The 100,180-nt window shown below is 70.3% G+C and carries 76 protein-coding genes (1 of these 76 only partly in view); 29 read left to right on the top strand and 47 right to left on the bottom strand.

Translation table 11 applies throughout. The annotated features are described in order from the left end of the window. Positions 1 to 121 precede the first annotated feature (121 nt). From AB0G15_RS17180 to yjfF, 3 genes are read left to right on the top strand one after another with little or no spacing between them, the layout of a single operon-like run. Complete coding sequence (locus AB0G15_RS17180; RefSeq protein WP_362840341.1) at positions 122 to 1,633, top strand: sugar ABC transporter ATP-binding protein; 1,512 nt, start codon at positions 122 to 124, stop codon at positions 1,631 to 1,633. Continuing rightward, positions 1,630 to 2,763 carry an ABC transporter permease gene (locus AB0G15_RS17175; RefSeq protein ID WP_362840338.1) on the top strand — a complete coding sequence of 378 codons (1,134 nt, stop codon included), beginning with the start codon at positions 1,630 to 1,632 and terminating at the stop codon, positions 2,761 to 2,763. The genes AB0G15_RS17180 and AB0G15_RS17175 overlap by 4 nt, the downstream gene beginning before the upstream one ends. Then, the gene (gene yjfF, locus AB0G15_RS17170) at positions 2,760 to 3,752 is read left to right on the top strand and encodes a galactofuranose ABC transporter, permease protein YjfF (RefSeq protein ID WP_362840335.1); all 993 of its coding nucleotides are present in this window, start codon (positions 2,760 to 2,762) and stop codon (positions 3,750 to 3,752) included. Before AB0G15_RS17175 ends, yjfF begins: the two co-directional genes overlap by 4 nt. Positions 3,753 to 3,890: 138 nt before the next feature. Here the strand turns inward: yjfF and AB0G15_RS17165 are convergent, their stop codons facing one another. Beyond that, the gene (locus AB0G15_RS17165; protein ID WP_362840332.1) at positions 3,891 to 4,490 is read right to left on the bottom strand and encodes a TetR family transcriptional regulator; all 600 of its coding nucleotides are present in this window, start codon (positions 4,488 to 4,490) and stop codon (positions 3,891 to 3,893) included. A 70-nt stretch (positions 4,491 to 4,560) separates the two neighbouring features. On the opposite strand from AB0G15_RS17165, the gene AB0G15_RS17160 reads away from it, so the two are divergent. From AB0G15_RS17160 to pcaG, 5 genes are all read left to right on the top strand, one after another. Beyond that, the gene (locus AB0G15_RS17160; RefSeq protein WP_362840329.1) at positions 4,561 to 5,388 is read left to right on the top strand and encodes a class I SAM-dependent methyltransferase; all 828 of its coding nucleotides are present in this window, start codon (positions 4,561 to 4,563) and stop codon (positions 5,386 to 5,388) included. Positions 5,389 to 5,571: 183 nt separating this feature from the next. After that, on the top strand, positions 5,572 to 6,351 hold the full coding sequence (locus AB0G15_RS17155; RefSeq protein WP_362840325.1) for a CoA transferase subunit A: 780 nt from the start codon (positions 5,572 to 5,574) through the stop codon (positions 6,349 to 6,351). After that, positions 6,348 to 6,977 (top strand): CoA transferase subunit B, encoded by a 630-nt coding sequence (locus tag AB0G15_RS17150; RefSeq protein ID WP_362840322.1) that lies wholly within the window; start codon positions 6,348 to 6,350, stop codon positions 6,975 to 6,977. Before AB0G15_RS17155 ends, AB0G15_RS17150 begins: the two co-directional genes overlap by 4 nt. Positions 6,978 to 7,078: 101 nt before the next feature. Next, on the top strand, positions 7,079 to 7,858 hold the full coding sequence (gene pcaH / locus AB0G15_RS17145; protein ID WP_362840319.1) for a protocatechuate 3,4-dioxygenase subunit beta: 780 nt from the start codon (positions 7,079 to 7,081) through the stop codon (positions 7,856 to 7,858). Further along, positions 7,855 to 8,379 (top strand): protocatechuate 3,4-dioxygenase subunit alpha, encoded by a 525-nt coding sequence (gene pcaG / locus AB0G15_RS17140; protein ID WP_362840316.1) that lies wholly within the window; start codon positions 7,855 to 7,857, stop codon positions 8,377 to 8,379. Before pcaH ends, pcaG begins: the two co-directional genes overlap by 4 nt. A 119-nt stretch (positions 8,380 to 8,498) precedes the next feature. Here the strand turns inward: pcaG and AB0G15_RS17135 are convergent, their stop codons facing one another. Continuing rightward, entirely contained in the window at positions 8,499 to 9,332 is an 834-nt protein-coding gene (locus AB0G15_RS17135) for an NmrA family NAD(P)-binding protein (RefSeq protein ID WP_362840314.1), read from the bottom strand. A 129-nt stretch (positions 9,333 to 9,461) separates the two neighbouring features. Between AB0G15_RS17135 and AB0G15_RS17130 the strand changes: the two genes are divergently transcribed. Continuing rightward, on the top strand, positions 9,462 to 10,439 hold the full coding sequence (locus tag AB0G15_RS17130) for an AraC family transcriptional regulator (protein ID WP_362840311.1): 978 nt from the start codon (positions 9,462 to 9,464) through the stop codon (positions 10,437 to 10,439). Between the two features lie 340 nt (positions 10,440 to 10,779). Here the strand turns inward: AB0G15_RS17130 and AB0G15_RS17125 are convergent, their stop codons facing one another. Continuing rightward, complete coding sequence (locus tag AB0G15_RS17125; RefSeq protein ID WP_362840308.1) at positions 10,780 to 11,418, bottom strand: TetR/AcrR family transcriptional regulator; 639 nt, start codon at positions 11,416 to 11,418, stop codon at positions 10,780 to 10,782. A gap of 177 nt (positions 11,419 to 11,595) precedes the next feature. On the opposite strand from AB0G15_RS17125, the gene AB0G15_RS17120 reads away from it, so the two are divergent. The 3 genes from AB0G15_RS17120 (at position 11,596) to AB0G15_RS17110 (ending at position 15,541) form a co-directional block, all read left to right on the top strand. After that, positions 11,596 to 12,807, top strand: a complete 1,212-nt coding sequence (locus AB0G15_RS17120; protein WP_362840305.1) for a cytochrome P450 — start codon at positions 11,596 to 11,598, stop codon at positions 12,805 to 12,807. 40 nt (positions 12,808 to 12,847) lie between these two features. Beyond that, complete coding sequence (locus AB0G15_RS17115) at positions 12,848 to 13,048, top strand: ferredoxin (RefSeq protein ID WP_362840302.1); 201 nt, start codon at positions 12,848 to 12,850, stop codon at positions 13,046 to 13,048. 264 nt (positions 13,049 to 13,312) lie between these two features. After that, positions 13,313 to 15,541: a LamG-like jellyroll fold domain-containing protein gene (locus AB0G15_RS17110; RefSeq protein ID WP_362840299.1), complete on the top strand. Its 2,229-nt coding sequence runs from the start codon at positions 13,313 to 13,315 to the stop codon at positions 15,539 to 15,541. 37 nt (positions 15,542 to 15,578) lie between these two features. On the opposite strand, the gene AB0G15_RS17105 is transcribed toward AB0G15_RS17110, so the two are convergent. The 5 genes from AB0G15_RS17105 to AB0G15_RS17085 form a co-directional block, all read right to left on the bottom strand. Beyond that, positions 15,579 to 16,079, bottom strand: coding sequence for a (2Fe-2S)-binding protein (locus tag AB0G15_RS17105; protein ID WP_362840296.1), 501 nt, complete (start codon positions 16,077 to 16,079; stop codon positions 15,579 to 15,581). Further along, complete coding sequence (locus tag AB0G15_RS17100; RefSeq protein ID WP_362840293.1) at positions 16,076 to 17,008, bottom strand: FAD binding domain-containing protein; 933 nt, start codon at positions 17,006 to 17,008, stop codon at positions 16,076 to 16,078. The genes AB0G15_RS17105 and AB0G15_RS17100 overlap by 4 nt, the downstream gene beginning before the upstream one ends. Then, positions 17,005 to 19,320, bottom strand: coding sequence for a xanthine dehydrogenase family protein molybdopterin-binding subunit (locus AB0G15_RS17095; RefSeq protein WP_362840290.1), 2,316 nt, complete (start codon positions 19,318 to 19,320; stop codon positions 17,005 to 17,007). The genes AB0G15_RS17100 and AB0G15_RS17095 overlap by 4 nt, the downstream gene beginning before the upstream one ends. 815 nt (positions 19,321 to 20,135) lie before the next feature. After that, the gene (locus tag AB0G15_RS17090; protein ID WP_362840287.1) at positions 20,136 to 20,900 is read right to left on the bottom strand and encodes an SDR family NAD(P)-dependent oxidoreductase; all 765 of its coding nucleotides are present in this window, start codon (positions 20,898 to 20,900) and stop codon (positions 20,136 to 20,138) included. A gap of 268 nt (positions 20,901 to 21,168) precedes the next feature. Beyond that, positions 21,169 to 21,729 (bottom strand): NAD(P)H-dependent oxidoreductase, encoded by a 561-nt coding sequence (locus AB0G15_RS17085; RefSeq protein WP_362840284.1) that lies wholly within the window; start codon positions 21,727 to 21,729, stop codon positions 21,169 to 21,171. Positions 21,730 to 21,820: 91 nt separating this feature from the next. Between AB0G15_RS17085 and AB0G15_RS17080 the strand changes: the two genes are divergently transcribed. Both AB0G15_RS17080 and AB0G15_RS17075 read left to right on the top strand, forming a co-directional pair. Next, the gene (locus AB0G15_RS17080) at positions 21,821 to 22,279 is read left to right on the top strand and encodes a MarR family transcriptional regulator (RefSeq protein ID WP_362840281.1); all 459 of its coding nucleotides are present in this window, start codon (positions 21,821 to 21,823) and stop codon (positions 22,277 to 22,279) included. Positions 22,280 to 22,429: 150 nt separating this feature from the next. Next, a complete protein-coding gene (locus AB0G15_RS17075) occupies positions 22,430 to 23,089 on the top strand; it encodes a DNA alkylation repair protein (RefSeq protein WP_362840278.1) in 660 nt (219 codons plus the stop codon). Positions 23,090 to 23,151: 62 nt separating this feature from the next. On the opposite strand, the gene AB0G15_RS17070 is transcribed toward AB0G15_RS17075, so the two are convergent. From AB0G15_RS17070 to AB0G15_RS17060, 3 genes are all read right to left on the bottom strand, one after another. Then, entirely contained in the window at positions 23,152 to 24,330 is a 1,179-nt protein-coding gene (locus AB0G15_RS17070; protein WP_362840276.1) for a hypothetical protein, read from the bottom strand. Positions 24,331 to 24,391: 61 nt separating this feature from the next. Then, on the bottom strand, positions 24,392 to 25,087 hold the full coding sequence (locus tag AB0G15_RS17065) for a DivIVA domain-containing protein (RefSeq protein WP_362840273.1): 696 nt from the start codon (positions 25,085 to 25,087) through the stop codon (positions 24,392 to 24,394). 181 nt (positions 25,088 to 25,268) lie between these two features. Next, positions 25,269 to 25,859: a hypothetical protein gene (locus AB0G15_RS17060; protein WP_362840271.1), complete on the bottom strand. Its 591-nt coding sequence runs from the start codon at positions 25,857 to 25,859 to the stop codon at positions 25,269 to 25,271. A 192-nt stretch (positions 25,860 to 26,051) separates the two neighbouring features. Here AB0G15_RS17060 and AB0G15_RS17055 point away from each other — a divergent pair, with 192 nt between their 5' ends. Together AB0G15_RS17055 and AB0G15_RS17050 are read left to right on the top strand one after the other, a co-directional pair. After that, complete coding sequence (locus tag AB0G15_RS17055) at positions 26,052 to 26,495, top strand: metalloregulator ArsR/SmtB family transcription factor (RefSeq protein WP_362840268.1); 444 nt, start codon at positions 26,052 to 26,054, stop codon at positions 26,493 to 26,495. A gap of 175 nt (positions 26,496 to 26,670) precedes the next feature. Continuing rightward, positions 26,671 to 27,681, top strand: coding sequence for a cation diffusion facilitator family transporter (locus AB0G15_RS17050; protein ID WP_362840265.1), 1,011 nt, complete (start codon positions 26,671 to 26,673; stop codon positions 27,679 to 27,681). A gap of 175 nt (positions 27,682 to 27,856) precedes the next feature. Here AB0G15_RS17050 and AB0G15_RS17045 read toward each other — a convergent pair whose 3' ends face one another. Further along, positions 27,857 to 28,213 (bottom strand): metalloregulator ArsR/SmtB family transcription factor, encoded by a 357-nt coding sequence (locus AB0G15_RS17045; RefSeq protein WP_362688945.1) that lies wholly within the window; start codon positions 28,211 to 28,213, stop codon positions 27,857 to 27,859. A 170-nt stretch (positions 28,214 to 28,383) separates the two neighbouring features. Then, a complete protein-coding gene (locus tag AB0G15_RS17040; RefSeq protein WP_362840262.1) occupies positions 28,384 to 28,929 on the bottom strand; it encodes a YceI family protein in 546 nt (181 codons plus the stop codon). Positions 28,930 to 29,013: 84 nt separating this feature from the next. Between AB0G15_RS17040 and AB0G15_RS17035 the strand changes: the two genes are divergently transcribed. Further along, complete coding sequence (locus AB0G15_RS17035) at positions 29,014 to 29,496, top strand: MarR family transcriptional regulator (RefSeq protein ID WP_362840259.1); 483 nt, start codon at positions 29,014 to 29,016, stop codon at positions 29,494 to 29,496. Positions 29,497 to 29,618: 122 nt separating this feature from the next. After that, a complete protein-coding gene (locus AB0G15_RS17030; RefSeq protein WP_362840256.1) occupies positions 29,619 to 30,050 on the top strand; it encodes a VOC family protein in 432 nt (143 codons plus the stop codon). A gap of 261 nt (positions 30,051 to 30,311) precedes the next feature. Here the strand turns inward: AB0G15_RS17030 and AB0G15_RS17025 are convergent, their stop codons facing one another. After that, complete coding sequence (locus tag AB0G15_RS17025; protein ID WP_362840253.1) at positions 30,312 to 31,061, bottom strand: response regulator transcription factor; 750 nt, start codon at positions 31,059 to 31,061, stop codon at positions 30,312 to 30,314. Between the two features lie 249 nt (positions 31,062 to 31,310). Then, on the bottom strand, positions 31,311 to 32,597 hold the full coding sequence (locus AB0G15_RS17020) for a histidine kinase (RefSeq protein ID WP_362840250.1): 1,287 nt from the start codon (positions 32,595 to 32,597) through the stop codon (positions 31,311 to 31,313). Positions 32,598 to 32,856: 259 nt separating this feature from the next. Here AB0G15_RS17020 and AB0G15_RS17015 point away from each other — a divergent pair, with 259 nt between their 5' ends. Continuing rightward, entirely contained in the window at positions 32,857 to 33,918 is a 1,062-nt protein-coding gene (locus tag AB0G15_RS17015; protein WP_362840247.1) for a hypothetical protein, read from the top strand. Between the two features lie 601 nt (positions 33,919 to 34,519). Here AB0G15_RS17015 and AB0G15_RS17010 read toward each other — a convergent pair. The 8 genes from AB0G15_RS17010 to AB0G15_RS16975 all read right to left on the bottom strand — a co-directional run bounded on the left by AB0G15_RS17010 (position 34,520) and on the right by AB0G15_RS16975 (position 45,164). After that, the gene (locus AB0G15_RS17010; RefSeq protein ID WP_362840244.1) at positions 34,520 to 36,760 is read right to left on the bottom strand and encodes a cellulose binding domain-containing protein; all 2,241 of its coding nucleotides are present in this window, start codon (positions 36,758 to 36,760) and stop codon (positions 34,520 to 34,522) included. A gap of 94 nt (positions 36,761 to 36,854) precedes the next feature. Then, a complete protein-coding gene (locus AB0G15_RS17005) occupies positions 36,855 to 37,913 on the bottom strand; it encodes a LacI family DNA-binding transcriptional regulator (RefSeq protein ID WP_362840241.1) in 1,059 nt (352 codons plus the stop codon). Positions 37,914 to 38,228: 315 nt separating this feature from the next. After that, the gene (locus AB0G15_RS17000) at positions 38,229 to 39,680 is read right to left on the bottom strand and encodes a family 43 glycosylhydrolase (protein ID WP_362840238.1); all 1,452 of its coding nucleotides are present in this window, start codon (positions 39,678 to 39,680) and stop codon (positions 38,229 to 38,231) included. A gap of 563 nt (positions 39,681 to 40,243) precedes the next feature. Then, positions 40,244 to 40,921, bottom strand: a complete 678-nt coding sequence (locus AB0G15_RS16995) for a hypothetical protein (RefSeq protein WP_362840235.1) — start codon at positions 40,919 to 40,921, stop codon at positions 40,244 to 40,246. After that, a complete protein-coding gene (locus AB0G15_RS16990; protein WP_362840232.1) occupies positions 40,918 to 41,817 on the bottom strand; it encodes a carbohydrate ABC transporter permease in 900 nt (299 codons plus the stop codon). Before AB0G15_RS16990 ends, AB0G15_RS16995 begins: the two co-directional genes overlap by 4 nt. Further along, positions 41,814 to 42,749 carry a sugar ABC transporter permease gene (locus AB0G15_RS16985; protein WP_362840229.1) on the bottom strand — a complete coding sequence of 312 codons (936 nt, stop codon included), beginning with the start codon at positions 42,747 to 42,749 and terminating at the stop codon, positions 41,814 to 41,816. Before AB0G15_RS16985 ends, AB0G15_RS16990 begins: the two co-directional genes overlap by 4 nt. 70 nt (positions 42,750 to 42,819) lie before the next feature. After that, positions 42,820 to 44,058: a sugar ABC transporter substrate-binding protein gene (locus AB0G15_RS16980; RefSeq protein WP_362840226.1), complete on the bottom strand. Its 1,239-nt coding sequence runs from the start codon at positions 44,056 to 44,058 to the stop codon at positions 42,820 to 42,822. A 92-nt stretch (positions 44,059 to 44,150) separates the two neighbouring features. Next, complete coding sequence (locus tag AB0G15_RS16975; RefSeq protein ID WP_362840223.1) at positions 44,151 to 45,164, bottom strand: hydroxyacid dehydrogenase; 1,014 nt, start codon at positions 45,162 to 45,164, stop codon at positions 44,151 to 44,153. A 253-nt stretch (positions 45,165 to 45,417) separates the two neighbouring features. Here AB0G15_RS16975 and AB0G15_RS16970 point away from each other — a divergent pair, with 253 nt between their 5' ends. Further along, the gene (locus tag AB0G15_RS16970) at positions 45,418 to 47,313 is read left to right on the top strand and encodes a DUF2264 domain-containing protein (protein ID WP_362840220.1); all 1,896 of its coding nucleotides are present in this window, start codon (positions 45,418 to 45,420) and stop codon (positions 47,311 to 47,313) included. A 33-nt stretch (positions 47,314 to 47,346) separates the two neighbouring features. Here AB0G15_RS16970 and AB0G15_RS16965 read toward each other — a convergent pair whose 3' ends face one another. The 3 genes from AB0G15_RS16965 to AB0G15_RS16955 all read right to left on the bottom strand — a co-directional run bounded on the left by AB0G15_RS16965 (position 47,347) and on the right by AB0G15_RS16955 (position 51,637). Next, on the bottom strand, positions 47,347 to 48,474 hold the full coding sequence (locus tag AB0G15_RS16965; RefSeq protein WP_362840217.1) for a substrate-binding domain-containing protein: 1,128 nt from the start codon (positions 48,472 to 48,474) through the stop codon (positions 47,347 to 47,349). After that, positions 48,471 to 50,384, bottom strand: a complete 1,914-nt coding sequence (locus tag AB0G15_RS16960) for a heparinase II/III family protein (RefSeq protein ID WP_362840214.1) — start codon at positions 50,382 to 50,384, stop codon at positions 48,471 to 48,473. The genes AB0G15_RS16965 and AB0G15_RS16960 overlap by 4 nt, the downstream gene beginning before the upstream one ends. Before the next feature lie 953 nt (positions 50,385 to 51,337). After that, positions 51,338 to 51,637, bottom strand: a complete 300-nt coding sequence (locus AB0G15_RS16955; protein ID WP_362840211.1) for a hypothetical protein — start codon at positions 51,635 to 51,637, stop codon at positions 51,338 to 51,340. Between the two features lie 215 nt (positions 51,638 to 51,852). Here AB0G15_RS16955 and AB0G15_RS16950 point away from each other — a divergent pair, with 215 nt between their 5' ends. The 3 genes from AB0G15_RS16950 (at position 51,853) to AB0G15_RS16940 (ending at position 57,701) form a co-directional block, all read left to right on the top strand. Further along, positions 51,853 to 53,223 carry an RICIN domain-containing protein gene (locus AB0G15_RS16950; protein ID WP_362840208.1) on the top strand — a complete coding sequence of 457 codons (1,371 nt, stop codon included), beginning with the start codon at positions 51,853 to 51,855 and terminating at the stop codon, positions 53,221 to 53,223. A 1,314-nt stretch (positions 53,224 to 54,537) separates the two neighbouring features. Further along, complete coding sequence (locus AB0G15_RS16945) at positions 54,538 to 55,293, top strand: hypothetical protein (RefSeq protein ID WP_362840205.1); 756 nt, start codon at positions 54,538 to 54,540, stop codon at positions 55,291 to 55,293. Positions 55,294 to 55,349: 56 nt separating this feature from the next. Then, a complete protein-coding gene (locus AB0G15_RS16940; RefSeq protein WP_362840202.1) occupies positions 55,350 to 57,701 on the top strand; it encodes a family 43 glycosylhydrolase in 2,352 nt (783 codons plus the stop codon). A 125-nt stretch (positions 57,702 to 57,826) separates the two neighbouring features. On the opposite strand, the gene AB0G15_RS16935 is transcribed toward AB0G15_RS16940, so the two are convergent. Beyond that, positions 57,827 to 60,202 (bottom strand): beta-galactosidase, encoded by a 2,376-nt coding sequence (locus AB0G15_RS16935; protein WP_362840199.1) that lies wholly within the window; start codon positions 60,200 to 60,202, stop codon positions 57,827 to 57,829. Between AB0G15_RS16935 and AB0G15_RS16930 the strand changes: the two genes are divergently transcribed. From AB0G15_RS16930 to AB0G15_RS16920, 3 genes are all read left to right on the top strand, one after another. Next, positions 60,201 to 60,941 (top strand): GntR family transcriptional regulator, encoded by a 741-nt coding sequence (locus tag AB0G15_RS16930; protein ID WP_362840197.1) that lies wholly within the window; start codon positions 60,201 to 60,203, stop codon positions 60,939 to 60,941. The two genes, AB0G15_RS16935 and AB0G15_RS16930, sit on opposite strands and share 2 nt — an antisense overlap. Before the next feature lie 108 nt (positions 60,942 to 61,049). Next, positions 61,050 to 64,733: a hypothetical protein gene (locus AB0G15_RS16925; RefSeq protein ID WP_362840194.1), complete on the top strand. Its 3,684-nt coding sequence runs from the start codon at positions 61,050 to 61,052 to the stop codon at positions 64,731 to 64,733. 265 nt (positions 64,734 to 64,998) lie between these two features. After that, positions 64,999 to 65,223, top strand: coding sequence for a hypothetical protein (locus tag AB0G15_RS16920; RefSeq protein ID WP_362840192.1), 225 nt, complete (start codon positions 64,999 to 65,001; stop codon positions 65,221 to 65,223). 167 nt (positions 65,224 to 65,390) lie between these two features. On the opposite strand, the gene AB0G15_RS16915 is transcribed toward AB0G15_RS16920, so the two are convergent. The 19 genes from AB0G15_RS16915 to AB0G15_RS16825 form a co-directional block, all read right to left on the bottom strand. Next, positions 65,391 to 65,558: a hypothetical protein gene (locus AB0G15_RS16915; protein WP_362840190.1), complete on the bottom strand. Its 168-nt coding sequence runs from the start codon at positions 65,556 to 65,558 to the stop codon at positions 65,391 to 65,393. After that, entirely contained in the window at positions 65,559 to 68,039 is a 2,481-nt protein-coding gene (locus AB0G15_RS16910) for a Tat pathway signal sequence domain protein (protein ID WP_362840187.1), read from the bottom strand. Next, positions 68,036 to 68,953 carry a carbohydrate ABC transporter permease gene (locus AB0G15_RS16905; RefSeq protein WP_362840185.1) on the bottom strand — a complete coding sequence of 306 codons (918 nt, stop codon included), beginning with the start codon at positions 68,951 to 68,953 and terminating at the stop codon, positions 68,036 to 68,038. Before AB0G15_RS16905 ends, AB0G15_RS16910 begins: the two co-directional genes overlap by 4 nt. Before the next feature lie 11 nt (positions 68,954 to 68,964). After that, positions 68,965 to 69,942 (bottom strand): ABC transporter permease subunit, encoded by a 978-nt coding sequence (locus AB0G15_RS16900; RefSeq protein ID WP_362840183.1) that lies wholly within the window; start codon positions 69,940 to 69,942, stop codon positions 68,965 to 68,967. Between the two features lie 73 nt (positions 69,943 to 70,015). Beyond that, complete coding sequence (locus AB0G15_RS16895) at positions 70,016 to 71,563, bottom strand: extracellular solute-binding protein (protein ID WP_362840180.1); 1,548 nt, start codon at positions 71,561 to 71,563, stop codon at positions 70,016 to 70,018. Next, a complete protein-coding gene (locus tag AB0G15_RS16890; RefSeq protein WP_362840177.1) occupies positions 71,563 to 72,138 on the bottom strand; it encodes a DUF624 domain-containing protein in 576 nt (191 codons plus the stop codon). Before AB0G15_RS16890 ends, AB0G15_RS16895 begins: the two co-directional genes overlap by 1 nt. Beyond that, a complete protein-coding gene (locus AB0G15_RS16885) occupies positions 72,135 to 72,764 on the bottom strand; it encodes a DUF1961 family protein (RefSeq protein WP_362840174.1) in 630 nt (209 codons plus the stop codon). Before AB0G15_RS16885 ends, AB0G15_RS16890 begins: the two co-directional genes overlap by 4 nt. Continuing rightward, on the bottom strand, positions 72,761 to 73,126 hold the full coding sequence (locus tag AB0G15_RS16880) for a beta-galactosidase (protein ID WP_362840172.1): 366 nt from the start codon (positions 73,124 to 73,126) through the stop codon (positions 72,761 to 72,763). The genes AB0G15_RS16885 and AB0G15_RS16880 overlap by 4 nt, the downstream gene beginning before the upstream one ends. A 489-nt stretch (positions 73,127 to 73,615) precedes the next feature. Then, a complete protein-coding gene (locus AB0G15_RS16875) occupies positions 73,616 to 75,043 on the bottom strand; it encodes a family 43 glycosylhydrolase (protein WP_362840169.1) in 1,428 nt (475 codons plus the stop codon). A gap of 338 nt (positions 75,044 to 75,381) precedes the next feature. Then, positions 75,382 to 76,857 carry a family 43 glycosylhydrolase gene (locus AB0G15_RS16870; RefSeq protein WP_362840166.1) on the bottom strand — a complete coding sequence of 492 codons (1,476 nt, stop codon included), beginning with the start codon at positions 76,855 to 76,857 and terminating at the stop codon, positions 75,382 to 75,384. Between the two features lie 1,202 nt (positions 76,858 to 78,059). Continuing rightward, a complete protein-coding gene (locus tag AB0G15_RS16865) occupies positions 78,060 to 79,157 on the bottom strand; it encodes a Gfo/Idh/MocA family oxidoreductase (RefSeq protein ID WP_362840164.1) in 1,098 nt (365 codons plus the stop codon). Between the two features lie 19 nt (positions 79,158 to 79,176). Further along, positions 79,177 to 79,683 (bottom strand): hypothetical protein, encoded by a 507-nt coding sequence (locus AB0G15_RS16860; RefSeq protein WP_362840161.1) that lies wholly within the window; start codon positions 79,681 to 79,683, stop codon positions 79,177 to 79,179. A gap of 8 nt (positions 79,684 to 79,691) precedes the next feature. After that, positions 79,692 to 81,215, bottom strand: a complete 1,524-nt coding sequence (locus tag AB0G15_RS16855) for an RICIN domain-containing protein (RefSeq protein ID WP_362840158.1) — start codon at positions 81,213 to 81,215, stop codon at positions 79,692 to 79,694. Positions 81,216 to 81,304: 89 nt separating this feature from the next. Continuing rightward, complete coding sequence (locus AB0G15_RS16850; protein ID WP_362840155.1) at positions 81,305 to 82,618, bottom strand: RICIN domain-containing protein; 1,314 nt, start codon at positions 82,616 to 82,618, stop codon at positions 81,305 to 81,307. A 293-nt stretch (positions 82,619 to 82,911) separates the two neighbouring features. Next, positions 82,912 to 84,105 (bottom strand): SGNH/GDSL hydrolase family protein, encoded by a 1,194-nt coding sequence (locus AB0G15_RS16845; protein WP_362840152.1) that lies wholly within the window; start codon positions 84,103 to 84,105, stop codon positions 82,912 to 82,914. A 52-nt stretch (positions 84,106 to 84,157) separates the two neighbouring features. Continuing rightward, a complete protein-coding gene (locus AB0G15_RS16840) occupies positions 84,158 to 85,711 on the bottom strand; it encodes a GDSL-type esterase/lipase family protein (RefSeq protein ID WP_362840149.1) in 1,554 nt (517 codons plus the stop codon). A 97-nt stretch (positions 85,712 to 85,808) separates the two neighbouring features. Further along, entirely contained in the window at positions 85,809 to 88,049 is a 2,241-nt protein-coding gene (locus AB0G15_RS16835; RefSeq protein WP_362840146.1) for a CBM35 domain-containing protein, read from the bottom strand. 26 nt (positions 88,050 to 88,075) lie between these two features. After that, positions 88,076 to 89,581, bottom strand: a complete 1,506-nt coding sequence (locus AB0G15_RS16830) for a discoidin domain-containing protein (protein ID WP_362840143.1) — start codon at positions 89,579 to 89,581, stop codon at positions 88,076 to 88,078. Between the two features lie 148 nt (positions 89,582 to 89,729). Further along, complete coding sequence (locus AB0G15_RS16825; protein ID WP_362840140.1) at positions 89,730 to 90,824, bottom strand: glycosyl hydrolase 53 family protein; 1,095 nt, start codon at positions 90,822 to 90,824, stop codon at positions 89,730 to 89,732. A gap of 875 nt (positions 90,825 to 91,699) precedes the next feature. On the opposite strand from AB0G15_RS16825, the gene AB0G15_RS16820 reads away from it, so the two are divergent. Both AB0G15_RS16820 and AB0G15_RS16815 read left to right on the top strand, forming a co-directional pair. After that, complete coding sequence (locus AB0G15_RS16820; protein ID WP_362840344.1) at positions 91,700 to 93,877, top strand: rhamnogalacturonan lyase; 2,178 nt, start codon at positions 91,700 to 91,702, stop codon at positions 93,875 to 93,877. Between the two features lie 198 nt (positions 93,878 to 94,075). Further along, positions 94,076 to 96,043: a beta-galactosidase gene (locus tag AB0G15_RS16815; RefSeq protein ID WP_362840137.1), complete on the top strand. Its 1,968-nt coding sequence runs from the start codon at positions 94,076 to 94,078 to the stop codon at positions 96,041 to 96,043. A 72-nt stretch (positions 96,044 to 96,115) separates the two neighbouring features. Here AB0G15_RS16815 and AB0G15_RS16810 read toward each other — a convergent pair whose 3' ends face one another. Then, positions 96,116 to 97,204 carry a LacI family DNA-binding transcriptional regulator gene (locus AB0G15_RS16810; protein WP_362840135.1) on the bottom strand — a complete coding sequence of 363 codons (1,089 nt, stop codon included), beginning with the start codon at positions 97,202 to 97,204 and terminating at the stop codon, positions 96,116 to 96,118. 278 nt (positions 97,205 to 97,482) lie between these two features. On the opposite strand from AB0G15_RS16810, the gene AB0G15_RS16805 reads away from it, so the two are divergent. Beyond that, positions 97,483 to 100,180: the 5' portion of a Tat pathway signal sequence domain protein gene (locus AB0G15_RS16805; RefSeq protein ID WP_362840132.1), read on the top strand. The gene runs 32 nt beyond the window's last position; only the first 2,698 of its 2,730 coding nucleotides appear in the window; the start codon lies at positions 97,483 to 97,485; its stop codon lies beyond the right edge, outside the window.

Here is a 100,180-nt window from a genome sequence, read left to right as displayed (position 1 = left end):
GGGCGAGCAGGTGCCGGCCCGCGTGGTGACCGAGGAGACCACCTTCACCCAGGAGCAGGCCAAGGAAGCCCTGCCCACCCGCCAGTACTGAGCCGCCCACCCGGGAAGAAAGGAGCGCGGCATGGACGCACCGGCACCGATCGTACGGATGAGCGGGATCGGCAAACGATTCCCCGGCGTCAAGGCCCTGGACGACGTCGGCTTCCGGCTGCTGCCGGGCGAGGTGCACGCGCTGATGGGAGAGAACGGCGCGGGGAAGTCGACGCTGATCAAGGTGCTGACCGGCGTGTACAGCGTCGACGAGGGTGAGATCGAGCTGGCCGGAGAGCGGGTCGCCTTCTCCAGCCCGTCCGCCGCCCAGCAGGCCGGTATCAGCACGGTTTACCAGGAGGTCAACCTGTGCGGGAACCTCTCGGTCGCGGAGAACATCTTCGTGGGCCGCGAGCCGCGCAGGTTCGGCCGTATCCGGTGGAAGGAGATGCGCCGGCGGGCCAAGGAACTGATGGGCCGCCTGGACCTGCGCGTCGACGTGTCGGCGCCGCTGGCGTCGTACTCGCTGGCCGTGCAGCAGATGGTCGCGATCGCCAGGGCGGTCGACATCGACGCCAAGGTGCTCATCCTCGACGAGCCGACCTCCAGCCTCGACGCCGGCGAGGTGGCCCAGCTGTTCCGGGTGATGCGCCGGCTGAAGGAGCAGGGCATCGCCATCCTGTTCGTCTCGCACTTCCTCGACCAGATCTACGAGGTGTCGGACCGCATGACGATCCTGCGCGACGGGAAGCTCGTGGGGGAGTACCTCACCCGCGAGCTCTCCCAGGTCGACCTGGTCGCCAAGATGATCGGGCGGGAGCTGGTCGACCTGGAGAAGCTCGAGGAGAAGCCGCCCGCCCGGGTCGCGGAGCCGCTGGTGGAGGCCCGCGACCTCGGGCGGACGGGCGCCATCACCCCCTTCACCCTCACCATCAGGCAGGGTGAGGTCGTCGGGCTGGCCGGGCTGCTCGGCTCCGGCCGCACCGAGCTGGCGCGGCTGTTGTTCGGCGCCGACCACGCCGACGGCGGCTCGGTGAGCATCGGCGGCAAACAGACCGCGCTGCGCACGCCGCGGGCGGCGATGAACCAGAAGATCGCCTTCTGTTCGGAGAACCGCCGGGCGGAAGGCCTCGTCGACGAGCTCACGGTGCGGGAGAACATCGTCCTCGCGCTGCAGGCCGCGCGCGGCTGGACCCGGCCTCTGTCCCGGCGCAGGCAGGACGAGCTGGTCAGCAAGTACATCAGCGCGTTGAACATCCGGCCGGGCGACCCCGAGCAACCGGTCCGCACCCTCAGCGGCGGCAACCAGCAGAAGGTGCTGCTGGCCCGCTGGCTGATCATGGAACCCCGGCTGCTCATCCTCGATGAACCCACCCGGGGGATCGACGTCGGCACGAAGGCGCAGATCCAGCGCCTGGTCGCCGAGCTGTCCGACGGCGGCATGGCCGTGCTGTTCATCTCCGCCGAGCTGGAGGAGGTCCTGCGTCTCAGCCACCGGGTCGGGGTGCTGCGCGACCGCGCGCTGATCGCCCAGCTCGACAACGACGACGCGCTCACCACCGATGTCCTGATGCAGAAGATCGCGAGCGGAGCACCGGCATGAGTTCTGTACTAAACCGCGCCGGTGCCCTCACGCGGCACCGGCTGCTCTGGCCCGCCTTGATCCTGATCGCGTTGCTGGCACTCAACGTGGTGTTCACCCGCAACTTCCTGACCGTGCAGATGCGGGACGGGCACCTCTACGGCAGCCTCATCGACATCCTCCGCTTCGGGGCGCCGCTGATCCTGGTCGCGCTGGGCATGACGCTGGTCATCGCCACCGGCGGCATCGACCTGTCGGTCGGCTCGGTGGTGGCGATCGCCGGGGCGCTGGCCTGCCTGCAGATCAGCGACCTGAGCGACCAGAACGCCGTCGGTGGCGTGCTGTCGGCGATCGGCCTCGCGCTGGTGGTGGCACTCGTGCTCGGGGCCTGGAACGGGGTGCTGGTGGCCGCCATCGGCATCCAGCCGATCATCGCGACGCTGATCCTCATGGTCGCGGGACGAGGCCTGGCCCAGCTGATCACCGACGGGCAGATCATCACGATCAACAGCGCCCCCTACAAGCTGGTCGGCGGAGGTTACTGGCTGACGCTGCCGTTCGGCATCCTCATCGTGATCGCGCTGACGGCGCTGACCGCCTTCCTCACCCGGCGGCTGGCCCTGGGCATGTTCATCGAGGCGGTCGGCGGCAACGCCGAGGCCAGCAGGCTGTCCGGGATCCGCTCCCGGAGCGTGCTGATCGTGGTCTACACCTTCTGCGGGCTGTGCGCGGGCATCGCGGGGCTGATGATCAGCTCCAACGTGTCCAGCGCGGACGGCAACTACGCCGGGTTGTGGATCGAGCTGGACGCCATCCTGGCCGTCGTCATCGGCGGCACCTCGCTGGCCGGCGGCCGGTTCTCCCTCAGCGGCACGGTGCTGGGGGCATTGATCATTCAGACCCTGACCACCACGATCTACTCGATCGGCGTGCCGCCGGAGACGACGCTGCTGTTCAAGGCGCTCGTGGTGACGATCGTGTGCCTGCTGCAGTCGCCCGCCTTCCGGCGCAGGGTGTTCGGGGGAAGGGCGCCCCGGCGGAGCGGGAGTCCCACCCCGCCGCCCCCCGCCCCGCGGGAGGACACCGACCGCCCCGGCACGGGCGCGGCGGCCGACGAGCAGGTACAGGAGGAAACGGTGAGGAACAGATGACGGACATCACGATGACCGGCATGGCCGGTCGGCTCGCCATTCCCCGCAGATACGTCCCGGTCGCGGTGACCGCAAGCCTGCTCGTCGCGATGTTCGCGATCGGCGGCATCAGGTACGAGGGATTCGCCAGCGGCCAGGTGATCCTCAACGTCTTCGTCGACAACGCGTTCCTGCTCGTCATCGGCATCGGCATGACGTTCGTGATCCTCACCGGCGGCATCGACCTGTCGGTGGGCTCGGTGGTGGCGCTGTCCACGATGGTCTCGGCCAGCCTCCTCACGCACCAGGGCTGGCCGGCTCCGGCGGTGATCCTGCTGGTGCTGGCCATCGGCGCGACGCTGGGATTCGGGATGGGGGTGATCATCCACTACTTCGAGGTCCAACCCTTCATCGCGACCCTCGCCGGGATGTTCCTGGCCCGGGGGCTGTGCTACACGATCGGCACCGACTCGATCCCGATCACCGACGGCGTCTTCACCGCCTTCGCGCAGACCAGGATCGACCTGGGCGGCGATTTGTGGATCTCGCCCAGCGTGGTGATCGCCGCGATCGTGGTGCTGGTGGCCGCGTACGTGCTGCACTACACGCGGCTGGGCCGCTCGGTCTACGCCGTCGGAGGCAGCGAGCAGTCCGCGCTGCTCATGGGCCTGCCGGTGGCGCGGACGAAGGTCGCCGTCTACACCATCAGCGGGCTGTGCTCCGCGCTCGGCGGCGTCCTGTTCTCCTTCTACATGCTGTCCGGGCACGGCGGGCTCGCCGTCGGCATGGAACTGGACGCCATCGCGGCCGTGGTCATCGGCGGCACCCTGCTCACCGGCGGCTCGGGCTATCTCTTCGGCACCGTGCTGGGCATCCTCGTGCTCGGCCTGACCCAGACGATCCTCAGTTTCGAGGGGACCCTCAGCTCCTGGTGGACCAGGATCGTCCTCGGGCTGCTGCTGTTCGCCTTCATCCTGCTGCAGCGGATCATCGGCGTCCGGCGAACCTGAGGCGGAGACCGTCCGGCGCCGCCGGGGCCGGCGCCGCGCCGCCGCCCCGGTCGGCGGCCGTTTTCACGACGAGGTCGTCTTTTACGACGAGGTCGTGGAGGCGAGCCGCATGCCGGACCCGGGTCGTCGCCGACGCGGTCACAGCAGCCGTCTTTGCACCACGTCGGCGATGACCGTGGTCACGATCCGGTGGACGGCTCCGGCCTCGGGCGGGGTGCTCCCCGTGCCGGCGTACAGCAGGTGTCCGGCACCGACCAGCGTGAACGCGAGCGTGTCGGTGTCGGCGTCCGCCGCGATGCGGCCCATCTCGCACTCGGCGGTGAGGTAGGAGGCGAGCATGGCCCCGGCCTCCGCCAGGATCGGGACGCCGGTCGACCCGGCCCGGCGCAGCCGGGCGCGCAGGTCGTCCCGGGAGATGACGAGGCCGACGATCGCCACGGCGACCGTCTCGAACAGCTCCGTCAGCGCGCCGGTGAGGTTGCCGGCGACGGTGCCGGTCCCGGCGGAGTCGTACAGGGCGGCGGCCTGAGGGCCGATCCGGGCGGCGCGGTCCAGCACGAGCTCGGCAAGAAAGGCGTCGAAGTCGGCGAAGTGCCGGTGCAGGACCCCCTTGGCGCAGTCGGCCTCGGTGGTGACCGCCCGGCTGGTCAGCGCGTTCGGCCCGTCTCTGAGCAGGACGCGCTCGGCGGCGTCGAACAGCTGCTCGCGCGCGTCGCGCATGGCCACCCCCGTCGGCACCGTGCATCCCTCTTCCCGGTCGAGGAGCCCGCCCGTTGACGAGTGGGCATGTGCCCACTAGCGTGGGCGCATGCCCACTATACCGTCGGCCGGAGCGCCTCTTCCTGGGAACGACCTTCATCGACACCGGCAGGTGGCGGAGTCGTTCGGCGTGGACGCCGAACGCTACGACCGCACCCGGCCCCGCTATCCCGACGCCATGGTGGACCGGATCGTCGCCGCCTGCCCCGGCCCCGGCGTCCTCGACGTCGGCTGCGGCACCGGCATAGAGGCCCGGCAGTTCCAGGCGGCCGGCTGCGAGGTCCTCGGCGTCGAGCCCGACGCGCGGATGGCCGACTTCGCGCGGCGCGGCGGGGTCGAGGTCGAGGTGGCGACGTTCGAGGCCTGGGACCCCGCCGGCCGGATGTTCGACGCGGTCGTCGCCGGGACGGCCTGGCACTGGGTGGACCCGGTGGCGGGAGCCGCCAAGGCGGCGCGGGTGCTGCGGCCCGGCGGGCGGCTGGCGGCGTTCTGGCACGTGTTCCAGCTTCCGCCCGGCCTGGCGGAGGACTTCGCCGCGGTCTACCGGCGGGTGGCGCCCGACTCGCCGTTCGTCTTCCAGGAGAAGGGGAACGCCCTGGAGGGATACCAGGCGCTGTTCACCAGGGCCGCCGACGGGATCCGGGAGGCGGGCGGGTTCGGCGACCCGGAGCAGTGGCGGTTCGACTGGGAGTGTTCCTACACCCGGGACGCGTGGCTGGACCAGCTGCCCACCTCCGGCGCTCTCACCCGGCTCTCGCAGGACAGGCTGGCGGAGGTGCTGGAGGGCGCCGGGGCCGCCGTCGACGCGATGGGGGGCGCCTTCACGATGCCCTACACCACGGTGGTCGTCACCGCCGCCCGCGCCGGCGCGGCCTGACGCGGCCGGCGCACGCGGCACGGCGGCCGGCCCGCCTTCCGGGAGGGCCGTCCCTCCCGGAAGGCGGGCCGGTTCCTCCCGCGTCGACGAAGGTGCTTTGACAGGACGGTCGCCGGTACACATACTCAAGTGCGCGATAATGAACCAAAGTTCGCAGAGCGAACACCGGCCGAACGGAGTGTCGTGCGCGGAGACAAGGTGATCGCCACGGCCGCGGAGGCCCTGGCGGACGTGCGCGACGGCGCGTCGTTCGCGGTGGGCGGGTTCGGCCTGAGCGGCATCCCGAACGTGCTGATCCAGGCCCTGTACGACACGGGGGTGCGCGGGATCGGCGTGGTGTCGAACAACTGCGGCGTGGACGGCGGTGGCCTGGGCGTCCTGCTGGAGGCCGGCCGGATCGGCCGGGTGACCGCCTCCTACATCGGCGACAACAAGGAGTTCGCCCGGCAGTACCTGACGGGGGAGCTGGAGGTGGAGCTCACCCCGCAGGGCAGCCTGGCCGAGCGGCTGCGCGCGGGCGGCTGCGGCATCCCCGCCTTCTACACCCCGGCCGGGGTCGGCACGCCGGTCGCCGACGGCGGGCTGCCGTTGCGGCACGGCCCGGACGGCTCGGTGGTGCTCGCCTCGCCGCCCAGGGAGGTGCGCGAGTTCGACGGTCGGACCTACGTGCTGGAGCACGGCATCACCACCGACTTCGCGCTGGTGCGGGCGGCCAGGGGAGACCGGCACGGCAACCTCGTGTTCGGCAAGGCCGCCAGGAACTTCAACCCGCTGGCCGCGATGGCCGGGCGGGTCACGATCGCCGAGGTCGAGGAGCTGACCGAGCTCGACCCCGACGAGATCCACCTGCCCGGGGTGTTCGTCCAGCGCGTCGTGCCGCTCACCCCGGAGCAGGCCGCCGACAAGGCCGTCGAACGGCGTACCACCTCCGTGCCCGCGGAGCGAGGGGGGGCCACCTCATGAGCTGGAGCCGTGACCAGATGGTCGCGCGCGCGGCGGCCGAGCTGCGCGACGGCGACTACGTCAACCTCGGCATCGGCCTGCCCACCCGCATCCCCTCCTTCCTGCCTGCGGGCACGGACGTGATCCTGCACTCGGAGAACGGCATCCTCGGCGTCGGCCCCTACCCCGCGCCGGACGCGGTCGACCCCGACCTGATCAACGCGGGCAAGGAGACCGTGACCGTGCTCCCCGGCGCGTCGTTCTTCGACTCCTCGCTGTCGTTCGGCATGATCCGCGGTGGCCACATCGACGTGGCGGTGCTGGGCGCGATGCAGGTCTCGGCCCGCGGAGACCTGGCCAACTGGATGGTCCCCGGCAGGCTCGTCAAGGGCATGGGCGGCGCGATGGACCTGGTCCACGGCGCCCGCAGGGTCATCGTGATCATGGATCACGTCGCCAAGGACGGCTCGCCGAAGATCGTCGAGGAGTGCTCGCTGCCCCTCACGGGCAAGGGGTGCGTCCACCGGATCATCACCGACCTCGGCGTCCTCGACGTCACGGGGGAGGGGCTGGCGCTGGTGGAGACCGCCCCCGGGGTGAGCCCGGCGGAGCTGCGCGATCGTACGGACGCGGAGGTGAGGGCGTGAGGAGCGTCTCCGCCGCGGCCGGGACGGCCCGCCCCGCTCCCGCCTCCCCGCGCATCGGCGCCGGTCAGGGCCCGGCCGTCGTTCCCGAAAGGTAGGAGTTCATGTCAACACCCCTCACGCAGGCCGACATCGACCGCGAGATCGCCGAGCTCCGCGAGCTCCGCGAGCTCCGCGAGCTCCGGAACGCCGGTGACGGCCGGGAGGCGCACCACCCCTCCCGCGACTACGGCCCCTACCGCAGCACCGTGCTCCGCCACCCGAAACAGCCGCTGATCGCGGTCAAGGACCCGGACGCGGCCGAGCTGTCCGGGCCGGTCTTCGGCGTCACCGACGTCACCGCGCTCGACGCCGACCTGACCAGGCAGCACCTCGCCGAGCCGCTGGGCGAGCGCATCACCGTGCACGGCCGCGTCCTCGACAGGGACGGCCGCCCGGTGCGCGGCCAGCTCGTGGAGATATGGCAGGCCAACGCCTCCGGCCGCTACCCGCACCAGCGCGATGACCACCCGGCCCCGCTCGACCCCAACTTCACCGGCGTCGGCCGCTGTCTCACCGGTGACGACGGCGGCTACGCCTTCACCACGATCAAGCCCGGTGCCTACCCGTGGCGCAACCACACCAACGCCTGGCGCCCCGCGCACATCCACTTCTCGGTCTTCGGCACCGCCTTCACCCAGCGCCTGGTCACCCAGATGTACTTCCCGAACGACCCGCTGTTCCCCCACGACCCGATCTTCAACTCCGTCACCGACGAGCGGGCCCGGCAGCGCATGATCGCCGCCTACGAGCACGACCTGTCCGTTCCCGAGTGGTCCCTCGGCTACCGGTGGGACATCGTCCTGGACGGCCCCGCCGCCACCTGGGCGGAGGAGGGCCGATGAATCCCACCCCCTCGCAGACCGTCGGCCCCTTCTACGGCTACGCGCTCCCGTTCCCCGGCGGCGGTGACATCGCGACCGGCGGGATCACCGTGCACGGGTACGTCTACGACGGCGCGGGCGCCCCGGTGCCGGACGCGCTGCTGGAGTTCTGGCAGGCGTCCCCGTCCGGCGACCTCGCCGGCGCGCCCGGCACGCTGCGCCGCGACCCGGTGACCGGCGCGGTCATCGGCAGGCACGGTGTCGACTTCACCGGCTTCGGCCGGGTGCCCACCGACGCCGACGGCCGCTGGACGCTGCGCACGCTCGTGCCCGGCAACGGCTACATCAGCGTGTGCGTGTTCGCCCGCGGCCTGTTGCACCATCTCTACACCCGCGTCTACCTCGCCCACGACGCCTTCCTCGACTCGCTGCCGCCCGAGCGCGCGCACACGCTGCTGGCCGCGCGGGAGGGGGAGGACCGCTACCGCTTCGACATCCACCTGCAGGGCGAGAAGGAGACGATCTTCTTCGACTTCGGCTGATCCCGGGCGGCCACCCCGTGGAGGCGGGCGGCCTTCACCGGGCGCCCGCCTCCACGGGACGGCGATCTTCACGGGATGGCCGTCTCCACAGAGCGGTGGCCTTCGCGGAGCGGCGGTCTTCACGGGGCGCGGAACCGGTCCGCGTGGTCGGTCACCCAGGCGCGGAACGTGCGTGCCGGGGCTCCGGTGACCTCCTCCACCGTGGCGGTGGCCGCCGCCGGCTCGGTCACCATCCCGGCCTGGGCCCGCAGGACGCCGTCCACGGCCTCGGGGGGCCAGCCGAGGTCGAGCATCCGCCGCCGCGCGGCCCGCGGCGAGGTCTCCTCCCAGCGCACCGGGCGGCCGATCACCTCGCCGATGACGCCCACCTGCTCGGCCTGGGTCAGTGTCTCGGGCCCTGTCAGCTCGTAGGTCGCGCCGTCGTGCCCGTCGCCGGTGAGCGCGCGCACCGCGACCGCCGCGAGGTCCCGCTCGTGCAGCGGGGGCATGGCGGCCGCGCCGTACGGCCCGCGCACGACCGCCTCGGCGCGGATCCGCCCGGCCCACCGAAGGGCGTTGGCCGCGAAGGCGTGCGGTCGCAGGAACGTCCGTTCCAGCCCGGATCGCTCGATCATCCGCTCGATCCGCTGCTCGTGGTCGCGTACGGCCGCCGAGGAGAGGTAGACGACGCGGCGGGCACGCGCGGCGACCGCGTCCAGGACCGCGGGCATCCCCTCGGCCGTGGCGAACGGCCAGAGGAGGAACACGGCCTCGATCCCGTCCAGGGACGCGCGCAGGCTGTTCGGATCGGCCAGGTCGACGCGCACGACCTCGGCACCGTCGGGAAGGCCGGCCGTCTCGGGATCGCGGGCCGCCGCGCGCACCTCGGCGCCCGCCTCCAGCGACCGGGCCACGACCTGCCGGCCGATCGTGCCGGTCGCCCCTATCACCAGGATCCTGCGCCGACCTGCCATGAAGACTCCTCTCACGGTTGATCACACTGTGCGTCAACCGTATGAGCCCATGCAGAGACATCCAATACGTGTGAATCTCGTTTTCATACGTGCACGTCCTCATAGGAACAGCCTGGATAGACTTTCCCGATGGATGTGCTCAGCGATGTGATCGCCGCGATACGCGCGGGGGAGCCCCGCTCGGCGCGCGTCCGGTGGTACGCCCCCTGGGGGCAACGGTTTCCCGCCGTGCGCGGCTCCGCCGGTTTCCAGGTGGTCCTGCAGGGGTCGTGCCGGCTGATCCCCCCGGACGGCGGCGCCCCCGTCGCGCTGAACGTCGGTGACGTGGTGTTCCTGCCGCACGGAGGTGGCTACGCGCTCGCCGACAGCCCCGCCACCCCGCTGACCGAGCCCGCCTGCGACCCGCTGAACGACTCCCGGTTCGAGGACCGCTACGCCTCCGCGACCGTGGGAGAGGCCGGGCGCGACGGCTCGCAGGCGGTCACCGTGACCCTCTGCGGTGGATACCGGCTCGATCCCGGCCGGGCGCACCCGCTCCTGGGCGACCTGCCGGAGATCGTCCACCTGCCCGCCCGTCTCGGGCACCGCCCCGAGCTGCGCGCCGCCGTCGACCTCCTCGGCGGCGAGCTCGACGCTCCCCGCCTCGGCGTGGACACCATCGTGCCCGCCCTGCTCGACATGCTGCTGCTCTACATCCTGCGGGCCTGGTTCGACGAGCAGTCCGCACGCGGTACGGCCACCGGCTGGGCGGCGGCCCTGGCCGACCCGGCGATCGGCGCCGCGCTGCACGCCCTGCACCGTGACCCCGCGCTCCCGTGGACGGTCGAGACGCTCGGTGCCCGGGCGGGGCTGTCCAGGGCGGCCTTCTCCCGGCGCTTCACCACCCTGGTCGGCCGGCCGCCCCTGGCCTATCTGACCTGGTGGCGGATGACCACCGCCGCCAGGCTGCTCCGCGAGTCCGACGCCTCGCTCGGCGAGGTGGCCACCCGGATCGGTTACACCTCGGAGTTCGCCTTCGCCAACGCCTTCAAACGGGAGTACGGCACCGCGCCGGGCAGATACCGGCGGCAGGGCCGGACCGCGGTCCGGAGCGGTGCCCCGGCATAACGCCACCCCGGCCACGGAGATGACACCCGGTCAGCGGATGCCAGTACTACGACAGTGGCAAGGCCTGGCTCACGACCCTCGGCCACGACGTCAAAGCATGGACCGACGGGCCGATGGAGGGCGATCGGTACTTCGTCCAGCACCTGCTCGGCGGGGTCAGGTCGGTGCTCGGCATGGCGCCGTTCTGCCGCTGACCTGGGATTCCGGCCACCGTCGGCCACCGTCGGCCACTGCCGAACACGGCCGGACTGGGCCACCGCCGGCCGCCGACGGACGCGCCGGCGGTCCGCATGGGCTCGAGGCTCGCCCCGGGACGACCCCAGGGGCGTGGCGGGCGGCCTCAGGTGGGCGTGCCGGCGTCGACGCGGTGGTAGAGCGAGCTGAAGAGCGGCCAGGTCAGGGCGGCCATCTCGGCGGGGGGCCGCGGGCATCCGCGCTGGAGCCAGTCGGCGGCCACGCCGATGAGCGCCCCGGCGGTGAACGCGGCCGGGACGTCGTGCGGGATGTCCGACGGAGGGCCGGAGTGTCCCACCGGATCGCCGGCGGTGATCTGGTGGAGGCGGCCGTAGACGGCCGCGGCGATGCGGCGGCGGATGTGGTCGACGACGCGTGCGCTGCCCTGCGGCCCCAGCAGGGTGCGGTAGAGCCCGGCGTGCTCGGCGAGGCTGGCGAAGAACGCCTCCAGCGACTGGGTCGCCTCCGGCGCCGGGTCCGCCGTCTCCGGGCCGGGGCCGGGCAGGGACTCGATCAGCCCGTCGATCATCGCGGTGCAGGCGGCCTCGGCGAGCTCGTGGACGTCGCGGTAGTGGTCGTAGAAGGTCGAGCGGCTCACGCCGGCGCGTTCGGCGACGTCGGCGACGGTGATCCGGGAGAGGTCCCGCTCCTCGACGAGCTCGATCAGCGCGCGTGCCAGGGCCGTGTGGGTGCGGCGCACGCGCCGGTCACCGGAGGGGGAGTTGCTGTTCTTGGTCGTGGCCACGTTCTTACTTTACCGTCAACCTGCATCTGTAGGTTTCCCGACATCTGTAGGGTAGCGTGAGGGTGCATTCGTCACCCGGCGTGCGGCTCCTCCCCTCACGCCCGCGTGACAGCGGAGCACGGTACAGGCACGCACGACACGGCCCGCCCGATCCATCCGTTCGCAAGGAGATGACGCATGAGTGCCAACGAGCAGGTCCTGCGCTACCCGATCCCCAACGACAAGGCACTGGAGCCGCCCGCGGAATGGGCCGAGCTGCGCGGCACGTGCCCGGTGGCGCACGTGGAGCTGCCCAGCGGCGACCGGGCGACGCTGCTGACCCGCTACGCCGACGTCAGGCAGGTGCTCGCCGACCCGCGCTTCACCCGCCAGCTCACCGCCCCCGACGCGGCGCGGCTGTCGGCGGAGGGCGGCGGGGTCTTCAGCAGCGAGATGGCGCAGATCATCCCCGACGGGGGCGAGGAGCACCAGCACTGGCGGCGCCTGGTCGGCAAGTGGTTCACCGCCAAGCGGATGGCCGCCCTGCGGCCCTCGATGGCCCGGATCGCCGAGGAGCTCATCGACGACATGGTCAAGCGCGGCGCACCCGGCGACCTCAGGGCGGACCTGGGCTTCCCGCTGCCGGTGTACGTCATCTGCGACATGCTCGGCGTGCCGGCCGCCGACCGGGACCGGTTCTCGTACTGGTCCGACACCCTGCTGAACCTCACCCGCTACACCAAGGCCGAGACCGAAACCGCCCAGGTGGAGTTCTTCCAGTACATGTCCGAGCACGTCGCCGCCAAGCGCGTCGAGCCGGGCGAGGACCTGCTGAGCGAGCTGATCGCGGCCGGCGGTCCCGAGGACGGCGGGCTGTCCGACATCCAGATCCTGGTCACCGGCATGGGGCTGCTGGTCGCCGGGCACGAGACCACCGCCAACATGATCGGCAAGATGGTCTCCATGCTGCTGGCCGACCGCGACCGGTGGGAGCGGCTGCTCGCCGGCCCCTCGCTGGTGCGCACGGCGGTGGAGGAGACGCTGCGGCTCGACGCCAACTCCGGCTTCGGCCTGCCGCGCTACCTGCCCGAGGAGACCGAGGTGAGCGGCACGACCCTGCCCCGCGGCACCACCGTGGTGTGCAGCATGGCCGCGGCCAACCGGGACGAGAGCGTCTTCGAGGCCGCCGCCGAGATGGACCTGAGCCGCAGCCCGAACCCGCACCTGGCCTTCGGCGCGGGTGCCCACTCCTGCCTGGGCCAGTCACTGGCGCGCACCGAGCTGCAGGTCGTGCTCGAGGTGCTGCTGCGCAGGCTTCCGTCCCTGGAGCTGGCCGTTCCGGTGGAGGAGCTGGAACGAGTCGAGGGGCTGGCCGTCGGCGGCCTGCGCACGGTGCCGGTCCGCTGGTGACCGGGCACCGCCCCACCCGGCCGGTAGAGAGGAACCCGACATGAAGGTCACCGTGGACGAGGACAGGTGCTGCGGCGCCGGCCAGTGCGTGCTGATCGCGCCGGAGGTGTTCGACCAGCGTGACGACGACGGCATCGTCGTCCTGCTCGAACCCGAGCCCGGCGCGGACCGGCACGCCCTGGTCCGCGAGGCCGCCGCGGTCTGCCCCGCCGCCGCGATCACGCTGAGCGAGCAGGACTGAGCGCCGGACGCGCTCGTTCCCCGTTGGGGCCGGGCGGAGCCGTGGGCCGCTGCCGCGTCTCCTCCCCGGCCTCACGCACAGGTCGGTGAGCCGGCGTTCGGCCGGGGCGCGGTCGATCGTTCCCGCCGTCAGAATAATGTTCTTATGTCATGATTTTGTTACATAAGAACCACATACTGCGAGCGGTAACGGCGGCTGCGGGGGCCGTCACAACGGTTTTCCGACCGCTACGGGGAGTTCATGGCAAGGCTGTCTCGCTTCCGCATGTCAATCGTCTTCACGATCACCGTGTGCGCGCATCTCGTCGCGCCCGCCACCGCGCACGCCACGGCGCACGCCGTGGCGCCCGAGCCAGGTCTCGTCGCCGCGTACGGACTGAACGAGGGGACCGGAACGGTCGTCGGCGACGCGTCCGGCAACACGAACAACGGCACGACCACCGGTACCTCGTGGGTGCCGGGCAGGTACGGCAAGGCGCTCGCCTTCGACGGCGCGTCGAGCCTGGTCACGATCGCCTCCTCGGCGAGCCTGCGTCCCACCGCCGCGCTGACGGTCGAGGCGTGGGTCAACCCCTCCAACAGCGGCCGGCACCCGGTGCTGGTCAAGGACGCCGGCGACCGGCCGGGCTACGCGCTGTCGGAGTCCGACGGCGCCGAGCACGGCGACGGACCTTCGGCGTCGGTGAACACGGGCACTGTCCGCACGGTGAAGGCGCGGCGGGGCCTCCCGGTGAACGGCTGGCACCACCTCGCCACCACCTATGACGGCAGCCGGCTGCGCCTCTACATCGACGGTGAACTCGACCGGTCCGTGCCGGTGGCCGGTGCCGTACGAGCGGGGGACGGCTCCCTCCACATCGGAGGCCATCCGGCGTGGGGCGCGTACTTCAAGGGCGCGATCGACGAGGTGCGCGTCTACGACGTGGCCAGGACACGGGCGCAGATACAGCTGGACATGAACAATCCCATCACCGCGACCGACGCGCCGCCGACGACCCCGACCGGTCTGACCGCGTCCGCGTACCACGCCAGCGTGCAGTTGGAGTGGACGGGGTCGACCGACGACAAGGGCGTGCGCAGGTATGACGTCCACCGCTCGACCGTCTCGGGGTTCACCCCGTCGGACGACACCTGGATCGGGTCGCCCACGTTCGACTACGCGACGTTCCTCGGGGACGCGGGCGCCCCGTCCGGGGTGTACTACTACCGCGTCGTCGCGATCGACACCGCCTCCCAGGCGAGCCCCCCGTCGGCGCAGGTCCAGGTGACGGTCACCGCCCCGGGCAACCCGCCCTCGGCCCCGGGACCGCTCATCGGCGGTGGCCGTGCCGACAGGACCGAGCTGAGGTTCACCTTCGCCAGCGGTTACTGGGGCGTCGGCACCTACCAGGTACATCGCTCGACGACGGCCGGTTTCACGCCCACCGCCCGGACCAGGATCGCGCGCATCCAGACGGCCCTCTACACCGATCATCCCCTGGACGAGGGGACCTACTACTACCGGGTGATCGCGGTCGACGGCGCGGGACAGTTCGGGCCCGCGTCCAACGAGCTGCGTGCCCGGATCCCCGACCTGCCGCCGAGCACGCCGACGGCCGTCGCGCAGGGCGGTGCCGGCCAGGCCGTCGTCACCTGGACCGCGGCCACCGACGACGACGCCGTGAGCGGCTACGAGGTCTACCGGTCGACCTCCTGGAACGCCCAGTTGGGCAGCGGAACGATACTGGTGGCCAGAACCGGCGCGTCCACGCTTTCCGCGGTCGACACCGGCCTGTCGCCAGGGCACTACTACTACCGAGTCCGGGCGATCGACAACGCGGACCAGCCGGGTGAACTGTCCGAGTCGGCGCCCGCCGACCCCACCACCTGCGCTCCCGCCGACTGTCTCGCGGCCGCGTACGGGATGAACGAGGGCGCGGGCACGACGGTGGGGGACGCGTCGGGGGCGGGCAACACCGGGACCGCCGCCGAGACGACCTGGGCCACCGGCAAGTTCGGCAAGGCCCTGTCGTTCGGCGGCTCCTACACGGGTGGGGTGCGGGTCCCCGACGCGGTTTCCCTGCGCGCGGACACGGCGCTCACCATGGAGGCGTGGGTCTACCCGACCAGAGCCGGGTCCGGGTCCGGCCGGGGCATCCTGCTGAAGGGTCCCGCCGGGGGCCCTATCGAGTACCGTCTCTCGGTGGGCCCCTCGAATCCGGAAGAGGGTCCGTACGTGACGGTGGGGGCCAGGGGGAGCGGCGCCGCGTCGCTGCTTCCGTTGAACACCTGGTCGCATCTGGCGGGGACGTTCGACGGTGAAGTCATCCGGTTGTACGTGAACGGGACGCCGGTCGCCGAGAGCTACCCGATAGCCGACCCCGTCAGGGTGGACGTCTTCGACCCCCTGCTCATCGGGTACAGCGGTTTCACGGGACTGATCGACGAGGTCCGCGTCTACACCACCGCGCTCACCGCGGCACAGATCCAGGCCGACATGAACACACCCCTCTGACCCGGCCGCGTCCGACGCCGCTCTCGCCGAGGTGACCTCAGGACCGGAGGTCACCTCGGGACGGGCTCTCCGGCCACTCGCCCGCGGCCCGCGCGATCGCGCGCCGGATGGGTTCGTAGCCGGTGCACCGGCAGATGTTGGAACCGACCAGGGCGGCGACGCGCTCCGGGTCGTCGCCGAGGGCGGGGTCCGACTCCAGCGCCCCGGCGGCCACCATCAGGAAGCCCGGCGTGCAGAAACCGCACTGCAGGGCGTGCTCGGCGGAGAAGGCCCGCTGCAGCGGATGGGGCTCGCCGCCGGGGCCGGACAGCCCTTCGACGGTACGCACCGAGCCGCCGTCGCACTGCACGGCCAGCATGAGGCACGACCGGACGGCCTCGCCGTCGACCAGCACCGTGCAGGCCCCGCAGACGCCGTGCTCGCAGCCCAGGTGCGTGCCCGTGAGGCGGCAGTCCTCGCGCAGCACGTCGGCCAGCACGCGCCGGGGCTCCACGTCGAGCTCGCGGTCCTCGCCGTTCACCGTGACGGTGATCCTCATCGGTTGCCTCCTCGGGACGTGCCGGCCCGCGACAGCCGGTCCCTCGCCGCCTCGCACAGGGTCCTGCCGACCAGGACGGCGACGGCCTGGCGCCGGTACTCCACGTCGGCGTACGGTTCGGGCCGGGGCGCGGCGTCCTGCTCGGCGGCGGCGCGGCCCGCGCGGGCGAACGGATGGTCGCCTGGCACCCGGCGACCGGCCGGGGGCGTGATCTCGGCGCCGATCAGCGCCTGCTCGGCGGCGCGGGCCCGCACCGGCCGGTCGGCGCAGTTGACGAGCCCGATCCTCGCCTCGGTGATCACCCCGTCGGGCGCGGTGAGCGTCGCCGCCACGGCCACCTGGGCGAAGCAGAAGTGCGTGCGCCGGTGCTCGACGAAGCCGACGCCGGTGTCGTCCGAGAGCAGCGGGAACCGTACGGCGGTGATGAGCTCGTCCGGCGTGCGCGAGGTCAGGAACGGCCCGAGGAAGTAGTCGCGAGCCGCGATCTCGCGCGGGCCGCCGGCACCGTGCACCTCGATGCCGGCGTCGAGGGCGAGGGCGAGGGCGCACCACTCCGCGGCCGGGTGCGCCCAGGCGAGGCTGCCCACCAGGGTGCCGCGGGAGCGGATGGGCGGGTGGGCGACGTTGACGACGGCGCGGGAGAACAGCGTGCCGAGCGGGCCCGGTACCCTGTTCTCCCGTTCCGGCTCGAAGGCGGCGTGGCGGATCAGGGCGCCGACCCGCAGCGTGCCGTCGTCGGCGCTCATGCGGTCGAGTTCGGCGACGCGGTTGATGTCGACCACCAGCTCGGGGCGGATGCGCTGCAGGCGCATCTCCAGGACGAGGCTCTGGCCACCGGCGAGAATCCGGGCACCCGGTCCCGAACCGAGCGCGTCGACGGCCTCGCGCACCGTGCGCGGCACGACGTAGTCGAAGGGGGCGGGTTTCACCGGACCTCCTCCGGGAGTTTCGGGGCGCGGGCCGCCCGCCACACCACGTCCGGGGTGAGCGGCATCTGCAGCAGATCGGGGTCGGCCACCCGCAGCGCGTCGGCCACCGCGTTGACGATCGCGGCCGGAGTGCCGATGCAGCCCGACTCTCCCGCCCCCTTGGCGCCCAGCGGCGTGCTGGGACTCGGCGTGCGGGTGTCCCCGAGCTCGATGGGCGGGATCTCGGCGGATGTCGGCAGCAGGTAGTCCAGCAGCGCCTCGGCGAGCAGGGGCACGCCGTTCTCCCCGAAGGGGATGCCCTCGTACAGCGCCTGGCCGATGCCCTGCACGGCCGACCCGAAGGCCTGCCCGCGCACCATGGCCGGGTCGAGCACCACCCCGCAGTCGTCCACCGCCACCAGCCGCAGCACGCGCACCGTGCCGAGCTCCGGATCGACCTCCGCCACCGCCGCGTGGGTGCCGAACGGGAACGCCATGCCCGACTCGAACCGGCCGCCCACCCGCATCGGCCCGGTCGCCTTCACCAGCTCGGCCAGGTCCATCGCCGCCGAACCGCCGTGGACGGTGTGCACCGTGCCGTCGGACCACGCCACCTCCGCCTCCGGCACCTCCCACAGGGCCGCGGCCCGTGCCCGCGCCTCCTCGACGAGCAGCGTGGCGGCGTTCCGCAGCGCCGCGCCGCCCACCTGCGCCGACCGGCTGGCGAAGGAGCCCACCCCGTCCGGCTGCTCGTCGGTGTCGCCCTCGACCAGCCGGACCCGCGCCCCGTCCACGCCGAGGGTCTCGGCGACCAGCGCGGGGAAGACCGTCTCGTGGCCCTGGCCGCTGGAGGCCGTGCCGCAGCGGGCGGTGACCGTGCCGTCCTCGTGCGCCTCGACGCCGGCGAACTCGTGCAGCCCCCCTGATTCGCCACCGGAGCGTTCCACGTAGCAGGACAGGCCGATCCCCAGGGGGAGGGCCTCCGGGTCCGTCCGGCGGCGGGCCTGCTCGGCCCGCCATCCGTCGTAGCCGAGGGTCTCCAGCGCCAGGTCGAGCGCGGCGGCGTAGTTCCCGCTGTCGTAGTCCCGTCCGGTGGGCGTCTCGTAGGGGAAGTCCTCGGGCGGGATGAAGTTGCGCCGCCGCAGTTCCGCCGGGTCCATTCCCAGCCGGCGGGCCAGCGTGTCCATCGACCGCTCCAGCGCGATCGCCGCCTCGGGGCGCCCCGCGCCCCGATAGGGGTAGGTCACCATGGTGTTGGTGAGCACCGAGCGGACGGTGGCGCGCACCCTCGGGGTGGCGTACGGACCTGTCGCCATCCAGGCGGTCTGCATGGGCAGCCCGGCCGCGAGGTGGGGGTAGGCGCCGATGTCGGCGTCGATGTTCAGCTCGTACGCGAGCAGGCGCCCGTCGGCGTCGGCGGCGAGCCGGACCCTCTGGTCCTGGCCCCGCCCCCGGGTGGCGACCATCATGGATTCCAGCCGGTCCTCGATCCACCGGACGGGACGTCCGAGCTCCACCGCCAGGAAGGCGACCGCGATGAACTCCGGGAAGGTCGCGCTCTTCGACCCGAACGCGCCCCCGGTGTCCGGCACCACCACGCGCACCCGCTCGACCCGCGGGCCCAGCAGCGCGGCCAGGTCCCGGCGCAACCGGTGCGGCGTCTGATGGCCCGACCAGACCGTCAGCAGGTCTCCCTCGGGCACGGCGAGGATCGTCCTGCACTCCATGGGGGTGGGCATCAGCAGCTGCTGGCGGTACCGGCCCTCCACCACGACCGCCGCCTCCCGCCACACCGGCTCCCCGATCGGCTTTCCGGCCTCCCCCAGCAGGGCGACGTTGCTCAGCCCGTCGAACAGGCTGACGGTGTCGTCCGCGGCGGCGGACGGCGTCACCACCGCGGGCAACGGGTCGATCCGGAAGGTGACCTCCGCGGCCCCGTCCTCGGCCCGGTAGCGGTCCTCGCCCAGGACCACGGCCAGCGCCTCGCCCGGGTAGCGCACCCGGTCCCTCACCAGCACCGGCCACTCCCGGCCGGCCACGGCCTCCTCCGTGGACAGCTGGGCGAGCGGCACGTGCGGAACCGGAGGCAGGTCCCGCGACATGCCGGCCGGCCGCGCGCACGGCGGCATGCCGGGGAGGTCCGCGGCCGACCAGGCTCCCGCCACTCCCGGCACCTCGCGGGCGGCGGAGCAGTCCACCTCGCGCAATATGCCGTGCGCGACGTCGCTCCTCACGAACACGGCGTCCAGGCAACCCGGCACGTCCATGTCGGCGACGTAACGGCCCTTGCCGGTGAGCAGTCGTTCGTCCTCACGCCTTGACCATTGCTCCACAACCAAAACCTCCGCGCCGCACATTTCATCGCATGGTTCGGTCAATTTTCAGTGGGACGTGTGGGGGGCGACGGACATTCGTGGTGAGCCACCGGTGGCAGGTGGTGTGAATCGTTTGCGGACGCATCGGGTACGCGAATGGGACGTACTGAATCAACGGTACATGTGGATTTAACGGGGTTTTGCTGGGCTTGGAGGGAATTTTGAGATGATTTTCCCGGGTTTCGATGGCCGGGATTTTCCGGTCGCCGATCACCTCCGCGGGGGAGCGGGCCCCGGTCGCCGCCCGCGCCGCCGCCCATCCCGGCGGTGAGCCACAGGGACATGTCGTAGTGGCGCGCCGCTCCACCCGGGCAGTTCGGGTACTGGCCGTTCTGGTCGAAGAAGCGCCCGCACGGCTCGGCGCACCGCGGGGCGCCCTCGCGGATGTTGTTGACGTAGACGTCGACGGAGTTGTCGCTCCACTGCAGCGTGGCGCGGTCGCGCACGGTCCACCCGACGACCTTGACGGGGACGTCGGTGTACGGCCAGCCGTTGTGGCCGGTCATCAGGTTGGTCCACTTCTTGACCTGGCGGGCCAGGGAGGCGTGGATCCGGTCGCGCAGCCCGGCCTCTCCCTGGCCTGCGGGCAGGTGCTGAGCGGGGAGTGGTCGCAGCGCTGGGGACGGCAGGCCGCCGGGATCGCGTTGCGGGCCGATCCGGAGCTGGACGCCGTGGTGCGCGGCAGCGACCAGATCGCCGCCGGGTTCGTCGAGGCGGCCCGCGAGCGCGGGCCCCGCGGCCTGCCTCCTTCCCCGGGCGAGGGTCCCGCGGCGCTACCAGGCGGTCGCGCCGCCGTCGACCGGGTAGTTGGCGCCGGTGATGTACGACGCGCGGTCGGAAGCGAGGAAGGCCGCCACCTCGACGATCTCCTCGGGCCGGGCGAACCGCTTGAGGAGCGTCTTGCCGGTTACCGCGTCCCTGGCCGCCTGGTCGTCGCCGAGGTCGCGGTCACTGGCCGGGGTCAGGACGGGCCCGGGGCTGATCGCCACCGCGCGGATCCCGTGGCGCGCGCCTTCGAGCGCGAGTTGCCGCGTCATGCCGATGACGCCGGCGTTCGCCGCGGTGTGTGCGATCATCGGAGGGACCTTTCCGGCGATCATGCCGGCCATGGACGCGACGTTGATGATGACGCCGCCACCGCGCCGGACCAGGTGCGGCCACGCGAACTTCGACACGAAGAAAGGGATGTCGAGTTCGCCGGCGACGGCCACCCGCCAGTCGTCGACCGAGAAATCCGGCATCGGGCCGAAACGTTGCAGGGCCGCGTTGTTGTAGACCACGTCGAGGCCGCCGTAGGCGGTCACGGCGTCCTCGACGACCTGCCGCGCCTGTTCCGGATCGGTGAGATCGACCGGCGCGATGCCCGTCATCTCACCGCCGTCGCGACGGACGAGTTCGACCGTCTCGTCGTTGGCGTCGGCCTGGATGTCGCACCCGACGACCTTCGCGCCCTCTCTCGCGAAGATCAGCGACGCGACGCGACCCTGGCCTCCCGCGGTGCCGGTGATCAGCACTACCTTTCCGTCCAGCGTTCCCATGGAGCTCCTCCTGATCCGTGGTTCGTTCCAGTGATGACCGCGCGAGCCGGCCGGGACGGACGGCCTCCGTCACGATCGGCCCCGCGGATGCCCGCCGCCGGTGGTACTCCGCCGTCACCGGGGTCGCGACGCCCCTGAACCGGCCCCGGTCGCGGTTCAGGGTGCCGTCGCGGAGAGGTTCGCGATGCCCGTGCCGCCCGGCGCGGACGGCTCGCACGCGTCGAACGTGATGTCCGCCCCCGTCGGATCGGCTCGCGGGGCGGTGCGTTCAGCGGACGCGCATCGGTGCGAGCGCCGTGCTCCAGGCCACGACCTGACCCAGCATCGCGGTGAGCGACTCGCGCTGGAAGTCGTTGGGCCTGAACACGCTGAAGTTCTCGAAGTCGGTGAAGAGCGACAGCGCCACCTGGTTCCGTACGTCGGCCATCTGGAGCTCGGCCGCGATCAGGCGCAGATGTTCCACGGCGCGGGTGCCGCCGGCCGAGCCGTAGCTGACGAACCCGACGGCCTTGTTGTTCCACTCGCCGTACAGGAAGTCGATGGCGTTCTTCAGCGCACCCGACGTCGAGTGGTTGTACTCGGGCGTCACGATGACGAACCCGTCGAACGAGGCGATCTTGTTCGCCCACCTCAGGGTGTGCGGCTGGGCGTACTGGCCCAGCGACGGCGGCATCGCCTCGTCGAGGTGCGGGAGGTTGTAGTCGAGCAGGTCGACGAGTTCGAACTCCGCGTCGGTCCGCTGGGCGGCGACCTGGTGCACCCAGCGGGCGACGGCCTCTCCGTTGCGTCCGGGACGGGTGCTGCCAAGGATGATCCCGATCTTGGTCATCGGTGTGCTCCGCTTCTCTGACGGTAGATGGTTGCTTCGTCAAGAAAGGAAAGTACTAGTGCTTGCTGCGTGAAGCAAATAGGATGTGTTCATGACCACAACGCGGCCGTTGCAGCCACTGACCCCCGACGAGGAAGCGCTGATACGTGCGCTGCCTCGCCTGATGTACGCGCTGCCCCGTGCGATCGACGCCGACATGACCCGCGAGCAGCAGTTGCCGCTCATCGAGTGGACGGCCCTGATGCGGTTGTCCGAAACGCCGCAGAAGCAGATGCGGATGGGCGAGCTCGCGGTCGCCTGTGAACTCTCGCTGAGCGGGATGACCCGCGTGGTCACCCGCCTGGAGGGCCAGGGCATGATCGAACGGGTCAGGTGCGACAACGACGCCCGCGGGTGGAGCGCCGTTCTCACCGCGGCCGGCCTCGCCCGCCTGGAGCGGGCGTGGCCGAGCAACCTGGCCAGCGTGCGCCGGCACTTTCTCGACCACCTCGAAGGCGTCGATCTCGCCCGGCTCGCCCGTGCGCTTCAGCGCGTCCCGGTCAGCGACTGACTCAGCGACCGACACGGGTGCCGGGAGATGCCGCGGATCCGCGAGGACGCGGGATCTCCTGCCGGTGGCCGGCCGCCGAACCGGCGGGTACGGCGGGAGACCGGCTCCCGTCGTAGGGTGGATCTCGCACATGATGGACGGAAGACTGAGGTGGCCGAGACGATGGTGGCCGAGGTGATGGCCGAGCTGGCCGAGCTCGCGGATCCGCGGATACGCGAGGTGAACGAGAAGCACGGCGACGATCACGGTGTGAACCTCGGCAAGCTGCGCGCGCTCGCGAAGCGGCTGAAGACGCAGCAGGAACTCGCGTGCCGGCTCTGGGAGACCGGTGACAGCGCGGCGCGACTGCTGGCGATCCTGATCTGCCGCCCGAAGGCGTTCGAGCGTGACGAGCTGGACGCCATGGTGCGCGAGGCGCGCACGCCCAAGGTGCACGACTGGCTCGTGAACTACGTGGTGAAGAAGAGCCCGCACTCCGAAGAGCTGCGCCTGGCCTGGTCGGCCGATCCGGATCCGGTGGTCGCGAGTGCCGGCTGGGCGCTGACCACCGAACGCGTGGCGAGGAAGCCCGAGGTCCTCGACCTCGCGGGACTTCTCGACGTCATCGAGGCGGAGATGAAGGACGCCCCGGATCGCCTGCAGTGGGCGATGAACCACTGCCTGGCGCAGATCGGGATCGAGCACGCCGAGCACCGCGCCCGTGCCATCGACATCGGCGAGCGCCTGGAGGTGCTCAAGGACTACCCGACCTCCCCGGGTTGCACGTCTCCGTTCGCGCCCATCTGGATCACCGAGATGGTGCGCCGGTAGCGCGACAGCGAGATGGTGCGCGGGGAGCGCGACGGGAGGACAAGACCCACCGAGGCCGGCGGTTACCTGGTGATGGCGTCGAGCAGGTAGCGGCGTTGCTGCTCGGTCAGGTCACCGACGCGGCGGCCGGCATCGATCCCGCCCACCGTCAGCAACCTGGTCATCTCGGCGGGATTGTGGCCGGGCAGGAGGGACAGGAGCCATCCGACCCAGGCGTTTTCGACGACGTCGTCGGTACGGGCCAGCACCTCGGTCAGGGGCATCCGCCCGGTGACCACCGCTTCGCGCAACTGAGCCTGGGTCAGCGGAGCCGGCGACGGCGAGGTCGTCGGCCGGGCGGAAGGCGTGGGGGCGGGTGAGCCCGGTGCCGCATGGCCGGCGACGTGAGGTCTGTGCCCGGCTTGCGGGTGGTCCTCACCCAGTACGCCGTGCGTGGCGATCAGGAGGGCGCCCCCGGTGACGGCGGCGCCCGCGGCGATGGTCAGGTGGTGTCTGGACAGCCGGCCGCCCTCCTGGCCGGCGGCGGCGAGCCTGAGGCCGACGACCGCGGTACGCAGCAGCACACCGGTGACGGTGCCGAGCAGGAGCGGCACGATCTGGCCGGGCAGCGGGGCGATGGTGGCGATCAGAATGCCGGCGGCCGGGCTGAGGCAGGAGACCACCAGCCACGGCGCCAGGCGCTGCCCTGCCATGTCCAGCAGGGCGGCCAGCGCCAGTCCTTCGCTGGCCGAGTGGACCATGAGGGCGATGACGACCACGGCGGAGGCGGTCAGCGCCAGCGTCGCGCCTTCGATCGCCCGGTGCAGGGTGAGGGCGGCCGCGGTGCCCATACCGCCGAACAGGGCGGCGTCGACGGCTTCCTTGACGCGGCGGTGCAGGCCTGGCGCGTGCCTGCCGCCGGCCGGCCTGGATCCTCCGTGCCCGTGCCCGCAGCCTCTGCGGGTGAAGTGGGTGATCACCAGGAAGCCGAACACGACGGCCAGCCCGACCGCCCACAGAGGAGTCCCCGTTTCGGTGGCGTCTCGCCAGGCGTCGGGCAGCAGGTCGACCAGGGCGGTGATCAGCATCATCGCCGAGGCGATCGCCAGCCATACCGTCACCTTCGCGGAGTTACGCCGGACCAGCCACGCCCCGGCGAGCGTGGACAGCGACACCAGCAGCACCGCGGCCCACGCGCCGGCACCGGGAGAGGCTCCCTCCAGCGCCGGTCCCAGCGCCGGTGCCCCTTCGGCCGTCAACATGTCTCACCACCTCTTGTCGGGATCGGATCGCGGAGGAGTTTCGGGTCGGCCGCCGGGTCGCTCAGCGCTCTTCGGCGGCGGGGTCACCCGCTGGCGTGCCCGCAGGTGTGTCGCCGGCCGGTGGCGACGCCGGCCGCCTCGACGGGGGCTGCCGGCCGACGGTCATCGGTGACGGCGGTGCCGGCCCCGGCTCACCGAAGCCGGCGAGCTCACCGAGCAGTCGCTGTAGCTGGTCGACCTGCGCCTGCAGACTGTGCCTGAGCCGTCTGCCGTAGTCGGCGGCGAAGGCGTTGAACTCCTCGGTCCGGCGTTCCAGCTCCTGCCCGCAGGAGGCATGGACCTCCTTCCGCAGGACGGCGGCACGGTCGCGGGCTCGCACCACGATCGCCTCGGCCTGCTGTTCCGCGGCGGCCAGTATCCGGTCGGCACTGTCCTGGGCCATCGCCATGATCCGTGTCACGCGTTCCTCCGCCGGTCCAGCATGCCTGGCGGCGCGCTCGGCGGTGGTCGCCCGGGCGTGCAGTTCCGCGTTTTCTTGCACGAGCATGGTGAAGGTGGTTTCGACATGGCCGAGGAAGGTGTCCACCTCGGCCAGGTCGTAGCCTTCGCGCAGCCGGACCACGGTGAACACCTGATTGCGCACGGCGGCGGGGCTCAGCCGGCTCACGCCCGCGGAAAGGCCTGTGCCGAGCGGAAAGGTGGGGGCGTGGTCGATCTCGTCGATGGGGACGGGTGAGTGCCCGGGCTCGTCGTGCATTGCCTTTCACGTGACCTTTCACCATGGTTTTCGAAGCGTGACCGGGATCGGCCGGATCGGGAACACCCACGTCGCGGCAGGCCCGGACCCGGGCGCGGGCCGGCCGGTCGTGGCGCACCGCGACGAAGGCGCACCCGCGCCCGGCCCGGCGTCGGCGGGGGGCGGGTGCTGCCCGCGGCCGCTACTTGGCGACCTTGCGCAGGTAGCCGGCCGAGGCCCAGCCGCGCTTGCCGCCGGCGGCCCTCACCTTGACCCAGCCTCGGGTCGCCTTGCAGGCGCCGGCGAACCGGCCGTCGGCCACCCGCAGCTTGGCGACGGGGCGAAAGCGCAGCCCGGCACCGGAGCGGACGTTGAGGAAGCTGGCGCGCCGCACGTGGGTGACCCGGTAGGCGCAGGCCGGTGCCGGCCGGCCGGTCGCGGCGGGAGGGGAGGTGAGTTTGCGCAGTTTGCCGGACGGAGCCCAGCCGGTGACGCCGGCGGCGGTCTTGACCTGCACCCAGCCGTTGACGCTCGCGCAGGCGCCGGCGACCGGCTTCTCGCCCGCCCGCAGCGTGCCGACCGGGCCGAAACTCTCGCCGGCGTGGGAGCGAATGGTCAGCACGGCGTCGGAGCGCACATTGGTGACCCGGTAGGTGCAGGTCAGGGCAGGAGTGCCGGTCGCCTCGGTGAGGCGGGCGGCCGCGTGGACGGGCAGGGCGGTCCAGATGAGCCCGCCCGCGGTGGCGCACGCGGTCAGGGCGGTCAGGGTGGCGGTGGCTCGCTTCGTGATCATCGAGGTGTCTCCCTTCGATCGGCATCTGCTCACCGGCGCGGAGGCGGCGGTCTGGTCAAGCCAGGGCACTTGACCTGCGATGCTCACGAAGAGTAATTTCCTCATTACTAAATGCTTAAACATATGAGCAACTGAACACACATCCATTGCGACCTGCAGCCCTTACCCCGACGAGGAAAAGAGGTGGGCGCCGTGACCCCCCGAACCACGGTCTGCGCTCCCGCGGACCCGGCCGGCCCTTCCCCCGCGAAGGTGACCGCGCCTCCCGACGCCCCCTCCGGCTCGGTGGTGGCCGCCGAGTGGGTGCAGAGCATCCGGCGGACGTTGCCGGCCGAACAGGTGGTGCAGGAGCTCGCGCAGGTCTTCGCGCTGCTGGCCGACCCAGGAAGGCTGCGGCTGACCGCCGCCCTGCTGCACGCCGGCGAGATGTGCGTACGCGACCTGGCGGCGGTCACCGGCCAGAGCGTGTCGGCCACCTCGTGCGCGCTGCGACTGCTGCGCACCCACCACGTGGTGCAGGTCCGCCGCGCCGGACGGCTGGCGCACTACCGGCTGGCCGACTCCCACATGCGGATGCTGTTCGCCCAGGCGATCACTCACGTCAGGCACGAAACAGACACCCGTCACGGGGAGTGAAGCGATGGCCGAGCACGAACACCCCGGCGGGCACGGCACGGGACACGGGCACGGCGCCGGACATGGACATGGACGCGGAGACGGACGCGGTGCCGGACACGGACACGGCGCCGGACGCGGTGCCGGACATGGGCACGGGCACGGCGCCGGACATGGACACGGGCGCGGACACGGGGTGAGCGCGGAGGCCGACCGCCGCTACCTGGCCGCGGCGCTGGCGCTGATCGCCGGATTCATGGCGGTCGAGGTCGTCATCGGCTTCATCGCCCGCTCCCTGGCCCTGATCTCCGATGCCGGGCACATGCTCACCGACGCCACCGCCATCGTCTTCGCGCTGATCGCCATGCGGGTCGCCGCCCGGCCACCCCGGGGCGGTTTCACCTACGGGCTCAAACGCGCCGAGATCATCTCCGCGCAGATCAACGGCATCACCCTGCTGCTGCCGGCCGGATACTTCGTCTATGAAGGCATCCGCCGCCTGATCGCGCCTCCCGATGTCGAGGGCCTGTACGTGGTGGTGACCGGCCTGGCCGGAATCGTCGTCAACCTGGCCGCCACCTGGCTGCTGTCCCGGGCCGACCGCTCCAGTCTGAACGTCGAGGGCGCCTACCAGCACATCCTCAACGACCTGTTCGCCTTCATCGCCACCACGATCGCCGGAGCCCTCATCTGGCTCACCGGCTGGACCCGGGCCGACGCGATCGCCGCCCTCGTCGTCGCCGCCCTGATGCTCAAAGCGGGCTGGAGACTGGTCCGCGACGCGGGCAGGGTCTTCATGGAAGCCGCTCCCGTGGGCATGGACCCCGCCGAGATCGGCGCCAGAACCGCCGCCCTGGAGCACGTCGTCGAGGTGCACGACCTGCACATCTGGGAGGTCGCCTCCGGCTACGCCGCCCTGTCGGCGCACCTCCTGGTCGTCCCCGGCGCCGACTGCCACGCCGTACGCCTGGCCGCCGAGCGGATATTCCGTGACATATACGGCATCGAGCACATCACCGTACAGGTCGACCACGCCCCGCCGGGACTGCTGACCATCGGTGACACCGCCCCCGGCTGCGCCGCACCGCACGCCCCCGCTCACCGCAGCCCCCCGCGGAGCGACAGCGCCGCCGCCACGCCCCCGGCCGACGACACCGATCCCGGCGATCAGGGAGGTACGGCCCGTCTGTCCCCGATCCTGGAGTAGAGCACGGCGCCTGCCTCGACGGCGCCTGCCTCGACGGCGCCTGCCTCGACGGCGCCTGCCTCGACGGCGCCCGCCTCGACGGCGATCGCCGAACGCGGGTCGACGAGCCGCATGACCTCGACGGATCCGTCATCTTGCGTACCCGTTCCCGCGCCCGCGTCCGTGCCCGGTGCCGTCAGCGGGTTCCGCCGCGCTCGGGGTGGATGGCCTGGGTGTGCTCGGTGTGGGCGAGCGCGAGATCGAGCAGCATCCGCACGTGCGCGTCCTCCAGCCGGTAGAAGGCCATCCGGCCGGCCCGGCGGGCCGTGACGATGCGGTGCGCCCGCAGCAACCGCAGCGCGTGCGAGACCGCCGACTCGCTCTGGCCGCTCACCGCGGCCAGATCGCACACGCACATCTCACCCTCCAGCAGGGCCAGCAGCAACCGCAGGCGGCCGGGATCGGCCAGCAACCCGAACACCTCCGCGGTGTCGGTCAGATCCTGTGCGGCGGGCATCCGCTCGCGTACCGACGCCACTCGCGGCGCGTCCACGATCCGGGCGGTACACCCATCAACAGCCACGAATCGCCCATCTGAAGAACTATTCATATATAAACGTTAGTGGTCATCGGGGGAGGCCTGTCAACCGGCCGACGTCGTGTCGCGACGCCGTGCGCCTTCGTCGATCGGCAGGCGTGAGCCAGGAAGGGCTGGGGTAGTGGTCAGGCGGTCTTCACGGCGGACAGGTCGAACTCGAGCGTGATCTTCTCGGAGACCATCACGCCGCCGGTCTCCAGGGCGGCGTTGTAGGTGATGCCGAAGTCCTTGCGGTTGATCACGGTCTCGCCCTCGAAGCCGACCCGGGTCAGGCTCTGGATGTCGACCGCCGTCCCGGTGTACCTCAGGGGGATGGTGATCCGCCTGCTCACGCCACGGATGGTCAGCTCGCCCGTGACCTCGAAGTCGTCACCGCCGACGTGCTTGACGTCGGTGGAGTCGAAGGTGATGGAGGGGTGGCCGGCGGCGTCCAGGAAGTCGCCGGTGCGCAGGTGGGCGTCGCGGTGCTGGTTGCCGGTCTCGATCCCGGCCACGTCGAGGACCACGTGAACGCTGGAGGCGGCGGGGTCGCCGGCGTTCAGGAAGGCGGTGGCCTCCTGGACGGGGATGCTCCCTCGGACCTTGGTGACCATCGCGTGGCGGGCCACGAAGCCGAACCTGCTGTGCGCGGGGTCGATGGTGTAGGTGCCGGTGAGCTCGTTCGGGTGCATGTCGCGTCTCCCCTTTTAGTTCAGTACTGAAATATTCAGCAGGACAGTACATCCCTTTATTTCAGTGCGCAACTTTTGAGTACGATGGCTCCCGTGACACGATGGCTCACCGACGACGAACAGCGCGCCTGGCGGGCCTTCGCACTCGCCACCCGCCTGCTGACCGACCGGCTGGACCGCGACCTGCTGGCCGCGGCCGACATGCCACCGACCTACTACGAGCTGCTGGTCCTGCTCTCCGAGGCACCCGAGCGGACCATGCGCATGAGCGAGCTGGCGAGCTGGACCAACTCCAAGCCCAGCCGCATCTCCCACGCGATCAACAAGCTCGAGCAGAAGGCGTGGGTGCGACGGGAGCACTGCGCGGACGACCGGCGCGGCTGGCTCGCCGTCCTGACCGACGACGGGTTCGCCGCACTGCAGGCCGCCGCTCCCCGGCACGTGGTCAGCGTGCGCGAACACCTGATCGACCTGCTGACCCCGGAGCAGCTCCGGAACCTGGAGGACATCAGCCGGGTCCTCCTCGACCACCTGACCGAGCCGGGGCCGTCCTCCCCGTCGCGCTGACCGCCGTCGGCGGACTCTCCCCGCTGTCCTGATGTCACCGTCTGTCCTGATGCCACCATTGGGACAACCGCTTCCGGCCCGGTGGACCACCGGGCCCGCGTCCAGGAAGGCAGCCCACGCCCATGACCGTTCTCGATTCCCCGATCCCCAGGTTCCATCTGGCCGTGCCGGTCGACGACCTGGCCGCCGCGCGCCACTTCTACGGCGAGGTGCTGGGCCTGGAGCAGGGTCGCAGCGCGGACACCTGGGTGGACTGGAACCTGCGCGGTCACCAGTTCGTCACACACCTGGCGCCCGGCCGCGCGCGGCGCGTGCACAACCCCGTCGACGGCCATGACGTCCCGGTGCCGCACTTCGGCCTGATCCTGACGATCCCGGAGTTCCGTGCGCTCGCCGACCGGCTGCGCGCGGCCGGTACCGAATTCGTCATCGAGCCCTATGTCCGCTTCGAGGGGCAGACCGGAGAGCAGTGGACGATGTTCCTGCTCGACCCGGCGGGCAACGCCCTGGAGTTCAAGGCGTTCGCCGACGACTCCCAGGTCTTCGCCACCTGACGGCGAACACCGGGAAACCGGCGCGGGCGTCCACGCCGTGACCGGCCGTGGACGGCCCCCGCCCTGGCGGGAGGGCCGTCCGGAGGCTAGAGGCCGAACGCCGCCGGATAGCGGATGGCGCCTGCGGGAACCGGGCGCTCGGGATCGAGGACGAGCGCCGTTCGGCAACCGACGCGTGCGACGGCGGATCCCCCTGCGGCGCGTACCGATGATCGGGAGAAGAGCCGACGACATCCGGGGCGGGCGGGCAGGGGATCGCCGTCATCCAGGAGACGGACCGCCCTCCGCGCCGGGGTCGTCCACCAGGCCGGCCTCGTGCGCGAGCAGCACCGCGTTGGCCCGGTTGGCCAGGCCGAGCTTGGCCAGCAGCCTGGAGACGTAGCTCTTGACCGTCGTCTCGGAGAGGAAACGGTCCGCGGCGATCTCCCGGTTCGTCAGGCCCCGCCCGACCAGGCTCAACAACCGGCGCTCCCGATCGTTCAGCACGGCGATCCTGTTTCGCGCGGCGTCCCGGTCGTCCGCCGCGCGGGCCGACCGGTCCAGCAGGCGTCGCGCGGCGCCGGGCGACAGCACGCTGTGCCCGCTCGCGGCAACCTTGATCAGGCCGAGCAGGTCTTCGGGGGGCGTCGTCTTCGACAGGAAGCCGATCGCGCCCGCTTCCAGCGCGCCCAGCACGTGGGCGTCCGAGTCGAAGGTGGTCAGCGCCACGACGGCGGGCGGGCCGGGCAACCGGCTGATCTCCCTGGTGGCGGTGACACCGTCGACACCGGGCATCCTGATGTCCATCAGCACCACGTCGGGGCGGGTGCGCAGCACCCCTTCGACGGCCTCGGCGCCGTCGTACGCCACGCCGACGACGTCGATCTCCGCGGTCGAGCCCAGGATGGTCCGCAGATGGCCGAGGACCATCGGGTCGTCGTCGACGAGCAGGACCCTGATCGCCGACGACGGGCCGGTGCCGCCGGCCTGACCGGTGTCGTTCGGCGGTTCGGTCCACCGGGGGGTGGTCATGTCCCAAGCGTATACATCCGCACTGGTCGCCGCGCTGGCCGCGACGAGGGCGGGCCCGGCCGAGCCCATCGCCCGGGCGGGACCCGTGGCAGAGGTGCGCCCGCGGGAACCCGTCGTTCAGGCGAGGGCCGCGACGCACATGAGCCTGCGAGAACCCGTCGTTCCGGCGAGGGCCGCGACGCACGTGCGCCCGCGGGAACCCGTCACCCGGGGGGAGCCCGCGCGAGTGGTCGTGCGGGAACCTGTCGCTCACGCGGGAGCTCGCGGCGGGGGCGGGTCCGAAGGAGCCGGTCGTTCACGACGGTCCTCGGCCGGGACGGACGCCGGGAGGCTCGCCGTGACCAGATACCCGCCCTGCTCGGTGGGCCCGCTCCGCAGGGTGCCGCCGAGCAGGGCCACCCGGCGGCGCAGGCCGGCCAGCCCCGCCCGCGATCCGCTGGCCACCAGTGACGGGTCGGCGGGCGCGGTGGGCGCGGTGTTGAGGATCTCGATGCTCACCGCCTCGGGACGGTAGCGCAGGTCGACGGTCGCGCGGGCGCCCGGGGCGTGTTTGCGGACGTTGGTCAGCGCCTCCTGCACCACCCGGTACGCGGCACGGGAGATCACGGGGGACGCCGTGCCGGGATCGCCGCCGACGCGCAGCGACGCCCCGGCGGTGGCGGTCAGCTCGGCCAGGTCGCCGCCGCGGTCGTCCGTGCTCCGTGGTGCCGTCCGACGGCCGTCCCGGTCGTCGGTCCCCCCTGCCGGTGTGATCCGCTCGCCGCTCCGCATGACGCCGAGGAGATCCCGCAGCTCGACCATGGTCCGGGAGCCGAGATCCCCGATCCGCCGTGCCGCGGCCCTGACGGCCTCGTCCTCGGTGGACGTCCGCAGGGCCCCGGCGTGCAGGACGATCTCGGTGACGTGATGGGTGACGACGTCGTGCATCTCGGCGGCCAGGTGCCGGCGTTCGGCCGCGATGGCCCTCTCGTTGAGCAGGTGCCTTTCACGTTCGGCGATCTCGACCCGCTCGCGCAGCGAGTGCAGCAGCCGCGCCCGCGCCCGCAGGTACAGCGCGACCACGGCGGGCAGCACCGTGTAGACCGTACCGACGTAGAGGCCCGTCCAGGTCGGTGCCCACGGCTGGACGTTCAGCAGTGCCAGGGCGCCGACGCAGGCGAACGCCGTGGGCGTGGGCCGCAGGTAGGCCAGGATCCACACCGCGACGGGCGTCGCCAGCGGCACCGGGCCCGCGAAGAGCGCGTCGGTGGCGGTCAGCAGCCCGGGTGCGGCCAGAGCGGCGGCCTGCGCGATCGCCGCGCCGAGGACGACGAGAACGCCGACCGTCCGCGGGCGGCTCGGCATGAGCAGCAGGAGCCCGTCGACGACGAGGTTGAACACCAGCTCGGCCGCCGGTCCCAGTGCTCCCGAGGTCCGTTGCGCCCCGGCGTAGAGCAGCACCTGCAGGCACGCGTAGGCCACGACGATGGCGAACACCACGGCGTGCCCCGCCCGCCCGGGATCCCGGGCGCGGGCGAGTGCCGATCGTGACGTCATGACCGCGCACCTTCCCCGTCAGGAGACGCCGTCACCTCGTGGCGGCGGCCGGAAGCCGGGCCGTCGAACAGACAACATCGGCGACGTACAACGCAACTCGGTTGCCGGGTCCGGGGGACTGCCGGCCGATAGATTGTTCGTTGTCCGTACGGCGATTCGGCAGGTCAACGTGCCGATGCCGGTGACCTCCGGTCGCGGTCACGCGCAGGTCGAGCCGCCGTCTCCATTGCCGTGAACCTCCCCTCACAAGGACACCGGTATGTGGAAGAACACGCACCCGTCCGATCCCGTCCCGCACCCCGGACCCGCCGGAGACCGGCCGGAGCCGAGGTGGCGGAGATGGGCACCCATCGTCTCCCTGCTGCTGCTCGCGCCGTTCGTGGCGGAGCTGCTGCTCGGCGACGTCGCGTTGCCCAGCGTGGGCATCGTGGCGGTTTTCGTCCCGCTGTACGGCTGCGGGGCACTGCTCGTCCGTGAGCTCGCGCGGCGCACCGGCCGGGGCTGGCCCGCCATCGCGTTGCTGGCCGGGGCCTATGGCGTGCTGGAAGAGGGCTTCGCCACGATGTCCCTGTTCAACCCGGACTTCGCCGGATACCGCCTGCTCGACGAGGCGCCCCTGCCGTTCCTGGGCATGGGGGCGCACTGGACGGTCTACGTGCTGTCGTTGCACGTCATCTGGAGCGTCTGCGCGCCGATCGCGCTCGCCGAGACCCTGTTCCCTGACCGGGCGCGGGTGCCCTGGCTGCGCACCCGCGGCCTGGTCGTCACGTCCGTCGTGTTCCTGCTCACCGTCGCGCTCTACTGGGCCGGGTCGTTCCACGCGGCGGGAGCTACCCCCGGGGCGCCGGTGTTCCGGCCCTCCGCGAACCAGATGATCGCGACCGCGGTCGCCGCCGTGGTGCTCGTCGTCGCCGCCTTCGCCGTCCGGCCGAACGCCACGTCCTCTGGCCTGCCCGGCTCCGTCCCGCCGCCGCTGCTCGTCTCCACCGGCTCGCTGGTGGTGACGAGCGTCGTCCGGCAGAGCGCTCATCACCTGCACGGCTGGGTGAGCGTCGTCGTCTGCCTGTCGGCCGAGGTCGTGGCGGTGGCCGCGCTCTGGTGGTACGGCCGGCGGCGAGAGTGGGGACCGTCGCAGGTCTTCGCCGCCGCGTCGGGGGCCGTCGTCGCCTACGCGTGGGGGAGCTTCTTCCTGACGCCCATCGTCGGCACGACCGATCCGGTCGTCGCCCGGGTCGGCAACGCGGTGTTCACGCTGATCGCCGTCGTGATCCTCGCCCTCGCCGCGCGGCGCCTGCGCGGGACCAGGACGGCCCGACCGTGACGGGACGCGTCGTCCGCCACCACACCGGCCTCCACGCTCCCGCGCGGCACCCCGTACGCCGGCTTCCACGTTCCCGCGCGGCACCCCGTACGCCGCCTCGCGCCCGCACGTTGCCGAAAACAGGACGCGGGTCACGGCACCGGCTGCCGGTGCGTGCGACGGTTTCCCGTCTCCTGGAGGCGCAGGGAGGACGCTCGCTCGTCAAGTCTCCAAACCGGGGATCTTCCGCCCGGTCCGGGGGCTCGAACCGTGCGGGCGGCCAGGTGTCACACCCGCCGTTCGTTGAGACGTTCTTCTTTCCGGCGGCGGTCCGGCGGCGGTCCGGCGGCGGTCCGGCGGCGGTCCGGCGTCCCCCGCGCCGGCGTCAGCGCGGGCCCGCGGCATGCGACGGCCGGCCCACCGCCCCGGGCGCCCGCATCGAAAAACCTCAGAAAAGGATAGAGAAACTGCCTTTTGTCACCCTCGGGGAGGGTGACGGCTCCTTCGGACGCCCACCATGATCACCACTTCGCCGCACCCACCGGGGCGCCCCCTCCCCATCGGGAGAGGGCGCCCGTCGGACGGCGCCTGAGGAGATCAGGTCCGGCCCCGGTGCCGGGTTCTATCGGGGGTAGACCTTGGGCTGGGGCGGGGTGGACATGCCGTTGCCGATGAAGAAGCTCGGGTGGGGCGGCTGGTTGTAGGCGGTGTTCTGCCAGGCCAGGGCCACCCGGTACTGCGGGTCGTGCAGCAGGGTGTGGATCTTCGTGGTGGTCACGTTCGGCGTGGAGTAGATCCGCAGGGCCCGGTTGTCGGTGGTGGGCCAGATGACTTCCTCGCGCCAGTCGCCGAGGATGTCACCCGACAGGGACGGGGTGGCCTTGGTGCCGTTGTTGGAGTGCACCCCGGAGGCGGTCAGCAGCCGGGTCTCGCCGCCGGTGCCGTACTTGTCGATCCGGGTCTGGTCCAGCAGCTCGCGCACCGGGTCGGCGTCCCACCAGGCCAGGAAGTTGGCCGAGGAGGGCTGGCGGCCGACGACCGTGCCCGCGGTGTTGCGCAGGCCGTTCTGGCCGGCGCCGGCCGCCCAGGACTCGGCGCCGGGGCTGCCCGCGTAGATGTCGGCGGACACCCCGCGCCCGGGGCCCTCGCCGTCCGAGCCCGAGCCGGCGGAGGTCTGCCACAGCCTCGCCCCGGTACGGGCGTCGACCATGTACAGGCCGGGGCTGGCGGCCCACTCGGAGATCTTCACGTACTCCAGGCCCGGGCGGGAGGGGTTGAGGTCGCCCAGATGGCCGGCGTCCCCATGACCGAGACCGGTGTTCCACAGGCCGCGGCCGTTGTCGTCGATGGCGGCGGCGCCGTAGAGGATCTCGTCCCTGCCGTCGGCGTCGACGTCGCCCACGGTCAGGGAGTGGTTGCCCTGACCGGCGTAGGAGCCGTTGCCGGAGGCGTTGGAGTCGAAGGTCCACCGCTTGGTGAGGGAGCCGTTGCGGAAGTCCCAGGCCGCGATGACCGCGCGGGTGTAGTAGCCGCGGGCCATGATCAGGCTGGGGCGCTGGCCGTCCAGGTAGGCGGTGCCGGCCAGGAACCGGTCGACGCGGTTGCCGTAGGTGTCGCCCCAGGAGCCGACGTTGCCGCGCGGCGGGTCGTAGTTCACCGTGGACATCGCGGCGCCGGTCTGGCCGTTGAACATGGTCAGGTACTCGGGCCCGGTGAGGATGTAGCCGCCGGAGTTGCGGTGGTCGGCGCTCGCGTTGCCGATCACGGTGCCGCGGCCGTCGACGGTGCCGTCGGCGGTCTTCATCGCGACCTCGGCCTTGCCGTCGCCGTCGTAGTCGTAGGCCTGGAACTGGGTGTAGTGCGCCCCGGCCCGGATGTTACGACCCAGGTTGATCCGCCACAGCCGGGTGCCGTCCAGCTTGACGCCGTCGATGTAGACCGGGTCGGTGGTGCCGGACTGGGAGTTGTCCTTGGAGTTGTTGGCCTCCCACTTCAGCACGATGTCCATGCGGCCGTCGCCGTCCAGGTCGGCGGGGGCGGCGTCGCCGGCGTGGTGGCCGGAGGACGGCGGGGTGATCGGCACGTCCAGGTAGCCGCTGCCGAACCGCAGCGAGGTCTCCGAAGCCGGGCCCTCGCCGCCGCCGCCGTCGACCGCCCGCACCGTGTACGAGGCGTCCGCCGCGGCCCCGCTGTCGAGGTGGTTGGTGGAGTCGGTGACCGTCGCGATCCGGGTCGCCCCCCGGTACAGGTTGAACGTCGTTGAACGGGCCTCGGTCCCGAGCAGCCGCCACGACACCAGGTTGCCGCCGCCGGACCGGACGCTGATGACGCCGCGGTCGAGGTCCTCGACCTGCTTGGCGTCACCGGGGATCACCGTCGGCGTGGGCGTGGGCGTGGGCGTGGGCGTGGGCGTGGGCGTGGGCGTGGGCGTCGGGGTCGGGGTGGGCGTCGGGGTGGGCCCGGTGCCCGTGCAGGTCGTCCCGTTCAACGCGAACGACGAGGGGACCGGGTTGTCGCCGGCCCACGAGCCGTTGAAACCGAACGTCGCGGTGCCGCCGGGCGGGATCGCCGCGTTGTGGCCGGCGTCTGTCGCCGTCACGTTCGAGCCGCTCGCGGTGACCGTGGCATTCCACGCCTGGGTGACGGCCTGCCCGGCGCCGAACGACCACGTCAGCCGCCAGCCGTTCACGGCGTCGCCGAGGTTGTCGATCGTCACGTTGGCGCCGAAGCCGCCCTGCCACTGGTTGGTGATCGCATAGTCGACCCGGCACGCCACCGCCGCCGAAGCGGATGAGGCCAGGACCGATGTCCCGGCTAGTCCGACCGCGCCTAAGACCGCCAGCAGGCGGGTTAAACGTTTCATCAGCCGTCCAATCAAAGGGGGTTGGGGAGCGACCGAACGGTAAAAACGGCGAGGTAGAACTGTCAAACACCTACGACGTGGAAATTATTACGTTTCAGGTCAAAGGCCATCTGGCCTGTGAAAGTTTCGGACTCGCCGTCGATGAACGCACGACCAGGCGGGGACGGTAGACCAGGCGCCGGTGCCGGTGTCCCGGGCGCGTCTCGTCCAGCAGCAACCCGGCCGCGGTGTGCCCCAGTTCCCGCTTGGGTTGCCAGACCGTGGTCAGCGACGGTGTCATCTGCGCGGCGAACACCAGGTCGTCGTAGCCCACGACGGAGATGTCCCCCGGAACGTCGATGCCCCGTTCGCGCAGGCCGCCCACCACGGCCATGGCGGCCAGGTCGGTCAGGCACAGGATCGCCGTCGGCGGCGCCGGGTCGGCCAGCACGTCGTCGAGCACGGTCTCGGCCGTCGTCATGTCGGGTGCCGGCACCCGTACGTCCAGGACCACCTTGTCGGGGTCGTGCCCGGCGGCGGCGCAGGCCTCCCGGACGCCGGATCGCCGGTCGATCGTCTGCTGCACATCGACGGACGCGGACAGCACCGCGATTCGCCGATGTCCCAGCCTGAGCAGGTGGTCGGCGGCCAGCCGTCCACCCATCACGTTGTTCATGGACACCGAACAGAGTTTTCCCTGGTCGGTTCGGTGGTCCACCAGCACGATCGGGACTCCGCGCCGGGCCATCGCCAGGAGCGGCCGCAGGCTCAGGTCGACCGGGGTGATCAGCACGCCGCGGACGCCGTGTTTCTCAAGCTCGCGCAGGTAGTGCTGCTCGCGCCCCGGCTGCATGTCGGTGCTGCACATCATGAGCATGCAGTCGTCCTGCAGCAGCCGGTCCTCGATGCCGCGGCAGACCTCGGTGAAGAACGGGTTGGTCATGTCGAGCGTGACGGCGCCGACCAGCGAACTCGGCAGCCCGCGCAACCGGCGGGCGGCGTTGTTGGGCACATAGCCCAGCCGGTCCATCGCGGCCTGCACCCGTTGCTGGGTCTCCTTGGCCACGACGTCGGGGCTGTTCAACACATTGCTCACCGTCGCCAGTGAGACCCCGGCCTCCTCGGCGACCAACCGCATCCCGCGGCGCCTGGGCGCCTTTTCCCCCTCGACCACCGGGAAACCATATCGAGATCGATACCCCTGATGCGCTGATACGTCTTCAGAAAGGGGCGATCCCACTTCGCGGAATGAAACGTTCAAGCGGTTTGGCCCCTTCCGCGACGGGTCGGTGAGGACGACGTCCACGACGCGGGCGCGGCGCTCGCCGAGTCTCCGGCACCGGCCGGACGGCGCCCTGGAAGAAGACCCGGGCAGGCGCCCCGGAAGGGGCCCGGGCAGGGGGCCGAAATAGGGGGCCGAAATAGGGGGCGAAAGAGGGGTGCGCCGCTGTCACCCCTCTTTCTCATGTCCGTGTTTCCCGTCCGGGCCTCACTCGAGGACGAAGCTGGCGTTGCCCCGGAAGGCGGTGGTGCCGTCGTTCTGTTCGACCCATGCCTGGCCGGCGCGGTGGCGCAGGTAGTAGCCGGGGAAGTTGACCGATTCCAGTGACACGGTGCCCGAGCCGGTGAGCCCGGTGCGGCGGGTGAAGCTGGCGTCGGCTTTGAACAGGGTGGTGCCGTCGTTGCGCTCGACCCAGGCCTCGTGGTTGCGGTGGCGCAGGTAGTAGCCGGGGAAGTTGGTGGACTCCAGCGACACGGTGCCCGAGCCGGACAGGCCGGTGACGAGTTTGAACTGGGAGTCGGCCAGCGGGGAGACGTTCGCCTCCAGGCGGGCCCGGTAGTCCCAGTGGCGTATCGCCGAGCCGGGTGTGTCGTGGGACATCAGCCGCACGGGGGTCGCGCCGTCGGGGACCGGGATGCCGAAGTCGGGGGTGCCGTCGGTTCTCCAGTAGATCTTCTGGACGCGGGTGCGGCGGTTGGGGTCATTCAGCGGGTCGCCGTTGATGTCGCGGTAGTTGCGGTCGTGGTAGACGAGGATGTCGCTCTGGCCGTCCTCGGAGACGGTGAAGGAGTTGTGGCCGGGGCCGTACTGGCCGGTGGCGGCGTTGCTGGCGAAGACGGGGTTGGCGCTCTTGGTCCAGGAGGAGGCGTTGAGCGGGTCGGCCGAGGCGGGGGCGGTCAGCATGCCCAGGCAGTAGTTGGCGTCGGTGGCGCTGGCGGAGTAGGTGAGGAAGAGCCGCCCGTTGCGTTGCAGCACGGCCGGGCCCTCGGCCACCTTGAAGCCGCGCGTCTCCCAGGCCAGGGTGGGTACGGTCAGGCGGGTGGTGGCGCCGGTGATCGTCCAGGGGTTGGCGCCCATGCGGGCGATGTAGAGGTTGGAGTTGGTGGCGATGCCCGGCTCCTGCTGGGCCCAGAGCAGGTAGCGCACGCCGTTGGCGGTGAAGGTGGTGGCGTCCAGGGCGAAGGTGTCCCAGGGGGTGGTGATGCGGCCGCGTTCGGTCCAGGTGCCGGTCAGGGGGTTGGCCGCGGAGCTTTCGAGGGCGTACATGCGGATGCGCCAGATGTCGTCGGTGCGGCCGGCGGCGAAGTAGATGTACCACTTGCCGTTGATGAAGTGGATCTCCGGTGCCCAGATGTGGGCGCCCATCTCGCCGCTGGTGTGCTTGCGCCAGATGACCGTCTCGGGGGCGCTGGCCAGGCCCTGGATGGTGGTGGCGCGGCGCAGCACGATGCGGTCGTACTCGGGGACGGTGGCGGTGAGGTAGTAGTAGCCGTCGGTGTGGCGGAAGATGTGCGGGTCGGCGCGCTGGGCGGCCAGGGGGTTGGTGTACTGGGCGGGCGGTGAGGCGTGGGCCGTGATCGGTGAGAGCAGGCCGGCGATCACGGCGAGCAGTGTGGCCAGGGCGGTCACCAGGGCGCGGCGCGCGTGCGGTGGGGGCATCAGGGTCATCCTTGTGTCAGGCCAGGGGAGAAGGTCACAGTGAAGGAGGCGTCGGAGGCGAGGGCCGAAGTGGCCGTCTTCAGGTGGGCTGCGGAGGCCGAAGCGGACGCCTTCAGGTGGGCTGCGGAGGCCGAAGCGGACGCCTTCAGGTGGGCTGCGGAGTGGACGCCCTCAGGTGGGCCGCCACCGGTGCCATGACGAGGGCCATGACGACGGCGAACACGCGGTCAAGGTCCTTTGATATGTGCGCATTCCGATACCTCCATAATGTTAGCGCTAACATTTCACGGAGACCGCGTGGAGACGGTGATTCGGGCGTAGGCGCATTATTAGCCCGGCGAAGGGTCCTTCGTCAATGGACGGCGCGCAATTCGTGTCCGGCGGTACCGCGATAATCGGAATGCGTTCTCGACGGTGAGACGGGCCGCGCAAGGCGTGCGGCTGAGTCGTGCCGCACTCGCCCTCCTTTCCGGAGGATCGCCGTCCGCGCGAGACCTCAGCGCTTCGTCGAGGCGCCGGTCGCCCTCACCGTGCCGATGTCGCGGACCGGGAGCGAGGGCCGGTCAAGGTTTCGGCAGGAGCGGCAGAACAACGAACCGGCTCGTCGCCCAGACCACGTAGAGCAGTGGTGCCATTCCCAGCAGCATGCCGACGACCGGTTCGAGCAGCACCATGCCGACCGCGAGCGCCAGCACCGCCAGCGTCGGCAGCGTCAGATACCAGCGACGCGCCACCAGGTACAGGCACGGCAGGACCAGGCCGCGGACCGGACGCGACGATTCGGCCACCACGACCAGCACCGTCACCGTCGTGGCCACGACCAGCGCGCCCGCCGTGACGAAGAACGGCAGCAGCGCCGGACCCCACGAGGTGCCACCGACCACCAGGACGTCCACCACGAGCACGCCTGCCACCGCGGCGCCCGCCAGCCAGGTGACCAGCGCCCGCGCCGCCGCCCGCCGATAACCGTTCCAGAAGGCCGCGAACACCGCCGTCGAGCCCTCGTCGAGCAGCGCGAAGCACCGGAACGCGCCCGCCAGCGCCGGCGCGCACACCGCCGAGAGCACCGCGAAGAACGGCCACGACGCCGACGGACTCCGTACCAGGGCCAGTGCCACCAGCAGCGGTGCGCACGAGATCGCCAGCAGCAGGTTCGTCGTCAATCCGACGTAGACCATGCCGAAGACCTTCTCGTACGTCTCCTGCCGGGCCGGGCGCAGCAGGCCGCGCACCGCGCTCACCCCTTCAGCCCGCTCGTCGCGACGCCCTGGATGAAGTAGCGCTGCCCGAACAGGAAGAGGACCAGGACCGGCAGCACGGACAGCACCGCACCCGTCATGATCATCGCGTGTTCGGCCTCGTACAGGCCGACGAAGGAGCGCAGGCCCAGCTGCACCGTCCACAGCTCGTTGCTCGTCAGGTAGATGAAGGGCCCCATGTAGTCGTTCCACGTGGTGACGAACGTCAGCAGCGCCAGGCTGGCGAGCGCCGGCTTCGACAGCGGGAGGATGATCCGCCGGTAGATGCCGTACTCGCTGAGCCCGTCGATCCTGGCCGCCTCGCACAGCTCGTCCGGGATCGACATGTAGTACTGGCGCATGAGGAACACGCCGAACGCGCCGAACGCCTGTATCAGGATGAGCGACCAGTACGTGTCCGTCAGCTCCAGCCGCTGCATCATGATGTACTGCGGCACCATGTAGGCCTGCCACGGCACCGCGATGGTGGCGAGGTAGCCCAGAAACAGCGCGTCGCGTCCGGGAAAGCGGACCTTGGAGAACCCGTAGGCGGCGAAGCTGCCGGTCAGCACCTGCAGGAACGTGATGGTGACCGACAGGAAAAGCGAGTTGCCCAGGTAGGTCGCCATCGGGGCGCGTTCCCAGATCTCCACGAAGTTCGACCAGCGCAGCTCTTCCGGAATCCACTGGATCGGGACCGCCAGGACCTCGCTGTTGCGCTTGAGCGAGGCCGACAGCATCATTCCGAACGGCACCAGCGTCAGCAACGTCACCGTGACGAGCCCGAGGTAGGCCAGCGTCCTGCGGGCGGCGGGGTACCAGGAGGCCGGCGATCCGGTGGGCCCGTCGTGTCGCGGCGGCGGCACCGTGGCCGAAGGAGCATCGCGCAACGTGGTCATGACGCGTATCTCCGTTCGTTGATCCGGAATTGGACGATGGTCACGATGAACACGATGAGGAACAGCACGAGCGCGATCGCCGACGAGTAGCCGAACTGGCCCTCGACGATGCCCTCCCGGTAGACGAGCTGGGCCAGCACCAGGGTGCTGCGACCGGGGCCGCCTCCGGTCATGACCATGATCAGGTCGAGCACCTTGAAGCTCTGGATGGTCAGCATGACCAGCACGAAGAAGGTGGTGGGCCGCAGCGAGGGCAGCGTGATGCCCCAGAAGCGCTGCCAGGCGTTGGCCCCGTCCACTTTGGCCGCCTCGTAGTACTCCCTGGGAATGGTCTGCAGGCCGGCCAGGTAGAGCACCATGTAGTAGCCCATGTCGCGCCACACACTGGTGATGATCACCCCGGGCATCGCCCAGCCGGTGCTCGACATCCAGCGCGGGGGGTCCTGGACGCCGATCGCCTCCAGCAGCAGGTTGATCGGTCCCGCCGTCGGATTGAACAGCATGTTCCAGACCACGGCCACCGCGACCAGGGAGGTGATGTACGGGAAGAACGCCGCGCTGCGGAAGAAGTTCACGCCGCGCAGCCGCCGGTTCAGCGCCAGCGCCAGGGCGAGGGCGGCGATCAGGGTCAGCGGGATGTGGCCGAGCGCGTAGTAGAGCGTGTTGCGAAGAGCGACGTGGAAGTTCTCGTCCCCCCACAATCGTTCGAAGTTGCTCAGCCCCACCCACTCGGGCGTTCCGTAGGAGTCCCAGTCCATGAACGCCAGCACGAACGCCGCGATCACCGGGATGAGCGTGAACAGGGCGAAGCCCAGGAAGTTCGGCAGGATGAAGCTCCACCCGACCAGGGTGTTGCGCCAGGCCCGACTGCCGTGGGGCACCCGAGGTTCGCCCGGCTCGGTCGGCGCGGGCTGCGGCATGACATGGGCCATGGTCGTCCTTCGTGACTCCTTCGCAGACCAGGTGGACGGGCGGCGGGCCGCGGAGCCCGCCGCGGCCGCCCTAGTTGAGGACCTCGTTCTTGACGCGCTCGTTCATCGAGCGGATGCCGTCGGCGGCCGACTTCTCACCGACCATGATCAACTGATGCTCCTCGTTGAGGATGGTGTCGACGTCGGAGCTCTTGTCGCTCACCGGCATCTCCAGCACGACCTTGCCGGGCTCGAACGCCTTCTTCGACAGCTCGTCCGACGGCATGCCCTCGAGCTTGAAGTAGGCTTCCGTGATCGCCGGATCCTGCAGCGCCGGCACCACGCCCACCTGGGCGATCGCCTCCGCGCCCGCCCTGCCGGCGGCGAACTGGACGAACTTCTTGGCGAGGTCGGCGGACTTGCTCCGCTTGTTCACCGCGAACCCCGTCGGGGAACCGAAGGTGACGGCCTCGCCGGAGCCCGCCCGCTGCGGCATCGGGGCGAGCGCCCAGTCGACCTTGCTCTCGCCCTTCTTCTTGGCCTCAAGAATGCCCGAGATGTACCAGGTACCCATGGGCATCATCGCCGCCGCGCCGGTTCCGAACACGTTCCGGTAGTCGGCCTGCTGGGCGCTCGCGGTGCCGAAGTCCATGACCGCCCCCTTCTTCTGCAGGTCCAGGGCCATCGTGTACTGGTCGGTGAAGAAGGCGTAGTCACCGCCGAGCTGGTCGCCGCCCGTCTGCGCCGCGGAGATCGCCTGGACCACCGAACGCCAGGTGTGGTGGTAGGTGCCGTGGACCTTCTTGCCGTCCTCGTCCCCGGTGAGCTGCTGGGCGTACTTGGCGTAGTCGTCCCACGTCATGGCGCCGGTGAGCTTGATGCCCGCCTTGTCGAGCAGGGTCTTGTTGTAGTACAGCAGCCAGAAGTCCTGGCGGTAGGGGAGGGCGTAGTAGGTGTTCCCGGTGTTGTAGGCCTGCAGACCCGCCAGCTTGGAGGCGTCGGCCGACGTGGCGAGATCGGTGACGTCGACGAGCTGCCCGCGGCTGGAGTAGCGCGCGTAGTCCGTCACGTTCTTTATCGTGATCACGTCCGACCTGTCGCCACCGGCGAGCATGGTGGTGACCTTGTCCTGATAGTCGTCCGCGAGGATGTCGACCGGCTTCACCTTGACGTCGGGATTCGCCTTCTCGAACGCCTGGAACAGCGCGGTGAACTCGGGGGTCTTGGCGAGGTTCCACACGGTGACGGTGAGGGTGGCGGGTCCGCCGCCGCCCTCGGCGGGCTCGCCGGAGCCGCCGCACGCGGCGAGCACGAGCGCGATGGCGGACACCCCCGCGACTTTCACGACGTGGCGCCGCGTTCGATTCCTGGGGGGCGGAACGGGGTTGAACATCGGTCTGTTTCCTTTCCCTGAGGCCGGGCTCAGGCGCTCACGGCGAACTCGTCGGCCGTCACCACCGCGCGCGGCGGCCGGCCGGACAGGTAGCGTTCGAGCTCGTCGAGGGCGCTGTCGCTCATTCGCCGGGTCTCCGATCCCAGGGATCCGGCGATGTGGGGGGTGATCATGACGTTGGGAAGGTCGTACAGGAGCGAGTTCGCGGGCAACGGCTCCGGGTCGGTCACGTCGAGAATCGCGTCCAGGCGTCCCCTCGCGCACTCGGTCTCCAGGGCCGCGGTGTCCAGGACGGTGCCGCGCGCCGTGTTGATGACGGTCGTGCCGTCTTTCAGCAGGGCGAGTTCCGGCGCCCCGATGAGGTGACGGGTGGAGGGAAGCTCCGGGACGTGCAGGGTGAGCACGTCGCAGCGCGGCAGCAGGTCGGTCAGACCGACCAGCCGGCCGCCCGCCTCACCGACCTTGGCGGCGTCGGCGTACGGGTCGTACACCAGTGTGTCCACGTCCAGGCTGCGCAGCCTTTCGACGACCCGGCGGCCCACCCGCGAGAAGCCGACGACGCCGATCGTGCGCCCGCGGTTGGACAGCTCGCCCCGCCGTTCCAGGTAGGACCAGTCGTCGCGATGCCTGCGCGCGTCCTGGGCCAGGAACGGAGCCTTCTTGCCCGCGAAGATGATCGCGGCGAGGGTGAACTCGGCGACCGAGACGGCGTTCTCGTCCGCCGCGCTGGTCACCAGCAGCCCGCGCCGCCAGACCTCGTCGGTGACGAACGGGCGCACCGTCCCCGCGCAGTGGAAGATCGCCCGAAGCTCCGGCGCGCAGTCCAGCCGCTCCTTGGTGAGCGGAGGACAGCCCCACGAGGTCACGAGCACCTCGACCTCGCGCAGCCGGCGGCGCACGAGCGGATCGTCGAGGTCCGCCGTCGCCACGGGGTCGGTGAGCTCGACGAGATCGCGCAACCGCCGCAGCTGTGGCTCCTGGAACTGCACGTCGACGTACACCGGATCCATCACCAGCAGAGCCTGTGATCGTCGGTCTCTCACCCCGGTCCTCTCGCCAGCCAGCGCTTGCCAGTGCCGCCGATCATGACCGATCGTTTCAATCAGGTCAATAGATTGTTAACGCTAATATGATCGTTACTGATCAATACGATCATCCGAGGACTCCGGGTGCCGTCAACGACGATCAGTGTGAACGCTTTTGATTCCTCGCTGCTCGACGTGTTCGCCGGGACGGTGCCGGCATCGCGGGGTTTCGTTCGGAGTCACGACAGTCGGAGTCACGACAGGAGGCCTGATGCGCTGGCTGCGGGAATTGGACGACCGACGGCTCTCGCCCTACACCGGCTGGACCAGGGATCACTGGGCCGCCCTGGCCGACCGCCTGCTGCTGTCCGCACGGCGGTACGCCTCCCCCTCGCACGCGCGGATCTCCTTTCCCGGCGAGCCGGGCGGGTACGGGCCGGACGTCGACGCGCTGGAGGGGTTCGCCCGGACATTCCTGGCCGCGGGGTTCCGGGTGGCGGGGGAGGGCGGCCGTGACCCGCACGGCTACCTGGAGTGGTACGCGCGCGGCCTGGCGGCCGGGACCGACCCGGCCTCTCCCGAGCGCTGGGTGAGGCTGGAGGAGCACGACCAGGCCAAGGTCGAGGCCGCCTCCATCGCACTGGTGCTGCACCTCACCCGCCCGTGGCTGTGGGACCGCCTCGACGACGGTGTGCGCGAGCGGGTGATCGGCTACCTGGCCCCGGCGGTCGGCGCCGCGTACCCGCCGATCAACTGGATCTGGTTCCAGCTCGTGGTCGAGCGGTTCCTCGCCTCGGTGGGCGGCCCGTCCTCGCGCCAGGACGTCGAGGCCGGGCTCGCGCTCACCGACGGGTTCGTCCGGGAGGAGGGCTGGTACTCCGACGGCGAGCGGCGCGGCTACGACCACTACGTCGGCTGGGCCCTCCATTTCTATCCGCTGCTGTGGACCGAGATGGCGGCCGGCGACCCGGCCGCCGACACCCGCCGTGCCGCCTACCTGTCCCGGTTCACGCGCTACCTTCACGACGCCGTCCACTTGGTGGGCGCGGACGGCTCTCCGCTCATCCAGGGCCGCAGCCTCACCTACCGGTTCGCGGCCGCCGCCCAGTTCTGGGCGGGAGCGCGGGCCGGTGTCGCGACTCCCGCGCCGGGTCTCCTGCGCCGCGCCGCCTCCGGCATCGCCCGCCACTTCGCCGAGCACGGCAGCCCCGACGACGACGGACTCCTGACGCTCGGCTGGCACGGCCCCTGGCGGCCGATCGCCCAGTCGTACTCCGGCACCGGCTCCCCCTACTGGGCCGCCAAAGGCCTGTACGGACTGGCGCTGCCCGCCGATCACCCCGTGTGGACCTCGGTCGAGGAGCCGCTGCCGGTCGAGCGGGAGGACTTCCAGCTCGTGATCCGATCACCGGGCTGGCTGGTCTCCGGCACCCGCGCCGACGGCGTCGTGCGCGTCGTCAACCACGGCACCGACCACGCCACGCCCGGCGACCACCGCACGGACTCGCCGCTGTACGCCCGCCTCGGATACTCCAGCGCCACCTCGCCCATCCTGGCCGGCCCGCACGCCGACGACCCTCTCGACCAGTCGGTCACGCTTCTGGACCCCGACGGCCGGCCCAGCCATCGCACCGGCTTCGAGACCCTCCTCGTGGACCGCCTGCCGACGGGCACCGCCGTCGGCGCCTCCCGCTGGCGGGCCCACTGGGTGGACCCGGACCCGGAAACCGCCGACCACGGCTACGGCCGGTCGGGCACCGCCGTCCTGGGGCCCTGGATCACCGTCCTGTCGGCGTTGCGAGGCACCTGGGAGGTTCGTCTGGTCCTCGTCCTCCCCACGTGCGAGGCCCCCCTCCGCCTGGGCGGCTGGCCCGTCCCCGCCACTCCGTCGTCCCGCCTGATCTCGCGCATCGTCCCCGGCCCCGGCCTCGACCTGTCCGACGTGACGCTCGCCGAGAACGCCACCCCGCTGTCGGGCCGGACCCTCGTTCCCTGGTGCGGAACCAGCGCGGCCGCCGAGCCGCGCAGATGGTACGAAGCCCGCATTCACCTCGGTTCGAGCGTGCCCTCGGCCCCGCCGGAGATCGGCTGGGCGAACGCGGCCGCCCGGATCGTCTGGCCGGACGGCGCCGAGGACACCCTGGATCCCGCGTCCCTTCTGCCGTGAACGGCCCACCCTCAGGACGAGGAGGAGCGCACGTCAGGACGAGGAGGAGCGCACGACCAGCCGGGGCTCGATGACCACGCGATGCGTCGGCCGATGCGGGTCCTGATCCGTCAGGCGAGCCCACAGCAGGCCGAACGCCGCCCGCCCGATCGCCTTCCTGGGCGGGCGGACCGCCGTCAGCGGCGGATCGCACAGCTCCGCGACCTCGTCGTCGTAGGTGACCACGGCCAGGTCCGCGGGCACCCGGACGCCCCTCTCCTGACACCGCTCCACGAGGCTGATCGCCTCCGGGTCGGAGTGGACCAGCAGCGCGGTGGTGCCCGTGCCGAGGCACGAACCGAGGATCTGGTCCATGACCTCGTTCCACTCGGGGTTGCGCTGGTCGACGGTGGTGAGGTCCGGGGTGCCGTCGAGTTCCAGACCGAGCTCCTGGCAGGCCTGCCGCCATCCGCGCCGCACGTGCGGCGTCGTCGGGCTGTGCAGGGTCGTGACCACCCCGATCCGCCGGTGTCCCAGCGCCGCCAGGTGGCGCACGGCCATGGCCGCGCCCAGCGCGTGGTCGCTGATGACGGACTCCATGGTCTCCTCGTACGGCCCGACGGCGGCGGCCCGCTCGATGAGCACGACCGGCACCGGCGCCTGCCGCAACCAGCGCACCAGTTCCTCGCCGTCGTCACCGGTGGTGGTCGGCGCGACCAGGAGCCCGTCCACGCCGACAAGGTCCATCAGCCCTGACAACTGCCGCCGCTCGTCGGCGGCCTGGTAGGTGGCGCCGCGCAGCACGACCCTGGCTCCGGCCGCCGCGGCGGCCTCGCGGACACTGCGGATCACCTCCGGCCAGTAGTAGTCGAGCGACGGCACGACCATCCCGATCGTGAGCCGCCGTCCGTCGCCGGCGCCCTCCTCGGCGACCGGCCGGGGCGAGACCTCCTCGCCGGACTCGCCGGCGGGGGCGCCACCGTGCGGCATGGCCCCGCCCCGAACCCGCCGGATCAGCCCTTGCGAGGCGAGGAGCGCGATGTCACGGCGGACGGTGATGACCGAGACGTCCAGCTCCTCGGCCAGGTCGGCGACCCGGACGGAGCCACGCCGCCGCAGCAGCTCGACCACCCGGGTGCGGCGCTCGTCGGGCAGCGAGGCCGATGAGCCGGACAGGGTCATGGCCGCACCTCCACGCGTACCAGGAGCGATCCGCTCGCGGTGCCGGGCAGCTCCAGCCGCAACCGGGTCAGCCGGTCGCCCCACACCGCGACGAGCAGGGGATCGTCCAGCTCGCGTTCGGTCAGCGACCCGGCGGCGTGCTCCGGATCCCAGGAGAGGACCGCGGCCCGGCCCCCGCCTGGCGGCCGTATCGTCACCTGCCCCGGCGCCTCCTGCCGCACCCGACCGGACAGCAGGAACCGCACCTCGCTGGGCGGGCCCGCGTCGGTGAAGGCCCAGGAGTCCTCGATCGTCACGCCGCCGGTCTCCCGGTCCAGCCTGGCCGTGCGCCACCACCGCTCAAGCCCGTCCACGGGGTAGGCGCCCGCGAGGTCGATCCTCATCTGGAAGGCGTCCGGCTCGTCGGCCACCGTGACGTCCCCGGCCGCGAAGGACGCGCCCTGCCCCTGCGGGGTGCCGCGCACCTCGGGCACGCTGTGCCAGCCACTCCGCATCGTCCAGATCGCGTACCGGTCGGGTCCGAACGTCCGCGCCGTGTACGTGGGCCGCCCCGCGTCGACCACGGCGGGTGTCCCGTCGACGGCGACGATCACCGAGCCGACGTCGTTGTGGTTGTGGTTCTCGTCGTTGTGGCCGCCCTTGACCGCGAGGGCGAGACCCCGCTCGGTGCCGCGGGCGACGCGGGCGACGCCCACCTGCGTGCCGGGCAGCCATGCCGAGGCCACCAGCGGCGGTTCGGCCGGGCCGGCCTCCAGCCAGGTGACGTCGGCCAGCTCGCTCAGTGCCCGTCCCAGCTCGGCGGCGGGGGCGACGGTCCCGGCGCGGTGGGCGGCGGCGTGCCGCATCCCGTCGGGATCACCGATCCGCCGCGCCCAGCGGTGCGGCACGTGCCAGGGCTGCTCGGCGGGCGGCAGCGCGCGGGCGTCGGCGAAGTTCACGTACCACGCCCCGCCCAGATGCATCCGGTGGGGGAACCGCACCGTCTCGCGCACCACCGGCACGTCGGCCGCCCCCAGCTCCCCGGACGTGGCGTACTCCAGCACGTCGAGCGCTTCCAGGGCGCGGCAGGCACCGTTCCACCAGTACTCGTAGCCCTCGTCCACCGACCCGTCGCCGGGCAGCGCCGCCAGGTAGCGGTCGAGGCCCTCGATCGCCAGCGCGACCTGCCGGGCCCGCTCCGCTCCCGGCTCGGCCAGGCGCAGCGCGGCGACGAGCACGTTGCCGCAGATCCACGGGCACCAGTTGTGCACACGGCCGTCCAGCCCCAGCCAGTGCCAGTCGCGCCGCCGGGTGAACGGCTCCAGAACCCGCCACCGCACCTCGGCGCGCAGGCGGTCACGCAGCCCGGGGAATCGCTCGTCCAGCCGCTCGCCGAGCAGGTGGTCCGCCCAGGCGAGCTGGGCGGCCACGTCACCGGCACCGAGATCCAGGCAGGGGGTGGCCGGGTCGGGCAGCACGGTGCCCCGCGACCGGCAGGACTCCTCATGGGCGGGCCAGCACCACGAGCTCTGTTCGCACACCAGCACGAGCCCGTCGGCGGCCTCGGCCAGCCACTCGTCCGACCCGTCCGCCGCGGCCATGAGCACGGCTCGGGTGAGCCGCTCCTGGCGCGCGAACACGCCGCCCTCGTAGACCGTGCGGTCGCCGTCCTGAAAATATCTGGCGTACTGCGTGGCGAGCGGCTGCGCCCACGGCGACCCGCGCTCGGCCTCCGCCCGCTCCCGCACGCGCTCCAGCGCCCGCAGCGGCGGCCCACCGCTCAGGGAGGGCAGGGGCAGCGCACGGCCGGGATGCGCCAGGACGTCGATCAGCGCATCCGGCGAGGCGGTCGCCCCCCACCTGCCGAGCAGCGGGCCTGGGACGACGCTCTCCGCGAGCCGAACAGGGGGGCCGGTCGCCGTACTGGTCATACTCCTCCTTAGGGCCCCTCATAGTACCGATCGGACCTGATCGAAGTTGATCCTCAGTGGCGAAGCGATCAAATCCGGCGTTTGTGCGATCATCTCAGGGGCTGCCGCGCTCGGAAATGTGCACCGATGCCGCGGCCAGGCGGACGGGCCGCTCGTGGCTCTGTCGCGGCGGTCTGCAGGCGAGGAACGACAGGGGGCGCCGGCCCGGATCCATGTGACGCCTCCGAACCGGGCGATGAGGTGAAACGCCGGCACGGCGACCTTCGGCGATGGCGGCCCTCGGAGACCGGGCACGGTCGGGCACGATCGGGCGGGCCGGGCGACAGGGAAGGCGACGCCACGCGACTCGCCGGCACGGATGCACGGGCGGCACCATCGCCGCGATTACGTGGGCGTCAACGTAATCGGACATGACTATTGGAACGCGATAACAACGCAGGTTTCAATGGGCGACGCGCGGCCCGTAACCGCGACAGGGCGGCGGGCTACGTCGACATCGCACCAGTGTGTGCGTTCACATGAGTACGGTCAATACCCGTTGTCATGGACCGCACCGGACCTTCCGGTCCGCGGCCCGAAGGCCGGCACGACGACCCCGGCCACCGGCCGCCGGGCACCGAAGCGGGTTGAACAGGCGATACGGCCGTCCGCGACCGGAGGCCGGCGCTACCCGCCATCGCCGCTGCCGCAGGATGCCGGCTGCGCGGAGATGAATTTCTCGTAGCGAGATGTTGACATCCCGCTTGTGAACCCCAACACTTTGCGGAAATGCAACGGAAACATGAATGCGACCCGATCGCCGACCCTTCATCGGGAACCAATCGCCCCATTGCCAAGCTCGCAGGGACGAGGTTTATGCATAAATGTTAGCGTTAACACTTCTTCGCGCGCCCGTTGACGTGGCCCATCGCCCCTGAGGCCTCACCGTGAGTGCGCGGCGGTGATGTCGCCCCTCACCGTCTCCTCACCGATTCCCGGAAAGTCGCCGTCTCCTCACCGATTCCCGGAAAGGACGCCCGCGGTGTCCCCACGTCAAAGATCGCCGCCACCGGCACGTGGCCGACGGCCGTGCTGAGCGGCGTCGTCCACCTCGCCGCGGTGCCGTCAGCGTCGGCGGCCATGTGTTCGGCCCATGTCATGGGCCACCTCGAAGAGTCACCGAACCGGTCCGGTGACAACCACGCCCTCCACCTGGCGGTGAGCTCCGACGGTCTCCACCGGATGCCCTTGAACCGGAACGACCCGGTCGTCACTCCTGCCGAGAGCTTGACCCAGGAATTCAGATCTAGTGATTGGACATTTCATGGCACTGATCACGGCGTCCGATGGGTACCCATCAAAACCATCGCGGAGCACCCGGCCGTCGCGCCGGTTACTGATCGCCCTTGTGGCGGCCGCGCTCGCCACAGTGACAAGCCTCGTCGTCTCCGCGCCGCCGGCCAATGCCGACACCAGGCAATTCCGAGGCATGAACTGGGCGGTGCTGGGTGACAACTTCAGCACCGGCACGCTGGTCGTGCAGGGCCTGAGTCAGTCCGACAGCAACGCGACAGTTCGGGCCAAGGCCAACTCGCTCTACGACAGCATGGAATACCTCATGGGGGTCAACACCGTCCGGCTGCCCATCAACACTCACACCGTGGCCAACACGACCTGGTGGAACGCCTACCGCGGCGCCATCGACGCCGCCACCGAGCGCGGATTCAAGGTCATCCTGGCCTACTGGGAGGACGGCGCCGCCTCCGGCGGCAGGATCACGAACCTCGCCGCGTGGAACACGATGTGGTCCAGCGTGACCAACACCTACGGCTCGAACAGCAACGTCTACTTCGAGCCGATGAACGAGCCACACGGCTACTCGTCGGCGGACTGGCGCAACGTCGCGGCGAACTGGCTCAGCTATCACACTTCGGCGGTGCCCAGCCGGGTGCTCATCGGCGGCACCGGCTTCAGCCAGGACCTGCGGGACATCTGCAACGACAGCCGCTTCAACTCGACACTGCTGTCCTTCCACTACTACGCCTTCTTCTACGGCGCCATGACCTACGACGACTTCCGAAGCCACATTCAGACGCGTCTGGGCAACTGCGCCTCCCGCGCGGTCGCGACCGAGTACGGTGCGCCGATGTCCACCGGCCTCAACTACAGCGACCCGAACAGCACCGACAACTTCGTGCGCTACATCCGCGCCATGACCCAGGTCATGCGCGACAACCAGATGGGCGGCACCTACTGGCCCGCCCTCGGCGGCAAGACGGGCACCATCGGCTACGACTGGTACTCGATGTTCGCTCTGGGCGGCAGCGGCACCACCCTCAACCTGACCACCCGCAACGGCCACGGCGCCAACCGGATCCGGTATGGCTGGGGCGACGCCGTCAGCGAACCCACCCCTTCGCCCTCACCGTCGCCCTCGCCGGAAACGTTCTACCGGATCGACGCACGCCACAGCGGCAAGGCCATGGACATCCAGCAAGCGAGCACCGCCAACGGCGCGCGCGTCGGCCAGTACACCTACGGCGGCAACGCGTGGCAGCAGTGGAAGTTCCAGGACGCCGGCGGCGGCTACTGGCGCATCGTCAGCCGCCACAGCGGAAAGTGCCTCGACGTGGTGAGCGCTTCGACCGCCGACGGTGCCGAGATCGTCCAGTACACCTGCGGCACCGGCAACAACCAGCAGTTCCAGATGGTCGCCAACGGCGGCTACTTCCAGCTCCGGGCACGACACAGCGGCAAATGCGTGGACGTACCGGCCGCGTCGACCGCGAACGGCGCGATCCTCAAGCAGTACTCGTGCAACACCGGCACCAACCAGCAGTGGTCGCGCACGGCCGTCTGACGGTCGTCTCGACGTGACCGCGGATCCGCGGTAAGCCCTGCCCCCGGTGCCGATCACATGCCGTGTGCTCGGTACCGGGGGAGGGGGATCGCCGTGGTGCCGGTTGGTGGCGCGTTCGCGCGATCTTCTGGTTCGGGGTGCGGTGGTGCGCCGCTCAGGACGTGCAGACAGTAGTGGTCGCCGCGGCGGACGAAGGTGGGCACCTCGATGGCGCCGCCCCGGCCGCCGATGTTGTTAGCGTTAAAACTCCTCTGTGTAACCAGCGGTTCACGGTGTTGGGAGGAGATCGATTCTTGGTGTTGACGCCGGCATCGCCTTCGTCAGGGGGGTGTGCGGCTCTTCCGGGATGACATGAAGGACGCGCGGCGCCGTCATGGTCATCCAGCGTGACCGCGGGCTTCCCGGTAGCCGGGAAGGCGGCTTCCCCCTCCGTCACGCCATCGTCACGCCGACGTGCTCGTCAAGACCGGGACCTGCGGGCGCGCCGACGCGTTGCCCGGCCGCGTCGCCGACGTCATGGAAGTCCCGTCGTGCGCCCGTCGCGGGACGGGCGTCACCGAAGATCGCCCACCATGACGCGGCCCATGCTGTGAAACTTTCACCGAATCGGTGCCGAGGCGCGACGACGGCGAGCGAGGGGACGGGGCGGGATGCGCGATCGAGCTCTCGGAGCGCCGCGCGTACTGGCGTACGGTTTCGCCGTGCCGCCGGTGTTCGTCGACCTTCAGGCCCGTTCTCTCGTAAACGTTTCCATCATGATCTGACCGGTCGTGGGAGCCCAGGGGCGGCGATCCTGCGCGAGCCGTCCGCGCGCAGCGGCGGTCCCGGACGGCCGGCCGGACACCGGGCCCGGTGCCCGACCTCGTCAACCGGCGGCACGGACCCCGGCCCTGGCGCATGAAACGTTCAGGGTGCACCTATCGGCCCGGCTGGCCGGTGGTGACTTTCACCGCGAGGCCGACGACGGATGTTGACAGCGGCTCACCTCTTGTGGTTAAACCGCTTTAACAATCTGCACTCCTCGCTGCAACGAAGACGGAACAAGTACAGGCTCGCCCCACCCTGTTCCTCCATCCTGGGATCGCGTCCGGCACTGCTGGAGCGCCGGTCGCGACTCATACGGCAGGGACTGTCTGTCCGTGAACCATTCACACCCCCCAGTGATCAGTTCGGAACGAGCCGGCATGCCGGCTTCGCCGATGTCAGAAGGCATTTCCGACATCGCCGCGTACCCGGGGAGGCCCTTCTCCATCCGGCCTGCCCGGTCGTCCGCCTTCGCACGCTCATCCTGATCACCCGGTCAAGGAGATCTCGATGCATCTCACACAACGGTGGCGAGGTCTTCGCCGGGTCGCCGCCTCGGCGATCCTGGTCATGGTGGCCGCGGTCATGCCCGGCACGACCGCGGCGAGCGGCGCGACCGCCGCAAGCGTCTACCACGTGGCCCCGAACGGCAGCGACAGCGCGGCGGGGACCCAGGCCGCTCCGTGGGCCTCGATCGCCCGGGCGCAGGCGGCCGCCCAGCCCGGGGACACGGTCTACCTTCGGGGTGGCACCTACGCCTACACCCGCGCGAACAGCGGCTGCGCCGGTCAGACGGCCCGGGTCGACGCGATCACCCTGGACAAGAGCGGCGCCTTCGGTAATCCGATCCGCTACGGGGCCTATCCCGGGGAGAAGCCGGTCTTCGACTTCTCCCGCATGACGGACAACTGCCGGATCAAGGGGTTCGGCGTCACCGGCAGCCACCTCCACCTCAAGGGGCTGGAGGTCAGGGGCGTGCCGCAGAACAACACCCTGAACGCCGAGTCCTGGGGGATCTGGGTCTCGGGTGACAACAACGTCTTCGTCCGGGCGCAACGGGTACATGCCGGGAACGACGACGCCTTCCGGCAACGGCGTCGGTTTCAAGGTGGGGGGCTTCGGCGCCGAGTACGACTCCGGCGCGGTTCGGACTCGCAGTTCCAGAGCGTGTCGACCTCCGGCTGGGACGCGCCCCGCCAGGGCGACGGCAGCCTGCCCGTGCCGCCCCGTCTCCGCAACATCGACCACCTCGACGTCAACGGCTGAGCGTGCACAGCGCCGACGCCACGATGATGAACGAAAGGCACACCATGATGCGCACCGTGAGTGAGGCATTGAAACGGGGAGGGTTGGTCGCCGCGGCGTTGCTGTTCATGTCGGCGGCGGCACCCGGTGGTATCGCCGCGGCGGCCGAACCCCAGGCAGCACCCCAGGCAGCCGCGGCTCCCTCCGGCCACGTCTCCGGTCACTCCGCCGCGGACTACACCGCTGAGTCGTGGGCGTCCTTCTCCTCGGCCAGGAACGAGACGGCGGCGCTCACGCGAGGGGGAAGTGAGGACGCGACCGCACGCGCGAAGCTCCAGAGCGCCGCTGACGGCCTGGTGATGGTTCGCGGCCTCAAAAAGCTGGTCGCGGACTACCGGACCCGCTCCGCGAGCGGGTACACCGGCGCCTCCTGGGCACCCTTCGCCAAGGCGTTGACCACCGCGACCGGTGTCGCCGCCGACGCCTCGGCGACCGCCTCGGAGGTCGCCGCCGCGAAGACGGCGCTGGTGACCGCCGCCGGTGATCTGGAGGCCGCCGACGAGGGGACGTTCCAGACCATCACCAACGACACCTTCTGGAACGACACCAGCGGCAACCCCATCTACTCCCAAGGCGGGGGCGTCTTCAAGTTCGGCGACACCTACTACTGGTACGGCGTGCACTACACGGGCGCCGAGCTCTACCGGGCCGATCCCACGAGGAAGTACGACGGCGACGTCTCGTTCGTGTCGATCCCGGTGTACTCGTCGAAGGACCTGGTGAACTGGAAGTTCGAGAACCGCGTCGCCACCCGTTCCACGGGTCTCGGCGGCGGGGCCAACCTCGGCCAGGCGGGCTGGGTGGGACGTCTTGGCGTCTCCTACAACGAGAACACCGGCAAGTACGTGCTCCTCGTGCAGGCGTACCTCCCGTCGATGGGCGGTGACGGGGTTCTGATCCTCCAGGGCGACTCGCCCACCGACACCTTCGACTACGCCCACTTCCAGACCCAGATCGTCAACTCTCCCACGACGGGCACCGGAGACCAGACCGTCTTCACCGACGACGACGGCAAGGACTACCTGATCTTCTCCAACCGGGAGGGACGCTCCCGCGCCTTCGTCGCCAAGCTGAGGGAGTCCGACTCGCTGCGGGTGGAGCCCGCGGTGCAGATCGGCCAGAACTCCGCCGGGCGCGAGGGCAACGCCATGTTCAAGCTCGACGGCAAGTACTACCACGCGTCGTCGGACCTGCACGGCTGGAACACCTCTGTCACCCACGTCCTGGAGTCGACCACCGACAACATCCAGGGCGCCTACACCGGCGAGTACACGCTCGCGGGCACCGAGATGGACTACAGCCACGTGACCCAGACCGGGTTCTTCGTCACCGTCAAGGGAACCAAGCAGAACACGGTGATCTTCGCGGGGGACCGCTGGGCCGACTTCGCCTGGAACGGCATCGGTTACAACCAGTGGATGCCGGTGACCAGGACCGGCGCCCGGCCGCAGTTCCACTCCGTGAGCCAGTGGCAGTTCAACGCCACGACCGGAGAGTGGCGTGTCGGGCCCGCGAACAACTACATTCTCAACCCCGCCTTCCAGGCCGACCGCATCATCGTCCCCCAGGTGCAGGGATGGACGAACTTCCGCGAGTCCGGGCCGAGCTCGATCGTGACCAACGCCAACGGCGGTGCCAACGGATCTCGCTTCGCGCTGCAGATCGGGGCCTCGCAGGCCTACGCCGGTGGCGTGCGGCAGCAGATCACCGTACCGGCCGGCGCCTACAGGCTGTCGCTGTTCGCCAGGACCACCGGTTCGCTCAGCACCGCGCAGGTGACGGTCACCGACGCCGGCGGTAACTCGCGCACGCTCAACATCCCGGCCTCGAGCGGCTGGACCCGGCGCGAACTCGCCGGCATCCAGCTGCCGGCCGGTACCGCCACCGTCACCGTCCGGGCGGCGAGCGGCAACGGACACCTCTTCGCCGACGACCTCGCACTCGTCAGGACCTCCGGCGACACGCCGTCGGAGCGGCGTTACGAGGCGGAGACCGCGCCGGCGGTGTGCCAGGGCACGATCGACTCCAACCAGGCCGGCTTCTCCGGCAGCGGGTTCTGCAACGGCAACGCCGCCGTCGGGGCTTACGCCCAGTTCACGGTGAACGCCTCGGCGGCCGGCACGGCGACGCTCGGGATCCGCTTCGCCAACGGCGCCGGCAGCGGCAGCGCACGGCCGGCGAACCTGATCGTCAACGGATCCACGGTGGGGACGGTCCCGTTCGGATCCACCGGGACCTGGACGGCTTGGTCCACCGAGGCGCTGACCGTCTCCCTGAACGCCGGCGGCAACACCGTCCGGCTGGACCCGACCACGGCGGCCGGACTGCCCAACATCGACCACCTCGACGTCAACGCCGCGGCCGGCTAGCCACAGCCGGCCGCCGCGGGTCACGACGCCGGTGAGAGCCGGTGGGGCCTGGGGAGCGGGCGGGTCTTTCCGCGGGAAGGCCCGCCCGTCTCACGCGCGGGCAGGACCTTGACCAAGGATGCCCATCATGCCCGCGCCGCGGTGAGGACGGTGCGTGTCACCGGGACCAGCGTGGCCGAGCGCAGTTCCACCAGCCCGCCGGGGCCGACATCCCGGCGGACCTCGGGGGAGAGGTAGACGGGTGCGTCCGGCCCCAGCGGCAACAGCCGCAGTTCCAGGCCGTGCTGGACGACCTCGTCGCGGAAGCGGCGCAGGCCGATCTCCCACACGGGGCCGTACCAGAACTGGTCGGCCACGAGCCGTCCGCCGACATAGGCGCGGCCGACGTCGCCGGTCCAGTCCAGGCGCAGGAGCAGTTCCTCGTCGCCGTCGAACGCCTCCTCGGGGACGGTGAGGTGATACAGGGCGGCGTTGTCGAAGTCCGCGTCCACCGGCGCGGACGCGCGCCCGGTCGCCTCGTCGATCACCGGTGCCCGTGGCGGGCCGGCCTTGGCGAGGTGGGTGACCTCGACCGGGGCCGGCGGGCGGGTCCTGCCCGTTCCCAGGGGAACGTCCAGAGGCGGGAAAACCCGGAGGGGGGCGTCACCGTACACGACCAGACGGTCACCGTCGGGCACCACGGGACTGTCGCACACCACCAGCCGGTCCTGGCCCGCGACGTGCGCGCGGACCGCCGCCAGCGCCGTTTCCTCGTCGAGGACCAGGACGCGCGTGATCGCCCCGCCCGGCGTGGTGACCCGCAGCAGGCAGTCGAGGCCGGGGACGAGAGCCGACAGGACGACGTCGTCACCGAGGCGGGCCGCCGTCGCGGGGCCGTCGACGGAGGTGACCGTCGCCGCGTCCAGTGCCAGCTCGACCGGCAGGCCCGCCGTCTGCGTCAGCACGAGCACCGGCTCCGGACCGTCCAGGACGCAGACCACCTGCGCGCTGGCCCAGCGCAGCAGAGCGCCGCCGAGGGGCCGGTTCAGCGGCCACGCGAAGTAGCCGCCGGAGGGAATCGACACCGGCCGCGACGGCACGAGCAGTTCCCGGCCGCCGATCGTGATCGCGAACCGGACGTCATCGTGCGCGGGCAACGTCTCGACCGGCTGGTGGTTGTTGACGAACAGGAAACCGGATTTCCCGTCGGAGCGCACCGCCCAGCGCAGTGACGTGCGGTCGGCGGTGTCGGACGGCGCGTCATCCGGCATGACCAGGCTCATCGTCGCCAGGGCGGCCCCGTCGGTGGCCAGCCACAGGTGCTGCAGGCGCAGGTGCCGGTAGGAGTCGCGGAACTGGCCGTACTCGCCGAGGGGGGCCTGGAAGTCGTAGTTCACCACCGGGCAGTCGTTGGGATAGCCCGTGGCGTGCGACTCCTGCAGCGTCGACAGCTCACCGATCTTCTGCGAGGCGCCGTGGTAGAGGTAGTAGCCCTGCCACGAGGAACCGCTGCCCAGCTTCACCATGGCGAGCGCCGCCAGATCACGGGCCGCGACGATCGCGCGCCGGTGGTAGGAGGTGTACATGCCGCCGCCCAGCTCGCAGGTGGCGAACGGGTAGTCGGCCAGGTGCTCCTCCCCGCCGGGCGCCGAAGCGGGCCGGCCCGTGGCCTCTCCGGGAGCGGTGCCCGTCTCACGCAGGTCGGCCCCGATGGAGTCGTCGTCCCGGCCGGGCCCGAAGAAGTAGTGCGCCCGGCTCTGGGCGGGCCATCCGTCGTGCGCGGTGTCCCACGCCGCCTCCGAGTAGCCGCCGAAGACGGGCAGCACCTCACCGGGCGGCAGCTGGGCGTGCCCCCATCCGGTCGCCGTCCACAAGGGAGCGTCGATGCCGCACTCCCCGGCGAGCCGCTTGATCGTCAGGAGATGACCGGGCTGGTCGTACAGCTCGTTCTCCACCTGGACCGCGACGATCGGCCCGCCGCCGGCGCGGGTGAGCCCCCGAAGCTGAGCACCGATCTGCTCGAGCCAAGGACGGACCAGGGCGAGATAACGGGGGTCGTCGGTACGCGGCTCGCAGTCGGCCGCCATCAGCCAGTCGGGAAAGCCGCCGTAACGGGACTCACCGTGTCCCCAGGGCCCGATGCGCACCACCACGTCGAGCCCCACCTCCGAGCACAGCTGGATGAATCGGCGCAGATCGCGGTCGCCGCTCCAGAGACAACGGCCACGCACCTCCTCGTGGATGTTCCAGAAGACGTACGCGGCGACGACGCCCACCCCGCCGGCCCGCATCTTCAGCAGCTCCTCCCGCCACTCGGCGGCGGGGTAGCGGCTGAAGTGGTATTCGCCCATGACGGGGAACCAGGGCACCCCACCCCTGCTCAGGTGACGGGAGTTCACCGTGATGGCATCCGGCCGGCCAGGCTCGTCGCCCATCGCCAGATGTCCCGTACGAGGTGGCCCGAAGTGTTCCGGAACGCTGAGCCGCAGCACCGCCCCCACCGTCTCCCCGCCAGATGTCATGGTCAAACAGTACGTCCGCACGGGAGCCCACGACCGGGTGGTCGTCAGCCTGGGCACGTCCATCGTCAGCGGGCAACTGTCGCCTGACGACGATCTCGATGTCGCCGCCCTGCAGGAGCGGTTCGGCGTGAGCCGCACCGCCGCCCGCGAGGCGCTCCGCGTCCTGGCCGCCAAGGGCCTGGTCGGCGCATGCCCAAGGCGCGGCACCTTCGTCGCCCCCCGCACCGAGTGGGCGCTCCTGGACGCCGACGTCCTGCGCCGGCGCTTCGCCCACCGGGTCGACGACGCCTTCCTCGACGAGCTCGGCGAGGTCAGCCTCACCGCGGAACCCACCGTGGCCCGTCTGGCCGCCGAGCGGCGTACCGACAGGGACCTCGCCGACCTTGACGACATGACCCCGGGCAGCCAATCAGGGCGGCTCGCGAGCAGTGATCGTTGTCGTCGTGGCCACTTTCCGAACGGTGCCAGTTTCACATCTAAACCATCATCGATCACCATTGTCACCGAGAATAAATCACGTGAACAAAGCGATGATGAGAACAGGATTGGTGATCGTCGGACTGGTTGCCGCGGGTTTAAGCGGATACCTCGTACTTCAGGGCTGGACGACGGCGGCCGTGCCCGCTGGTGTGATCGCGGCGTTCTGCGAACTGGGAGCCCTCTCGATCGCGCTCACCACGCGCCGCAGCGCCGTACCGGCGTCCGAAACAACCCCGCCGGCGAAGACCCGAACGCCTGAACCCGCTGTACCTCCGGCCCCGGCTGTCTACTCGGTCTACGCGCCCAACGCTCACAACATCATGAGCGGCGCCAGCAACACCGCCCACTTCAACTACTCGCAACCTCGGTGACCGACGAAGAAAACGCTCCGGCAACGCATTACGTCGTGGCTCCGAACGCGGACATCGTCATGAGCGGCAATCAGAACCTGCTCATCAACGTATCCCCTTCCCCCGACCCCCTGACGACGTCGAGTGGTGCCGCCCCGCCCCCTCTCCTCAGGGAGGGGGAACTGGAATCTCCGTACCGCGGATTGGCCTCCTACGAGGAGAGGGACGCCCCCTACTTCTTCGGTCGGGAGATCGCGGTCGCCGACGTACTCGGAGAACTCGCCAAGCGACTCACCCGGCCCCGGATCCTCATGGTCGCCGGAGTGTCCGGCGTCGGGAAGTCGTCGCTGCTGCGGGCCGGTGTCCTGCCGGCAATTCGACAAAACGGGCTGGCGGGAACACCGGGCGCCCCACGCTGGCCGTGTGTTGTCATGACGCCGACGGCCGATCCCCTCGGCGCGCTGGCGGTCGCCGTCGCTCCGAGGGCCAGAGCCGACGCCGCAGCCATCAAGCGCGAACTGATGGCCGACCCGGAAAGCTTCGCACTGACCGCAGCGCAGATCCTGACGGCGACCGACAAAGAGCGGCAGGATCACGCCGACGCCCCGGCACGCGTTCTTCTGATCGTCGATCAGTTCGAGCAGGTACTTCTGCGCTGCCGGGACGGTGCGGCTCAGCAGGCCTTCATCACCGCACTGGATGTCGCAGCAACCCGTGCCGCCGGCCCGAGGGGAGAGCCACCTGCTCTGGTGGTCGCCGTCGTGCGAGCTGACGTGGAGCCTCAGTTCGCAGAGTTTCCCCAACTCAAGGAAGCAATTCGAAACCGCTTCCTGCTGATGCCGATGACCCGCAACGAATTGCACGCGGCCATCGTCGGACCGGCAGTCAAGGCTGGATCGACCAATCCATCCGAATTGCTCCACGTCGTGGGTCAGGAAACCAGGAAGCACGGCGCTGGAGCGCTGCCGCTACTGTCCCACGCCCTGGATCAGGCCTGGCGGCTCCGCGCGGGCAGAGATCTCACGTTGAACGACTACATCCGAGTCGGGGGAATAGAGAAAGCCGTCGGCATCAGCGCCCAGGCGGCTTATGACTCGCTGAGCGAGCAGGATCAGACTGTCGCTCGTCACGTTTTCCTCAGCCTGACCACGGTAACCGACGACGGCGTCAACAGCACCACCACCTGTACGCGCGGCGACCTGTGCGGCGATTCCGAGCGGGAACGCCAGCGCCTGGCCAAGGTGCTTGAGGCGTTCGCCGCCAAGCGCCTTCTCATCCTGGGCGAACAGACCGTGGAGATGAGCCACGAAGCCCTGCTGACCGCCTGGCCGCTTCTGCGTGACGAGTGGCTGGCCGAAACCGAGGCCGAGCGCGGCCTGCGAGCGACTCTGACCAGGCACGCGAGGGAGTGGGCCGTCCAGAGGGATTCCCCGCTTTACAGTGGCTCCCGGCTGGATCGGATGCTTGCGCTTTCTCAGCGTATCTCCGCCGATTCGGTCCGTTACCCTCCCCTGACCGCCCAAGAGCGCGCGTTCCTCGACGCCGGGGTCGCCGCACGGCACAAACGGCTCCGGTCGAAGCGGCTGCTCTCCATATCCGCAGGCGGCGCCGTGGCTCTGGTCGTCGGCGCCCTGGCGGTGGCCGCGGCGGCGAACTCGGAGGCGGCGCGACTGCACACGTCGGCCCTGTCCCGCCAATTCGCGGCCCTGAGCATCGGCGCCGCCGACTCCGACCCGGCCGTCTCCGCCCGCCTGGCCTCTTCTGGCTGGGCCATCGAGCGAACCGACGAGGCCCGGGCAAGCGCACTGGCCGTATTGCGAAACCCCTACCGTGCGACGCTCACCGGTCACCAGGGGACTGTCTACTCGGTGGCGTACGGCAAAGACGGGATTCTGGCGAGCGCCGGTGGCGACGGGAACATCCGGCTGTGGCAGGACAGGAAGCTCGCGGGAACGCTCCAGGGCCACAAGGGCACCGTTCACCGAGTCGCCTTCAACGTGGACGGAAGCGTACTGGCGAGCGGGGGCGCGGATGGGACGATCCGGCTCTGGGATGTCGCCACCGGGTCGCAGATCGGCGAATTCCACCTGGGCGGCACCGTCTACGGAGTGACCTTCAGCCACGACGGGACCATGGTGGCGGGAGCCGGCACCGGTAAGACAGCTCAGGTCTGGGACATCGCGACCGGCGATCCGGTCGCCACCTTGACCGGCCACACCAACACGGTGGTGGGGGTGGCGTTCAACCCGTCCGGCACATTGCTGGCCACGACGAGCAACGACCATTCCACACGTCTGTGGAATCCGCGCACCGGCGCGCACGTCCGTACCCTCTTAGGCCATACCAACGCGGTCAACCCCGTGGTGTTCAACCATGACGGCAGCATCCTCATCACCGCGGGCTGGGACCGGACCATACGCCGGTGGAACGTCACCGACGGAAAGCCGATCGGTGAACCCCTCACCGGTCACGCCAACACGATCTACTGGATGGCGATCAATCCTGACGGTTCCCTCCTCACCACCGTGAGCGTCGATGACACGGTGCGGCTGTGGGACCTGCGCACCCTCCGTCCGGTCGGAACCCTGATCGGCCACAACGGCCCCGTCTACGCGGTGGCGTTCACGCGTGACGGTGGCTCGCTCGCCACCGCCGGCGCCGACGCCGCGATCCGTCTGTGGGATGTGACAGGCTCACGGCCTCGAAACACCTTCACCGGTCATCAGGGCACGGTCAGCGCGGTGGCATTCGGTCCTGGCGGCCGCCTGATCACCGGAAGTGACGACGACACCATCCGTATATGGAACACGGCGACCCGCGAGCCACCCCAGGTCCGCGGGGATCATGGCGCAGATGTCCGGGGCATCGCGTTCAGCCCCGACCGAACCACGTTTGTCACGGGTGGATGGGATGGAAACATCCGCTTATGGGACACGGCGACCGCCACCGCCGTCGTAACTTCCAGCGGACATTCCGACCACGTCAACGGTGTCGCCGTCAACTCTCGCGGGACCATGGCCGCAAGCGCGTCCGACGACGACACGATCCGTCTGTGGAGCGTTCGCGGCGGTGCGGAACTCGGTGTACTCAAGGGCCACACCGGGGATGTGCGAGCGACGGCTTTCGCGCCACAGGGAAACCTGCTCGCTTCGGCGAGCTTGGATGGCACCGTCAGGTTGTGGGACGTACGGAAACGGAAACCGATCGACGAACTACGCGGCCATCAGGGCTTCGTCAATTCGGTTGCCTTCAGCCTCGATGGGAAGGTGCTGGCGAGCGCGTCCGACGATCGGACCGTACGGTTCTGGGACCCCCTTTCACGGCAGCCCACCGGCATACCCCTGATCGGCCATGACGACGCTGTATACGACGTGGCCTACAGTCCCGACGGCCGGATCATGGCGACCGCCGGTCGCGACCAGACCGTCCGGCTCTGGGATGCCGCCACCCACCGGCAACTCGGCCCGCCCCTTACCGGGCACACAGGCGCAGTCATGAGAATCGCCTTCAGCCTTGACGGGCGCACCCTCGCCAGCGTGTCTGATGACACCACCGTGCGTCTGTGGAGCGTGGCCCTGCCCGGTGACAACGAATTACTCGCCGCCACCTGCGCCATCGCGACAGGATCGATGACAGACCAGCAGTGGGCGGCGTATGCGCCGGGCGAGACACCACGGAGTTCCTGTCGTTCAGCCGATTGACACAGGTTGCCGGGAACGCTCTTCAAAGCCCGGCCCCGCACATCCCCATGCACTGGCTTGGTATGACGGCGGTCGTCGTCGCGATCCTGATCACCGATTCTCGGTATTCTCCCTGCGCCTGCCGTACGAGGTGTCGCCCCAGAGGATGTCAGCCGCAAGTGGGACGGCATCCGGCTCGCACTGCGCGGCGTCCGTTGCCGCCACGGTGCTCAAGGCGTAGTCGACGGGCATACCAGCCTCCGGCTACTCTGGGGAAGGGGACGACATGACCGACGCAAGCGACCAGGCGAACCCCGGCACGGACGACCCCGACGGGCAGCGCTGGAGCCGGCGGACCTTCAGCCCCGAGGTGGTCGAGCGAGCCCGCGAGAAGACCCGCCGCGAGGAGGCGGAGCGCCGTCGGCGATTGTTCGGCGACCGGCGGCCGTTCGCGGTTCCCGAGGACGCCATCGACTTCGACTTCGACCCGAACGTCGACCCCGGGGCCTGATACGGATGCGGTGTGTCGACCGCGCGCCGGTGCCGCTGCGCCGACTCGATCAGCTTGAACGCCATGGCGAGTCCGGCCGCGCGTGAGCCCGGCCCCTCATCTCGAAACCATGATCAGATGATTCGGGAAGGTACTCCTCCTCCCGTCAGATCCACAGGTTTCGATCATTACTCGGCGGCGATCTCGCCGGCCACCGGGGTGCAGGACTTGGCGGGCGTGGCCGGAGCGATCGCATGGGTGGTCCACTTGACCGAGCCGTCCGGCCGACAGGCGACCGGCCGGCTCTGCGCCGCGGCGCCGTCGCTCGGCACGAAGGTCCGCTCCGTGGTGAGCACCTACCTCCGAGGGATGAGTGCCAGGAGCTGGATCGCCGCCAGCGCGTACTGGCTGGCGTCGTTGGTGGAGACGTACGGAGCCTCGTCGACGGGCATGAGGACGCTCACATCCCGGACGTGGGTGAGCCGCCAGTCGCGCTGGGCCTGCAGGGGGTTGACGTTGAGCTGGTCGCCTTCGCCGACGTCGAAGGCGTGCCAGGCCACGTCGGCCAGACTCCGGTCTCCGGTACGGACGGCGGCGTAGGCGGCCAGGCGGCTGTGCGCCTGGATCAGCGAGACACCCCTGAGCTCCGGGTCGGTGAGATAGCGGCGGCAGTACTCCAGCCACGCCTGCTCGAAGCCGGCCACCCCCAGGTCGAGGTCGATCAGTTCCGCGCAGACCTCCGGCAACCCGAAGACGGCCGACAGGTGGGAGAGGGTGATCTCGTCCGCCGTCCGGCGGAGACGACCGTCACGCAGCTCCGCCTCCCCGGCCAGGAAGCCGTGTGGCAGGGTCGCCAGATCGGCCATCGTGCCCAGCAGCCTGTCGCGCGCGCCGACGTCGCGGTGGCGCTCCCACCGGGTGAGCCACATCGCCGCGAGCGCGCCCCAGTCGGTGCCCAGGCCGATCCTCGGCTCGGAGACGTCGCGATACTTCCGCAGGGGGTCGAGCGCGGCGACCGCGTCCTCGGACAGTTCGTCCATGAGGTCGCCGGTGCGCTCGTCGGCGGTCAGGTAGTAGAACACGCGCCGATAGATCGCGCTGGAGATGCGCAGCTGCTTGCAGGAGCAGCCCCAGTGCTGCACGTTGTGCCTGGAGCCCAGGCCCTTCCACGGGCCCAGGTGGTAGACGTCCACCTCGCCGGTGTGGCGGGTCATCGCCTCGGCGAAGCGGAACACGTCAGCGCGGCCGGTGCGCAGGAACTGGTACCACAGCCACAGATCGGGTGACAGCTCGGAGTTGTCCCACGCGTAACCGCCGACGTCGTAGCGCCAGGTGTGCCGGTCGGCGTCGTAGGTGTGCATGACGTCGCCGTAGTCCCAGAACCCGTACCAGCGGCGTTGCTCCTGCTGCGCGAGGTAGTGGTCGAAGAGGAAGTCCAGCCGCTCCTCGATCGGCGCGTCGCCGGAGCGCGGCGCCCACGTGCCGAAGACGCCCGCCTCCTTGATCCGCTCGGGGGAGGCGACCAGCAGCCCCGGGGTGAGACCGGCGGCGCGCTCGGCCAGCTCCTCGTTCGGCGGGGTGGCCTCGAACAGGCACAGCGACAGTTCGTGGGTGCGGGCGATGCCGTACGGCGTGCCGTACCCGGGCTCGTGGTCCTCGTAGGTGATCTCCAGGCCCTCCAGCTGCTCCCCGTGGCTCTCCTGGCCCAGGCCGTCGTGCCAGAAGCGCAGGTCCATGGGCTGGGCGCCGGGGGAGTGGAGCCAGACGGTCGCGGTCGCCAGGCCGGTGGCGGCGCCGCGGATGTCGAGCCGGGTGGGGTGGAGCTTCCAGAAGTCACGCAGGCCGAAGCCGAGGCCGCCGCTGATGCCGCCCACGTAGCCGTACCCCTGGGAGCGGGTGCCGGAGGGGATCGTCACCCAGCCGTGCCCCGGCTTGGTGCGCTTGCGCAGCAGGAAGCCGTCGGCGCTGTTCTGGTCGAGCGTGTAGTCGCTCCAGGTGGGAATCAGGTGCAGGTGGTCGGCCAGCGCCGACGGATCGGCCGCCCGCCCTTCGACCTGCGCCCGCCGCACGGCCGCGCCGGGGTCGCGGCGCAGGCCGGTCAGGCCGCGCACGGCCTCGGTCAGGAACCCGGTCGCCGATCCCGCCTCGCCGAACCCCCTGGACGGCCCCGCCAGCCGGACGTGCCGGTCGTGCGGCTCGTCGCGCATGATCACGTCGGCGCGCAGGCCGAGGCCGCGCAGGAAGTCGCGCTCCGGGTCGCCGTCCCAGACGAAGCTGTGGACCAGGCGGACCTCGGGCGAGCCCGCGTAGAAGTACAGGCGCACGGTGAACGGCAGCCGGCCACCGTGCCTGCCCTCGACCCTGACCACCGCGCGGACCGGGCCGGCCTGCTCGACGGTGACCCGCTCGACGGTGGCGGTCACCTCGTCGTCGTGGACGCTGACCAGGCGGACGTTCCTGACGATCTCGCGGGAGCCGTGTCGTCGCGAGCTCTCCGGCTCCGTGTACGAGATGGACTCGATGAGCCCGCCGCCGAGTCGCCAGGTGACCGGGCCCGAGCGGATCGTCCGGCCGGTCACGGTGACCGGGTGCTCGGGCAGGGTGGGAACGGCCCGCGGGCAGAGCTCGTAGGCGTCGGAGGGGTCGCTCTGCGGGCCGATGGCGTGGGCGGACCACTTGACCGAGCCGTCCGGCCAGGTGGCGGTGATCCAGCTCTGCACGGGAGTGCCGTCGCGCAGGGCGAAGCCGGTCCCTGCGGCCACGGTGCCGCGCGGCCAGGGAACTCCCCAGGTGACACCCTGTCTGCGTGACCCGTCGAGCCAGCGTACTTCGGTCATTCCTTCACCGAACCGATCATGACGCCCTTGGCGAAGTGTTTCTGCAGGAACGGGTAGACCAGCAGGATCGGCAGGGTCGCGACGACCACGACGGCGAACTTGATGCCCTGCTCGGGGAAGAGCACCGAGTCGAAGGCCGAGACCGAACTCTCGGCGTCGACGCCGGTGAGCATCCGGACCAGTACCTGGAGCGTCCACTTGTCGTTGTCGTTGATGTAGAGCAGGGGCGACATGTAGTCGTTCCATATGCCGACCGCGTAGAAGAGCGAGAAGGTGGCGATGATCGGCTTGGACAGGGGCAGCACGATCCGCCAGAAGACCCCCAGCTCGTTGCAGCCGTCGATGCGGGCGGCCTCTTCGAGTGCCTCCGGCAGCTCCTGGAAGAAGCTCTTGACGATGATCAGGTAGAAGGGGTTGATCGCCAGCGGCAGGATCAGTGCCCAGTAGCTGTCGAGCATGCCGAGGTCTCGCACCACCAGGTAGGTGGGGATCATGCCACCGCTGAACACGATGGTGAAGATGACCAGGTTCAGTATCAGGGTCCGGCCGGGAAGTACCCGTTTGGACAGCGGGTAGGCCATGGTGAGCGTCAACATGACCTGCACCAGCGTGCCGACCGCCGTCACGCAGATGGTGGTGATCATCGCCTTGAGGAAGACGGGGGTGCTGAAGATGTAGTCGTAGGTGCCGGTGATGAACGTGTCCGGCCACAGGAAGAACGGCCTGGTGGCGATCTCCGCCTCGGTGGCGAAGGACCCGGCCAGCACGTACATCAGTGGCAGGACGGTCACCAGCGCGAGGCCGACGAGGAACGCGATGTTGAACGCGTCGAAGAGCCGGCTGCCCCAGGAGCTGTAGTTGCTCACCGTGGCGGGGGTCTCCGCCAGCTTCTTCGCGGTCAGGTTGTGCGCCATGCGCCCCTCCTTCAGAACAGGCCCCGCTGGCCGAGGCGCTTGGCCAGCCAGTTGCAGCCGAAGATGAGCACCAGTCCGGCGACGCCCTTGAACAGGCCGACCGCGGTGGCGTAGCTGTAGCCGCCCTGGGTGATGCCGACGTAGTAGACGAAGGTGTCGAAGACGTCGGCGACGCCCGCGTTGAGCGAGTTCCGCAGCAGCCAGAACTGCTCGAAGCTCTGGTCGAGCAGGTTGCCGGAGGTGAGGATGGCCATGATGACGATGGTGGGCCGGATGGCGGGCAGGGTGATGTGCCAGAACTGGCTCCAGCGCCCGGCGCCGTCCATGCGGGCGGCCTCGTACAGGTCGGGGTTGACCCCGGCCAGCGCGGCCAGGTAGATGATCGTGCCCCAGCCGGTGGTCTTCCAGACCGTCTGCAGCATGATGATCGGCCGGAACCACGCCTCCTGGGCGACGTAGTCGACCTTCTGCCCGCCCGTGATCGAATGGATCAGGTTGGCGATCACGCCGTAGTCGACGGAGAAGAGCAGGTACGTCAGCGACGCGACGATGGTCCAGGCCAGGAAGTGCGGGATGTAGATGAGCGACTGGACCGCGCGTTTGAGCCAGCGCACCCGCAGTTCGTTGAGCAGGAGCGCGACGATGATCGGCGCCGGGAAGGCGATCAGGATCGTCAGCAGCGCGATGATCATCGTGTTGCTCATCAGGCGGCCGAAGTCGGGCCCGGTGAACAGATCCTCGAAGTGCTTGAGCCCCACCCATTCGCTGCCTTCGACGCCGAGGAACGGCACGAAGTCCTTGAACGCGATGGACAGGCCGTACATCGGCCAGTACCTGAAGACGGCGAAGTAGACCAGGCCGGGCAGCAGCATCAGGAGGAGCCAGCGATGGCGCCCGAACATGGACAGGCGTGGGAACAACCTGCCGCGTGGCCCTGCGGGCTTGCCGGCGGCCACCTTGGCGGGCACCGGTGCCAGGTCGGTGGCCATGGCGGCCTCCTTTCTCGCGTGTTCCGCGAGGGACTCGGTGGGAGTCCCTCGCGGAACACGGCGTGTCAGGGCGTCAGCCCTTGTTGATCAGTTCCAGGAGCTCGGCCATGACCTGGGTGCCGCCGCTGTCGTACCAGCGCTTGATCTCGGCCTTGAACTGCTCCTCGGTGAGCTCACCCGCGAGGAACTTGATCCGCGCGTCGGTGGGGATCGGGTTCAGCGTGGCGCCCTTGTCCACCGCGGTCTTGGAGATGTAGGGAAGGGTCGGGTCGTGCTGCGCCGTCTGCAGGTCCAGTTCGGACAGAGTCTTCTTCTCCTCCTCGATGGCCTGCTCCTCGGGGGTGGCGCGCTTCCACGCGTACGCCTTGTCGCTCGGGGAGCCGACGCTGGCGCTGGTACCGAGCTGGATGAAGGCCTTCTCGACGTCGTTGTTGATGGTCTGGACGGCGGGGTCCTGGTCGTTGATCTTGACTGCGTACTCGCCGTCGAGCTTGAAGTTCCTTCCTTCGATGCCGTTGTTCAGGAGGGTCGCGCCTTCCTTGGAGGCCAGCTTGTCCATCACCTTGAGCACGTCGTCGAGCTGCGCTTCGGTCCTGATGGTCTGCTTGGAGATGGCGACGACGTCGTTGTAGCCGGTGAAGGGCAGCGAGAACTTCTGGCCGTCGGGGCGCTTGAGGTTGCCCGTCATCGCGACCTTGGTCTGGTAGTCGCTCGCGTCCGCCTGCTTGAACAGCTGGAACAGCTCGTCGGCGCGAACGTTGACGTCGACGATGATGCCGCCCTTGCCCTGGACGAACGGGTCGAGCCACTTGACGGTGTCGAGCGTGGCCCAGTCGGGGTTGGTCAAGCCCTCGTCGATGAACTTCTTGATGTACTTCTGCGCCTCCCAGAACTCGGGAGCGTCGAACTCCGGCACCAGCTTTCCGTCGCGCACCGCGTGGCCGTTCGGGGCGCCGAACCAGACGTCGATCGCGTTGTACGGGTTGGAGGCGCTGAAGGTGGGAGCCGGCCACTTCGGCAGGATCAGGCCGTAGGTGTCCTTCTTGCCGTTGCCGTCGGGGTCCTTCTCGGTGAAGGCCTTGGCGATCTCGTACAGATCGTCGGTGGTCTCCGGCTCCTTCAGGCCCAGCTTGTCCAGCCAGTCCTTGCGCAGCAGGATCGCCGAGCGAAGCAGCGGACGGATCCGGTAGACGCCGTAGTTCTTGCCGTTGGTGGAGGCGTTGGCCAGGACCCGGGGGTCCTGGGGCAGGTTCGGGTATTTCTTGATCTTGTCCGTCAGGTCCCAGAAGGCCCCGGCCTGGGCCGCCTTGGTGAACGCGGCGTCCTTGGGGTTGACGACCAGGAGGTCGGGCAGCTTGTCCGAGGCCAGGGTGACATTGGTCTTGGAGAGGTAGTCCGCGTTCGGCACCCAGGTGATGTTGAGCTTCTTGCCGGCGAGCTTCTCCACGGCCTTGTGCATCTCACCGTTGGGGTCCGGTGCGGTGCCGAAGAGCTTGACCATGAGGTTCAGCGCGGCGGGCGCGGCCTGGCCGCCTTCGCTCTCGCTGCCGCACGCGGCAGCGCCGAACACGGTTGTTAACGCAAACACGCCGGCCAGCAGCCGGCGGGGGGTGGTGTTCATCAGTTGCCTTTCGCAAGCAGGAGCGCCTCGTTCTCGGCGAAGAAGCGCAAGGCCAGCCAGGTGTTCAGCTGGATCCAGCCGCCCACGGCGAGCGTAGGAAGCAGGAGGGGCAGGAGTGACACCGCGTAGGCCGTCGCCGCCAGGGCGAACAGCAGCACGATCGAGGACGCGGGCCGGGCGAGCGCGAACAGCGACGCCTTGGGGAGGTAGTCGCGTGGCCGCAGGTCGAAATGGACGTACATGGGCAGCAGGTATGCCGCGATCATCGCCAGGAGCAGCAGGGCGATCAGGGAGGCCGCGCCGTACAGGGTCGTGGTGGACAGTACGGCCGCCGCCAGGAGGATCGGGAGCACCAGCAGCGAACCCCGCGCGAACTCCCGCCGGTAGGTGGTGGCGAACGCGCGCAGGGGCGGGAAACTCTCGCCCATCGCGTGTCTGCGTGCGAGGGTGTAGGCGGCCACCGTCGCCGGGCCGACGCCCAGGACGACGCCGCCGGCCAGGGTGAACAGCAGCCACAGCGCGTTGAGGCGGATGGCCCACCACACCTCGTCGAAGGCCGGGTAGAGGCGCATCATGGCGAGGTCACCTTCAGATTGGCGTACTCGCCGATCAGCGGAGCCATCTGGCGAAAGCCGATCTTCCCGCCGGGCGGCGGGTGCTCGTCGCGCCGGCGGAAGCTCTCCAGGCCGTCGACGGAGAAGGCGATCTCACCCCCGGCCACGGTCAGGCGCATCTCGTACGGCCCCTGGGCGTCGAGCGCCGCGGGCAGCGGGTCCGGCCCTTGGGCGACGAGGTGGAAGCCGTGGCTCTTGCGCGGGTTGCAGGTGTGCAACCCGCGTTCCGACGGCCATATCCGGCGGAAGTGGGAGACGTGGTAGGCGTCCAGGTCGCCGTGGTGGTACTGCTCGTACGGACCGGTGCGAGGAGCGAGGTCGACCAGGTCCTCGCCCTGCCTGTCTCGCGTGTGGAAGAACACGATGGCCAGGCCGGGCTCGTTGACCGGCCGGAACTCCCCCTCGATCGTGACGTCTCCGTCGAAGTCCTCGGGGCACCACAGGACGATGTCGGCCTCCTGGCCGTCCTCCGATGGCCGCAGGCTCTCCAGCCGCATCCGGCCCCTCGGGAAGGTGATCGCGCCGGAGCCCTCCAGATGGAAGTCCTTGATGTCCTCGGGAATGGCCAGGGTGTTGTGGTAGCTCATTCTCCCCCCTTAAGGAAAGCGCTTTCCAGACGGGCGGTTCGAACAGCGCCAGGTGAGACCGACAGAACCCCCTCGACAGGCGCGCCCTCGGGGGGCGCCGTGGCGACCTCGCGCCAGATCCTGGTGCCGACGCCGGCGGGGACCGTGCCCGAGTGCCGCTTCTCGGCACCGGCCCGCGATGTGCGCCACTGGAAGAAGGTGATCCCGCCGGCGGCCACCACGTCCACCTCGGCACCGAAGCCGAACCGGTCCATTTCCCGGTGCCGGCGGAGCGTCAGGTCGATGGTCTTCGGTACGACAGCCGTGATCCAGGCTCGTTCCGGCCGCCGCTCGGGGTTCCGGGCGCCGCCGTAGACGATCACATGCTCTCCTGGCCTCTTGTCAGCTCTGCGTTAGGGGGGATTAAAACGTTCTTCTTCTGGCAGCACAAGACCCCATTTCAGGAAACGGTGTTAGCGTGCGGTTGCGGTCAGGGCGCGACGACCCGATACTGATGACGATTGCCCGCGTGGTTGCCCCCACGGGGGTGGTGCATGGGTTTTCCCAGCTAGTGAGCGTGTCGCCGTGAAATGAGGACGATCATCGCGCGGTCCTTCGAGTGCGAACTTCCAGCTCGAAGGAGAAGAAGGCAATGGCCGTGAACAACAGTGAACCTTTTTCATTCTCTGGCGGCCAACCGGCTGGTCACAGTATGACCGTAAGGCCGGTGTTCGCCTGATGGCGCAAAGAAGCTCCTGGTAGACGGGCTGATCACCACAATCACATTCGTCACGACCAGAGGCTTCGGACGCTGTTCCACCGTGCTGCCGTCCATTTGATGACCTGCGTCCGCGGGGTGCCCCTGTTCTTCGTCAGGAGATGTTCCACTGCTGGGCGTTGTTGCCGTTGCAGGTCCACTGCCGCACTTCGGAGCCGGCCGCGGTGCCCCAGTTGTAGTTGTCCAGGCACAGGCCGCTGTGCCGGTTGGTCAGGGTGGAGTAGCCGCCTCCCACGGAGGTGAGGCGCCACTGCTGGACGGCCAGGCCGTTGCAGGTCCACTGCTGGACGGGGGAGCCGGCCGCGGTGCCCCAGTCGGTGTTGTCCAGGCACAGGCCGCTGTGGCGGTTGACGATCGTGGAGTAGCCGTCGGCGGCCGGGGTGATCTGCCAGTCCTGGTTGGCCTGGCCGTTGCAGGTCCATTGGCGCACCTCGGCGCCGGGGGCGGTCGCCGCGTTGTAGTCGTCCAGGCACAGGTTGTTGTGCCGGTTGCGGATCCGCACCGTGGCGGGGGTCGCCTCGCCCGAGGGGCCCGGTATCACGGTGGAGGTCGACACCGGGACGCCCAGGTTGGGGGTGCCGTCGGCGTTGAAGGAGATCTTCTGCACCCGGGTGGTGCGGGTGGTGCCGCAGCCCTGGCTGGAGGAGGAGTTGGCGTGGTAGGCGATCCAGGTCTCGGTGCCGTCGGGGGAGGTGAAGAAGGAATGGTGGCCGGGGCCGTAGACGCCGTTCGCGTCGTTGCGCTGGAAGATCGGGTTGGCGAACTTGGTCCAGGAGCCTGCCGCCAGCGGGTCACCGCCTCGGTACTCCAGCATGCCGAGCTTGTAGTTGGGGCCGTTGCAGTGACTGGCCGAGTAGGTCAGGAAGGTGCGGCCGCCTCGCTGCAGCGCGAAGGAGCCCTCGTTGACGGCGCCGTCCTGGCGTTCCCAGGCCAGCGTGGGCGTCGAGATCCGGGTCCCGAAGGCGCCGGCCGTCCACGGGTTGGACATCGGCGCGATGAACAGCGACTGCAGGCCGTCGGAGGCGAAGGCCGAGAACGTCATGTACAGGTTGCCGTTGAGTTTGAGCAGGCCGGCGTCGATCGCCCAGCCGTTGTCGGGCATCAGGTTGACGATCCCGCGGACGGTGTAGGGACCCATCGGGTCGGAGCCGGCGCTTTCGGCGACGTGCGTGCGGCGGGGCAGGCTGCCCTGCTCCACCGAGTAGTACAGGTACCAGCGGTTGTCGACCATCTCCAGATGCGGCGCCCACATCGTGTTGCCGCCGGTCCGCACGACGACCTGCTCGGGGGCGCTGCGCAGACCGGCGATCGTCGCCGAGCGGCGCATCACGACGTTGGCCGACCAGGTGGTGGCGACGTAGTGGTAGAAGCCGTTGTGGAAGACCAGCGTCGGGTCGGCACTGTTGGGCGTTCCGACGACGGGATTGGTGAAGGACGGCCCGGGCGCCGCCGCGGCGCGACCGGGGCTGACGGCGGTGTCCAGGGCGAGGGCCAGCACGCCGGCCAAGGCGAGCAGCAGCACTCGCCATGCCGTTCCTCGGGGAGGGGACAGTAACAACGGTCACTCCTGACATCGTTCGGGTTACGGGTATCGGTGCCGGGGGCGGGGCGGTTCGCCCCGCCCCGCCTCGCGGCCGGGGCCGGCCCGCGAACCGGGGATCGGGCGAGGTCGCCCGTCACCCGGGCCACCCGGAAGGTGGCCTGGGCGGCCTGACCGGCGACGGTCAGGCCGCGAGGGGTGAGAGCAAGGTTTCCGGCGTGCGGGTACGGCGGGTCGGCCACGTCGCCGGAGCGGAGCCCCCACGGGGTGAGGCGGGACGATCGGATCGACCGTGTCCCGGTTCCGGTCCCGCGTGACGGCTAGTAGACGAAGGGCCAGCCGGCTGAGTCCCAGCCGAGCTTGTTGATGCCGAGCAGGGACGCGCCGTTGTCGGCGTAGTAGTGGTAGAAGAGGATCGACCCGTCGGTGTCGTCCAGGTAGGTCTGGTGGCCGGGGCCGTGGACGCTGCCGCGGCCGGCCAGGATCTCGGTGCCGCCGCCGGAGTTCATCGCCACCCCGTTGCGGTCGGTGAAGGGGCCGTTGACCGAGGTGGAGCGGCCCACCATGATCCGGTAGGTGCTGGAGGCGCCCTGGCAGCAGCGGTCGAAGGAGACGAACAGGTAGTAGTGGTCGCCGCGGCGGACGAGGGTGGGCGCCTCGATGGCGCCGCCGCCCCGGCCGGCGACGCTGGTGAGGGTGGTGCCGGTGCGCTTGCCGGTGGCCGGGTCGAGCTGGATCTGCTTGATGCCCGACCAGAACGAGCCGAAGGTCAGCCACCAGCGGCCCTGGGCGTCGATGGTCATGCTGGGGTCGATGGCGTTGAAGGTGTCGCCGGTTCGGGATTCGACGACCAGGCCCTGGTGGGTCCACGATCCCGAGGCGCCGGTGGTGGAGGTGGCCAGGAAGATCGCCGAGTGGTTGGAACCGAAGCTGGAGGCCGAGTAGTACATGTAGTAGCGCCCGTTCACGTAGGTGATGTCGGGCGCCCACACGTGGTTGCTTCCACCGGTGTAGGGGTGCGCCCACGAGACGCCCCCGGGGAAGGCCGATCCGGCGTTGCGCCAGGTGGTGCGGTCGGTGGAGGTCTTGAGCGAGATGTTGTTACCGGTGTGGGCCAGCAGGTAGGTGCCGCCGGGGGTCTTGGTCACCTCCGGGTCGTGCACGCCGACGTCACCGGTGACCGGGCCGGGCGGGGGGTAGGCGGGCGGCGGGGTGGTGGGGTCGCCGGAGCCGCCGAGCTTGATCAGCTGCCACTGCTGGTTGGCGCCGCCGGCGTCGGTGTACTGCGACAGGCGGGCGCCGTCGGCGGTGGACCACTCCCAGGTCTCCAGGGCCTTGCCGCTGTTGCGGTTGATCAGGCGGATGTGCCCCGCGTCGCTGTCGAGGACGCGGAACTGCTGGTTGGTGCCGTTGTTGTCGGCCCACTGCACGACGTTGGCGCCGTCGGCGGTGGAGCGGGAGGAGATGTCGAGCACCTTGCCGCTGTGGCGTGAGCGCAGCCGGTAGTAGCCGCCGCCGGAGTCGACGAACTGCCACTGCTGCCAGGCGCCGTCGTTGCGGGACCACTGGACGATGGGGGCACCGTCGCCGGTGGCGCGGTCGAGGACGTCGATCGCCTTGCCGCTGTGCCGGTTGACCAGGACGTAGGAGGCGCCGGTGTCGATGACGGCCGCGGCGGCCGGGGACGCGGCCACGATCGACTGGCACAACGTGAGCAGTACCACGAGGGCTGCCGCGAAGGCGGCGCCGGCGCCACGGCGGTCGTGTCGGAGGGAAGGGTCCGGGAGTCTGTCCATGGGGGGTCCTCTTGTCTGGACGATCAGCAGAGGGAACAGGTCACGATCGTTGTTAGCGTTAATAACCGCAGGTGGAAGCGGTTTCAGTTCCTTTGTGGAGCCCTTCGCTGCAGCTGATCGACAAGAGGGCGCCACATTGTTGTTAACGCTAACAATTCGTTGTGTAACCGCTCGCTTGCGAGACGGTGAGGAGATTGGTCCTTAGTTTTAACACTTGCATCACCCTCGTCAAGAGGTGCACGGCATCCCCGGAACAATTCGAAGATGTGCGGCGCCGCCATGACCACCCACCGTAACCGTGTATCCCCCGGCCGCGGAGATCTCCCTCCATCGCCACGCCGACACGCTCGTCAAGGCCGGGACCAGCGGATGTGTCGACGTCCCGCCCGGCCTGGACGCCACGGAAGTCCGGCGACACCCTTGCGCCGGGAGGAGATCGTCTCGCGGGACGGGTGTCACCGAAAATCACTCGTCACGACATGGCCGGTATCGTGAAAATTTCACCGCACCGGTGCCGAGACGCGGCGACGGCCGACACCAAGCGGACCGGGATGCGGGACGCGCGCCGATGGATGCCACGGTGCGTGGCACCCTGGCGGCCGGCTCCTCCGGTAAGCGTTTTCACCACGGTCTGGCCCGCCACGGGCATCCAAGGTGCGGCGATCCCGGACGAGCCCTCCGGGTACGGCAGCGGCCCCGGACCGCCCGCCGGACGCCGAAACCGGTCCTTGACCTCACGCAGTGCCGGTGGCTGCGCGGGTTCCGGGCCTGGCGCGTGAAACGTTCAGGGTGCACCCATCGGCCCGGCTGGCCGATGGTGTCTTTCGCCGTGACGCCGGCGGTAGGTGTTGACAACAGCCCACCTCTTGTGATTAAAACGCTTTAACCACTTGAGTTCCATGCTGTTGCGAAGACGAGACAAGCAAGGACTCACCCCCTGCCCGGGGTCGCATCCGGTGCGACTGGAGCGCCGGTCGCGACTCATACGGCAGGGACCGTCTGCCCATGAACCATTCACACCCCCCAGTGATCAGTTCGGAACGAGCCGGCATGCCGGCTTCGCCGATGTCAGAAGGCACTTCCGTCATCGCCGCCAGCATCTGCTTGCCGATGCCGCCGGCCATGACCCGGGGGAAGATACTGATCGACGTCCCCGGCGCGGGCGGTGACCGGCCGGTCGAGCGCGTGGACGGCCCGAAGGGTCATCCGGTCCTCCCCTTCCAGGGGGCGCCGGTCCCGTCCATGCGCGGCGCGAACGGGCTGCCGGCGGTGATCTGTCCGGTGCGTACGCGCTCGCCGGTGAAGGCCGAGGCGTACAGGGCGGCGATGAACTCCATGGTCTGTCTGGCGTCCTGGCTGGTCACCGGGGGTGCCTGGCCCTGGTCCAGGGCGTCGAGCACGGCGGCGAACCAGTCGTCGTGACCGCTTGGCCCGCTGCCGCCTCCGCCGGACCACAGGGAGGCCACGTCCTCGTGGCCGGGGGCGGGGGTGAGGGTCCAGTCGTCGTCGGTGTAGCCGTAGAGGTGTTCCACCTCGACGGTGGCGTGCTCGTAGTCGACGCGCAGCGCGCTGGTCTGGCGCGGCGAGAGCACCGAGTTGACCACGGTGGCCAGCGCGCCGTTCTCGAACGTGACGATCGCCATCGACACGTCCTCGGTGTCGACGCAGCGGGCCCGGCGGGCGGCGACCGCGGTGACCTCGGCCCATGGGCCGAGTACCGACAGCAGCAGGTCGAACTGGTGGATGCCGTGCCCCATGGTCGGCCCGCCGCCCTCGGACTCCCAGGTGCCGCGCCAGGGCACCGCGTAGTAGGCCTCGTCGCGGTACCACCGGGTCTCGCAGGTGGCCAGCAGCGCCCGTCCCAGCACTCCGGATCCGGCCAGGCGGCGCAGCCGCAGCGCGCCCGCGCCGAAGCGGTGTTGCAGCACGGTCGCCACGTGCGCCGTCGAGCGGCGCTCGGCCTCGGCCAAGGTGTCGAACTCGGCCAGAGAGAGCGTGGCCGGCTTCTCCACCAGCACCGTCACGCCCGCCTCCAGGCACTCCAGCGCCAGCGGCGCGTGCAGGAACGGCGGGGTGCACAGGTGCACCAGGTCGACCTCGTGCTCGCGCAGCAGTTCGGTCAGGCCGCCGTGGGCCGCAGGGACGTTCCAGGTGCCGGCGAAGTCCCTGGCCCGGCCGAGGTCCACGTCGGCCACGGCGACGAGCGAGGCCCTGCCGCCGGAGCCGGTGACGGCATGGGCGTGGGCGCCGGCGATCGCACCGGTCCCGACGATCGCCGCCCGGTAGTTGCGTTGAGACATGTCTTCCTTCACTAGGGGGTCAGGCGCCGTCGATCTCGGCCTGTAGTTCCTTGGCGAACGACGCGGCCGCCTGGTCCGGCGTCATCCGGTCGAACAGCACCTCCTTGGTGTGCCGCTTGATGACGGCCTCCAGGGTGCCGGCGCCGTTCGGGGTCACCCGGGGAGCGGTGCCGACCTTGACCGTGTCGAGATACTCGACCGCGGCCTTGTCGGTCTCGGAGAGCTTGCCGGTGATGGCGGCACGGATCTTCGTGTTGGCCGGGACGCCGCGGTCGGTCAGCATGACGTTCGCCGCCTCCTCACTGTTGGCCAGGAAGTCCACGAACAGCGCCGCCTCGGCGGGGTGCTTGCTGCGAGACGAGATCGACCAGTACATCGAGGGCTTGTAGTAGGCGCCGGGCGACGTCGCCTGGGACTCGCCCGGGAGCTTGAGCAGCTTCAGCTTCGACCGTCTTCGGAGGTGGTGGTGAAGGAGTTGTGACCGGGGCCGCATGCCGGCGTGCCAGGCGACCGGGGACTCCGCCACAGGGCGGTTCAGCCCCAGCGTTGCAGTAGCCGGTCGTACTCGGCCTGGGTGATCGGCAGGACGGTACCGTGGCGCGGCCGGCCGGGCATGGTGTAGCCGGAGACGGGCGACCATTGCCGGGTGTTCAGGTCGGTGGTGGTGAACGGTACGTAGCCCCGGCCTCCGTACTCGTCGATGAACATGTACCAGCGCTCCTCGGTGTTCGACTTGAAGACCAGCGGACCCTCGCCCTGGTTGATCGCGTTGTTCCCGATGCAGTCCGCGACGAAGGAGTAGTCGCGGTTGAGCACGGTCGTCGACTTCTCCGCGAGGATGAACTTGCCGCACGCGCTCTGCGACGCGCTCCGCTCGTCCTTCGTGAAGCGGTGGTAGGTGCCGTTGTGCTTGATGAGCGTCGAGTCGATCGTCGAGTAGCCCTTGTCGACCCAGACCTGCGGGGCGCTGAAGGTCCGGAAGTCGGATGTCGTGGCGTACATCATCCGGTTGTAGGTGGTGCCGGTGTGGTTCGGGTCGCCGGCGGAGTACAGCTTCGACGCCCAGAACACGACGTACTGGCCGAGTGTCTCGTCGTAGTACGCCTCCGGGGCCCACGTGTTGCCGGCCGTGTCCGGCGAGACGCGGACCAGGCGCGGCGCGCTCCAGTTCGCCAGGTCGGCCGACTCCCAGACCACAATGGACTTGCTGCCCGTCCGCTGGGCCTGGTCCCAGTTGCCGTTACCGTAGATCCGCAGGTCGGTGGCGATCTGGTAGAACCTGTCGCCCTGCGGTGAGCGGATGATGAACGGGTCGCGCACGCCGCGGGTCCCCACGGTCGAGGTCAGCACGGGCCGTCCGCCGTTGAGCTGGCGCCACCGGGTGGGATCGTTGCCCTGGCTGAGCGCGAAGTAGACCTGCTCGCCGGCGGAGGTGCCCTCGCCGGTGAAGTGGCTGAACAGGTAGCCGGCGTACTTCGGGGCCGGTGGCGCGTCGACCCGGACCAGCTGCCACTGCTGGTTGGCGGCGCCCGTGTCGGTGTACTGGGAGATCCGGGCGCCGTCGGCGGTGGACTGCTCCCAGACGTCGAGGGCCTTGCCGCTGTTGCGGTTGACGAGCTTGACGTATCCGCTGTCGGTGTCCACGACCCGGAACTGCTGGTTGGTGCCGCCGTTGTCGGTCCACTGGACGACGTTCGCGCCGTTCGCCGTGGACGCCGAGGAAATGTCCACCACCTTGCCGCTGTGCCGGGCCCGGAGCCTGTAGTAGCCGTTGCCGGCGTCGGCGAACTGGAACTGCTGGCCCGCCCGGTCGGCGCGGGTCCGCTGCTGGACGGCGGCGCCGTCGGCGGTCGACTGATCGGCGATGTCGACCGCCTTGCCGCTGTGCCGCGAGACGATCTGGTAGTACGCCCCCGGGTCGATCACGGCCGCGTTCGCCGGCGGTCCCGTTATCAGTGCGGCGGCGCAGCTTGCGATCAGTGCGCCGACGAGGACGAACGCGATGCGACGTCTGCGCGGACGTCGCGGTGAGGTCCGATTGTGGAAAGGCTGTGTCATCGAAGCCGTCCAGTGTGGTTGTGAAGGGGTGTTCGCGTCATGCCGGGTCACCGCCCTGTTGCCCGAGCGGTGACCCGACAGGTCTCGTGTCAGACGCGGCGCCGGGTGAAGCGCTGGTTGGGGCTGCCGTTGTAGGTCCACTGGGAGATGCGGGCGCCATCGGCGGTGGATTGTTCCCAGACGTCCATGGCCAGGCCGGACTCCCGGTTGACGAGACTGATCACGTCACCGCCGTGGTCGACCACGCGCCACTGCTGGCCGATGGCGCCGGTGTCGGCCCGTTGGACGACGTCCGCGCCGGTCGCGGTGCCCGTGGGCTGGAGGAACAGGCCACTGTGCCGGGCCTTGAGGCGGACGTGGCCGTCGCCGGAGTCTGTGAATTCGAACTGCTGGTTGGGGCGATTGCCGGCGGTCCACTGGATGAGCCGTGCGCCGGCGGCGGTGGAGGCCCTGTCGATGTCGGCGGCCTTGCCGCTGTGCTGGGCCACCAGGGTGTAGGCGGCCGGGCCGCCGGGCGAGTCACCCAGCTGGGCCTCCCACCTGGTGTTGGACCCGGCCGCGTCGGCCGGGAGGCGGTCTCGTGCGGCGGTGTCGCCGTACATGGTCCAGCGGGCCCAGTCGACGACGGTGTTCGGGAAGCGGTTGTCGCTCCAGAAGCTGGTGTGGCTGCCGCCGACGAAGGTGAGGAACGCCTTGGGCCAGGTCATCTCCGTGTACGCCTGCCGGGCCGAGGCGTACTGCGTGGTCGAGTCCCGGTCGCCGTGGACGAACAGGACCTTGGCGGAGACCGAGGCGGCGGGGTTGCCCATGTCCTCGCAGGACTGCGGGTTGGCGGAGATGATCCGGCTGTCGGGCCAGGAGGTCAGCAGGCCATGGGTGATCATGCCGCCCAGGGAGTGGCCCGAGACTCCGACGCCGATGCCGGTGTTGATGTGCCCGGCCAGTGGTCCGCTCGCGTTGAGGGCGAGGGTCTGGGTGAGGACCTGCGAGACGTCCTTGGAGGTCTCGCCGTTCCTGACGTCGGTGAAGTTGTGGTTGAAGTGCGGGGCGGGGACGATGAAGCCCGCCGCGGCCAGGGCCCGGATGATGAACAGGGAGTTCTGCGGGCTGCTCTGGAAGCCGTGGGTGAAGTTGTAGACGGGAAAGACACCGTTGGCGACCGGGGCGTTCGTCACCGGGCTGCCGCCGGGGGTGCCGGTGGCGGGGTAGTAGACGTAGGTGGTGCACGGGCGGCTGCCGCGGGTCCAGTCATACCGGCGCACGCCGACCGCGAACGGCGTGGTCGGTGCCGGGTCCAGCGACCCGACGCCGGCGAGCGCCTGCCCCGCGCCGAGCAGGGACAGGCCGAGGCCCGCCGCTCCGGCCGCGCTCACGCTGAGGAATGTCCGCCGGTGCATGGTCATGGATGGCTCCTTGGGTGCGGGGATGGTTGTGGCGATTGGAGTTCGGACGGGTCGGTTGCCGGGCGCGTCCGGTGGGCGGCAGGCCGGCCGGACGCTCGGCGCGAAAGCGGGTGCGGGCGTTCCCGCCGCCCCGCGAGGGACGGCAGGAGCGTCGTGCGCGTTGTCAGGGGAGCCGGCGGACGGTAGTCCCACACCGGCGCTCTTGAGAATGGCCAGCGGATCGCCCCGGGCGCCCGTGACGGCTGAGATCTTCGACGACCATTTCGCCGAGACTCCCGAGGGCGAGTCGAGTGTCACCTCAGGTACGCGGATAGGGCGAGTTGCTGGTCGCGCACCGCCTTGGTGACCAGGCCCGCGATCTGACGTGCACCCGCCGCCTCGAAGTGGGTGTGGTCATCGGCGAAGAACGCGCCGACGGGGCCGGAGGAGTAGTCGCCGTTGAACGGGCAGAATCGCAGGCTGTTGTAGAGGGTGTAGCTCAGTTTGTGGAGGTCGATGACCGGGGTGCCGGTGGCCCGGCCCACGTCGAAGGTCTCGGTCAGGAACCCGCGGGTGGGCGTGGCCGTACTGCCGCTGCAGCTCAGGGCGGACACCGGGGTCACCAGCGTGGGGTGGGCCCCGCGCTGCTGGGCGGCGCGGACCATGGTGGTGAGCAGTTCGCGGTACCGGGCGGAGCCGACGTGGCGTGGACAGGTGGACGAGCCGTCGTTGATGCCGAACTGGATGAACAGGTGGTCGCCGGCCTTCATCCCGGTGGAGGCGTCGAGCATCGCCTGCCAGCGGGCGGCGTAGGCGGTGGAACTGAGCACGCATTCCCCGGCGGAGTTCTTGGTGCCGGTGACGGCGGACTCGTACAGCCAGGTCTGGACGCTGCGGCCGCCGATGGCGCTGTTGACCACGGTGGCGCCGCTGGTGAGGTAGGCGCCGAGTTCCCGGCCCCAGCCGACGACGTTGCCGCCGGAGTTGGCGGCGACGGTGGAGTCTCCGGCCAGCCAGACCGTGGTCGTGGCGGAGGGGGGCGCGCCGGTCTCCAGGTAGTCGATGTTGGCCAGGCCGGCGGCGGTGGTCGGGTTCAGCCGGATGGTGTTGTCGCCGGCGTTCAGCGACACGGTCAGTGTCTTGGTGACCCAGGTGGTCCAGGCGCCGGTGGGGTCGAAGGCGCTGCCCGCGTGGGCGACCGTGCCGTTGACCAGCACGTCTGCGGGACGGTTGGAGGTCCCGCCGTTGGCGTAGCGGATGGCGATGGTGGCCGCGCCGGCGGCGGGCGCGGTGACGGTGAACTGCGCCGCCGCGCCCGCCGCGTTGTCGGCGTTGCAGAATCCGCTTCCGGAGAACCCGGCGTGGTTGGACTCGATGAGACCGGCGCACGTGGCCGGCGCGTTTTCCGCCTCGTAGCGGGTCGCCGCGGAGGCTTCCGCGGCTATGACGGCACTCGCGACGACCACCGTGAGCGCGACAGCGGCGGGCAGCCTGATCCGTAAGGACATGGGGAACTCCAAGAGGGGAGTCGGGGCAGGTACGGCACCGGCGGCAGGCGGGTCAGCCGGATGCGCATCCGGCGCCGTTTTCTGCGCCGGAGAAGTCCGCGGACGCGGAGGCGTCCGGGACGGGAGCCGGATCGCAGGCGTGGGACGCGCCGCTCGACGTTGACGTTGACGTTGACGTTGACGTGGTGCTCGGCGCGAGGTGGGCGGCCACGATCGGTGCCAGCCTCGCCGCGATCGCGCGGTGCCCGATGTCGTTGGGGTGGACGGCGTCGGTCAGGCCGTTCGCGGGCACCCAGCCGTCGGTGTCGACGAAGAAGACGTTGTGGTCCCCGGCGTCGTTGACGGTCTGCACCGCGGCCTGGGTCTGCGGTACGAACCGTCCGCGGAAGGTCTCCAAGGCCAGGATCGCGGCCTCCGGGTACCTGGCGCGGATCGTGCGCAGCAGCTCGGTGTAGGAGGTCTGGAACTGGGTGGTGGACACCCCGTGACCGACGTCGTTGGTGCCCAGGTTGATCACGACCACGTCCGCCTGGTAGCGCGTGAAGTCATGGTCGACGGCCCCGACGGCGGCGCTCACCTTCACGAACCGCCGGTCCAGGCCGACGCAGCCGTCGGCGGTGCTCACCAGACAGGCGCCGCCCTGGGCGACCTGCATGTGATCCAGGCCGAGCTGCTCGCCGACCAGCCATCCGTACGCGGTGAGCGCGTTCTTCGAGCTGGTCGTGCCGACCGTGATGGAGTCCCCGATGAACTCCGCCATGCCGCGGGACGGCTCGGCGGGCAGTGTCCGCGCGCCCGGGTCGAGCACCAGCCCCTGGAACACCGCATCGCCACCGTAGGAGCCGGCCACCACCCGGTAGGACACACGCAGGCTGTGGGTGCCCGCCGCCAGCGGGGTCGGGGTGAGATTGACGGTGCCTCGCACGTTCTGCAGGTAGACGTCGGGGCCGCCGTCGATGCTGTAGTAGAGGTCGATGGTGTTGCGCTGCTTCAGCTTGACGGTGGTGCCGGTGAACCCCGTCTTGAGATAGGCACCGGCCCAGCCGGGGACGTAGGCGCTGCTGTTGCGGGTGTCCCAGCGACCGACAAAACGGATGTTCGGGTCGGTGGGCGAGCCGTCCCCGGCGCCCGTCGTGACCTCGACGTAATCGATGTTCCCGAGTCCGCCGGAGGTGGTCGCGGTGAGCCGTACGGTGGTGGTTCCCGCGTTCAGTTGCACGGGCAGGCTCTTGGTCGCCCAGGTGGTCCACGCGCCGGTGCCCTCGAAGGCGAGCCCGGACTGCACCGTCGTCCCGTTGAGGCTGATGTCCGCCGGCCGGTTCGCCGTGGTGCCGTTGGCGTAGCGGACGGACAGGGTGGCGGTTCCCGCGGCCGGTGCGCTCACGGTGAACTGCGCGGCGCTGCCGACGGCGTTGGTGGTGTCGCAGAAACCGCCACCGGAGTAGCCGGAGTGGTCGGAGGCTGTGACACCGCCGCACACGGCGGGTGCCGACTCTGCCTCATACCGGGTCGTCGCGGCGTGCGCGCCTGTCGCGAACGCGATGGGGGCACCGGCCAGTGCCATCGTCATCGCCACGAGTAACGAGATCTTCGGTAGCCGTTTCATCGAGGCTCCTGGGGAGTGAGGGGAGACTGGGGGGGCGACTCGCCATCGGCCCGGGTCACGGCCCGGCGGCCCGGTGGGTGCCGGGCCGCCGGATGTTTTAGCGGACGTAGATGTTGGGCTGCGGCGGGGTGCTCATGCCGTCACCGAGGAAGAAGCTGGGGTGCGGCGGCTGGTTGTAGGCGGTGTTCTGCCAGGCGATGGCCACGCGGTACTGGGCGTCGTGCATCAGCGTGTAGATCCGCCGGTCGGTCTGGACGGGTGTGGCGTAGACGCGCAGCGCGGCGTTGTCGTCGCGGGGCAGGATGATCTCTTCACGCCAGTCGCCGAACAGGTCGCCGGACAGGGACGGGGTGGACTTGGTGCCGTTGACCGAGTGCGCTCCGGAGGCGGTGAGCAGGCGGGTGTCGCCGCCGGTGCCGTACTTGTCGACGTGGTTGCCGTCCAGCAGCTCCCGCACCGGGTCGCCGTCCCACCAGGCCAGGAAGTTGTAGCTGCCGGGGTTACGCCCGACGTTGCCGCCGGAGGCGTTGAACAGGTTGCCCAGGCCGGTGCCGGTTCCCCAGAACTCTCCGCCGGCGTTACCGGCGTGAATGTCGGCGGCCACGCCGCGGGCCGGGCCCTCGCAGTTGCAGGTGTTGTTCTTCTGCATGATGATCGAGCCGTTGCCGGCGTCGCGCAGCGTGGCGGCGGCGCCGGAGCTCTGCTCGTGGATCATCCAGATCTCCTTGCCGGCACGGCCGGGCACGAAGTCTCCGACGTGCAGGGCGTCGCCGTGGGCGTAGAAGCCGGTGGTGTAGCGGCCGGTGCCGTTGGCGTTGATGGTCATGCCGCCGTAGATGATCTCGTCGGTGCCGTTGCCGTCGACGTCGGCGATGGACAGCGAGTGGGCGCCGCGGCCGGTCCACTGGCTGCCGGCGCTGCCGGAGTCGAACTTCCAGCGCCGGGTGAGCTGGCCGTCGCGGAAGTCCCAGGCCGCGATCGTGCTCTTGGCGTAGTAGCCGCGGCCCATGATGATGCTCGGCCGCCGGCCGTCCAGGTAGGCCGTGCCGGCCAGGAACCGGTCGCCGCGGTTGCCGTAGTTGTCACCCCAGTCGTTGATGTTGCCGCGGGCCGGATCGAAGTTCACCGTGGACATGGCCGCGCCGGTCAGCCCGTTGAACACGGTCAGGTACTCGGGACCGGTGAGGATGTAACCGTCGGAGTTGCGGTGCAGGGCGCCGGCGTTGCCGATCACCTGCCCGGTGCCGGACACGGTGCCGTCGCCGGTCTTGACCGCCATCTCGGCCCGGCCGTCTCCGTCGTAGTCGTAGACCTGGAACTGCGTGTAGTGCGCGCCCGCCCGGATGTTACGGCCCAGGTCGACGCGCCACAGCCGCTGGCCGTTGAGCCGGTAGGCGTCGATGTAGACGTTGCTGGTGACCCCGGCCTGGGAGTTGTCCTTCTGGTCGCTCGGATCCCACTTGAGGAAGATCTCGTACTGTCCGTCACCGTCCGCGTCACCGACGCTCGCGTCCCCGGCGGTGTAGTTGCCTCCCGGCCGGGAGATCGGCACGTCCAGGTAGTTGCCGCCGGTAAAGCGCAGCGACGGCTCGGACGCCGCCTGCTCCGCTCCGTTCACCACCGCGCGGACGGTGTAGGAGGCATCGGCCGGGGCACCGTTGTCCAGGTGGTTGGTGGCACCGGTGAGAGGCGAGGAGTTCAGCTTGGTCGAGCCCCGGTAGAGATTGAACCCGGTGCTCATGCTCTCGGTGCCGAGCAGCCGCCACGAGACCAGGTTGCCGCTTCCCGAGCGCACGCTGATCAGGCCGCGGTTGAGGTCCTCCATCTGGCGGCCGGTCGGGTTCGGGTCCGGGCCGTCCTGGTCGGTCTCCAGGTAGTCGATGTTGGCCAGGCCGGCGGCGGTGGTCGGGTTCAGCCGGATGGTGTTGTCGCCGGCGTTCAGCGACACGGTCAGTGTCTTGGTGACCCAGGTGGTCCAGGCGCCGGTGGGGTCGAAGGCGCTGCCCGCGTGGGCGACCGTGCCGTTGACCAGCACGTCTGCGGGACGGTTGGAGGTCCCGCCGTTGGCGTAGCGGACGGTGATGGTGGCCGCGCCGGCGGCGGGCGCGGTGACGGTGAACTGCGCCGCCGCGCCCGCCGCGTTGTCGGCGTTGCAGAATCCGCTTCCGGAGAACCCGGCGTGGTTGGACTCGATGAGACCGGCGCACGTGGCCGGCGCGTTTTCCGCCTCGTAGCGGGTCGCCGCGGAGGCTTCCGCGGCGATGGCGACACCGGCGGCGGCCATCGTCAGCGCGACGCCGGCCGACAGCAGCGCGGTGCGTGGTCTGCGTGGGGACATGGGAACTCCAACAGGTGGGTGGGGGGTCATCGCAGGTACGACACCGGCGACAGGTTCAGCTCGCGCATGCGCTGCAGGACGAGCCGGGCCATTTCGTTCGCTCCGTTCGAGGAGAAGTGCGTGTTGTCGCTCACCTCCGGCAGGTAGAGCGCGGCCGAGGCGTTCGGGCCGAGCCTCTCCACCAGCGCCTCGCTCGCGGCGGTCAGGTCGATCAGCGGCGCGCTCTGCGCCGCCGCCACCTGCCGCATCGTCGCCGGGAGGTTCACGCCCACGCCGTTGACGTGCAGCGCCGTGGAGTTCAGCGTGCCGTCGGCCGCGAACAGCCGCCGCACCGGTGGCGTGACCAGCACCGGCGTCCCGCCTCGCGACCGCACCTGGGTTATCAGACTGGTGAGGTTCGAGGTGAACGCCGAGGCGGTCGTCGACTTGTCGTTGTGCCCGAACTGGATCAGCACCGTGTCGCCGTTGCGGATCAGCGGCCTCATCGCGGGGAACAGCGCCGAGTTGGACAGGAAGCTGCCCGAGCTCTCGCCCGAGTCGCCGTAGTTGGCCACCGACAGGCCCTGCTTGAAGTACTGCGGGAGCTGCTGCCCCCACCCGGTGTACGGCGCGACCGGCTGGTCGCAGACGGTCGAGTCACCCGCCAGATACAGCACGGGCCCGCTCGCCGGGGCCAGCCCGATCCCGTTCAGCTTCGGGGCCGTCCCGGAGAGGACCAGGTCAAGCCCGGGCTTCCCGGTGCCGCCCTGCCCTGTCGGCTGGCCCTCCGGCTGGCGCACGTTCAGCGTGAACGAGTACCGCGCGTAGGAGCCCGCCGCCGTCGACACGGCGGGCAACACCGTACGGCGAGCCTCCGCCTGCACGCTTGTCACGCCCGCGGTGGCCGCATCGCCCAGGATCACGGTCACGTCGTAGTTGCCCGGCTGGACGTCGAAGTGGCAGATGATCGGCGAGACGCCGGTGCATTTGGACCGCAGTGCCGGATCGGGTTCCGGTCCCGGCGGGGTGCCGGTGTCGGTGCCGAAGACCTTGAAGTCGGCGATGCTCGCCCACGTCGACGCGGCAAGACCGGTCACGGTGATCCGCACGTACCGGGCGGTCGCCGAGAAGGTGTCGTCCTGCACCTGGGCGGTGGACGTGCTCGCCGTCCGATCGGCCACCCGCGTCCAGGTCGAGCCGTCGGTGGAGACCGAGACGTGATACCTGTAGGCGCGGGCGAACTTCCAGCGCACCTCCGTGCCGGTCAGTGTCGCCGCGCTTCCGAGGTCGACCTGCCACCAATGGCCGGTCCCGCCGTCGGCGGCGCACCAGCGGGTTGCGGTGTCGCCGTCGTTGGCCAGGGACGCGCCACGCCCGGACTGGCTGGAATCGGCGCTGGCGGCCTTGCCCAGCGCCAGATCCGTCACCGCCCCGGCCGCAGGCGCGAGCGGTACGGACAGCAGGGCCGCCAGGAAGGCGAGGAGGGTGAGAACGGCGAGCCTCGAAGAGCCCGGCGGGCCGAGCGCGCGGCCATCTGACCGAGAGGAACTCATGGTGATTCCGTGCTTTCTCGTGAGGGTCCGCAGTGGTTCGGCGCCGCCTGCACGACGGGCCGTCGGCTTTCACGGGCCGGTGTCCCAGATGTCATGGGCCCCGGCCTGCCGGGAGCGGGGTGGCCGGCGGGCACGGTGGCCCCCGGGCTTACGGCGTCCACCGGACATGGGGGTTGATCTGGCCCGTCCAGTTGAAGACGGCCATGTTGTCCCACCCGTTGCCGCTGCCCGCGATGTTCGCCGGATCCCAGCCGTTGCCGGGCACCGCGTACCAGGTCGGCTCCCAGTAGAAGACCCCGATCGCGCCCGCGTCACGAGCCGTGCTCTGCACCGCCGCGAACTGCGCGCCCTGTCCCTGCCAGGTCGACCGGTACCCCGGGCAGCCCGAAGTGATCGCGTTGCGCGTTGAGTCGGCGTCGTCGGCGGTGAAGGGGTAGGCGGTCTCGGCGATGACCACGTCCTTGCCGTATCGGGCGCGCATGTCACCGATGACCGTGGACAGGTTGGACAGCGTCCCGTGCCACACGCAGTAGTACGACAGGGCGGTGATGTCCCAGGACACGCCCTTGGCCCGGATCCCGTCGTAGAACCAGCGAGCGGAGGACAGGCTCTCCGCCAGTGCCGTGTGGATGATCACCTGCGTACCGGGATTGCATGCCTTTGTCGCGTTGTATCCGGCCTTGAGCAGGAGGCTCAGGTTCGTGAAGTCGTTGCCGGTCACCTTGCCGTCGTTCCACAGCATGCCGGTGTTGATCTCGTTGCCGATCTGCACGCTGTCGGGGACGGTGCCCTGAGCCTTGAGACCGGTGCACACGTCGTAGGTGTAGTTGTAGACGTCGGTCTGCAGCCGGCCGATGCCATGACTGGACCAGGCGGCCGGCTTGTACTGCTTGCCGGGGTCGGCCCAGGTGTCGGAGTAGTGGAAGTCCACCATCAGCTTCAGCCCTTTGGCCTTGACCGCCCGGGCCTGCTGCAGCACCTTGTCCTTGTTGTTGTAGCCGCTGATCGGGTTGTTCCAGATTCGCAGGCGGGCGTAGTTGACGCCGACCCCCTTGAGGATGTCCAGTGGATCTCGTTGCACGCCACCGGTGTCGTAGTACTTCGCGCCCAGATCCAGCGCGCGCTGCAGGGAGGAGACGTCTGCGCCGAGCATGCTGAGCGGTGCGGCGGCGGCGTGGGCCGGTTGCCCGGCGGGGACGGTCGCGGCGGCGCACAACGCCAGTGCCACCAAGATCCTTTTCATGGAGTCCTCCGATGGTCAGGGCGGAGATCGGAAACGGGGATCACAGCAGTCGCCGAAGCGGGCGGCGCGGCGGGTGCCGCCGGCTGAGGCCGTCTGTGGACGGGCATGACGGACAGACCCGCCGGCGCTCGCGTCCTGGAGCTCGAGTGGGCGGCCGGTCCGCTTGAGCCGTCCGGTGTCGTTGCGCCGGGAGCCGGTGCCGGCGGTCGCGGTCAGGCGGAGGTCGTGTCGCCGCAGGTCCCGCGGCAGGGGTGACGGGGGATCGGGTGCGAAGCCGCAGGCGGGGTGGGGGGTGAGGCCACGCGTCCTCCTCACAGGCTGGATGAGGCTCTGTGAACGTGCACAGTAACGCACAATCCGATGCGCTGAAAGTGTCTGTTCGAAGTCCGAGGTGAAAGCCAAGACGGCGAGCATGTGATCGCCACTGGCGGTGACAAGGCCCTTTTTCCACCTGTGAACGCTCCCAGAGCCTTTGGCCCTCTCCGGCGGTGACGTGAAGGTTTCATGCGTTCCCTTCATTCCGACTGCGGAGGGCCGGGATCGACGGCGGCACGGACGTCGAGTGCCGCGGACGGTCTCGTTGCCGAAGCCGTCCAGGTCGAGTGCGGTACGAACCGCGGACGGAGCGCGACCATGTCGCGAAGTGCGGGGGTGACGGGGCGGGGAAGCCGGAGAGTGACCTCCAGGTGCCGGAGGAGCCGAAGCCTTGACTGCCGATGTTAACGCTCATAATCTCCAGAAAGTAGATCGATTTAACCGCTCCGACCCCCCTCAGGAGCTTTTTCATGCGCGCCGTCCGCTTAGCCTTCACGATCCTGGCCGCACTCGCGTGCATCCTCCCGGCCACCCCCGCCGCCGCCGAGCCCCGTATCCGGATGGAGCGCCTCGACCGTGGTCTCGTCGCCACGACCACCCCGAACGGCATCTTCCTGAGCTGGCGTTTGCTGGGGACCGAGGTGACCGGAGCGGGCCGGAACGGCATGCTCGGCGCCGGCTTCCGCCTTTACCGGGATGGCCGCCCGATCGCCACGGTCACCGACAGCACCAACTACCGGGACGTCGCGGGCACGCCTGCCTCCAGCTACGCCGTCGCCCCGATCGCGAGGGGCAAGGAGGGCAGGAAGAGCGCTGCCGTCCGGCCCTGGAGTGAATCGTTTTATGATGTGCCGCTTCGCAAGCCCGCCGACGGCGTGACCCCGGTGGGCGAGACGTACACCTACGCGGCCAACGACATGAGCGTCGGCGACGTGGACGGCGACGGCCGCTACGAGCTGGTGGTCAAGTGGGAACCCTCCAACGCCAAGGACGTCTCCCAGCGCGGCTACACCGGCCCGACCTACCTCGACAGCTACACGCTCGGCGGCAGGCTGCTGTGGCGGCTGGACCTGGGCGTCAACATCAGGTCCGGCGCGCACTACACCCAGTTCCTGGTCTACGACTTCGACGGAGACGGCCGCTCGGAGGTGATGCTGAAGACCGCGCCGGGCACCAGGGTCATCCGCTACGACACCGCCGGAAACCAGAAACACGAGCGGTTCGTCACCATGCCGCAGCCCGGCTACTCGCACACCGACGACTACCGCCTGAGCGCCGCGGGCTACTTCGACCACCTCGTGGACATGTTCATGAAGTGGCACGAGCACCCCGAGGTGGTCGCCGGACGCTGGCCCGCGACGCTGGAGCAGGCCTTCGGCATCACGCCGGCGCACACCTACCCGCTCTCCCGCCAGGCGGCGACCGAGCTGGCCACCCACTTCGTCGACGTCTACGCGCCCTCGCGCAGCGGCAACAACCGCCTGCGGGAGTTCGCCGGCTTCGTCGTCAAGGGCCCCGAATACCTGTCGGTCTTCGACGGCGCCACCGGCAGGGAGCTGCAGACCGTCGACTACAAGCCCGGCCGGGGAGACGACGGCCTGCTGTGGGGCGACTACGCGATGGCCCGCATCGAGCCGGGCAACCGCGTCGACCGTTTCCTGTCCTCGGTGGCCTACCTCGACGGCAAGCGCCCTTCGGCGATCTTCGCCCGCGGTTACTACACCCGCACCACCCTGGTCGCCTACGACTGGAACGGCCGCAAGCTCAAGGAGCGCTGGTTCGTCGACAGCGGCCACGCCCCGATGGCCAATCCCTTCAACGCCTCCCCGCACGGCGTCGACGGCAGTGATCCCGCCTTCGCCACCCTGACGACCCAGGGGTTCCACTCGATGAGCGTCGCCGACGTCGACGCCGACGGCAGGCAGGAGATCGTGTACGGCGCGGCCACCATCGACGACGACGGCAGCCTGCTGTACTCCTCCTTCGACGTGGCCCCGCCGAACAGCAGCGTGCCAGGCCAGAACGTCCGGCTCGGCCACGGCGACGCCATGCACGTCGGCGACCTCGACCCCGACCGGCCCGGTCTGGAGATCTGGACCGTGCACGAGGGCGGGACGTGGGCGCCGTACGGCTGGGCCATGCGCGATGCCGCCACCGGCCGGGTCCTGTTCGGCGGCTACAGCGGTCGCGACACCGGCCGGGGCATGGTCGGCGACATCGACCCGGCCGTCCGCGGCATGGAGGCCTGGTCGGCGATGCCGCCCAACCAGGAGATCCAGGCCGGCCTGTGGTCCGCGCGCGGCGAGCACCTGGGCGTCACCACGCCCGGCACCAACCAGAGCATCCGCTGGGCAGCCGACATGACCACCCAGCTGGTCAACGGCACCGCCACCGCGGTGCTGCAGACACCCACCGTCGACGACTTCAAGCGCGGCACGCTGCTGACCGCCACCGGCACCCTCGCCAACAACGGGACCAAGGGCAATCCGGGCCTGGTCGCCGACATCCTCGGCGACTGGCGCGAGGAACTGGTGGTGCGCACCGCCGACAGCAGCGCCGCCCGCGTCCACGTCAGCACCGAGGTGACGAACCGCAAGCTCTACACCCTCATGCACGACCCGCAGTACCGGGTCGAGGTGGCCAGGCAGCAGACGGGCTACAACCAGCCCGCCTACCCCGGCTTCTACCTGGCCACCGACCTCGACTGGGCCAAGGTACCCGTACCCAGGATCCGATGATCCGCCGCTGAGAGGCCGGGGCGTCCGGAAGCGGGACCGCCCCGGCTTCGATGCCGTGCGAAGACCGCCGGCCCGGAGGGGCCGGGCTCGCGGGCGGCGGACGCAGCCGTGCTCGCGGATCCGGCGGCGTCGAGCGCGTTCACGCTCCGGTGCGCGTGCTCGGCTTTGGCACGAACCACTGACAGGAGAGCACCTCAGGTGTATTACGGCGGCGACTACAACCCGGAACAATGGCCCGAATCGGTATGGGACGACGACATCCGGCTGATGCGGGCGGCGGGTGTGAACCTGGTCAGCCTGGGGGTGTTCGCGTGGGCGCGCATCCAGCGCGCCGAGGGCGAGTTCGACTTCGGCTGGCTCGACCGGATCCTCGACAAGCTGCACGCGGGCGGGATCGGGGTGAATCTCGCCACGGCCACCGCCTCCCCGCCACCGTGGGCGAGCCGGGCCTACCCCGAGATCCTGCCGAAGGACGCCTCGGGGGCCACCTACTGGCACGGCAGCCGGCAGGCGTACGCTCCCACGTCGCCGGTGTACCGGCGCCTGGCGGCCGAACTCGCCGGAGCGATCGCGGAACGTTACGCCTCCCATCCCGCGGTGGTGATGTGGCACGTCAACAACGAGTACGGCTGCCACGTGCACGCCGACTACTCCGACAACGCCGCGGTCGCGTTCCGTGCCTGGCTGCGCGGGCGGTACGGCGACATCGAGGCTCTGAACGAGGCCTGGGGCACCGCCTTCTGGTCGCAGCGCTACGGTGATTTCGAGGAGGTCGTCCCGCCCCGGCTCGCGCCCTACAGCGTCAACCCCGCAGGCCTCCTGGATTTCAAGCGCTTCACCTCCGACGCGCTGCTCGAGCTCTATCGCATGGAAAAGTCGATCATCCGCGCGGCGGGGGGCACCCAGCCCGTCACCACGAACTTCATGGGCGCGTTCGAGCCGATCGACTACCGCTCGTGGGCGGCGGACCTGGACCTGGTCGCCGATGACAGCTACCCCGATCCGGCGGACGCCGGGTCGTTCCGGGGGGCCGCCTTCGACCGGGACCTCATGCGATCCCTCAAACCGGGAGTTCCGTGGGTCCTCATGGAGCAGGCCCCGGACGCGGTCAGCTGGCGTGCGAGCAACTCGCCGAAGGCGCCGGGACAGATGGCGGCCCTCAGCGTGCAGGCCGTCGCGCGGGGCGCCGACGGGGTGATGTTCTTCCAGTGGCGCCAGTCCCGCTCAGGCTCGGAGAAGTTCCACTCGGCGATGGTGCCGCACGCGGGAACCGGCACCCGCACCTGGAGGGAGATCGCCGAGCTCGGGCAGAACCTGGCCGGGTTTCCTCGGCTCTCGGCGGAGGTCGACGCGCCCGTGGCGCTGATCTACGACTGGCAGAACCGATGGGCGGTGGAGAACTCCGACCATCCGGTGCGCTTCGACTACCTCGCGGTCGTGCGGCAGTGGCACGCGGCGATCCATCGACAGCACGTCACCGCCGACATCCGCCACCCGGACGACGACCTGTCGAAGTACGCCGTCGTCATCGCGCCACAGCTCTACCTGCTGACCGACGCGTCGGCGGCCAACCTCGCGGCCTACGTCGCCGGCGGCGGGACGTTGCTGCTGTCGGCGTTCAGCGACGTGGTCGACGAGTACGACAGGTTCCCCGCCGGGGGCTTCACCACCCGGCTGGGAGCCACGCTCGGCCTCAGGGTGAGGGATTTCGGCGCCCTCCCCATCGACGCACACGACCGCACCACGGTGACCGTGTCCCTCGGAGACGCCTCGATGACCGGCCGCCTGTTCGCCGAGGAACTCGACCTGATCGACGCGACGGTCATCGGCGACTTCCGTGACGGCAGGCTCCGGGGGCACCCCGCCTTCACCTCGCGGACGAGCGGTTCGGGAACGGCCTACTACCTGGCCACCGTCCCCGACGAGGACGGCATGCTCGCGGTCACCGCACGGATCTTCGCCGACGCCGGCGTCCGCCCGCCCGTGGACCGGCTGCCGCAGCACGTCGAGGCCGTCGTGCGCGACGGGCGCCTGTTCGTCATCAACCACTCCGGACAGCCCTTCACGCCGCCCTCGTCCTTCGGACGCCGGCCGGAGGCGGCCAGCGAGGCCGGTGACACCATCGGCGCCTACGGGTGGCGTGTCTTCGGGCGGGCGACCTCGTGACCGCCGTGCCCGCCCCGCCCCGCCGCGGCCGGACGCCCCCGGACGCGGCGGCCGCGGGCGTGAACGAGGTCCTCAGGGAGCCGGAGGGTGGTCGCCTCTGAAGGTCCGGACCGAGTCGCGGACGATGATGTGGGTGCCGAGCATGACCTGCCCAGCCGATCCCGAGGTGTTTCGCCGGCGTTCGAGGGCGAGGCGTACCGCGGTGCGGCCGAGCTCCTCGTGCGGCACGTGGACCGTGGTGAGGCCGATGTCGGCGGCCGGGGGCAGGTCGTCGAAGCCGACCATGGAGACGTCGTCGGGAACGCGCAGCCCGTGCTCGCGCAGGGCCAGGCGGGCGCCCGCCGCGATGAGGTCGTTGCAGGCGAAGACGGCGGTGAAGTCACGTGGCCCGGCGCCCAGCCGTTCGCGGATCATGCGGTAGCCCTCCTGCCGCTCCATCGTGCCCTCGACCTCGAGGCCGGGGTCGTGGGGCACGCGATGGTCGGCGAGGGCGTCGCGGTAGCCGGCGATGCGGCTGTCCTGGGTCGTGTGGCCGTCGCGCCGGCCGAGGAACAGCACGCGCCGGTGACCCGCCGAGAGCAGATGGCTGGTGATGGCGTACGCGCCGGCGGCGTTGTCGTACTCGACGACGAGGGCGGGCACATCGGGGCCCAGCGTCGGGCGTCCGCACAGGACGAGCTGCGAGCCGGCGAGCGCCAGCGCGCGGGCGTACTCGCCCATCCGCTCGCGGTAGGCCGCGTCGTCCACCACGTTGCCGACGAGGATCACGCACTCGGCCTGCTCCTGGCGCATCAACTGCACCGTGGCGAGCTCGCGTTCCGGGTCGCCGCCGGTGGTGCCGACGATGCAGAGCTTGCCCTCCAGCGCGGCCTGGGCCTGCACGCCCTGGGCGACGTGGGCGTAGTGCGGCGAGATCACGGAGGTGACGATGATGGCGACGCTCCGGCTGCTCGCCCCCGCCAGCCCCCGCGCGTTGGCGTTGGCCACGTAGTCCAGCTCGCGCACCGCCCGCATGACCTTGCTGCGGGTGGCGGGTGCGCTGGGGTACGTGCCGGACAGGATCCGTGACACCGTGGCGACGGACACGCCCGCGTGCGCGGCCACGTCCCGGATCGTCGTCGGCCGCCGCCCTTCCTCGTGGGACGCCGCACGCCGGACCATCCAACCTCCACCTGAAGCGAAAACCGTTGGTAAACCGCTTACGCGTGATGCTTCCCCCTGTTTCGCCCGCTGTCAAATCGCCGCCCGCCCGCGCCTGCCCCTCCGTCGCGGAAGAGGAAATCAAACGGCTACCGCCGCCGACACGCTGGGAGATTATCCGTTGCGGCGTGGCGGACCCCTTGACAGCTCCCGACGTCCATGTTGCCATCTGCGAATGTAAACGGTTAAACATGTGACCGTTTCATCGGTGTGAACGCCAACCCCAGTGGAGCCCCCTCATGGCGATGATGTCCCGACGCAAACTGCTCCTCAGCGCCGCGGCGGCGGCCGCGGCCGGTCAGATCGGCCTGCCCCCGGGACCGGCGCGCGCCGCGACCGCCGGGCCGGTGGCGGCGCGCGACGTGCTCGACGACGGCGTTCGGCTCCACTGGCTGGAGGGCGGCGCTCCCGGCCGGCTGGCCGGGGGGTCCACGTGGGGTGTGCCGTGGCCGAAGGGTGCCGTTCCCAAGGGCCAGGACTTCGCGTTGCGCACCGCCGCCGGGCAGCAGGTGCCCGTCCAGACGTGGGCCACCGCCTACTGGCCCGACGGCTCGCTGAAGTGGACCGCGCACGCCGTCGGCGCCGACGTCGCCCCGGCCGAGCACTACCTCCTCACCGCGGGCCGGCCCGCCGCGCCGGCGGCGGCCGTGACGGTCAAGGACGGCCGGGACCAGGTCGAGGTGAGCACCGGTGTCATCCGGTGCCTGATACCGAAGAAGGGCGACCGGCTGGTGCGCTCCATCATGCGGGGCGACCTGGAGATCGCCCGCGACGGCAGGCTGATCTGCCTGCGGCAGGACGAGCCCGGAGACGACGAGGGCGGCACGGTCAAGCGGGAGAGGTTCGAGGGCCGCACCGAGAAGGTGACGGTCGAGCAGTCGGGCCCGGTCCGCGCGGTGATCAGAATCGAGGGGGAACACCGGCGCGGCGGGAGGTCCTGGCTGCCGTTCACCGTACGCCTGTACTTCTACACCGGCGGCGACGGCATCCGCGCGGTGCACAGCTTCGTGTTCGACGGCGACGAGAAGAAGGACTTCATCAGCGGCCTCGGCATCCGTTTCGAGGTGCCGATGCGCGGCGAGCTCCACGACCGGCACGTGCGCTTCGCCGGGCAGGGCGACGGCGTGCTGTCCGAGGCGGTGCGCGGCATCACCGGCCTGCGCCGCGACCCGGGCGCGGCGGTCCGCCGGGCACAGGTCGCCGGGCAGGCCACCCCGCCGGTGGCGACCTGGGACACCCGGGTCTCCTCCCGGCTGCACCTCATCCCGGCCTTCGGCGACTACTCGCTGCGCCAGATCAGCGCCGACGGCTTCCAGATCCGCAAGCGCACCAAGGCCGGCCACGGCTGGATCCCCGTCGACTCCGGCGGCCGGGCCGGCGGGCTCGGCTACGTCGGCGGCCCCGGCGGAGGATTCGCCTTCGGCATGCGCAACTTCTGGCAGCTGCACCCCACCCAGCTCGACGTACGCCGCGCCGCCGGCGACAGGGCCGAGGTCACCGTGTGGCTGTGGTCGCCCGAGGCCGGGCCGATGGACCTGCGCTTCTACCACGACGGGCTCGGCCAGGACACCTACCCCGAGCAGCTCGAAGGGCTGGAGATCACCTACGAGGACTACGAGCCGGGCTTCGGCACCCCGTACGGGATCGCGCGCACCACGGAGCTGATGTTCTGGGCGCTGGAGTCCACCCCGGCCGCGGAGCGGGTGGCGGAGCTGACCGAGGCCGTGCGGACGCCGCCGCTGATCGTCGCGCCGCCGGCGCACCTGCACGCGGCCGGGGTGTTCGGCGACTGGTCGCCGGTCGACCGCTCGACCCCGGCCAGGAAGCGGATCGAGGACCGGCTGGACTTCCTGTTCGACTACCACCGCGAACAGGTCGACCAGCGCTCCTGGTACGGCTTCTGGGACTACGGCGACATCATGCACAGCTACGATCCCGACCGGCACGTGTGGCGCTATGACGTCGGCGGCTACGCCTGGGACAACTCCGAGCTGTCGACCGACCTGTGGCTCTGGTACCACTACCTGCGCACCGGCAGGGCCGAGGCGTTCAGGTTCGCCGAGGCGATGACCCGGCACACCGGAGAGGTCGATGTCTACCACCTGGGCAAATGGCGGGATCTGGGGACGCGGCACGGCGTCCAGCACTGGGCCGACAGCGCCAAGCAGGCCCGCATCAGCAACGCCGGCTACCGGCGTTTCCTCTACTTCCTCACCGCCGACGAGCGCATCGGCGACCTGTTGCGCGACCTCGTGGACGTCGACAGGACGTTCCTCGTCCTGGACCCCATCCGCAAGATCCGCACGGGGCCGTACGAGCCGGACCCGCACGCGCTCGGTGTCAGCACCGGGACCGACTGGAGCGGCCTCGCGCTCGCCTGGCTGACCGAATGGGAGCGCGGCGGCGCGCCGATCGCCCGCGAGAAACTGCTGAACGGCATGCGGACCATCGCCGCGATGCCCAACGGGTTCATCCGCGGCAGCGGCCTGTACGACCTCGACGACGGCACCTTCAAGCCCAATGACACCGCGGTCGGCGTCGGTTCGCTAGGCGCGGTGTTCGGCCTGGTCGAGCTGTGCAGCGAGGTCATCTCCCTCACCGGCGACGAGGCGTTCACCAGGGCGTGGCTGCAGTACTGCCGCCTGTACAACGGCACCGCCGCCGAGCAGCAGGCCGAGGCCGGCCAGTCGTTCGGCAACCAGAACCTGCGCCAGGCCCACTCCCGCCTCACCGCCTACGCCGCCGCCAAGCTCGGCGACGCGGGCCTCGCCGCCCGGGCGTGGCAGGAGTTCGACACCGGCCACGCCGGATACCCGCGGACCCTGGAGTTCACGTCGGTGCGGCTGGAGGGCTCGAAGGTGCTCAAGCCGGTCGACGAGGCCACCTTCGCCTCGGTCAACGCCTCCGCGCAGTACGGCCTGGCCGCCGTCCAGTGTC

Origin of the sequence: Streptosporangium sp. NPDC023825, from assembly GCF_040639575.1 — a bacterium.
In the GTDB taxonomy this organism is placed as follows: Bacteria; Actinomycetota; Actinomycetes; order Streptosporangiales; family Streptosporangiaceae; genus Streptosporangium.
Note: the sequence above shows the minus strand (reverse complement) of the source record. Positions and strands in the feature narration are given on the sequence as shown.

Bases quoted from the DNA above. Each gene is read 5' to 3' on its own strand.
- AB0G15_RS16890 (WP_362840177.1), bottom strand. From the start codon at position 72,138: ATGATGCGCCTCTACCCGGCCTTCGACGAGGTGTGGTGGGCCATCCGC.
- AB0G15_RS16910 (WP_362840187.1), bottom strand. From the start codon at position 68,039: ATGACCGAAGTACGCTGGCTCGACGGGTCACGCAGACAGGGTGTCACC.
- AB0G15_RS16835 (WP_362840146.1), bottom strand. From the start codon at position 88,049: ATGTCCCCACGCAGACCACGCACCGCGCTGCTGTCGGCCGGCGTCGCG.
- AB0G15_RS16960 (WP_362840214.1), bottom strand. From the start codon at position 50,384: ATGACCAGTACGGCGACCGGCCCCCCTGTTCGGCTCGCGGAGAGCGTC.
- AB0G15_RS17015 (WP_362840247.1), top strand. From the start codon at position 32,857: ATGTGGAAGAACACGCACCCGTCCGATCCCGTCCCGCACCCCGGACCC.
- AB0G15_RS16945 (WP_362840205.1), top strand. From the start codon at position 54,538: ATGCATCTCACACAACGGTGGCGAGGTCTTCGCCGGGTCGCCGCCTCG.
- AB0G15_RS17040 (WP_362840262.1), bottom strand. From the start codon at position 28,929: ATGCACCCGAACGAGCTCACCGGCACCTACACCATCGACCCCGCGCAC.
- pcaG (WP_362840316.1), top strand. From the start codon at position 7,855: ATGAATCCCACCCCCTCGCAGACCGTCGGCCCCTTCTACGGCTACGCG.
- AB0G15_RS17115 (WP_362840302.1), top strand. From the start codon at position 12,848: ATGAAGGTCACCGTGGACGAGGACAGGTGCTGCGGCGCCGGCCAGTGC.
- AB0G15_RS16905 (WP_362840185.1), bottom strand. From the start codon at position 68,953: ATGGCGCACAACCTGACCGCGAAGAAGCTGGCGGAGACCCCCGCCACG.
- AB0G15_RS16855 (WP_362840158.1), bottom strand. From the start codon at position 81,215: ATGACACAGCCTTTCCACAATCGGACCTCACCGCGACGTCCGCGCAGA.
- AB0G15_RS16845 (WP_362840152.1), bottom strand. From the start codon at position 84,105: ATGTCCTTACGGATCAGGCTGCCCGCCGCTGTCGCGCTCACGGTGGTC.
- AB0G15_RS16900 (WP_362840183.1), bottom strand. From the start codon at position 69,942: ATGGCCACCGACCTGGCACCGGTGCCCGCCAAGGTGGCCGCCGGCAAG.
- AB0G15_RS16850 (WP_362840155.1), bottom strand. From the start codon at position 82,618: ATGACCATGCACCGGCGGACATTCCTCAGCGTGAGCGCGGCCGGAGCG.
- AB0G15_RS17180 (WP_362840341.1), top strand. From the start codon at position 122: ATGGACGCACCGGCACCGATCGTACGGATGAGCGGGATCGGCAAACGA.
- AB0G15_RS17010 (WP_362840244.1), bottom strand. From the start codon at position 36,760: ATGAAACGTTTAACCCGCCTGCTGGCGGTCTTAGGCGCGGTCGGACTA.
- AB0G15_RS17000 (WP_362840238.1), bottom strand. From the start codon at position 39,680: ATGCCCCCACCGCACGCGCGCCGCGCCCTGGTGACCGCCCTGGCCACA.
- AB0G15_RS17175 (WP_362840338.1), top strand. From the start codon at position 1,630: ATGAGTTCTGTACTAAACCGCGCCGGTGCCCTCACGCGGCACCGGCTG.
- AB0G15_RS17090 (WP_362840287.1), bottom strand. From the start codon at position 20,900: ATGGGAACGCTGGACGGAAAGGTAGTGCTGATCACCGGCACCGCGGGA.
- AB0G15_RS16840 (WP_362840149.1), bottom strand. From the start codon at position 85,711: ATGAAACGGCTACCGAAGATCTCGTTACTCGTGGCGATGACGATGGCA.
- AB0G15_RS16990 (WP_362840232.1), bottom strand. From the start codon at position 41,817: ATGACCACGTTGCGCGATGCTCCTTCGGCCACGGTGCCGCCGCCGCGA.
- pcaH (WP_362840319.1), top strand. From the start codon at position 7,079: ATGTCAACACCCCTCACGCAGGCCGACATCGACCGCGAGATCGCCGAG.
- AB0G15_RS16885 (WP_362840174.1), bottom strand. From the start codon at position 72,764: ATGAGCTACCACAACACCCTGGCCATTCCCGAGGACATCAAGGACTTC.
- AB0G15_RS17070 (WP_362840276.1), bottom strand. From the start codon at position 24,330: ATGTTGACGGCCGAAGGGGCACCGGCGCTGGGACCGGCGCTGGAGGGA.
- AB0G15_RS16870 (WP_362840166.1), bottom strand. From the start codon at position 76,857: ATGGACAGACTCCCGGACCCTTCCCTCCGACACGACCGCCGTGGCGCC.
- AB0G15_RS17130 (WP_362840311.1), top strand. From the start codon at position 9,462: ATGGATGTGCTCAGCGATGTGATCGCCGCGATACGCGCGGGGGAGCCC.
- AB0G15_RS16930 (WP_362840197.1), top strand. From the start codon at position 60,201: ATGGTCAAACAGTACGTCCGCACGGGAGCCCACGACCGGGTGGTCGTC.
- AB0G15_RS16985 (WP_362840229.1), bottom strand. From the start codon at position 42,749: ATGGCCCATGTCATGCCGCAGCCCGCGCCGACCGAGCCGGGCGAACCT.
- AB0G15_RS17025 (WP_362840253.1), bottom strand. From the start codon at position 31,061: ATGACCACCCCCCGGTGGACCGAACCGCCGAACGACACCGGTCAGGCC.
- AB0G15_RS17060 (WP_362840271.1), bottom strand. From the start codon at position 25,859: ATGATCACGAAGCGAGCCACCGCCACCCTGACCGCCCTGACCGCGTGC.
- AB0G15_RS17150 (WP_362840322.1), top strand. From the start codon at position 6,348: ATGAGCTGGAGCCGTGACCAGATGGTCGCGCGCGCGGCGGCCGAGCTG.
- AB0G15_RS17105 (WP_362840296.1), bottom strand. From the start codon at position 16,079: ATGAGGATCACCGTCACGGTGAACGGCGAGGACCGCGAGCTCGACGTG.
- AB0G15_RS17035 (WP_362840259.1), top strand. From the start codon at position 29,014: ATGGCTCCCGTGACACGATGGCTCACCGACGACGAACAGCGCGCCTGG.
- AB0G15_RS17065 (WP_362840273.1), bottom strand. From the start codon at position 25,087: ATGCACGACGAGCCCGGGCACTCACCCGTCCCCATCGACGAGATCGAC.
- AB0G15_RS16865 (WP_362840164.1), bottom strand. From the start codon at position 79,157: ATGTCTCAACGCAACTACCGGGCGGCGATCGTCGGGACCGGTGCGATC.
- AB0G15_RS17085 (WP_362840284.1), bottom strand. From the start codon at position 21,729: ATGACCAAGATCGGGATCATCCTTGGCAGCACCCGTCCCGGACGCAAC.
- AB0G15_RS16970 (WP_362840220.1), top strand. From the start codon at position 45,418: ATGCGCTGGCTGCGGGAATTGGACGACCGACGGCTCTCGCCCTACACC.
- AB0G15_RS17080 (WP_362840281.1), top strand. From the start codon at position 21,821: ATGACCACAACGCGGCCGTTGCAGCCACTGACCCCCGACGAGGAAGCG.
- AB0G15_RS16895 (WP_362840180.1), bottom strand. From the start codon at position 71,563: ATGAACACCACCCCCCGCCGGCTGCTGGCCGGCGTGTTTGCGTTAACA.
- AB0G15_RS16810 (WP_362840135.1), bottom strand. From the start codon at position 97,204: ATGGTCCGGCGTGCGGCGTCCCACGAGGAAGGGCGGCGGCCGACGACG.
- AB0G15_RS17110 (WP_362840299.1), top strand. From the start codon at position 13,313: ATGTCAATCGTCTTCACGATCACCGTGTGCGCGCATCTCGTCGCGCCC.
- AB0G15_RS16920 (WP_362840192.1), top strand. From the start codon at position 64,999: ATGACCGACGCAAGCGACCAGGCGAACCCCGGCACGGACGACCCCGAC.
- AB0G15_RS17120 (WP_362840305.1), top strand. From the start codon at position 11,596: ATGAGTGCCAACGAGCAGGTCCTGCGCTACCCGATCCCCAACGACAAG.
- AB0G15_RS16825 (WP_362840140.1), bottom strand. From the start codon at position 90,824: ATGAAAAGGATCTTGGTGGCACTGGCGTTGTGCGCCGCCGCGACCGTC.
- AB0G15_RS16935 (WP_362840199.1), bottom strand. From the start codon at position 60,202: ATGACATCTGGCGGGGAGACGGTGGGGGCGGTGCTGCGGCTCAGCGTT.
- AB0G15_RS17135 (WP_362840314.1), bottom strand. From the start codon at position 9,332: ATGGCAGGTCGGCGCAGGATCCTGGTGATAGGGGCGACCGGCACGATC.
- AB0G15_RS17160 (WP_362840329.1), top strand. From the start codon at position 4,561: ATGCCCACTATACCGTCGGCCGGAGCGCCTCTTCCTGGGAACGACCTT.
- yjfF (WP_362840335.1), top strand. From the start codon at position 2,760: ATGACGGACATCACGATGACCGGCATGGCCGGTCGGCTCGCCATTCCC.
- AB0G15_RS16950 (WP_362840208.1), top strand. From the start codon at position 51,853: ATGAACTGGGCGGTGCTGGGTGACAACTTCAGCACCGGCACGCTGGTC.
- AB0G15_RS16820 (WP_362840344.1), top strand. From the start codon at position 91,700: ATGGAGCGCCTCGACCGTGGTCTCGTCGCCACGACCACCCCGAACGGC.
- AB0G15_RS17030 (WP_362840256.1), top strand. From the start codon at position 29,619: ATGACCGTTCTCGATTCCCCGATCCCCAGGTTCCATCTGGCCGTGCCG.
- AB0G15_RS16830 (WP_362840143.1), bottom strand. From the start codon at position 89,581: ATGAGTTCCTCTCGGTCAGATGGCCGCGCGCTCGGCCCGCCGGGCTCT.
- AB0G15_RS17020 (WP_362840250.1), bottom strand. From the start codon at position 32,597: ATGACGTCACGATCGGCACTCGCCCGCGCCCGGGATCCCGGGCGGGCG.
- AB0G15_RS16965 (WP_362840217.1), bottom strand. From the start codon at position 48,474: ATGACCCTGTCCGGCTCATCGGCCTCGCTGCCCGACGAGCGCCGCACC.